Here is a 115,343-nt window from a genome sequence, read left to right on the forward strand (position 1 = left end):
ATTTGAAACAAACTATGATAAAGAAATAAAAGATGCAATGACTAGTGAAAACCTTATAACTGCACCAGTAGGAACTAGTGTTGAAGAAGCTAAAGGTATATTAAGTAAATCTAAATTAGAAAAATTACCATTAGTTGATGAAGAATTTAACTTAATGGGGCTAATTACTATTAAAGATATCGAAAAGACTACTAAATATCCCAATGCAGCAAAAGACAAAAAAGGTAGACTGTTAGTTGGGGCAGCAGTAGGCATAGCTAAGGATACTTTAGATAGAGTGAAAGCACTACTAGATGCTGGTGTTGATGTTATTGTTTTAGATACTGCACATGGTCACTCAGTTGGAGTTATTGAACTAACTTCAAAAATAAAAGAAAAACATCCTGATATAGATGTAATTGCAGGTAATGTAGCTACTGGTGAAGCAACAGAAGAATTAATTAAAGCAGGTGCAGATGCTGTAAAAGTTGGCATTGGACCTGGGTCTATATGCACAACTAGAGTTGTTGCTGGTATAGGAGTTCCCCAGATAACTGCAGTTGTTGATTGCGTTGAAGTTGCTAATAAATACAATATACCAATTATAGCTGATGGAGGAATCAAATTTTCTGGAGATATAGTTAAAGCTATAGCGGCTGGTGCTGATGTGGTTATGCTAGGTAACCTACTTGCAGGAACAGAAGAAAGTCCAGGGGAAATTGTAATTCTACAGGGAAGAAGCTATAAAATATACAGAGGAATGGGATCCATGGAAGCCATGGTAGAAGGTAGTAGTGATCGTTATTTCCAAGAAGATGCTAAAAAATTGGTGCCTGAAGGAATTGAAGGACGCATTCCATATAAAGGTAATGTATCAGAAACAATTTTTCAACTAATGGGTGGATTACGTGCCGGAATGGGGTATTGTGGAGTAGAGAATATTGAAAAAATGAAAACTGTAACAAAATTTATACGCATAACAAATGCAGGACTTACAGAGTCTCATCCTCATGATATTTCAATATCCAAGGAAGCTCCAAACTATAACACATTATTATAATTATGGCTGTTGAAACTCTATTATTTCGTATTTTACTAGCTTCAATTATAGGTTTTATTGTGGGAATTATGAATAAAAAACATTATGATACTCCAACGGGAATTATTTTCTCACTTATCTGTATTGGAGCTTGTTTAATAACTATAACATCTACAGAATTTTATGCTATTGCTGGAGTAATACCTTGGGCTAGTGACCCAGCTCGACTTTCGGCACAGATAATATCAGCTTTAGGTTTTCTAGGAACTGGTTTTATTTGGATTAATGAAAAAAAAGAAGAAGTTAAGGGTATATCAGCTGCTGCGAGTCTTTGGTTAACCGCTGTTTTAGGTATGTTAATAGGAGCGGGTTTAAGCAATATTACAGTAGTAGCAGTGTTTTTTATAATTTTAATTTACTGGATTTCTTCTCAAATAGAATTATGGAAAAACGGTTAAAAATTGTGTTTGGAAACCATGTATTATATAATGAAAATTGACAATCAATTACTTATTTGCAAAAGAATTAATCTTTAGGGAGGGTAATATGGACAATAGGAAACTTGCATTAGAACGAGCTCAAGAGCTTAAAGAAAACATAAATGATTATTTAGAGGCTCAAAAAAACATTGAGACTGGTTTTAAAATGGCAGACCGTAGTGCTGCTAATAAAAACAAACTACTTAATTTTTATAATGCTAGTGAAGATGATTGGAATAGTTGGACATGGCAAATGAAAAATAGAATTTCTGATGTAGATACATTGAAAGCATTTTTAAATTTGTCAGAAGACGAAGCGAAAGAACTACGGGATTTATCAAATCAATATCGTTGGGCTATTTCACCTTATTATTTTAGCTTAATAGATTTTGATAATTATAGGGACTCTACTATATTTAAACAAGCTGTACCAGATATTAGAGAAGCAAGTGATGATGGTGAAGATGATCCAATGTCAGAAAGCACTACAAGCCCTGCACCTAGAATAACTAGAAGATATCCTGATAGGTTAATTATTAATGTTTCTAATCAATGTCCAATGTATTGCAGGCATTGTCAAAGAAGGCGAAATTTTGGTGAAACTGATGAACATGCAACTATGGATCAATTAAAAGAAGCTATAAATTATGTTAAAGCTAATCCTGAAATAAGGGATGTTTTAATTACTGGTGGAGACTCTCTTATGTTGAGTAATAAAGTGTTGGATTGGTTATTAGGTGAGGTAAATGATATTGAACATGTAGAAATTAAAAGGTTAGGTACACGTGCATTAGTTACTTTGCCACAAAGAATAAATGAGGAGCTATGTGAAATAATTGCTAAATATCCACCAATATATATAAGCTCTCAGTTTAATTCACCTATGGAAATAACACCTGAAACACAAAAAGCTACTGATATGCTCATAAAAGCAGGAGCTGTACTAGGAAATCAAGCGGTTCTTCTAAAAGATATAAATGACGATCCTCATGTAATGAAAAAATTAAATCACGAACTTTTAAAGGTAAGAATAAGGCCTTATTATATATTCCATGCTAAAACAGTAAAAGGAACATCACATTTTATTACAAAAATAGAAACTGGAATAAATATAATGGAACATTTAAGAGGTTATACATCTGGTTTAGCTATACCAACTTATATAGTAAATGCACCTGGTGGTTATGGAAAGACTCCATTATTACCTGAATATATGGTTTCAACATCAGAAGATGATATTACTATAAGAACATGGGAAAAACGAGTTTTACAATATCCAAATAAAACTTACTAAATAAGGGGTTTTCACCCCTTATTTTTAAAGGTTATTTAATTTGTTTAAAAGTTCATCAACATCAATACCATGAGCGCGAGCACCCTGCTCTACGGTTTCAAAACGTAAACCGGCTCATCCAAAGCATCTTATACCATATGATTGAAAAACTTGCTCAGCTCCTGGTTTTGATAAAGCTTCTTCTAAAGGAGTATTTCTTTTAATAATAATAATATAACCTCCCATCATATATCTAAATTTGGGGGGGAATCCCCCCTGTGGTGCGAATTATTATTGTGTTTGGTTGTTCTGGTTTGCGAGGTTGATCTCTGCTTTTTCAATTGCTTTTTTAACGATATTGCCGCAGTCACGGGAAGAAACACTGCCCCATCCACCTTCTTGGGAAACAATTTGATCTACACCTAGTTCCTTAGCAATTTCATATTTAAGCTGTTCAGACATTATGCCTCTTTTTGCCATAGAACATCCTCCTTTAAATCAATCGCACCTATATTTATTTTGTTTAAGATCATAATAAAATACACTTGATTATAATTAAATATATGTTACCTATTACCAAAAATAATTTTTTTTGGGTTAAATATAGTAAGGAGGAATCTAAATGAGATATGAAGGAAATATGTATAGGCCACCAAGTGAAGCTAGAAGTTATATATTACAGGCTACAGTAGGTTGCACACATAATAGATGTACATTTTGCGGAATGTATAAAGATAAAAAATTTAAAATTAAAAGCATGGAAGAAATAAAAGATGATATTCGTATGGCTGGTGAATATTACGGAGATATAGAAAAAGTTTTTATAGCTGATGGTGATGCAATAATTATTGATACACCTGATTTAATAGAAATAATAGAATTGCTTTATAAAAACTTCCCTAGCTTGCGTCATGTAGGAATATATGCAAGTCCGGACGCTGTATTAAAAAAAGAAACTTCAGAATTATCTGCGCTTAAAAAAGCAGGTCTTACAATAGCTTATTTAGGCATAGAAACAGGTGATGAAGAGTTATTGAAAGAAATCAAAAAAGGTGTAACATATGATGAGATGGCAGAGGCAGGGAAAAGATTAAGAAAAGCCGGAATTGAGTTATCAGTAACAATTTTATTAGGTTTAGCTGGCAGAACACCGAAAGCTATAGACCATGCAAAAGCGACAGCAAAAATTTGTAATGAAATAAACCCTGATTATATAGGTGCTTTAACCATAATGCTAGTTCCAGGTACCAAAATGTATCAGCAGATGGAAAAAGGGGAATTTGAATTACCGGGAGCATTTGAAATTCTTGATGAAATGCGTATTATAATTGAAAATTTAGATTTAAAAGGTACAGAATTTAGAAGTAATCATGCTTCTAATTATCTGCCAATTAAAGGAAGATTTCCCGAAGATAAAAATGAAATACTTAGATTAATTGATGATATTATTGACAAAAATGATAAAAACTATTTAAGACCAGATTATTTACGTGCGCTATAAATTAGATTTTAATTAACTTTTTTGGGGGAGGGGTGATATAGTGAGGTTTAAGATTTTCAAGAAAAAAGACCCACAAGTATTTAAATTATTTATTGAAAGTGCTCGTGTAGTTATTAGAGGTGGTGACATCCTAAAAAATGTAGTTGATGATTATAGAGATCTTGATTTAAAAATGGCTAAATTAACTGCCATGGAACATGAAGGTGATAGGATAATTCAAGATTTAGTTAGAAAATTAGATTCTAGTTATGTTCTACCTCTTGATAGGGAAGATGCATTTCAAGTTGTTCAAAAACTTGCTACTACTTTAGATTATATCACTGGTATTATTGATAGAATGATTTTATACAAGGCTGAAGCCCCTAATAAAAAGGTTAAAGAAATGGTAGATATCCTTATTGAGTCATTACACCTACAAGAAAAAGCATTTAATTTGTTAGATAATTTAAATAAAAATAAAAAAGAAATTTTAGATATATGTGATACAATTAGGCAATTAGAAAGAAAACAAGACCATAACTATAGAAATGGACTTGCTGATCTATTTGAAAATGAAGAAGACCCGGTTAAGATAATAAAATGGAAAGAAGTTTATGAACACATAGAAATAGCACAGGATTATGTAGAAGACGTAGCTGAATTAATTAGAAACATATGTTTAAAATATAGCTAGTATCCCATTAGGGCAAAACATATATAAAATCCCGTAGATGATAAGCTACGGGATTTTTTTTGGATAAACTTATATAACATCGGGAAAAATCTAATTATGGAGGTATAAAATGGAAAGAAAATTATCAATTTCAATTATTTTGTTAATTTTATTAACTTTAATTAGTGGATTTACTTTTAGGCTTCCTGAAATTGATGTTCCCGAATCTTCTATTGTTTTTGATATAAACAATAGACCAATTCATGGCTTAGCCGAGCAAAATAGAATTGGAGTTACTTTAGATGAAATATCACCAGAGTTTATCAATGCCGTAATAGCTGTAGAAGATAAGAATTTTTATAATCACCGGGGTTTAGATATTGGGGGTATGGTCAGGGCTTTAATAAGTAATATCAGAGAACAAAGAGTTGTTGCTGGAGGAAGTACAATTACTCAACAAACTGCTAAAAATTTATTTTTAACAGGAGAGAGAACATTAACTAGAAAGCTACAAGAATTAATTTATGCTTTTCAATTAGAACAGACATATTCCAAAGATGAAATTATGACTTTTTATTGTAATACAATTTACTTTGGACATGGAGCTTATGGAGTTGAAGTTGCAGCTCGTACATTTTTTGGGAAAAATGCACATGATATAAACTTAGCAGAAGCAGCCCTTTTAGCTGGATTACCTAATTGGCCTGCACGATATAATCCTTATAACAACCCAGATGAAGCTAAAACAAGACAAACAGTGGTGCTTAACAGAATGTTAGAAGAAGAAATGATTAGTGAAGAAGAAATGGAAGAGGCACTTAATTATGAACTTGAATATAAGCAAGCGGAATATATTACTGGAGATGCACCTTATTTTATAGCTACGGTAAGAGATTATTTAATAAATAAATTTGGTGAACGTAAGGTTTTTCAAGGTGGCTTAAGAGTATATACAACTTTAGATTTAGATATGCAAAAAGCAGCTGAGCTAGCATATTATCAAGGTATGAAAGATAGAGACAAAAACCTCCAAGCTGCTTTAGTAGCATTAGATAATTCAAATGGTCATATAAGAGCACTTATAGGTGGAAGGGATTATGCAACCTCAACTTATAATAGAGTATTTAGTAGACGCCAACCGGGCTCTACATTTAAACCCTTTGTATATGCATTAGCTATTGATAGTGGTTTTACATTAGCAGATAAAATCATGTGTGAAAAAGTTGAATATACGTTACCAAATTCTGATGTATATATACCTGAAGATTTTGGTGAAAAGCCATATCATGATAGAAAATTTACTTTAAAAGAAGCACTGATGATATCGGATAATGTGATTGCAGTAAAGGTAAACCATGAGCTAGATGAAAATAACACAGCAAAATACACAGAAAAATTTGGTTTTAAAAATATAAAACCAGTTTTGTCATTACCATTAGGCTCTAATGAAGTAACACCAATAGATATGGTCTCTGCTTATTCTGTATTTGCTAATGAAGGTATTTATAGTGAGCCAAAATATATTTTAGAGGTTTTAGACAAAGATGGGAGAATTTTATATGAAAATTCAACCAATCAAAATAAAGTAATATCTAGTGAAACAGCCTACATAATAACAGACATGATGAAAGGTGTGCTTGATCCAGGAGGTACTGGCTCACATCTGAAAGATATTGTTCAAAGAGAAGCAGCTGGAAAAACAGGAACAACTGATGTATATAATGATGCTTGGTTTGTCGGCTATACTCCTCAGCTTTCTTGTGCTGTTTGGGTTGGGTATGACAAAGAACAAAGAACATATCTTACAGGTGGAGCAGCAGCTGGACCAATATGGGCTGATTTTTTAAGAGAAGCATCCCAAAAGCTTGCAGTTAAACAATTTAATAAACCCGATAATATAAAATTAATAAATATTTGTTTAGATAGTGGCTTAGTAGCTTCAGAATTTTGTCCTCGAAAAAGCCAAATGGCCTTTAAAATAGGTACCGAACCACAAGAGACTTGTGATAACCATATCCCCGATACCGAATATTGGGAAGAAAATGGACTAGAACCTGATGATTCAGAGGAAGAAGATGGTATAAGGTGGTGGCAAAGAATTTTTCAATAAATCAAACTATTTGATCTTAATGTGGTTTAAAATTTTTAACTTAATTTAATAAAATTAAAAAGTTTAACTACTTTTTGCATATCTTCTAGCTAATTTAGCAATTTCTTTGTTACACCTGCAGATTAATTGCTACTTAAATTGGCAAATACCTGACAAATAAATAGCCTTAATTCTCATCATTTTTAAGCAAACAAGATTAAAATTCATCAAAATTTATAAAAAAATCCAAATATTTTTAAACAAAGGACAAAAGTCCCAAGGGGATGGGGTTGATTTTGTTGAATTTTAACTAAGGCTTTGTGCCTAGTTGTGCTTTTGGTAGATAAAACAGTCAATATAGGCGAGGTGATAAATGGTAAATTTATTTGGATAAACTGTATCTTTCCAAATTCTCATTGTCTTGAAACAAAAAAGGGGTATTTAGTGAAGATAATACACATGATTCCATTAATAACAGTGATGTTTAATTATTTATCAACACCACACCTTAGGTTAATGGATAATATAAAAATAATGGACGGGAGAAATAAACATGAAAAAAAATGTTACTAAAAATAGTAGTAGAACAATTAGAGATGTTAACGAATTATTAAACTTTAATTTTATTAATAGTATTACACTGAAAATTATAATAATAATTACTTTAACTTTTCTATTAAGTGCTCCAATTGCCCAATTAATTAACAACTTTATAAATGATATTGGACTTATTAATGAAGATATAGGTGCTTTTGTTAATACGTTTGTAAATTTAATTGTTATTAATCTAATCGTAATATTTTTTATGAGTCGAATGATTATTAAACCTCTAAAAGAACATATTAAAAAGCTCCATGAAATCAGTACTGGTAACATATCTGAAAATGTAGAAGTAAAAAGTAAAGATGAATTTTCACAGCTTGCTCTAGCAACAAATGCAACTATTAACAGATTAAATGACCTAGTTGGAAAAATTCAAACAAGTGCAGTTGAAACAAATAATACTACCTCTAATCTAGAAAGTAGCTTAAATCATATTAAAAACAGTTCCAATGAAGTTGCAAAAGCAATTGAAGAAATTGCGACTAGTGCTACTGAGCAAGCTCAAAGCATAGACGAAGGATCATTGAAATCATCACAATTAGGACAAGCTATAGAAAACAATCAAACAGATATAAAAAGTATAAGCAATATAACAGAAAATATAAGTGTCCTTGTAAAGGAAGGCTTAGAGGACATGGAAGACTTATCTAAAACAACCGATGTGAGTAGTATAGCAACAAAAGATGTGTATGATGTAATATTAAAGACTAATGAAAGTTCTAAGCAGATAGGAGAAACTAGTGATGTTATTGCTTCAATAGCTGAACAAACTAATCTATTGGCTTTAAATGCCGCAATAGAATCAGCACGAGCAGGGGAAGCTGGTAGAGGGTTTTCCGTAGTTGCGGAGGAAATAAGAAAGTTAGCTGAACAATCTGCTGATTCTACTAAAGCAATAGATGAAGTTGTAAATGAATTGCAAAATAATTCAAATGCAGTTGTTGAAACTATGGAAAAAGTTTTTTCAGTTTCCAAAGAACAAGAAAATAAAGTAATGAATAGTAAAGAAAAATATATGCTCATTGCTGAAGCAATAAATAAAGCAGAAAAAGCAGTAAGAAAATTAAATGTTTCTGGAGAAGAAATGGAAGTTATGAAAAATGAAATTTTGAGCACATTGCAAAATTTATCAGAACTAGCCGAAAAGAATTCTACTTTTACTGAAGAAGTTTCATCCTCTATACAAGAGCAAACTGCAGCTATAGAAAATATTACAAATATTAGTGAAGATGCATCAAAATCAGCAGATGACTTAACTGCTACAGTTGAAGAATTTGATATATAATATCTATTTAAGTAAAAAGGCCTTAAGGAAGATTAGAAAAAATAAATTTATGGGCTACAAACTGATGATGAAGCAACACATGGATAACATGTTTGTTTAGATTTTTTGTGGTTTACCGTTTAAAAAAACAAGTGTTTTTTAACACTTGTTTTTTTATTAAAATAGCTAATAGTATTATTGTAATAAGTGTTTTAAAATAAATAATTGTAGTACAATACCAGAATGAAAGAGAAAAAGAGTAGGAGAAGAAATGAACAATAGAGAACTAATCGAAGGTATAAGGGATTCATTCCCAGTAGTCTTGGGTTATATGCCACTAGGCTTTGCTTTTGGTGTTTTAGCCAATGAGGTTGGATTGACTGTTTTTCAGGCAACACTAATGTCTATATTATGTTTTACAGGAGCTGGCCAATATATAGCTATTGGGTTGTTAAGTGCTGGTGGTGCTATAATAACTATTATTGCTGCTAACTTTCTAGTAAACCTAAGATATTTATTATTTGCTACATCACTTGTACCATTTATAAAGAATATCCCAACAACTAAAGCAAGTCTTTTAACATATGGACTAACAGATGAAACTTATGCAGTTGCAATTAACAGATACCAAGAAAAAGAAGCAACTGCATCATATATGGCAGGTTTAAATATTACTTCTCATATAAGCTGGATAAGCAGTACTTTTTTTGGAGCGATGCTTGGTACACTTATTACAAATACTGATAAAATAGGTTTGAATTTTGCTTTACCTGCTATGTATATATGTTTATTAGTTTTATTAATTAAAAGACGCAGTGATGTATATGTAGCATTATTTACAGCGGGATTGTGTTTGGTTATAGCTTATTTTATACCAGGTACTATGACAAATTTATCTAATATAATAGTTGCAACATTAGTAGGTGCAACATTGGGGATGTTGATTCGTGAACGAGATTAATATATTTTTAATGATTATTGGTGTAGCTATAGTAAGCATGCTACCAAGAATTTTACCTGTAGCTTTACTATCTAGATTTGAATTTCCGCCTATATTAAAAGAATGGTTATCATATATAGCCCCTGCAGTATTAGGAGCATTAACTGCCATAAGTATTTTAGCACCTCATGGTAGTATAGATATAAGTGTTTCTAATATTTATATATGGGCATTTATACCAACATTTATAGTAGCAGTTAAAACAAAAAGCTTATTTTATACATTGTTAGTGGGAATAATAGTTATGGCTATAATATACAATTTAACTATTACTTAATTATGTATTGAAGGAATTGCTAATAGTAATGCTTAATTATATTTAAGAAGCTACGTAATAAGTTAGTAATGTTTTTAATATAACAATCTTTAACTTTTATAAGGCAAAATTAATATTATAATATATATTTTTATTTGGGGGTGTGACTTTGAATATAAGTCGATATAAGGTAAAGTCAAATAGGCTAAGGCAAACCTGTAACCCTTCTATTTTTAAATTTCAAAGTACAAAGGAATTAAAACCACTTAGAGGAATTATAGGTCAATCAAGAGCTATTAGAGCTTTAGATTTTGGTCTTGATATTGAAAACTTTGGATATAACATATATTTATCAGGTTTAAATGGTACCGGTAAAACAACATTGGCTCGGGAAATGTTAGAAACGAAAGCTAAAAAAAAGCCTAGCCCATCAGATTGGTGCTATGTTTTTAACTTTCAAAATCAAGATAATCCAACAGCATTAGAGCTTCCTGCTGGTAAAGGAAAAGAATTTAAAAAAGATATTGCCAACCAAATAGAAGAAGCCATAAACGAAATAATAAAAACTTTTGAATCTGATGAATTTGAATATCAAAAAAATGAAATACTCAAGGAATTAATCGAAGAAACAAACGAAATGTATCTTGAACTTGATAAAACTGCTCGTTCTTATGGTTTTTCCATATCGAGAACTCAAGAGGGCATTGCAAGTGTACCATTAAAAGATGGTGAAGCTATGCCTCAGGATGCTTATATAACTATGACAGAAGAAGAAAAAAATGATTTAATGAAAAAAAGTACTATTGTTCAAGAAAAAATAAATGAAGCATTTAGGAAATATAAAGATTTAGAAAAAGGTATTAAAGAAAGAATAAAAGATTTGGAAACAAAAACCGCAATTAATGTAACAGAAAGCTATTTTCAATTTTTAAGTAATAAATATGGAAAATATATAGGTGTTAAAGAATACTTAGATGATATGAATAAAGATTTAATTGAAAATGTTGATTCTTTTGTTGAAAAAGAAGAAGATTATAGTCCTATAAAGCTATTTAGACAAAAAGACAAAAAATCCTTAATGAAAAGATATCAGGTGAATTTATTTATTGATAATTCTCACTTAGATCATGCTCCAGTAATCTTCGAAAGTAATCCCACTTATGCAAATCTTTTTGGACAAATAGAATATGAAGGTGAATTTGGTATATTAGCAACTGATTTTTTAAAAATAAAGCCGGGTTCAATTCACAAGGCAAATGGAGGATACTTAGTTTTACATTTGCAAGATCTAGCCAACAATTTTTATGTTTGGGATACATTAAAACGTGTAATAAAAAATAGAGAAATTATAGTTGAAAGCCTTAGTAAAAACTTGGGGCTAAACAGTACCGAAACCCTTCAACCTCAAGCTATTCCAACAGAAATAAAAATAATATTAATTGGTGAACCTATTTACTATTATTTACTTTATTCTAGAGACGAAGAGTTTCAAAAATTATTTAAAATCAAAGCAGAATTTGATATAGAAATGCCTCGTACAACTAAATATATGCGTGAATATGCACGTTTTATTAGTTCCGTATGTGAGAGAGAAGGTCTAAAACATTTTAACCCTGAAGCTGTAGCTAGTGTAGTTGAACATGGTATTCGACTAGCAGAAGATAAAACTAAACTTACGACTTTATTTAGTAAAATAACAGAATTAATTTATGAATCAAATGGCTGGGCACGCAATGATAAAGCTGAATTAGTAGAAAGAAAACATGTTATCAAAGCAATTACTGAAAAGAATTTACGGTCATCACTAAGAGAAGAAAAAATACAAGAATATATTAAAAAAGATACTTTAATGATAAATGTAAATTCTAAAAAAATTGGTGAAATTAATGGGTTAGCAGTATATGAATTGGGAGACCACATTTTTGGGAAACCAGTAAGAATTACAGCAAAAACTTTTAGGGGTGAAAAAGGTCTTGTAAATATTGAAAGAGAAATAAAAATGAGTGGAAACATTCATAGTAAGGGTGTTTTCACATTAAATGGATATATGGGTGATCAATACGCTCAAGACAAACCATTATCTTTATCGGCAAGTCTAACTTTTGAACAGAGTTACCAAGGGATAGAAGGAGATAGTGCTTCTAGTGCAGAACTATTTGCACTACTTTCAAGCTTAGCAGGTATACCCATTAATCAAGGTATAGCAGTAACAGGTTCTGTAAATCAAAATGGTGAAATTCAACCTGTTGGAGGAGTAAATCAAAAAATAGAAGGTTTTTATAAAATATGCAAAGAAAAAGGATTTAATGGTAGGCAAGGCATAATAATACCACAAAAAAATGTAGCACAATTAATGCTTGATGAAGAAGTTGTAGAAGCAGTGAAAGCACGGAAATTTAGCATATGGGCCATTGAACATATAGATGAAGGAATAGAAATATTAACAGGATATAAAGCTGGAACGAAGGATGAAAATGGTGTGTTTTCTCCACAAACTTTTCATTGCTTTGTAAACAATAAATTAAAGGAGTGGAGTTTAAAACGTATTACATCAGATGAAAAACATGAAATATCTGATGTTACACACCAAGTTAGAGCTAGAAGAAGGAGGCTTCGTTAGTGCAAAAAGTTATACTTGTTGTAGTTCTTTCATTTTTTCTTATACTATCAGGCTGTAACTTAGATGCTCAAAAACTTATTCAAGCTGATGAAGAAGAACAACAACTCATAAAAGTAATGATACACTTTACTGATGGCATTACAAAAGAAGGGTATGTTAGGGGTCTAGAAGTAGAAGATGATGGTAAAGTGTATATTGGAGGTTCTTCAGTAAACTATATATATGATATTGATGGTAATATTACTGGAGCATTCAATTATCATAGGGTTTTGTACATAGAAATTATTGAATAAAATAAAAAACATTTTGTATAGTCTAAATTTAGCTTATTACAGTACAATTAAATTTTTGATTGCAATTATCTTAAGACAATAAATTATGTTTTAAAATTAGACCCATTCTATTTACAGGAGAGTGGGTTCTATGTTTATAGATAGCAAGGAGGGGATTTAATGAAAATAGAAATTAAAGATGCAAATAAACATTTAGCGTCTTATATAATAATGCCTGAAGAAGAAGCTAAATATATTTTAGTTGCGTGTCATGGGTTTCGTGGTGGAAAAGAAAATTCTGGACAATTATTTGAGTTTGCTAAGAAATTAAATAATATAGGCATTGGGGTTTGTGCATTTGATTTTAGTGGGTGTGGAGAAAGCTTAGGAAAATTTGAAGATATAACTTTGAGTCGTCAGGTTTCCGATTTGAAACTTGTTGTTGATTACCTAGATAACAAATACAAGTTGCCAATAATTTTATTGGGTAGAAGCTTTGGAGGTAGTACTATATTAGCTGCCTATGATACAGATAATATTGTAGGTTATATACTATGGTCAACTCCAGTACTTTTAAAAGAAACATTCTCCACTATATTTAAAGACGATTATTTAAAGCTTAAAAATGGCAGTTCCGTTAAAATAAATGATGATGGAGATGAATTTAATTTAAACCCCCAGTTAGTCCAAGATTTTTATAATCATGATTTTATACTCTATTTATCTAATATTGAACAAAAACCTGTTCTTGTCGTACATGGTCTAAATGATGATGTGGTTGATCCTAAAAATGCAATGATTATAAAAAACTATATTAAAGATTGTCGTTTATGTTTAATAAAAGATGCGGATCACAGGTTTGCCAATAAAGAAGAAGAAAGAGAAGAAATAACCTTAAAATGGTTAAAAGAAAAGTTAAATGCAATAAGGTGATAAAATGTTTAAAACTATAGCTAAAGAAATAGTTGCAGAACATGAGGTGAAGAAATCACGTTTTATAGCATATATATGTCCAGTTAATACTGAAGAAGAAGTCCAAAAAATAATTGAACAATTAAAAATAAAATGGCCTTCAGCAAGACATTATTGTTATGCATATATATTAAGAGAGAAACCACATATAGAACGCTATAGTGACGATGGAGAGCCTTCTGGTACTGCTGGTATGCCAATTCTTGATATATTAAAATACTCTGAATTAGAAAATGTTGTGGCAGTTGTCATACGTTATTTTGGAGGAACATTATTAGGAACGGGTGGTTTAGTAAAAGCATATACAGAATCAGTCAAACTAGCTATAGAAAAAGCACAAATAATAAAAATGAGTAGATCTGCTAAAATTAAAATTGTAACTGATTATAGTAATTACGGTGTAATAGAAAATGAATGTAAAAAATGGGGTGTACATATAAAAGATGTCCAATTTACAGATAAGGTATCCATTTATTTATATGTATTAATACAAGAAGTTGATGATTTAGCAAATTTATTAATAAATAGAACTAGTAATAATATTGATTTTAAAATTGAAGGCTATGAATATATTGATATAGCTAAAATCAAATCTATTTAATGATTTTAAACCATAATAAATGATAATTGGTACGCCCGGTAGGAATTGAACCTACGCTCCTGGCTCCGGAGGCCAGTGCTCTATCCACTGAGCTACGGGCGCATTGCATAGTAATTATATCAGGTCAAAATGAGCTTTGCAATTAATACATCATATAGATCTTAACTTAAACATATATTTATAAAAATATGTTTAAGGGGTTATTTCTATGGATTTTATGCAAATTATAATTTTAGCTCTGTTTGCAGAAAGTATCTGGGAAAGTTTAAAAATGGTTTGGCAAAAAAATAAATTATGTATAGATAAAATTGGCTCTATAACGGTAGGAATAATTTTAGCATTAGGTGCTGGTATAGATTTTTTTGTATTAATAGATATACCATTAAAAATTAATTATTTAGGCTCAATTTTTACAGGTATTATTATATCTCGTGGAGCAAACTTTGTTCATGATTTGTTAGGTATAGCAGAAAACTATAAATTAAAAAACAAAGCATGATTATACTAAAAAGCAAGTATTTACCAGATAAGCTATCTTGTTTCCATAGCTAAATAATAATTATTCAAAGTCATATTTAACTCTAATAATAATATCAGCTAAACATTGTGCACCTTTTTGAGCCATTTCTAGTGTTTGGTACTGAGTACCTATTTCAAATAGAATAGCCGTTGGGTACATATCTTGATTATAATCTCCTCGACCCATAAATATTCCTCTCATTAAACCTGGATGTATCCTATCTGCCGCTTCTTTTAAGCGTCTAGCATAATCTAAGTTAGTCTCCATATTAGGATTTCCTCTACCTATAACAATCATTACACGAGAAGTAAGTGTACCATTAATTACTGTATTATAAGCTCTAGCTGGAGCAGAGTCACGATGAATATCATATGCAGCATCGGGTTGCTCTGCTAATAGTGTAGTTAGAGTCCTACGAGAACGATGATATGCATTTACGTCATGTGGATTATGATTTTCTTGATTATTGGTTACACTTATTCCTGCAGTTGTTAAAGCTTCGGCAAGAGTCTCACCTACCTGATATATATCTCCATAGCCATCAATACTTGCTGTACCAGAAGTAGGTATAAATGACTCATCAGAGTGGGTATAATACATTACTATATGTACAGGCCTAAGATTTTGAGCAGGTAATACTCCTCTTAAAAAAGGGCTAATAGCAGGAGCAGTTTCATTATTACTTAAATCTAAACTAGTAAGTTTAGCAATTTTTTCAGCTGTAGCTGTATTGCCATCAATACTTTTAATTCTATAATGAATATCATCTTCGTCAATGTATTCATCATCTACATGTAATTCATGACCGGTTTCAAATATAACATTTCCATCCTTATCTTTTATTATATAATAGTCAATCTCTTCTTCTACTATATGTCCAGGGCTTCTATCCGGGGTTAACGTAGTATTCATGATACTTATAACATAAGCCACAAACATAACTGAAATTAAAATACCGAAAAATATCCATAAATATTTTCTTGTTATTGAATCCATAATTATAAAACCACCTTTCTATTTGATATTATTCTGAATAGAAAGGTGGTTTTTTATTCTTAGATTAACTTTGGAAAATATTTTTAATTCCACTGCAAAAAGCTAAACTTAGAGTATGAAATCGGCTGAGCAAACATGTTTATCACGCCGCTCATCGGTCTTTACCTCCATTTTAGCTTAGCACTTATTATCTAAAATGATTTTTCATTTATACTTAGCCGTGATCTATGCACCACGCCTTGCTACTTAAGGACTTAGATAAACATGTTTGCTCAGCCTTAAGTTTGTTGTAGTTACTTTTTGCAGCAGAATCATTTTTAAATTATATGTTTTATACATATTAGATTGTGTTTTATAGGTCATAAGAATTTTTGCTATTTTATTATACATCCCAGCTATCTATATAAGCTTGCTGTTCATCAGTTAATTTATCAATATTAATGCCTTCAGCTTTTAGTTTCATATAAGCTACTTTTTCATCTATGGATTCAGGAACATTATATACGTGATTAGCTAACTTATCTCTGTTTTCTATTACATACATTAATGATAAAGCTTGAAGAGAAAAACTTAAATCCATTACTTCTGCAGGATGTCCATCACCTGCGGCTAAATTAACTAGTCTACCTTCAGCTAGCAAATAAAGCTTTCGATTATCTTCTAGTACAAATTCTTCTATATTATCTCTAACAATTCTTTTGCTAACAGATAAAGCTTCTAAATCACCTTTTGAAACTTCAACATCAAAATGTCCAGCATTACACATAATCGCGTTATCCTTCATAACTTCCATGTGTTCTTTTCTTATTACATTTATATTTCCTGTTACAGTTATAAATATATCACCAATTTTAGCCGCTTCTGACATGGGCATAACTTCAAACCCATCCATTAGTGCTTCATTTGCTTTTATAGGATCTATTTCTGTGACAATAATTTTTGCTCCCATGCCTAATGCACGCATAGCAACACCTTTACCACACCACCCATAGCCTATAACAACAACACTCTTACCTGCAACAACAAGGTTAGTAGTTCTATTAATTCCATCCCAAACTGATTGCCCGGTTCCATAACGATTATCAAACAAATACTTCATATAAGCATCATTAACAGCCATCATAGGGAACAATAAAGCCTTATCTTTATCCATAGATTTTAGTCTAACAATACCAGTAGTAGTTTCTTCACATCCACCTATGATGTTCTTAGCTTGTTCCTTACGGGTTTTATGTAGTATTGAGACTACATCTGCACCATCATCTATAATTGCATCAGGCATACAATCTAAAGCATATTCTAAAAAACGATGATAATCTTCTGTACTTTCACCATAATAAGCATAAACAGTGATTCCTGAGTCTACTAAGGCTGCTACAACATCGTCTTGAGTTGATAATGGATTACTAGCACACGCTACAACATCAGCTCCTGCAGTTTGCAATGTTTGTAATAGATAACCTGTTTTAGCTTCTAAATGTAGACAACAAACAATTATTTTTCCTTTTAAAGGTTGGTTATTTTTATATTCTTCTTTTAATATATTGAGAACAGGCATATTTTTACTCGCCCAAGCTAATTTTTTGTAGCCCGAACTGGCAAGTGAAATGTCCTTTATAATAGATTTTCTACGAGATTTTTCGTTAATTATGGTATTCATTAGTTACCTCCTACAATATTACATATTGCTTATTTATAAATAGGTTTATAAATAAGCTTTTCATTATTATAAGCAAAAAATTCTATAATAGAAATGTTTATTTAATAATATAGTTTTAAAAATAGAAGAAAACAAGGGAGATTTAGGTGTGTGAAGGTATTAATGTTTAGTTGGGAGTATCCACCTCACATGGTTGGAGGATTAGGTCAACATGTTTTTGATTTAAGTAGATTTTTAGTTAATCAAGGAATAGAGGTACATGTTATTACTCCTAGTGTCGAAGGATATAATGAATATGAATTTAATAATTTAGTTCATATTCATAGAGTTGACAGTCCTATTAGAGAAGCAAAAAATTTTAAAGCAGGTATTTTTAAGTTCAATAGTGAGGCTATAAGGGCTGCAGTAAAGCTAAATACACAAGTTAATGGATTTAATTTAGTACACGCTCATGATTGGCTTGTGGCTTATGCAGGAAGATCAATAGCTAAGATATTTAACTTACCATTGGTTTCAACAATTCATGCAACTGAATATGGAAGAAACTTAGGCTTACATAATAGAATGCAAATAGAAATTAATGAAATAGAAAAAAATCTTGCGACAGAAGCAGATAGGGTTATTTGCTGTAGTAACTATATGCAAAATGCAATATGTAATTTATTCGGCTTAATGCCAGATGATATAACAATAATACCTAATGGGGTTGATTCAAAAAACTTATTATGTCTACCTGAGGATCCTGAATTTAAAGTAAATGAAGAAGACCAAATTGTGTTTTTTATAGGGAGGCTTGTTCCTGAAAAAGGTGTTTGGCAATTGATTAATGCTTTTTCACAAGTGCTTAAAAGTGTCCCAAATGCTAAACTTGTTATTGCTGGAAAGGGCCAAAAAAAAGTGCTTGAAGAATTAGTAAAAAAGTTAGGCATTAAAAATAGAGTGTTTTTTACTGGATTCATAAGGGATAAGGAACGAAATTATGTTTACAATAAAGCCTCTGTAGCGGTATTTCCAAGTCTGTATGAACCTTTTGGAATAGTAGCACTTGAAGCTATGATAACAAATACTCCGGTTATTGTAGGTGATGTAGGTGGATTGTCTGAAATAATTGAAAATATGGATACTGGTATAAAGGTGAAACCAGGTGATGAAGATGAGCTTGCCACTGCAATTGTATCAATTCTTTTAGATGATAAATTAGCAAATACTCTCAAGACTAATGCGTTGAAATTAGTAGAGTCAATTTACAACTGGGAGGTGGTTGCTAAATCTACAATTGAAGTATATAAACAAGCAATCTTTATCAAACAAAAAAAATATAATATTGAATAGAGGCTCTAGCTAACATGTTTATCTAAGCCCTTAAGTAAAAAAAACAATTAAAATTCTAGTAATTTTTTAACTAAAGCCTAGATATGTATAGTAATCAAATTATAATGCTTGTTGAATGAGAAAGAAGCTCGATGTTATATAATACATCGAGCTATATAAATGTTTAGGATATGTAATCTTTTAAACAAAAAATAGAGGAAGTGGAACTAAGTGAGTTCAAATCTGATGCTGGTGTTACACAGTCATATTCCATATGTAAAAAGGCAAGGTAGATGGCCTTTTGGTGAAGTGTGGTTATATGAAGCTATGGCTGAAACATATATACCTTTAGTGAAAACTTGGCTTCAATTAAGAGAAGAAGGCATAAGAGCACCAGTTACTATAAGCTTAAGCCCTCCATTAATAGAACAATTTAATTCAAAATATATTAGAGAAGAGTTTATTGTATATTTAAAGGAAAGGGAAAAAGCCGCATTTTTAGATGAAAAATATTATTTATCTAGTAGTAACAAGGAGTTAGCAAGAATCGCTAATTTTTATTCTAGATTTTATCGTGATACACGTAGAGATTTTATTGTTGGGTTTAATAAAGATTTAATTAAGAGTCTAAAAGAGTTGGAGAAAAGTGGAGATATTGAGGTTATAACAACAGCAGTAACACATGCATATTTACCTCTTTTAGATAAAGTTAGCCTAGAAAGGCAAATTGTTTTGGGGAAAAAAGTATTCTATAAAAATTTTGGGCAAGAACCAAAGGGGTTTTGGTTACCTGAATGTGCCTATTTCAAAGGGATAGAAGATATATTGATTGATAATGGTTTTAGGTACTTTTATGTTGATAGCCACGCTATAGAGGGCGGCAATCCATTAGGTGTTTATAGCTATGGTTGTAGTGAAACGGGAATAGAAATTGAAACTTTTAAAAATACAGGGTTAACAACCTATATACCTTATAAAATTAAAGATAAAGACATTGTTGTTTATGGAAGAAATTCAATAGTAAGTGAACAAGTTTGGTCTGCTGAATACGGTTATCCAGGAGATAAATCTTATAGGGAATTTCATATGCATTCATCAAGATCAGGATTAAAATACTGGCGTGTAACAGATAGACTAAAGGGGTTTGACCAAAAAGAATACTATAATCTTGATATGGCTAAAGCAACAGCTAAAAAACATGCACAGCAGTTTATAGATAGTTTATTAACTACTACAAAAAAGGCGCAAAAATTAGGGGTTATATCACCTTTGATGGTTGCGTGCTATGATACTGAGCTATTTGGACATTGGTGGTGGGAAGGTGTTGATTGGCTTGAATATGTTGTTAGGATAATTTCAAAAAGTAAGGAAATAAATCTAGTGCTACCCTCGGAACTTAATATGCCTAATATAGAAGCACAAGTGTTTGAATCCTCTTGGGGGATGGGAGGAAAGCATTATATTTGGAATAACCAAGAAACTATATGGATGTGGGAGATAATTAAACAAGCAAGTAAAGAGTTTCATAGTATTGATAGAGCAATACTTACAACTAAAGATAAACAGAGGGCATACAAACAAGCATTAAGGGAGTTAATACTTTTAGAAAGTAGTGATTGGTTGTTTATGGTAACAAATAATACAACCAGTGACTATGCAATGAAACGCTTTTTTGAGCATTATACTAAATTTTTAAGGATAATGAATTCAATTAAAAATAATGAGATAGATATAAATTTTATAGCTTGGATTAATAAGATTGAATATGAAGATGATTATTTAATATGGCTTTAAATTAAGTTATTTAATGGAGGTGCATATGAAAGGCTATATAGCATTATGTCCACATTTTCATCAACCTCACTTTCAACTTTATAAAACAAGAGAAGAAGCTTTTAAGAATTCTTATATACCATGGATAGAACTTTTAAATGAAGCAGTTAAACTTAAAGAATTTTATATTAATCTACATTTTTCTGGTCCTTTCTTATATTGGATAAAAGATCAAAAACCAGAATATGTTAAACAGCTTCAAGAAATAATATCATCTGGTAAAATAGGCATTTTAGGAGGTTTAGCTGATGAACCATTTATACAACTATCTTCACGTATTGATGATTATTTATATCAAATAAAAAAATATGATGAACTATGTAGTGAAATAACTGGCAAAAAATCTTATGAATGGGAAGGAATACATTTAGTAGAAAGAGAATGCGGTGAGCTAATTCTTAAAGAAGTGACTAGAGTAGCTAGATATTTAAAAACACTACCTTTATATTATTTAGATGCTGAAACCTTTTATGAGTCTTACTTTTCTTACTCTGGTGGTAGTAGAGATTACTGTTTTAAACATTTTGGTTTTACTGATCCTTTTTCTAATACCACTATATCTCATTTTCCCCAACAATTACTCTACTATTGTTTTAGAGATGAAATAGGTGGTGAAGAATTTTTTTCAATACCTGTGCACAGTCAATTTCGTTACAAATTATTAAAGAGACAAACTTTTAGTGATAATGATAATGTTAGGGTAAAACCTGAGCATTACTATTTTTACATTAAAGATGCATTGGAGAAAGCATATGAACATTCAATTAAACTAGGTGTAGATAAAGCTCCAATTCTTTTAATATTTGAGGATGCTGAAAAACTTGGTCAATGGAGTAAGGATCCTAAAGGTGATAAAAAATGGTTACTGCAATTTTTCAAACTTATAGAAGCAGATGAAGAATTAGAATTTTGTGGATTAAGAAAATATTATGAAAAGTTTGGGTATCTTGATACTTATCCTGTACGCAGTAGCTTTAGTTATCCTGAGTGGGAAAACTGGACAGCAAAAAGAGGAATAAGAGGTGTCTGTTTCGGGGATGAACGTCTTAGGAGAGTTATTTGTCGTTTAAGAAATATAGAGGAAAAACAAAAAGAATATGAAGATAAAATAATTAATTATTACCTAAAAAACTTTTGTAATATTGATTCCATAGATTTACAAAGTATTGTGGAGCATAGTTTAATAGATTCTTTAGAAAAACATAAACTAGTATCTTCAATTTTAGAAAAACATTATAGCATTGAACTTAAAAAAATATATGAAACCATAAACCGGGTTAGAAACTTAATATATCAAGAAGATCCTAAATGGGCTAGTCGTCATCCTTCGTATGGTTCATCACCTTACTATGATGTGTTTGGATTGGCATATTTAGAAATAGCAGATAGGTTATTAATAAAAGCTTTTGAAAAATTAAATAAAAATAATGAAAAAGAAACTTATATACAAGTTATTGATTGGAATAAGGATGGAAATGACAATATTATTATAGAAAATCCTAATCAAACAGCAGTTGTAAGCACAAGGGGAGGATGTATAAGTTACCTACATGCATTATCTCCAAAAATAAGTAATAATAAGAACAAAATGCTAAGTTTATTAAAAAATGATTTTGCTCAAATAAAAGCATATAATTCTATATTACAATACTCTACTCCTTTAATTTTAACAGAAAATGATAGTGAATTAACTATTAAATATTATCATGAAGGGGGGAGGCTTGAGCAAAGCAGAAATGCTTTTAGATGTAAAGTTTTATTAAAAATTAATGATGAGTATAAAACAATCGAGAATTTTAATAATTATATATTTAATATAGAAAAAATAGAAACTAATGAGAACTGTACATTGATAAAATTAAAGTGTGTTAAAGAAGTTCAATTAACTGAATTTGAAACTATAAACATTGAGCTTATAAAAGAATTTAAGTTTTTTCTAAACTCGTTGTCAGTAAATATATCTGTAGTAACTGATAAAAAAAATATTAATCAGGGAAAATTATATCTAGTACCAGAGTTAGTTACATCAGCAACTCCATCAGACGAAGTGGAGTTTCAGCCAGAAGCCCTTATAGGTCTTGTTATTAACGATGATAATAGTTTGATAAATTATAAAATAGAAAATATCACTACAATGACGGAAAAAGGTTCAGAATATATAAACATAAATGAAACAAATTCTTTTCCTATACAAGTAGATTATTTATATAAAATTAACAGTGCAGATAGAAGTGAGTTTTATAATCGAGTATCATTTGCTATTAGTTCGGAACAAAATATAAATAAATTAGACATAAAACCAGCTGTAAAACAATATTACAAAGATTACATATTTAAGGAACAAAGCGAGTTAGAATATCACACATCAGGCATTATGTTAAAACCATATGTTCCATTTAAGGGTGAAAGTTGTAATTTTAAGGTAGATATGTCATGGGATTTTAATTTAAACAATAATATAAATTATTATCAAAAAAAATATAATCTTATTAATTTTAAGTAGGGGGTCAAAAATTGATATTGAAACAATTCTTTGACTATTATTTTAATAATATTGATAGTGATGTATTAAATATATATTCAAAATTATTGCCTAATGCCACAGATTTAAGCTCTGCATATGCAGAAATGTTTTCTCGAAACGACGAGAAATCAATATCTTTTTTATTAGATTTTCATAAAGTAACTACTGAACTAAAGCAAGTATGGACAGAACAGGCAATTCTATTTAATGTGAGTAATAACATTTGCTTCCCGTTTTATGTAAAATACATTTGGGAGGTTATGAGTCAAGATGATAAAAAAAAAGTTCAATATAAATTAAATTGTGCAAATATAGATAAGATTATAGATATATTTCAGCATGATGTATCTTTAAGAAACTGGTTTAGAGAAGAAATAGGGTCTTTTTTAAGCCAGGAGGAACTTTTTGCTTTAAATGAAATAATTGCACTACAAAATTTTTCATCTGGTGGAGAATATTCATTTTTAAAGTTTGTTTATCCTAAAATTAAGAATTTAAAGGGTAGAGTTTTAGATGCTGGTTGTGGTGCAGGATTTGCTTCAATTGTAATGAGTCAGTATTTATCTGTTTACTCTATAGATGCATGTAGTACAAGATTAGAACGAGCAAGAGCTTTATTTAAAATAATGAAAAAAGGTGAAAGAAAAACTTTTTCAAAAGCTATTGATTTAATAGCGGAAGAATTAGGGAGACTATCTGTATATTGCGAAATTCCTACTGTTAATGAACTGCTTTCAAAAGAATCATATAAGGTTAATTTTATTCAAGGAAGTATAGAAAATCTACCTTATGAAAATGAATTCTTTGATATAGTTAATTGTTTAGATGTTTTAGAACATACTTATAACCCTGAAAAAGTTTTAAAAGAATTTTCTAGAGTGCTAAAACCTGGTGGAAAGATTTTTATAACTGTACCTACAAGGTATGGCGAAGTAGAACAAAGAATATGGGAAAATATAGAGGGAACAATGTTTCCTGCAATGTTACATATGCATCATTTTAATCCCAAAGCACTTAATGAAATATTTGAAGCAAAAGGTTTTAAGGAAGAACAAATAATTCCTTTTGATTTTATGAACTGGAATAAGTTTAGTGAAATAGCAGATAAATCACCAGCAAAAGAATTAGCAGACGAACTTAGGGTAGTCCCATTTGATAAAGTGGCATTACAAATATTTGCAGTTTATGAGAAAGAATAAAGCTATAAATTAGAATTTTCAAAACAAATATTACTAAAAATCATAATAAAAATTAATTTTATTATGATATAATAGGTTAAAAATTACAGTAAAGAAGGTGTTTTATAACATTGTCTAAACAATATGAATCTATTAGTGAACAACTATATAAGCATATAAAAGAATCTATAGATGCTACACCATACTACAGAACTTTAGGTATGTATTTAAAAACAATTTATAGTGGTTATGCAGAAATTGCTGTACAAACAAAACAAGATCATACTAACCCTATTGGTATGATTCATGGTGGTTTAATCATGTCTATAGCAGATGCAGCTATGGGAAACTCGATACGAAGTTTAGGAATAAAAGCAGTAACTGTTGATATGTCAACTAGCTTTTTGGATGGGGCTAAGATAAATGATGAAATAATTGCAGTTGGAAAGGTTATAAAAACAGGAAATAAACTTTATTTTTCAGAAGCATTTGTATATGCAAATGATAAGGTGATTTCGCATAATAAGGGTACATTTTATAAATTAGGTGAAATTGACTTATAAAAAATTTACCACAGCAAAACAACATAACTATAATAAATATAAAAATAAACAAAGAGGGTCTAGCGTAGTGAGTAAACATATTATTAATTTAGAAAAATACTATTTAATCACTTTTACATCGACTTCACATGCATTAAAAGCTGAAAAAGTTTTAAAAAAAAATGATGCAGAATTTGTTGTAATGCCAACATTAAGAGAAATATCAACTAGTTGTGGGTTATCAATAAAGATACCTCCAAACAACTATGATGAATATCAGGATATACTAGTAGAAAACAAAGTTTCTATTGAAGATATATATCTTATTGAAAAAATATCTAAAAAAAAGAATAATATAATTAAACTTTGATTTAGCTTTAAATAAAATATATAAATTAATATATCCGTTCCTTTATAATATTAGGGACGGTATTTTTGTAAAAAGAAATAATAATTGAGGTATTTTTATGGTTGATTCACATTATCAAAGCATAATAGATTATTTAGGTCCTAATGGTTTTTTAGAAAACAAATTAAAAAACTTTACATATCGTGAAGAACAATTGCAGTTAAGTGAGGAAGTCTATAAAGCCTTTTTTAATAATGAATTTTTAGCTGCAGAAGTAGGTACAGGAGTCGGGAAGACTTATGCTTACTTAATATCTGCTATATTTTGGTCAATAGAAACAGGTCAAAAAGTAATAATTTCAACCAAAACAAAAGCGTTACAGCAGCAAATAAACGATAGGGATTTACCCTTGTTAAAGAAAGTTATGGCAGAAAGTTTTGTTTACGCTGAAGCAAAAGGAAGAGAAAACTATATTTGTTGGAACAAATATATGAGAATACTATCAGGAAAAAAAAGCTTGAACATCGAAGAAGAAAAATTTATTACATCTATTCTTAAGTGGGCCGAAAAAACTAAAACAGGGGATAGAAAAGAGCTCTCATTAACTAGTAACGAAATGAGTAGATGGTATTTAGTTTCTGCTGATAGAAAAAGCTGTTTAAAAGAAAAATGTTTTTACCATGAAAAGTGCTTTAGATTAAAAATGATAAAACATCTTGAAAAAGCAGATTTAATAATAGTAAATCATGCATTATTACTTTCAGATGCAATTGTTGACAATAGTATATTACCAGAATATAAACATTTAATCATAGATGAAGCTCATACTTTTGATAGAGAATCATTTGATAAATTATCTGTTACCCTATCCATAACAGAAACACTAGATATACTGAATAGCTTAATTAGTTCAAAGAATAGTGGCTATTTATTTTATTTAAAAAATCAGTTTCCTGCTTTTAGTAGTCAAATTACCCATCTTATCATTTCAATAGAAAGACAACTAGAATATACAGAAGCTTTATTTAACTGTTTTAATCAAGCCTTTAATTATGAAAAGACATACAGCTATAATCATGTATTAAACAATAATGATTATGATTCGGAATGGTTTACTGAACTGATAGATGTATATTTAGAATGGCAGCATAATTTAAATTCAATAATTAATGAATTAATAAATATTAATGAACAGACAAATTTAAGTGATGGTGATAATGATCTTACTTATATGTTAAATGCTTTAATTGAGATAGGAGATAATGCCTTTATAATTCTTGAAGAAAACTTAAATAAAGAAGATACAATACATTGGTTAAATTTTAATAATGGCAATGTTTGTGAGTTATGTTCTTCCATAATTAACGTAGGGAATAAAATAAAAGAATATGTTTTTAAAGATTTAGATAGTTTAATAATGTTATCAGCTACATTAACTGTAAATGGAGATTTTAATTATTTTTTAAAAAAGAATGGACTATTAGAATATACTGACTGTCAACGAATAAACTTATTTCTCAAAGAATCACCATTCAATTACGATAAACAAGCTAAGATGCTATTAGTTGAGGATATACCTGATCCTAGTAGTCCTATATTTGAATCAGAAGTAGTTTTAGCATTAGAGGAAACTATTAAGTCACTAAAAGGTAATATACTTGTTTTATTTACCTCTAGAAAACAGTTGTATGAAGTAACTTTACAATTAAGAAAAAAATTAAAAAATGATAATGTTACTTTATTAGTTCAACATGAGGATGGTGAATTTAAGACCTTAATTGATAAATTTACTAATACTCGTTCTGTTCTTATGGGGCTTGATACATATTGGGAGGGTCTTGATTTAAAAGGTGATATTCTAAAATGCTTAATTATTGTTAAATTGCCATTTCGTTCTCCTAGCGAACCTTATAGTAGCTCATGGGAAAAATATTATATTAAAGAACAAAAAAATAGCTTTTTAAATTACATGCTTCCAGATGCAGCAATAAAATTCAAACAAGGTATTGGTAGGCTTATTCGAAGTGAAAATGATGATGGTATTGTAGTAGTACTAGATACTAGACTTATTACAAAAAATTATGGAAAGGTTATCAAAGATAATTCTCCAATTAAATCTATTGAAAAAATAAGTAAACAGCAAATACAAGATGTAATAAACCATTGGTTTAAATAAATGGTGCGAATGTCAATGAAATTCTTTACCACGTGATACTGAATTTGTTTACCAGTCCGGGATCTAAATGTTAGCCTGTCAATTAGAGCAGCAACCATAGTTTCATTTTCAAATAAGGTTGTCCAGTCAGAGAACTTTAAATCTTGTGGATATGATAACACTTCTTTCTGCCCTGTCAGTTATTACCTTAAACAGAAGCTCTGACTGGTGCCGATTAAAGGTTATATAAGAAGCTTCATCAATTATGAGTAAATCAACTTTTGCTAGCTGTCGTTCAAGCTTTAATATTCGTTTGTATTCTATAGCTTCTATGAGTTCATTAGAAAGGTTAGCAGCGGTATAAAACTTTACTATTCATACCCTGCATGCACGCTTTAATTCCCAAGGTTATTGATATGAAACCGAAGAAAGTATGAATAAAGTTTGTTTTTTATGTTAATGAAAAATTTCAAAAAAAAGTAGTTAAGTTAACCGATGAAGATCTTGATTTAAAGAATTTAATACTTATTAAAAATAATAATTTATACGTTTATTACAAACTTTTTATTATGTATTTATTTATAAATGCTTTAAAAGTTTTTATATCCTCGTTAGAGTAAAAAAATCTTTTAGGAATTATAACTGCGTTTCTACGGGATACAAATAAAAAAAATACATCTTTATATTCCTGAGCAGAAACAAAATCATCCCATGTGGAAAAAGATTTTGATTTTGAATTTCTTGTATTGATTTGTTCTATGCCTTCGTTGTTTATAATACACTTAAATTCTTGTTGTATAAGTTTATCACTATAGTATTCTTTATTAATAAAACAATTTAGCATTATAAATCCCATAATATAAAAAATTACAGCACCAATTAAAGAAATAGTTAACGCTGATGATACAGAGAAACTAAAAGGTGGAATTATTGTAACGAATAAGGTGTAAAACAAGAAAACAAATAAAAATGCCCATAAAGAAGTAGTAAAAAAAGTTTTTTTCCATTATGAAAACTAAGGCTTTTAAGATTATCAATTGTTAACGTACCCTTGCATTCAATATGTATTTCCGAATGCCTGTGGTCAGTCATTAGATGTAATCCCCCTTTATTTTTTTTTAATTTATGTTTTACAGTTTTTTTAATCTAAATTTGAACGTATATTTTTTATTTCTTTTAAAATTTCTCTTTTTGCCTCTAAATCTTTTTCCCAGCTTCCTTTATAATCTTTTGGTATAGACTCTGCTTTGGTTATTAATTCTTTGTTAAGTTTTTTTAATTTTAAATATGATAGAAAAATTGCACTAGCCATAACTAACACAAAGAATGCATATATCTCCATTGAATATTAATCTATTATAATAATCATTTATCTCTCTCCCCTTTTAAATAATTTGTTTCAGTCTTTAATTTTTTGTAAATGATATTATAAAAGTGTACCACTTCAGCCCATTTCGATACTGAATTAGTTTACCACCTAGCATTAATCTCCTGTAGAATTATTCTAAAATGTTCTACGGGGGGATGAAAGGTGTGAAAATTGAAGTGGACATGTATAAAGACATAAGACAAAGTTTTCTTGCAGGCGAATCTCAGCGTCAAATAGCTAAAAGATTAGGTATAGCAAGGCAAACAGTTAAAAAGTACTGTGAAGGTGCTGAACACCCTGATGCACGTAAGCCTTATGAAAGGAATCCAGGCGTAATCACTGAAGATATTAAACAGTTTATCCTAGATTGTTTTAACGCAGATAAAGAAGAACATCTTAAAAAGCAGAAGCATACTGCAAAGAGAATTTATGATCGATTAGTTGAAGAAAGAAACTTCACTGGTGCAGAATCTACAATTCGCAAAGCTGTAAAGAAGTTAAAGGGAGAACAAAGCGTTCCACCGCAAGCTATTATGCCCCTATCATATGAACCAGGTGAAGCAATTCAGATAGACTGGGGTGAAGCTACAGTCTATATTGATAATCAAAAAACTAAAGTTCATCTTTTTTGTGGCAGACTCAGTTATAGTTGCGATATATTTGTACAAGCTTTTAAATCTCCCAACCAAGAAGCCTTTCTTGAAGGCCAACAGCTTATGTTTGATTTCTTTAATGGCATTTCAAAACGACTCATTTTTGATAATGCCAAAGTAGCTGTAAAAGAAGGTTTTGGTCAATATGCAAAACCCCAAGATAAATATCTTTCATTTAGTGCACACTATGCATTTGAACTGGATTTTTGTAATCCCGGGAAGGGTAATGAAAAATCCTTAGTTGAGAATCTTGTAGGATACGCACGAAGAAATTTTCTTGTTCCAGTTCCAAGAGTATCTAGTATTGATGAATTAAATCAAAAGCTTTGGGATGCTTGCTTAAAATACCGTAATAACCATAAAGTACAAAATAGAAATCATTCAGTAAAAGACATGTACCAAGAAGAATTACGCTTTTTAAGTGCAGTCCCAGTATTTAGATTTGATACAAGTAAAACAGTAGTTACTAATGTTGAAACTAGAACATTACATTGATTTACTAGACCGAAAACCACGTTCCGTATTTAATGCAAAACCAGTTAAAGAAAATGTTACAACAGCCCTGCTAAACTGGGGCAAACAGTTACCAGGTGGTAATAAAGAAATTCAGAGGCAACCTTTCATGAATTAGCTAGCTGTGATTTCGTAAGTAAAAGACAAAACGTAGTTATGATAGGTAATACCGGTCGAGCAAGACTCACTGTTCAATAGCCTTGGGAATTAAAGCGTGCATGCAGGGTATGAATGTAAAGTTTTATACCGCTGCTAACCTTTCTAATGAACTCATAGAAGCTATAGAATACAAACGAATATTAAAGCTTGAACGACAGCTAGCAAAAGTTGATTTACTCATAATTGATGAAGCTTCTTATATAACCTTTAATCGGCATCAGTCAGAGCTTCTGTTTAAGGTAATAGCTGACAGAGCAGAGAAAAGGAGTGTTATCATATCCACAAATTTAAAGTTCTCAGACTGGACAACCTTATTTGAAAATGAAACTATGGTTGCTGCTCTAATTGACAGGCTAACATTTAGATCCCATGTACTAAATATGAATGGCAAATCATTTAGAAGCGAAAACCCTAAGGGGGTTGAAATTTCAAGATAAACAAGGAAAAACACATTAAAATTCCCCAACTCGATTAGTCATTCTAAATTAAGTTATACAGGGAGATGCCATTCCAGGTATTTCCCTATATTGATAGCCAAGGTGGTAAACTTTTTCAGTATCAAAACATGGTAAAGTGGTAAACTTTTTCGTTAGCGGACTGGTAAACAAATTCAATATCACGTGGTAAAGAAATTCATTGACATTCGCATTTTTGCAGTTCTTTATTAATGCTTTCAATTAAGTTAATATTTTCCTCAACATATTTTTTGTGATATTCATTTTGTTGCTCAAAAACTTTATTAAAAAAATTAGCCATATATATTGATTTATAATTTAAAAATAATAAAAAGACACAAAAAAATAAACCTAAAACAATTAAAAGATTGAGTTCAGTATTTGTAAAAATTAATATTTCCCTCACCCCTATTTAAAAATTATATAACTACATATGGGAATATTGGTGTTCAGACGTTTGACTTTGAGAGAACCGACGATTTTAATGTTGTTTAATTCATCTGTGATATCATTTAATAAAGATATATTTTTTTTTCATAAGTTTTGTTTTTTAATATTGTTTGTTCTAATTCTTCAATTTGTAGTTTAATGTTTTTTTTGTGGCTATATAGAACATATAATGTCCCAATGCTTAAAAAAAAAGTCATTATAAACACTAATAGCATTAAATATTCTCCTTTGCTACTATATAAAACACTCAGTAATCGTCATTAATATTTTTATTTAAAATATTATATTTAAACTCCTCTGGATTTCATAAGTAGTCAGTAAATAGTAGTAACTAAATAATAAGTTTATGGATATTAATATATAAACTGCCTCTAACTTAAATTCGCTTATAGATAGCTTCACTGAACTCCAAATAGTAATTGTTATAATTAAAATTATCCATATTATCCATGCAATTAATATTACCTGTAATGGATCAAAGTTCATTTCTATATTGCATACCTTTCTGTGTAATCCTGTTAATTTTGCTATTCTTTATTTTTCATTTATACACCACGTTTTTTCTTTTTTAATAGAGTTTCTTCTTCATTGGCATTTTTATCATCTACTGTATATTATAGTATATAATGATGAAAAATGGGAACTTAGTTTTAATTTTTGACAGTGTCAATATATTGTAGAAAAAAATTATAATGAATTTGTTAAAAAAAAGCTGAAATATGGTATATAATACTAAATAGGTCAGAGGGAGTCCTTCTTCCTGTGTTTGAACAGGATGGGAGGTGATGTAGTTGCTGGTAAATATATGTACTGTCATACTAACTTTAACAGCAGTTGCTGGTCTCATTTACACTATTTATAAAGATAACAGAAAAGAAAATAACTAATACATATAAATGCATTAGTTAATACAAAAAACTTTCACACTATTAATCGAACCAGGAGTTAGTTCCTGACGACCGAGAAAGTCATTGAGTTAGCCGCTCAATGGCTTTCGTTATTTATATTATAGATTTTATTCTTTTAGTTGTAAAGGGTTAATAACGGACTGATGGGTGTTATCTATTAACTGGTGTATTTGGACACCTTTCAGCTAGTTGTAATATAGCAAACCTGTAAGTACCTATTGTGTTTTCGCTGTATTTATCTTTGTTTGCATGTAAAAACAATTATTGTCACCTGGCAACTGTTTTCCCCAGTTTAGCAGAGCTGTTGTAACATTTTCTTTAACTGGTTTTGCATTAAATACAGAACGTGGTTTTCGGTCTAGTAAATCAATGTAATGTTCTAGTTTATACTCGGTCTGTCCATATGAGTAACAGCGTATATAAGCTGCTATCTCATCATTCTGGTACAGAATTCTAATATGATTACCATAACCTTTTACGGTAATATCCTTTTTTAAATATTTGGTGGGTACTGAATAATTATTCTTTTCAAACCTAACGGTAGAATAGTCATCAACATTAGTAACTACTGTTTTACTTGTATCAAATCTAAATACTGGGACTGCACTTAAAAAGCGTAATTCTTCTTGGTACATGGTTTTTACTGAATGATCTCTGTTTTGTACTTTATGGTTATTACGGTATTTTAAGCAAGCATCCCAAAGCTTTTGATTTAATTCATCAATACTAGATACTCTTGGAACTAGAACAAGAAAATTTCTTCGTGCGTATCCTACAAGATTCTCAACTAAGGATTTTTCATTACCTTTCCCGGGATTACAAAAATCTAGTTCAAATGCATAGTGTGCACTAAATGAAAGATATTTATCTTGGGGTTTTGCATATTGACCAAAACCTTCTTTTACAGCTACTTTGGCATTGTCAAAAATGATTCGTTTTGGAATGCCATTAAAGAAATCAAACATAAGCTGTTGGCCTTCAAGAAAGGCTTCTCGGTTGGGAGATTTGAAAGCTTGTACAAACATATCGCAGCTATAACTGAGTCTGCCACAAAAAAGTTATACTTTAGTTTTTTGATTATCAAAATAGACTGTAGCTTCTTTATAATATCATTTACAAAATGGTTAACTTAACATATTTCTTATCAAAAAAGTGCAAAGAACTTAGTTTATATTAAAAAAGGTAACGTTTTTCATTCTAGCAACATACTATACATTAAACGTAAGTTTTTTATTTGATTGAAGGGGTGATTTTTGTGCGAGTATATTACATCAAACTTCCCGTTTTCTTAAGAAACCTCTTGTTAAGATTTTGGAACTAAGACTAAAGGAGTAGAAGCTACTCCTTGTTTTTTTTAGGGGGCAGAGAATAGTGGTGCCTCAGTTACGCTTATATATAGGGATGATTTTACTAACATTAGGTTTGTTACTTTTATTTATATTTAAAATATAATTGAACAGCAAAAACTATTTTTTTAATTATTGGCATTTATAAATATTTAATTAGTTTGCTTGTTAACATTTATTTATAGTCGCTAAATATAGTAAGACAATGAGCAGTTATAATATATACATGTAATATGGGCTACGGCACACAAATTAGGTGCCGTTAGCCACCTATTCACTTAATCCTATGCCTAATATACCTCCTAAGCCGCCCGAAATTAAGCATACAGCAAGTGTAGAAATTAAAGTAGACAAGCTAAGTAGACTAATATTAAAAATAAGTGTAGCTATTAAAATTACAATAAAAAACATTAATCCAAGGATAATACCACGTACAAGTCCTTTGGTTCCATAATTTTTACTTACATAGCATGCTCCATAAAATATACTAATAATTAAGATAATATTTGATAAGGGGCCGATTAAAGTTTCGTGTAAACCAGTAAAATATACGATTATTGCAGAAAAGACAGATAAAACAAATGCCGTTATTATAGCCCGACCAAGTCCATTTAATTCAATTGATAACTTGTTTGTCATCTATAAACACCTCCTCTTCTTGAAAATTATGTAGAAAAAATCTGATTTATGATTACTAACAGAAAAACCAAGCAATAAATAACTGGTTGCTTGGAAAAACGCTTGAGCTGTTATTAGAAAAAATTATATTAATAAGTAATACTAAAAAAAGCGCGAAAATATTCGCGCAATATAAGTTTTTCCATTAAATTAAGAATGCAAACATGGTATCACTGCAAAAAACTAAAATTAGACTATGGATCGGCTGAAGCAAACGTGCTTATCATGCAGCCAAATTATAAATTATAAAAGAGATACATATACCTTTCTAGTTCTTGGTCCATCAAACTCAGCAAAATAAATTCCCTGCCAAGTTCCTAAACATAGGCTTCCATTTTTAATAGGTATAAACTCCGAAGACCCAATCAAGCTAGCTTTAATATGTCCATCAGAATTTCCTTCTAAATGTTTAAAATTAACTGAATCTGGAACTATTTTTCTTAAACCATATAAAATATCAATTTTAACATCTTGATCAGCATTTTCATTAATTGTAACTGCAGCTGTAGTATGAGGTATGAAAACCACACATAAATGAGAAGGAGTTGGGTGGTTTTGCACTAATTCTTTAATCTTTGTTGTTATATCAATTAATTCATCTTTCTTATTTGTTATTACTTGTAATGTATACATAAAAAGCCTCCTTTTTTATTTTATTAATAACTTGGTATTAAATAGTATATCTAAAAATCTTTAATCATTCATAATATTATATATAATTCTTTGCTTTAGTTATTCATGGGGGCTATATGTTATCAAATAGTTTATTTATAAGTTTTTTAGCTGGTTTTTGTACTACGCTTGGTGCTGTTTTATTATTCTTACAAAGGAAATGGAGCAACAAAAATTTAGCTTTTTTTCTTGGATTAGCTGCTGGAGTTATGATAGCAGTTGTAATTTTTGATTTATTACCATCAGCACTTTTTAGTCCAAACTATAAAAGTGCAATTTTAGGCATTTTAGTAGGTGTTATTTTATTAGGTATTATAGATAAAATTTTTTTTAAGCGTTTTACTAAAGACGATTCGCTTTTAGGACTAGGATATTTAATAATGCTTGGCATTGCTTTACATGATCTCCCTGAAGGTATGGCGATAGCCTTAGGGGATGAAATGCACTCTAGAGCAGGTATGGTTATCGCTTTAGGGATAGGGATTCACAATATTCCTGAAGGTATGGCAATAGCTGCCCCCTTATTAATGGTAGGAATGAGTAAATTCAGTATACTTGTAAAAACCTTTTTAGTTGGATTAATAACCCCTCTTGGCTATATTATCGGAAAGTTAGCTATTACAGTTGTACCAAACTTACTACCTTTACTATTAGGGTTTGCTTCTGGAGTTATGTTGTATTTAGTAATTTTTCAACTGTGGCCTGAAGCTAAACAAAAAAATCAAACTACTAGATGGTGGGGGTTATGGCTAGGGATTTTAATTATACTAATAGCAACTTATATATAAATGAATAATTTATCTTGTCTTTTCTAACAATAAATAGAGCAAAAAAGGAGAAGGGAAAGATAAATTATGAATTGGTTATATCTTGGAATAGCAGCTATATCAGGCGCGGCTATGGCCTTACAAGGATCACTAAATGCTGCTTTAGCTAAAGCTTTGGGGATATGGACATCTACCTTAATTGTACATATTATTGGACTTGCAACTGTTTTAGCTATCATTATTATAGCTAGTATAGGTTTTTCTAGTTTTACTAAGCTTGGTACTGTCCCATGGTATGTATATTTAGGTGGTTTTTTAAATGTTTTAATAATTTACGCTGTTATGCGCTCAATTCCTGAAATTGGAGTCGGAAATGCCACAACAGCCATAATAGTTGCTCAGATATCAACTGCAGTGCTTATTGACCATCTCGGAGCTTTTGGATTAAAAAAGTATGAATTTCAGTATTGGGATATATTGGGAATAGCATTATTAGCAATAGGAGCTAGAATCCTTCTTATGGAGTAAAAATTTCAAATACAACTAAACTTAGACTATTGGAATCGGCTGTGCAAACATGTTTGCTCAGCCTTAAGTTTTTTGTAGTTACTTTTTGTAGTGTAAACAATAATTGTATATTAAATCGAAAAGCAGGATTATTAAATAATCCTGCTTTTTTAATAAATTAAGAAATTATAAAATTAATTATAAGGAAAATCGAGCTACCTAGTACTAGAAGCAAACCTATTACACCACTCCAAAAAGGTACTGGATAAAGTTTTATAGCAAAATCAATATAGTATGTAACCAAATCATCATTTTTTGTAGGAAGCAACTTTTTATTGGTACTTTTGTACACAAACAAAAAATATAACAATAAAATTAATCCTATACTTAAAGCTATTAATCCGTAAATCATTTGTTTCCTCCGCTTTTAATTATTTATCAATGTTAAAATTACATCTTCAATAAAGCCAATTATATTATATTTAAAATTTAAAATAAATTTAAGTATATTTGAGCAAATTTAGTTCTTTTTTTATTGGGTATTAACATAAATGTCAATAATCTTTATAATAGAATATATGTTTGGCAGAAAGAGGTAGATTATGGTTAACGAAAATATTGTAAGCTCATTATATAATCTTAATACTCTTATCAACTCATGGAAAGAGAATTTACCAGAAATTAATATACTGCGAGAAAGATTTTTAGAAAAAGGACAATTTATAAACCTTATAAACTTATCTAAAAAAGAAATAAATACTATCGTAGAAGCTGGTAAAATTGTGGCAGTAGATGGTTCAAGGGTTGAATTTGGCTCGTTTTTTCCATATTATATTTGCTTACTAAAAACTTTAGCCAAAAGCACGGGTTATTTTGATGGTGAAAAACATGTTGATGATTTTTTAGCTCTAACTCCTTTAGACCATAAAGTTTTTAAAGAAATTGAAAAATCAAGCATTGATAATAAAATAAGTATAGATGAATCGTATAGAAATTATTTAAAAGAAAATCTAGCCCGAATGGAGTTGAAAACAGCCTTAACTACTATAAAAAAGTTTAATCCATCATTAATAATTTTGGATGGGGGATTCTTGCTTTTTGATAAATACCCTGAGTGGGAAGAGTTATATCAAGAGTGTATAGACAAAGATATAATACTTGTTGGTTTAATTGAAGAAATAGCAACATCAGAGTTGGCAAAGTGGTTTAATATTACTGTTGCTAACAGACCTAGAATATACGATAGAGAGTTATTATTTGGGCTTTTTAATCAAGGTGAATATATTAATTTTCATACAGGTAATCGTATTAAAAAAGATTACTGTACTGTATTTGGTAGGCTATCATCATCACCTCAAGCAATAGCATGTGATTTTTTGCCTGAGCAGGAACACTATGTGAGTAATACTATGCATTTACTTTATTCATTAACTCCTAAACAAGGACAAGGGATTCCAATATGGTTACAAATAGTTGATGCAGAGGTTAGACTAAGGAAAAAAGAAGTAGACAAATTGATAAGCACCTGTATAGATAGTGATACCTATCAAAGATATTTCAAACCAAACCGAGAAAATCGAATTTATTAATGGGGGATTATTATGCAAGTTGTTGGTATGACGAATGAACATGAGGTATGGGCAACTTCTGGTGACAGAAAATTTAGACTTAATGAACTATTAATAATAGAGGATGAATACGTAGGTAATCCTGTGGGGGAAGTAATAGAAACATATGCTCTTAATCCTTTTATTCCAACAGTTGATGAGCGTTCACCAGTTTTAATAGATAGTGATGTTGTAAAAACATTAGGTAATTTGGGATACCATATTCAAGATGAAATGATTTATATTGCAAAAATAAGGATTTTAAGTGAATTATTCTATCCTGTAAAAACAGGTGCAGTTGTAAGAGAACCTTTATTTGAAGAGGTTGAAGACCTTTTGATAAAAGCATTTCCTAATGTAGGATTAACACTAGGGATAATTCAAGGAACAGAAGGGCTTTTATCATCACTACCATCAGAATTAAGTAATATAGCTCCCCTTTTTAATGATAAAAAGGGAGTTATATCTCAAAACGGAGTTCCATTTATTTTGGACTATAAATCGATGCAAAGTTATCCTCATTTAGGGGTTTTTGGGGGCTCTGGTTCTGGGAAATCTTTTGGTCTTAGGGTTATAATAGAAGAATTAATAAGCAAGAAAATACCATTATTAATATTTGATCCACATTATGAAATGAATTTTAAAGATTCATTTTCAGATGAATTACCCGATAAATTTAAAGCCACATTTGAGCGTAATTGTACAATAGTAACAGTAGGTAGTGATGTTGGGGTAAAATTTGATTCACTAGGTCCTGGAGATTTATGTAACTTACTGGGTGCTGTAAGTCCAATAACTGAAGCTATGGAAAATGCAGTTGCTAGTTTACTTGAAAATAAAGATAGTAGGGTATTATTTATAGAGCGTTTAAGTAATTTGATTTCACTACTAGAAAGTCCTAGTGAAGAAACTTTTAGACAAGAGTTTATGCAGAGAAAAGACATTGAGGAAAAAAAGAAAAGCTATTACTTAAATAGATTACTAGCTCTAAAGAAACAGGTGGGGCAATTAAGCACATTAAAATCCATTAGTTGGAGGTTAAATCGCTTAGTCCGCCAAGGTATTTTTATGGATGAAGGTATTAAAAAAATAGAAGATGGCTTAAAAGCTCAAAAAGCAGTTATTGTTAGAGGTAATATCTGGATGTTAAGAGTTTATGCTGCTTATGTTTTAAGAAGTATTTATACCAAAAGAAGAGAATACCGAGATGCAATTCAAAAAGGCTTAAATACAGCAACAAAATTCCCACCCTTTATAGTAGTTACAGATGAAGCGCATAATTTTGCACCAAGGGGAGAGCACAATATTCCATCTAGGAGAGAAATAAAAGAAATTTCTCAAGAAGGGCGTAAGTATGGGGTGTTTTTAATACTTGCTACACAAAGACCAGCTTTATTAGATGATACAGTTAATGCCCAACTTAATACTAAAATAATATTTAGAACAGTTAGATCTACTGATTTAGCTGTAATTAGGGAAGAAACTGATATTGGTTCTGAAGAAATAAAAAGACTACCTTATTTATTATCAGGAACCAGCTTTATATCCTCACCCATATTTGGTAGAACAATATCAGTTAAAGTAAGGGTTTCAAAAACCAAAAGTCCACATCAAATTAATCCTTTTGATGAACTAACTGAAAAAAACGAAGATGAAGAAAAAATATATAATATAATTAATGAATTTATTCCCATAAGTGAAACTAATCTTTTGGATCCCCTCTTAAAACTAGAGGAAGAAGATATAGTAATTAGTGAAGATCAAATGATAAATTACCTTGATAAACTTGTTGATCAGGGACAGTTAGTAAAGGAAAACAATCAATTATTAGGGTTTACATATAAAAGTACAGGTGATAATTAATGAAAATACTCTATATTACAGATACGCATATACGTGGTAACAATCCAGCGAATCGAATAGATAATCTACCAGAAACACTTAAAAATAAACTAAGAGAGATAAATAAAATAGCTATTGAAAATAAAGTGGATTATATATTACATGGAGGCGACTTTTTTGATACTCCAAGTCCGTCTCTAGCTATAACTGGGGAGTTTTTAGAAATTTTTAGGGAATTCGAAGCACCTATATACGTTATTAGTGGTAACCATGATTTATTTGGTGCTAATTTAAGCTCTCTCCCTCGAACTTTACTAGGGTTTTTAAGTCGTTTAGGCTTTATAAACATTTTAAATCCGGGTGTACCAATATATATTCATAAAAACAATGTTAAATTGCAATTAACTGGCCAGCCTTATCATTTTGATATGGATAGAAGATCTGTAGAGCTTGATTATGTAGTGAAAAAGGGTGCATGTGATGTTGCTATACATATGGTGCACGGAATGTTGTCATATGAAAAGGAGTTTCCTGGTGATGTAACTCTTATCGAACAAATAACTAATACAGAAGCTGATATAACTTTAAGTGGACATAACCATTTAGGTTTTGGTGTAATTGAAAAAGATGACAAACATTTCATAAATCCAGGGGCAGTTGTTAGATTATCTAATCACAAGTCAGAATTAACTCGGAATATAAATGTTTGTTTAATTAGCTTAGAATCCAAAATTGATTGCAAATTAATACCTCTTACTAGTGCATTAAATGGAACTGATGTATTAGATAGAACAAAATTAGAAGAAAAAGCGGCTATGGAGTTAAAGCTTGAAATGTTTGCAAGTGAGATAAAAAACGTAGCAGATATGGAAAGGATGAATGTAAAAAACATTATTGACGAGGTTGTTGAAAAATTAGGTGAATCTACTGAAGTAAGAAAAGAAGCCTTGAAAAGAATTTCTATAGTGGAAGAGAAATTTTCTTTTAGGGATGGATGGGATTAATGAAATATCTAAAACAATTAGAAATTATCAATTTTCAATCACATACTCATACCAAATTAAACCTTAGTTCTGGTTTAAATATTTTTGTTGGTGAATCAGACCAAGGAAAAACAGCAATTATTAGAGCAATTCGTTGGTTGTTTTTTAATGAACCAAGAGGATCGGGTTTTATTAGAGCAGGTGAAACATCTTGTGAGGTTACTGTAATTTTAAATAATGATGTTAAGATTTCACGTATTAGAGATGATTCTAAGAGAATTAATAGATACATTATAAAGAAACCAAATCAAGAAGAAGAAATATTTGAAAAATTTAACAAAGATGTTCCTCAAGAGGTACAGAAAGAGCTTGGTATTTATAGACTTTGGATAGATAAAGATAAAGAATTTGAGTTAAATATTGCTCGTCAATTAGATAGTCCATTTCTTTTATCCGAAACTGCTTCAACACGTGCAAAAGTAATAGGTAGAATAGCTAATTTACATATTATTGATGGTGCTCAAAGAGATATTTTGCGAGATATCCGTGGTTTAGGCAGAAGAAAAAATGATTTAGAAAATGATATAAATAATATGACAGAAACTCTTAAAGAATATGCTGATTTACCTGAGCAAGAAAATAAGATTAATAAATTAAATATTGTTATTAAAAAAATTGATTTATTAAAAGAAAAAATTAATAAACTTGAGGACATTAAAACCAAATTGAACAATAATGAAATTAAAATACAAAATATAAATACTTTTTTGAACAAATTGCAGTTTTTAGAAATATCTAGTGAAAAAATTATTCAATGCCAAGAAGTTGAAAAACATTTAAGCAAATTAGAAACAATAAATAAAGATATTAAATTAAGAAAGGAACAAGCCCAACATTTTAATAACTTGGCTGAAAAACTTCAATACGTTGAGGATTCAGCTGAATTCTTAAGTCAATTAAAGGAAACATATACAGTTTTCAATGATTTGGGTAATATAGATAGCCAGATTTCCTTATGTCAAAAAAAAATACAGACTATAAACTATGTTATTACAAAAACCCAAAATATAGATAATGGGGATAACCTTATTCACCAGCTATATGAACTAAGGATAAAAGGGCATGAAATACAAGAATTAAAAAGGTTATATGATGAAAGAAAAAAGAATTACAACACCATAAAAAGATATCTGGAAAAATATAAAAACTTAGATAGTTTGGAAAAAGTTATTAATAATTTAAATTATCTTAATCAAAGCTATATAAATGTACTAAATATATCGGAAAATTATTATTCGACGAAAGATGACTATGAAAAGAGTAGTCAAATCTTAAGTAATATTGAAGATAAATATAACAAATTGATTGATAATTATATAGCAACTTTAAAGGAAGCAGGTAGATGTCCCACTTGTTATTCTAATATAGACTTAAATCTTATAGACGAACTTACTAAGAATTTATCAGATAAAAACAATTAAAAGGATAGAAAGGGGGTTAAGGACTGTTTTTAGTCCGCTAAATTATGACTAAACAAAATACATATGAAGAAAAAATAAAAAAATTAGATAAAGCTATTAAGGCTGCTCGTGATGATAGAAGTAGAGCTGTCGCTTCTAAAGAACATTTAGAAAAAGAATTAATTGAATTAAGGAAAAAATCTGAAGAATTAGGAGTTAATCCAGATGAATTAACTGAAAAAATTAAAGAATTAAAAACAGAAATGGATTCACTAATTGAAGAAGCTAAAAACCTACTTCCAGATGAATATCTAGAAAAGGTAGGATTAAAATAATGGAACCATTAAAAAATGCTTTGGCAGAATTTCAAAATGATTATTTAGTGCGTAAGGGAGAATTTGATAAACTTAATCAAATAATTGATCAAAAACAAATTGAACTAAGAGAACTTGATAATAAAATTCAAATATTTAAGCAGGTTAGTACGATATATCAATTAGCATCAGAGTATGCAAGAAAAAAATCTAAGAATACAATGGAAAGCCTAGTTAGCAATGCATTAACCATTGTATTTCCAAATGATCTAAAATTTAATATAGAACTAGAAGAAAAAGGGGAGAGAACAGAGGCTTATTTTTTAGTATCATCAACATATGGAGGAGAGCAGATTGTATCAAATGAACCTCAAGAATCACGCGGTGGAGGAATTGTAGATATTGTAGCTCTTGCTCTTAGAGTGTCACTACTTGAAACCTCTCGCCCAAAGCTCGAAGGTCCTCTATTACTTGATGAACCTGCTAAACATGTTTCAGGAGAATATTCTAAAAATGTTGCTGAGTTTTTAAATATGGTTGTACAAAACTTTAATAGACAAATAATTATGGTTACTCATAATCAGCATCTTTCTGATGCTGGAGATATTGCATATGAAGTATTTATTGAAAATGGACAAAGTAATGTAATATCTAAATTTAATCAAGATAACTATTAAATCACATTACTACTGAAAATTCATTTACACGGAATTATGGACACCCTAATCATTTAACATTTTAATAAAATTTCTCTTAAGTTCAATTTCGGAAGAAAATTCATCTATGCTTCTTTCTCCAATAGTTTCTATTGTAGCGTCCAATAGCGCTTTTAGTACTTGGTCTTTATTTACTTGTGGATTTTTATTTGCAACTTCTTTTAAAAAATCAAACTGGTGTTGATAAATACCAACTGTTAGTTGAACAGTAGTATTACTATTAGATTCTTTTGTATTAGATGGATAATCTGATACTTTTTTTTCTTGATTAATCACATCTTCTTTATCTTCTTTTTTGCTTCCTGCTTGTTTAACTTGCTCTCTAGCTAAGGCCCACTGGTCTCTAGCTAATTTTTCTATAGAAGGATTTGAATTAATTTGGGGATGTCCTATTGCTCTATTAAACCAATTCACGGCTTCGGAATATTCACCAGTTCTTCGATAAAGCTCTCCTATTAAATAAGTTGCTTGTATATCACTTAGGTTACCTATTGTATTTGTCCCTTTTTCATAAGCTTCTCGATAATGTTTTAATGCTTGATTCATATAAGTGTTTTCTAATTCTGTATTTTTAATCTCTCTAGCTAACCAAGCAGATGCTAGTAGTAGTCCTGCAATTTCGCCTGCACTAGCTTTTTTTAATTGTGAACACCGTATAGCTAGTTGAAAACTTCGTAAAGCAGTTGTTAAATCTCTTTCTCCTGAAAAATATGGTTCTTCTTCTTGTAAAATTGCAAGTGCTTTACTTAATTGTTCAACTATAACAGGTGAAAGTGGTTTAGAAAAAGTATTATTAGATGCTGCATAATTGCAATATGGACAAACAATAATCGAATAATGAAGTGGACTAACACCTTTATATATTGTATGAAAATCAGGCTCTTTATTTTCTACATATGTAGCTGAGCTTCTAACAGATAATGAACTGAATTGGCCTGAGCATACTGGACAAGTATATTTTCTATCAAAAAAAACATTAGATTGTGGCACAGATATCACCTCGTACTCATTATTCTAAAAAAACAATATTTTTCCTTTAATTTTGTTCTAAAATAAGTTGTCCTGCAATGAGAAATTATAGTAACATCATATATGAGGAAAAATATGTAAGTGATATAAAAAAATGGGGGCAGTTAAAATAAGGGGGAGTAAATTTGGAAATTAGGCACTTTATGAGTACTGAAATTATTCAGTTATATCCTAAAACTAGTATTTGGATGGCCTCTGTAGTATTCCTAGAAAATAAAATTGATGGAGTACCCGTGGTTGATGATGATAAATTAATTGGATTGTTTACTAAAACACATTTAATAAAAGCAATAAAAAACAAAGAAAGTATGGATATACCTATTGATAGATATATGACAAGAGATATAGAAGTTCTATCACCTTATGATAATATATTAAGTATAAATATAACTAGTTATGGTTGTTATCCTGTTATAGAAAATGGTGAACTGGTGGGAATCATAACAAGATATGATATGTTGGTTGCTTTAAATTATATTATTGATGAAATATCTGACCAAATATACAAGGTTTCAACTTCAGTATATATAACCGTATAGAAGCAATTGATGAAGATAAAATAACCGAACTGAAAAATTTAAAACAAAAAGCAAAACAACTCAAGATATTAAAAAAAGACTTTGAAACCAAAATTAATGAAAGGAAATATCCAATTAATTTAATTTATAAAAATAAAGAAATGGAACGGTTAATTCATCAGGCAATCAGGGTTGGACAAGTAGATACAACTGTTCTTATTACAGGAGAATCTGGTGTCGGCAAAGAGTTAATTGCAGAAATAATTCATAATAATAGTAATAGACGAGCTGGTACATATGTTAAACTTAATTGCGCAGCTATTCCAGAAAACTTATTAGAATCAGAATTGTTTGGATATGAAGCTGGAGCATTTACGGGAGCAAAAAAAGAAGGTAAAATAGGTTTATTTCAAGTTGCTGATGGAGGAACCTTACTACTTGACGAAATTGGTGAAATTCCTCTTCATATACAAGTTAAACTCTTAAGAGCGATTCAAGAACGTGAAATAATAAGAGTTGGTGGTACAAAGTCAATTAAGATAGATGTAAGATTGATTACTATTACAAACAAAAATTTAGAGCAAATGGTTAAAGCGGGCGAGTTTAGAGAAGATTTATTTTATAGACTAAACGTAATACCTATTAATGTACCGCCTTTGCGTAAAAGAAAGGATGAAATACCTTTATTAGCTAATTATTTTTGTGATAAATTTAATCGCAAGTATAAATTAAATATGACTATAAAAGATGATGCACTTAAACTTTTAATGGAATATAAGTGGCCAGGAAACATTCGACAGCTTGAAAATTTCATTGAAAGATTAATTGTTACTTCTGCTACAAATAGTATTAATTCTAATAACTTACCAGATTTTATACACCATAAAGAAGAAATTAAAGAAATTAACAAAAATGAACCTGTTATAATTAATAAAATTATTCCTTTGAAATCAGCCGTTGAAACTGTTGAAAAAAAGTTGTTAATAAAAGCTCTAGAACTTACTGACTCATACAATAAAGTTGCAGAATTGCTTAATGTGAATCCATCAACTATATCTAGAAAAGCACAAAAATATGGAATACTTAAAATTGAATAAAATTACGAGGGTGGTAACACGATTTTGAGTGCTAGGAGTTTTGGTGTTATCGGATTGCTATTTGTATATGGATATGCCTAAAAATTACTTAGTGGTATAACTAGCAAGGATTTATAAATCTTTACTCCATCCTTTGCTTATCTATTATCTTTTCTTACTTATAAAATTAGAATATTTTTTTTCGTTGTTTAAATGACTTTATTTGCTAGCTTTACAAAGCAGAATGAGTTTTATTTAATTATTGATTAATGGTAGAATTTATACAAAATGTACTAAAATAATCGCTGAAAACAAATGTGGAACTATTTGAGGAGGTTAAAATTTTGTTTGAGATAACCGTGTTGCAGGAATTTGCAGCTGCACACAAGCTTTATCAATATGAAGGAGACTGTAAGAATATTCATGGACACACATGGAAAGTTGCGGTGACAGTTTATGGAGAAGAACTTGATAATAAGGGGATGTTGTATGACTTTAGGGATCTTAAAAAAACACTAAATATTATTCTTGAAAAGTACGAACATACATATTTAAACGAAATTGAACCCTTTGACTTAATAAGTCCTACGGCTGAGAATTTAGCAAAGGAAATTTACAACAATATGGGCAAGCTATGTAAAGATTGCAAAATTAAAAATGTAAAAGTATGGGAATCAGCTAATAGTTGTGCAACATATTATAGGAGTGAATAATGAATGCAATTGTTTTACTTTCAGGTGGTTTAGATTCTGTTGTTTCGATGCTTATAGCAAGAAAATATTGCAAAATTCTAAAAGCTATAACTTTTGACTATGGACAGATAGCAAAAGAAAAGGAAATAAGTGCATCAGAAGATATATGTAAAATGTATAATATAGATCATAAGATAGTTGAGCTCCCTTTTATGAAAGAAGATATCAAGTCAGGTTTAATTCAAAATAAAAAATTAGATACTAATAATATATGGGTTCCTAATAGAAATGGATTGTTTATAAACATTGCAGCATGTTATGCAGAAACAATTCAGGCTAATTGGGTAATATGTGGCTTTAATGCAGAAGAAGCTGTTGATTTTCCAGATAATAGTACAGAGTTTATAGATAATATTAACAAAACTCTTTCATTATCTACTAATAATAAAGTGAAGGTTAAATCTTTTGTAAAAGATATGAATAAAGAGGAAATTATTAAGAAAGCACATAAACTTGGTTTAAAAATGTTTGATATTTGGAGTTGTTATTTAGGTAATGAAATACCATGTGGGCAATGTCCGTCATGCATTAAAAATAAAGCAGCTGCTAAAAAGGCAGGGATACAGTATTGAAGAAAATATTTATAGATAAAATAATTAATTATGATGGAAAGCAACTTCAACCACAATGGATTTATAGAAATTATGACCTAATAGGTGATGCAGTTGTAGCTTTTATAGGTGAAGCTAATGTGCCATTAGGAAATATGGTTGATATTGCAGATTATAAACGAGAAGCTTTTATATATTCACCACAAATGCTACATTTTATAATAGAACATTTCAATACTGATTTAGAGTTAGCAGTTTATAGACAGAGATTATTTATTAATTGTATTAAGGAAGAATTAGAACAAAAAGGGGTGACAGTAGTACGATTTGGAGATGATTTATATATAAATAAACGCAAATTAAATGTTTCGATAGCTACTAGTTCAATACTATCAACACTAATACATGTTGGTATTAATGTAGAGACTAAGGGAACACCAGTGAAAACTAGTGGTTTAAAAGAACTAGGCATATCAAACCTATCTTCTTTTGCAGAAAAAATAATGTTTCGATACACAAAAGAATTGCAAGAGATATATGAAGCCCGTTGTAAAGTCAGGGGGCTAAATAATTGAAGGCTTACTTATCTGAAGTAATGGAGAGTATTCAAGGTGAAGGTCTTTATATTGGCACAAGACATATATTTATTAGGTTTGCTGGTTGTAATCTCAGGTGTAAATATTGTGATACTCCTGCTAGTGTTAGTATTCCTGAACAATGTAATATTAGCATAAATACAGGAAAAAATAATCAAGTTAAACAAATTCAAAATCCATTAAGTGTAGATCAAATATTAGAAATAGTAAATAAATATTCTTCTAAGTGGGTGAGTTTAACTGGAGGAGAACCTCTTTTATCTGCAGACTTTATATATAACTTAGGGCCAATATTAAGGGAAAATAATTATAAAATTCTTTTAGAAACTAATGGAACTTTATCTAAGGAACTAGAATTATGCTTGCCTTCTATTGATGTAATAAGCATGGATATAAAGTTGCCATCATTTACAAACAAAAATTATTTTGAAGAACATGAAGCATTTTTAAAAAAAGTAAAGCAAAAAGATATATATATAAAGATAGTCATATCAGAGGAAAATTCCATGGAGGAAGTTGATCATGCTGTTCGTTTAATAAGCAATCAAAGTATTAACATACCCCTAATACTTCAACCAGTAACAACTAATAACATAATTAAAAATAAAGATATTGATTTTTTATTAATGCTTCAAAAAAAATACCTACAACAGCTTAAAGATGTAAGGATAATACCACAATTGCATTCACTAATTAACCTTACATAAGTTTAATTGCTTACTTGCTAATATAAGTAGCTTAAACTACAATAAATAGGGGTGAAAGGAGTGCAAAACATTATGCAGGAGCAAGAAAAAGGCAAATTAGATTTAATAGCTACAAAAAATTTCAAAACTAATACCGAGCTTGCTTATGTAGTTGATTTTCTAAATAAAAATTTAAAAGACAAAAATATAATGTTTGGCTTAACAAAAGATAAACAAAAAAATGAAATGACTATTAATATATATGAATTTTAATGAGATTTGAGGTATGGGGTTGTGAGTCGTGAAACAAAAGATTTTATAAAGGAATTATTAAGTATAATAATTATAGCTTTTATTTTAGCAATGGTTTTAAGAACCTTTGTTGTTGAAGGTAGAATTATACCTTCGGGATCTATGCTTCCTACATTACAAATTAATGATAGGGTAATGGTTAATAAATTTATTTATAATTTTAAAGATATAGAAAGAGGCGAACTTATTGTTTTTACTCCTCCCGATGGTATTAGTAATGAACAAGATTACATAAAAAGAGTGATTGGGCTAGAAGGAGAAACAGTAGAAATAAAGAACGGCAAGACATATATAGATAATCAGAAATTAATAGAACCATACCTTTTAGAACCAATTGATTATGAATATGGTCCAGTAGTAGTCCCGGAAAATAGCTTATTTGTTTTAGGGGATAATAGAAACCATAGCTATGATAGTCATATGTGGAATGTATGGTTGACTGAGGATAGAGTTAAAGGTAAAGCCTTTTTAATATATTGGCCATTAACCAATATAACAATTTTTGAACAGGAGGTTTCTATTGAAAAATGAAAATCCTAGTTACTAATGACGATGGAATTCATGCTAGAGGTATACATGCACTTACTAAGGAATTGTCTAATATAGCAGAATTATATTTAGTATCACCAGATCGAGAAAGAAGTGGAACAGGACATTCGATAACTGTTTATGATCCCATTAAAGCTGTAAACATTGATTTGCCAGAAGTTAAAAAAGGATGGGTAATAGGTGGAACTCCTGTAGATTGTGTTAAATTAGCTTTATGTCGTTTAATTGAAGACGATATTGATTTGGTGGTTTCTGGAATAAATCATGGTGCTAATCTTGGCACAGATGTATTATATTCTGGTACAGTATCTGCAGCAGCTGAAGGGGTTGTTATGGGAGTACCATCTATAGCGGTATCATTAGATTCGTTTGAACCTGAAAAGGATTTTTCCATTGCGGCTAAGATAGTAAAAAATCTTATCCAGAAAGTATTTTATAATAAATTAGAGAAAACTAACTTATTAAATATAAATGTACCTGCAATAAGTAGTGAAGAAATTAAAGGAGTGCATATTACAAAGCTTGGAGTTAGAAATTACGACAATCTTTTTGAAGAGAGAGAAGATCCAAGAGGTAATAAATATTACTGGTTAGGAGGGGGAGTTAAAAAAGAAGACCAAGAAAAGGATAGCGATGTTCATGCGGTTCAAAAAGGGTATGTTAGTATAACACCCATTAATTTAGATCTAACTGATTATAACTTAATAAATCAGTTTAAAGATAATTATACTGATTTAATAAATAAGCTGGGCTTTGAGGAAAATTAATGATTATCGCAAGTTTCTTGGTTTATTCTATAATATTTTTAACAATATTTAATTATTCATATCTAAAAGAAAAAAAAGAAAATCCCAATATACCTAAAAAACCTATTAGTAAAGCATTTTGGTTTCCAGTATCATTAGCTTTAGCCTTTACAATAATCGTAGATGCAATGAAATTTTTCTTTATTTTTAACATAATTATTTTCCTTGTGGTAGGAGTAGTTCTTTATTGGTTATTTAATTTTTATAGTAAAAGATAGTATTATCTTTTATAAAAATTTTTGCTAGTTTAAACAAATTATAGTACCATTTTATCAGTTATAGTAATTTTTAAGGAGGTTATTCAATGAAGGTTTATCCCACTAGCCAAATACGCAATATTGCTCTTGTCGGCCATGGAGGTACAGGAAAGACATCACTGGCAGAAGCCATGATATATAATACAGGAGCTATAAAAAGATTAGGAAAAGTAGATGATGGTAATACAGTTGCAGACTTTTATCCTGAAGAAATAAAAAAACAAATAACAATGAGCACATCCCTTATACCTTGTGAATTTAACAACCATAAAATAAATGTGTTAGATACACCAGGCTATGCAGATTTTTATTTTGAAGTTATTGGAACTATGCGTGTAGCAGATAGTATGATGATTGTTGTAGGTGCTAACGCTGGTGTTGAAGTTCAAACTGAAGTTTTATGGGAAGACTATCCTTCAACACCCAAAATGGTTTTTATAAATAAATTAGATAGAGAGAATGCTGATTTTTATAAAGCTTTAGATGAATTAAAAAATAGATTTTCAGATAATATTGTTCCTGTACAATTACCCATAGGTATGGAAGAAAACTTTAAAGGTGTAGTTGATTTAATAAAAATGAAAGCATTAATATTTGAAACAGGAACTGGCAAAATTACTGAAGAAGATATTCCAGCAGATATGATGGATGATGTAGAAACATATAAAGAAGAACTAATAGAAGCTGCTGCTGAGGCAAATGATGATTTATTAACAAAGTATTTAGAAGGTGAAGAATTAAGTGATGCAGAGATTATAACAGGAATAAAAGAGGCAGCTTGTGCTGGTTCTGCTGTTTTTGTATTCTGTGGTTCGGCTACTAAAAATATAGGAATTCAACCACTAATGGAGTTCATTACTGATTGTGCGGCTACTCCTGACAATAATCCTATGGTTGAAGGAAAAAATACAGCCGAAGAACCTTTTGCTGCTCAAGTATTTAAAACAATAGCTGACCCTTATATTGGTAGACTTAATATGTTCCGTGTATTTACCGGAACATTAAAAGCAGATAGCGTAGTATTTAATCCAACCAAAGAAAAAGATGAAAAGATTGCCCAAATTATAATTATGACAGGAAAAGAACAAGCCAATGTTTCAGAACTACATGCTGGGGATATAGCAGCTGTTGCAAAGCTTTCAGCAACTTCTACAGGTGATACTTTAACCCAGAAAGCTAATCCTGTTACATTAGATCCAATTGAATTTCCAGAACCAACCTTAAGTGTAGCTATAGAGCCTAAAAGTAAGGGTGATGAAGATAAACTTAGTGGTGCCTTTTCTAGAATTTTAGAGGAAGATCCTACTATTAGAGTTGAAAAGAACAGAGAAACGCGTCAAACAATTTTAAGAAGTATGGGAGATACCCATATGGAAATAATTATGGAGAAACTATCTAGAAAATACGGTGTTGATGTTGTAAGTAAAGATATGAGAATACCATATAGAGAAACAATTCGAGGTTCAGTTAAGGTTGAAGGTAAACACAAGAAACAATCTGGTGGTGCAGGACAATATGGTCATGTATGGATAGAATTTGAACCTTATGCAGAAGGTGAATTTGAATTTAATGAAAAAATATTTGGTGGTTCTGTTCCAAGACAATATTTTCCTGCTGTAGAAAAAGGTTTATTAGAAGCATTAGAAGAAGGAGTTCTAGCTGGTTATCCTGTAACTAATGTAAAAGCTACTTTATATGATGGTTCATATCATGCCGTTGATTCAAATGAAATGGCTTTTAAAATGGCCGCTAAACTAGCTTTCAAGAAAGGTGTAGAGACAGCAAATCCAACATTATTAGAACCAATAGTAAATGTTGAGATTGAAATACCTGATCAATATATGGGTGATATAATTGGAGATCTAAACAGTAAAAGAGGTCGGGTTCAAGGAATGGAGCCTTCTGGAAACAAACAAACTATTAAAGCACAAGTTCCTTTAGCAGAAATGGCAAGATATACTATAGACCTTAAATCAATAACCCAAGGTAGAGGCAAATTTAAAATGGAATTTTCACATTATGAAGAAGTACCAGCACAAAACGTGGAAAAAGTAATTGAAAAAGTTAAACAAGAAAAAGAATAATAGTAAAAAAATGATCAAAAAAAGACCCGGATTTTTTATCCGGGTCTTTTAATAACGTTTTCTTAAATTTTTAAACAAAACATCCTCATCGTTATTATTATCATCAGTAATATAAAAACTATATTCTTTTTTAGGTTTAATTTGATAAGTCAGTTTACTATATAAAATATATATTATGTATGTGATTGCAAAAGAAGAAAAAATAATACCCATCCAATACCAAGAATTGTTCGTGCTTAAAAGTGCATAAATAGAAAATTGTATTAGTAAAAAAGTTGCAAATAGCAAAGAAAAATATACTTTAATATTAGCCAAACTATACCTCCTTAGCATTTCTACATAAATTATTGCCATTATTACCAAATAAAATACTATAACTATTTATATGATGATTCTTAACTTTAGCATTCCATTAGGAAGCTAAAGTTAAGTTATAACTAAGGTTGGACTTCTTCTGAAGATTCTAAGTACATATGAAAAAAATATTCTGCTACGGCAATAATAACAGCATAAACTATTGCTGCTATAATTGTTATTTCTACAACCGGCCAGACTAGAGCAACTACCCATGCGATTAAAGCAGCCAATATTCCGTCTCCTATAGATGCCAATACATTACCATAAGTAGGCAAAATTATTAAATCACCCAGAAAATAATTAGCTGCAGTTCCTATTATAGCTATGACCAGAACTGCCCACCACCAATTAGGGATTATTAATGATAGTGCTATTAAAGCCGCAATAAATGTTATAGCAAACTTTACTAAAAGTGCTGCCGCTGTTTTATTCACATAATCACCTCCGTTAGAAGTAATTTACCCTTCAATTTGAAACAATATACGAGTGTACCTAAATCAAATAATACATAACCAATTTTAATAAATAAATAAAGGGTTATTAAGAAAATATGAAGAAAATTATTAATGTATAGGAGAATTTACCATTTCTATAATTTGAAAATTCAGAAGGAGGAATATATATGCAAGTTACAGTCAGTATTTTAGTAGAGAATACAGCCCCAATGCCCTCTGTTATAGGAGAATATGGCTTTGCAGCTCTAGTTACTGTAAACAATGAAAACTATTTAATAGACACCGGCAATGGTGATGCAATATTTAAAAATGCTTCTGCTATGGGAGAAAATTTAAATGAAGTTTCAAACCTTATTATTAGTCATGGACATTTTGATCATACAGGTGCTGTATCATCTTTATTAAAAATGGGAGGAATCAAAAAAATCTACGCCCATTCCGCAGTTTTCTCAAAAAGATATATTGTTACTGAAGATGATAAAAAAGATATAGGAAGTTGTTTTAGTCTAGAGGAAGTCCAAACTAATAATGCAGAAATGATATTTACTGATAATTTTACTCAAATTGCTCCAAATATTTATTTAACTGGAGCAGTTCCACGTAATAATGATTATGAAGATGTAGGAAGTTTTGCTGGAGGTAGTTTTAAAACTGAGCATAATGGAAATTTAGTGGATGATACACTTCCAGATGATATAGCCTTAATAATAGATCATCCCGATGGTTTAATTATAATAAGTGGATGTGCACATTCAGGTATAGTTAATATTATTAATTACGCAATTGAAAAAACAGGTAGAAAAAAGATACTTAGCTTTATAGGTGGCACTCACTTGATGACTGCAAGTGACGAACGAATTAATAAAACTATTGAATTTTTAAAGACTTGTAATTTTAGTCAAATAATACCTTGTCATTGCACTGGCTTTTATTCTGCTGCTAAACTATATTCAGCATTAGGTAATAAAATTATCAAAGGAGAAGCTGGAATGACTTTTAGGTATTAACCTTTGTAATTTAGTTATTCTGGAGATATATTAGATAATAATTTTATTGTATACCAAATTTGATAAATTTTGTTAGTGACACGTCCAGTATCCATCAAAAATATTAAACTTTAATTTGGCTATTTAATTATTATATAGCCTTTTTTACTGTGTTTTGGAGGAAGATATAAGAGAAATACCTCGAGTGTTTTAACAACACTAAAAATAAAATTCATAAGGTGATATTGATGTTTTATTTAATTATTACAATAGTTCTTGGAATAAACTTAGCTTGGTACCTTATAAGTGACTATTGGCTTAGACATGATTTGAAAAATTATCCCATAGCAAGAAAGTATACTAGAATAGCATTAGTATTATGGATGCTTATTATTTTTATTCCTATTATTAGTGCTACTTTAGGATTAGGTAATCCATTAGAAAGTGGTCCTTGGCTTTGGACTTCCGCTTTATATCTGTGGATAGGAGCTATTTTACTTTGGATGCTTGGGATGGGTATTGTTGCTATAACAATCTGGGGATTTAAGTACTATAATAAATACTTTAACAATAAAGAACAACAAAATGAGGAAAATTTAAATAACCATTTAAGTAGGCGTCAGTTTGTTAAATTAGGTTTAGTAGCAACACCACCATTAATAGTAAGTGGAGCATCTGTAGCAACTTTTTTTGACAAAAAGAACTTAAATGTACGAATTATTGATCTACCTGTTGTAAACTTACCACCAGACTTAGAAGGATATACAATCACTCACCTTTCTGACACCCATGTTGGAATTTTAACAGGGCGTGAACGTATTGAAAATATAGTCCAAACAGCAAATCAGCTAAAGAGCAATATTACTGTTATAACTGGAGATATATTAGATAATAATTTTGACTATATGCCTGATTTAATAGATTTTATTGGTGAATTAAAAGCAGAGCAGGGTGTTTATTTATGCATAGGTAACCATGATAAAATATATGATGCAAATAAATGGGTAAATACTGTTAGGAATGCTGGATTTAATTTACTTCTAGATGAATCTACTATTATTGATACAGGTTCTACCCCTATTAAACTTTTAGGAATAGATTTTTCCTATAGTGAGCTACAAGACTTAAAGAATATTAGAAGAGCTGTTGAATATACCAATACCCCTGGCAACAGCTTAAAACTATTACTAACTCACCATCCTCATGCGTTTGATGCTGCAGTACAGGCTAATATTCCTGTTACTTTGGCCGGGCATACCCATGGGGGACAACTAGCATTACGTATGGGAGAAGACTATGAATTATTTAATGCTGGTAATTATCTATTTCGTTATGTAGGAGGTATATATAAGAAAGAAGGAAATAGTTTATTTGTCCATAGAGGGTCTGGTGACTGGTTCCCACTACGGGCTGGTGTACCTACTGAAGTCGTACAACTACGTCTTGTAGCACAAAGCTAATTTAATAGAGCTTAAAAATAAAAAGCCAACTTTATTATAATTATAAAAAGTTTGGCTTTTTGTAATTATAATACTAGGAGGTTACTGCTTAATGAATAGTTTAAATATAGATAATATAAAAAATAGAACATCAGTAAGAACATTTATAAACAAGGAAATAGAAACTAACAAACTTGAACTAATACAAGAATACATAGATATAAACGAAAATAAAACAGGTTTATTTGGTAATGAAACAAAATTTAAAATAGTTAAGGGCAATATAAACCCTAATAAAAAAGAAAAAATAGGAACCTATGGTTTTATAAAAGGGACCCAAACTTTTATTGTTGGGATAATGAAAAAAGATAAAGAAAACAATCATTTAGATTATGGTTATTCATTTGAGAAATTAATTCTCTTTTTAACTGGATTAGATATAGGAACTTGTTGGCTAGGTGCAAGTTTTAATAGAAATAAAATTACAAAATTAGTAGAGCTACAGGAAGATGAAATTATTCCGTGCATAACACCTATAGGGTATGCTGAAAACAAAATGAGGTTTATGGAAAAAGCTATTAGATTAACAGCGAAATCTGACCACAGAAAAGACTGGTCAGAACTATTTTTTAATACTAATTTATTGCCTCTGACTAAAAACCAAGCAGAAAAATTAGAAATACCTCTAGAAATGATTAGGTTAGGTCCATCAGCAAGTAACAAACAACCTTGGAGAATAATAATTGATAATGAAAAAGTGCATTTTTATCTAAAAAGAACTCCTAATTACGGTAAATACCTTGCTTATGACATTCAGATGATTGATATAGGTATAGCTTGTTGTCATTTTCAAATTAGTTCAGAAGAACTAGGCTTAAAAGGGGAATGGACAATAAAAAATCCTCGACTCAATACTGAAGATAAAGATACAATATATGTTTGTACTTGGATTAGAGAGTAATAGCGATAAATCTAATTTTCTTTATCGATATTTAATTGCTTAATTTTTTTATTAATATTACTAACTTCTTCATTAATATCTTGTAATTTGATTGCAAAAGGAATGAAAAAACCCATTGCACCGAAAAAACAAGCAATAATAAAATTGCTACTCAATGCAATTAAAATAAAAAAAATGTTATAGCTGTTGCCATACTAATTGCAAATAATTTAATAATACTTACCTCCGAAAACGTATTAGATATACATAAGATATGAAAGTTAAAAAATGTGTTATTCCTTATATTCCATCAATGGGCTTATGTCTATTATTTTCCATTCATTATCATAGTCAGTCATAAAGATATTTTGTACATATTCAACTTTTGAATTATCATCTTCACGCTCACCAAAGGTAATTCTGGTGGAGAATACATGATCAAATCCTAGATAATTACCTTCATATCTTGTTAGTCGACCTAGCCTTCTTGACCATTGATCGTGCTCAAGATTCTCCCAAGGAAAGTCGGTTATCTTTGGGTGTATACCAGTTTCTGCCGCTTTTAAATCTTCTTTATCAACAGCTGTTCTTATAAAGCTATGAGCTGTATTACTTGGACGAAAGCTATATTGTGATGGAGGTCTTTTAAAATAATTATAATTATTTGTTTTCCAGTTAGATTCTATATTAAATTCATGGACTTCATCGTTCAATGTATCCCTTACTGTTATGATTAGGTTATCACTACTTTCTGGAGAGTACTCATTTTCATATATCTTATTTCTAGAATTAAACTTTATAACATTACTGCCCCTAGTGCTTGTAAAACCTATTTCTTTACTACTACTTATAATTGTTATTTTATTTTCTGTACCAACTATTGATTATAGTATTAAAATCATGATGGAATCTATCTATATCTTTGTCAGATATATATAACCCATTTATGTAAACTATGCTTCCTTCCACATCTTCTAAACCTAAATCAAAATTATAAGGTTTATTATAAAATGCAACTATATTCATAGCAGTAATTTGGTATTCCCTAGGTAATTTAGAAATAATCGAGTCATAAAACCACTCAAGTCTATCATAAAAATCCCTACCTTGCTGTCCTTCAAAATTATGCATCTCTATATTATGTATAAATACTATTCCTTCAGAAACTTCTATTATTTCTCCAATTTCAAGTTCTTTAACAGTTACAATATGCTGGCTGTAATAATAAAGAGATATTAGGTAACAAGGGATAAATATAACTAAAAATACTAAAGCAAAAATCTTTTTTTTAGACACTGGTGTCAACCTCCTATTGTTGCAATATCCATACTTTTGTAGTGATTAAACTGCAAAAATATAATCATTACTATAAAAATAGAATACAAGATTATGTTATGATTTTCCTGTTAAATATTATGAAAAGGCCATATAGAGTAGTGAATAGGCTAAAATTGAGCACTAACTGCCACTTGATATAGATTATAGTTTAATTATTATTTACTACATGAATCTTTTGCGACCATGATATTTTTATTGTCTATTAAGTACCATATATGGCTATTTCATTACCAAATATGGCCTTTTTACAAAATATAAAAGGGAATATATAAAGATAATACGAAGATAAAATAAAGGCAATTATTATAAAAAGTAAAATAAGAATTTATGACAAAGGAGATATATAATGAATTTATTAAAAGAAGAAATTAAACATATTAGTGATGAAGAATTACTGAAAATGTTTAGTAAAAAGAAGGACTATACAGAAGAAGCTTTTGCTCTAATTTTAAGTGAAATGAAAGAGCGTAATCTTACCGAAAAAGATTTACTAGATAAAGCTAATATCAACAATAAAAAAGTAAACATAAAAATACCTACGAACAAAACAGGGTTAATTCTAAAGGTAGTGGGTGTATTATACATAGTTTTTGGTATCATTATTAACTCTATACATATTTCACAACCATATTTTGAAGGATTAAGAACTATTGATTTTTTTTACTCTGTCTCATTATCATTTGTAACTGGATTTATTTTAATTGGTTTAGGCGAAATAATTCAATTATTATCTGAAAAATCATAGTCTTAAATTGACAGTTTGTTTTACTAAAAGCGTAATACTAACAAATATATTTATGGGAGATAGTGAAGTGACTGTAAAAAACAAAATTATATTAACTGTATTACTTCTAATTGATATTTCAACTATGTTTTTAAGTTGGTTTGGTGGGGCACGGGGAATAAAGGAAATATCGGGAACTATAGTGTTATTGAATCCTATTACTATATTATGTATAGTTCTATTTGTAGTAGGACTTTGGTATCCTTTCAAGAAAGATAGAAATTGGATATCTTTAGTAGCTATACTTGGTATAATAGGTGTGAAAATTTATGAATTTATTTTTTGGCATTATATGACCATGACAGGAAAGGTTAGTTTATCATTAAGTTTACAATTAACCTATCCAGAATTCTATTTTAGCTTAGCTGTTTCTTTTATAATTTTATTTTTATATAGTTTTATGAAAATTAAAAAAACAGGTAAACTTATTTAAAAAATTATTGATTTGGTCACTAATCGGACACCAAACATAAAAAAAATAAACCCAGAAAAAACAAAAACCACGCTATCAAGCGTGGTTGCTTATTTCTTAGTGGCAGGGGAGACAGGAATCGAACCCGCAGCCCTCGGTTTTGGAGACGCAGAACCTATATATTTTTATTTACTTTTATATTGTTTTATACGTTTTAAAACCCCTATAGAAAGGCGATTGAATGCCTTGTTTTTAATTTTAAATATTATTTAGTTATTTTATATATTTTTTCTTTTTTTGTTCTAGTTGCATTAATTAATGCATTAAATTGCATTACATGACATGGCTTGTAACTGACTTAAACTAGGCTTTTAAGGCTTGTTTATACTTTTTTCTTTTCTTCTTTTCCATTCTCTTTTTGTGTATTTGTTTTGACAATTAGAACGCTCTCCTGCACTCTTCCCAAATTTTTCTGGCGGACAAAACTTACCTTGTCCTTCATGTAGATCTCCACATTCAGGACATGTTTTTAGCTTATTATTTGAAACAATATTATTTAAATACATTTGATACCAGCATGCTGAGATTAAGCCATCATAAGCTACCTGGCTTTCAAAATCCTTGTTAATGGGGTTATAGTATGCTTGGTGTCCTACATTTGATATATAGTCGTTTATAGTAATGGCGATTCTATTATTTACTTTATCTTCTGTTGTAAATTCATCAAACTTATCTCTAAATTCTCTAGGCAAGCTGTCTAAATGATGTGAAATATCAATAGAACTAGAATAATTCTCTTCGTATTCTGCCGCATTGCAATAATACCTTTCTTTTAAAAGCTCGCTTGTAGTCAATTTTTTATTAACATTTCTTTTTTTCCTTTTTATTATATTTAGAGTATTTCTAATATTCAAAGCTTCATCAAGGATTGCTTTTACTTCATCATGCATACAATAAAAAGCACTAGCATCATAATATATTTTTGCATTTTCTGAAGCTCCTGGTAGTCCATATTTGTTAGCAAACCGCACTAATGACTCTTCATCTTTAATATAAGAAAACATTAAATAGCATCTAGATGGACATTGGTGCGTATATACTGGAACATCGCCAACTGCTTTAATTATACCGTCTTTTATTTTATATTCCGGAAAAACTTCAAAATAAGTAACTTTATAAGTAACTTTTGCCATTCTTAACACCTCGCTTGGTAATCATTTTGGCAATCAAAATATGATTATTCCAATTTACTACATCTTACCATAGAATAATAAGCAATAAAAGATAATTTTACCAATGCTCTTTAAAAACTAAATAAGCCTTTTAAAAACCTTGAGTGGGCGTTGACCTTGAGAGACAGCGAGCCGGCGATGATAGGCAGGCACTAATTAAATGATAAATTTAACAAGGAGGATTTATATATATGAATAACAATCAATTGCAAGTCAAAAGAACTGGGTATTCTGTGCGAGAGGTTGCAGAAAGTATAAACTGTTCAGAAAGCACCGTTAGAAAGCTTATACGAACAGGAGAACTGCCATCTAAAAGAGTAGGCCCTAAAAGGATTGTCGTGCCAGTTTGGGCCTTAGAAAAATATTTGAATGAGTTATAGAGGGGTAAGCAACGGGAGGTCATGCAAAATCGAATGAGGAGAAAGGGAAAAAGCTGCCCTTAGGCAGCGTTAACGGTGAAGGGATTGATGATTAGCATGATTACTGCTAAACGCCTTAAAGAACAGGCAAACATTGTTAATTTTATTATACAGCATGTAGAACTACAAAGGAAAGGGAGAAACTATCAAGGTTTATGTCCTTTTCATCAAGAAAGCACACCTTCTTTTGTAGTAAGCCCAGAGAAAGGTCGATTTAAGTGTTTTGGTTGTGGTGCTACTGGTGATGTATATGACTTTCTTATGAAGTACCACAATATCGATTTTAAGAAGGCATTAGGGATAGTTGCAGCAGGAGAAGGGATAAGGCTTGAAGGCGTTAATAAAAAAGATTTTCAGAAAATAAAAGAGGAAGCCGAAAGGCGAAAGCTTGAAAAGTTAAAAGAGCAGGAACTGCAAAACAGGGTGGATGATTGGCTTAATAAGTTAGAAATAATTGAAGATGTAGCTTATAGAGTATTAAGAGACATTCCCTTAAGAAAAGAGCTAGACAAAAACACAATAGAAAATATTTTTAATGCCATACCCAGAATAAATGAACATTTTTTCAATCTTCAATATGGCACTAATCAGCAGAAAATCATCACTTTAGTAGAGTTGCGTTGGGGGGGTGGCATACTTCGTGGCCGAACAGAAGAAAACTGATAAAAAAGCAGCAGAAGAAGAACAAAAAATAATATATATGTCTAAATGTATAAACAATGAAGTCCTATATGAACAAATATATAAAGATGGCAAGCATCTATTTGTTTATATGGATAAAGAAAAAGGCCTAAAATACATAAATCAATTACAGCCTAAATCTGAAGTTATCAAACCTATTATTGGGGAAGAAGTAGAGCTAGGTGCTTTAAAAATGCCTTCTGGTGCAACTGATTATGGAAATACGCAGCAATTAATAAACGATATAGAAGTCCATATTTATAAATATCTTGATTTATCTGATAACTTTAGGAAGTTTGCAGCTTATTATGTATTGTTATCATGGCTTTATGATAGATTCAGAACCATACCGTACTTAAGGGCAATAGGAGACACAGGGGTGGGTAAGAGTAGATTTTTAGATGTGATAGGGGGATTATGCTACAAACCCATAAGCGCATCAGGGTGTGTTACTCCAGCGCCAATGTATCGACTTATAAGAAGGTGGGCCGGAACATTAATAATTGATGAAGCGGATTTAAAAAATTCTGATGAGTATTCAGAGATAGTAACTATATTAAATTGTGGATTTGAAACTAACAGGCCAGTAATTCGCTCTACAAAAGATAATCCAGATAAAGTTCAATTTTTACCTACATATGGACCTAAAATATTAGCTACCAGAAGAAGATTCCAGGACGCAGCACTAGAAGCAAGATGCCTAACTGAAATAATGACCGAAACAGCAAGAGATGATATACCGGTTGTCTTAGGTAAAGAGTTTTACCAAGAAGAAGAAAATTTAAGAAACAAGTTATTACTATTTAGATTAAACAATTATTTTTCAGTAGATCCAGACCAAAAAGTAAACCTGGACCTTAAGGGAATAGAACCAAGATTAAGGCAGATTAGTAGTGCTTTTAGTAGCTTATTCGCTAATGAGCCAAGTGTATTAAAGGATTATAAGGAGTTTATTGGCAAACATCAGCAGGAAGTAATAGAGCAGAGACTAGGCAGTCCAGCAGGACAAGTTGTAGAAAAAATGTTTATGGTTATGAATTCGCTTTATAAAAAAGAGGGTTTAAAAAATGGCGATATCCTAAACATTACTTCAACTGATATTGCTGACCGTACTGGATTAAGCCCTAATGTAGTAGGCCAGATTCTAAAGACATTAGGGGTGGAAGTTAAATTAAAAAAGTATGATGGAGTTGCTAAAAGACGAATTGTGTATTACGAGAACACTTTTAACCTTTTAAAAAGAAGATATATTTCAGAAGAAGGTAACGAGGTAACAGCAGTAACGGCAGTAACGGGAAACCGTCAAGAAGAAAATAGCCTATTAGATTTTAGTGATATGGCAAGAAAATAAAACCCATGGAGTACCGTTACCTTTGTTACCCTTGTTACCGATGTTACCCAAACAAAAATAAATGTAACACTTGAAGCAATCAGAGATATAAGCATTTTTAAAAATTAGACATAATCATGAAACAATGCTATAATAAAAGGTTTTGCAAAATTATATTAAATGGTATAATTAACTTAAAGATTTACGGAGGGATAAATAATGAAAAAATTAGCAAATGATTTTATAAAACTAAGAGAAATGAAAGAGCGAGCGCATCGAGAAATTGAAAGAGAAAAACAGTTAGGCCACTTGAACGCACAGGGCATGCTTGAGCTTAGAAACAGGCATGAACAAGCTATGAAAGATTTTCTAAGAACATCAAAAGAAAAGCACGTATCAGAGACACAAGTAAGGATAGACGCTTTTATTAAGAACGAAAAAAGCCGTAAGCCATGGCAAGAAAAAAATCCAGCTGAGAAGCTACTAGAATACCAAAGGCAAAGTAATCGAATAGCCATGCTGGATAGTGACGAATTAAAGGCTAGAATTAATCAAGTAGGTACTAAAGATATAACGGTTGATGAAATTGAAATGCTAGGTGCAAAGATGGCTGAAAGAGGAATGACACGGGAATTGCAGCAACTTAAAGATGCTATAAAGGATAACAATATATATGAGCCCTGGAAAAACACCGAGGAATATAAAAAGCTTGAACAGGAACTGCATCAAACAGCTATGAGCTTTAGTCCTAATGCTATGCATATAACTACATATTCAGAGACTGAAACCGATAATCTAGGGCAGCCAAAAAAGACCGACCACTATATTTTAACTGATTTAGAAGAATAACAAGGAGGGCTTTAACGCCCTCTATTTTAATTAAGTTTCGTACACGTAAAATCGTTACAAGCACCAATTTATAGGCTTTTAGGAGGTGAAGGCTATATGGCCACAAAAAAACAAGAAATTAGATTAAATAATCCTAGTCATGTACGCAGATTGTTAAATAGAACTATTAACCAGCTATTAAATGACGAAATAGAGGAGTCCAAGTCAAGGGCAATAGGCTATTTGAGCCAGATTCTTCTAAAGTCTATGGAGGTTGAAGATTTAGCTAAAAGAATTGAGGAATTAGAGGCCCTTGTGGAGGTTGAGAGGGGGTACACGAATTAAAATGCGAGGTAGATCGTTTGTTAATATGGCCAATCGAATTGAAAAGCTTGAACAAAGAACGAAAGCAATGAAAGACCGTTCAAATGACAGTTGGCTAAATAAATATGACAGTGCTTTTCAAGAGATGGAAGCAGAAGATTTAAGAAATCTTATAAAAATACTGGAAACAGATAGTGAAGTTGTAAAACTAGAGTCATTCGAGGATTTAGACAGCTTACTAGAAGCTACTCCTGATTATAGGGCCAAGTTAGCAAATCAAATACAAGGGCAGGTGCCATTATAAATGCACAGTAATTTATACCGCAGATTAAAGAAATTAGAAAATCAATTAAAAGATTTAGGAGTAGCCAGTATTATAATTCTTGCAAAGGTTGAGAATGACGACTGGATTTTTGAAGAGCAGGAATTCATAGACGAAACTAATAAGGCCTTTGAAATATACTTATGTAGTGAAAACATCAAGCCATTAGTGAATACCTGTAAATCGTTAAAAGAGTTGCGACAAATGGCATATAAAAAGCATTGGAACTTAAATGTTTTACCTGCAGATACACCTTTAAGCATAGAAGAACTTTGGCAAGATGAATTGGAGGTTATGCAATGAGTTGATGACATTCTTTAATGAATGTATCAGAATCTATCTTTTGATTTATTAGGTTGAGGGGAGTGGATTTTAAATGTTGCATCGCTTAGGAATACCTAGTGGTTATGAAAATACTTTAACGCAAATAGTCTTAATTGATTATTTTAGAGAAGGTCGAAGAATTGAGAGACGAATACAAGAGCATATAGAAGAAATCCAGCAGTCTATTACCACTAATTATAGCGACATGCCTAAGACAAAGGGAAGTAGTAGAGATAACCAAATAGAAAAAGTGATAATTCAAACTGAGGATTTAAAGTATAACCTAAGAGAAGTAACCCTACAAAATGACATAGTTGAAAGAATATTCAAAAAACATTCACCGGAATTAATGCAAAAGTTAAAATCTGCAATATTAAAAGAAAAAATTTGTGAGGAAAGTGCAAGCGAAATAGTAAACCTGTTCCTGGAAATAAAAGAAACCATTTATAACGAAGTCCCAAAGGCTTTAGGAGAAGCATAACGAATGTATCAAATCTATTAATTAAGTATTATTAAAAATTAGAGGGGGTGTAAGTAATGACTGAATCTTTAAGAAGCATAGGAATTCATGTATTTTCTACAATTGATACTGGGTCGTTAATACATGCAAATTCTTTAATGGATGATTTTAGCGACTTATCCAGAACCGCAATAGACGACATTGCGGACTTAGATTCTGGTATGGATAGTTTTAGTGGCACTGTATCAAATGCAGGTAGATTCGTACAAGACCATTGGAAAGAAATAGGCTTAGCAGGAGCAGCAGCAGGAGCAGGGCTAGAAGCTATGATAAGAAGTCAATCTGATTTATCTGCAGCTACAAACCGTTTAGGTGTAACCACAGAAATGACTGCTGATGAGGTTAGAGGTTTAACTTCTGCCATGTCTGATTACACATTTTCAGAAGCGGATGTTCTTGCAGGAATGGAGAGATTAACTCAATCTAACATTAGAACAAAAGAAGAAATGGAGGCCTTATTACCAGTTTTTGATTTATTTGCAGATGCTACAGGAAAAGACATAGTTCAAGGAATAGATTTATTTGATAATGCGCTTTCCGCCTTAGGTATTCCATTAAATGAAGCAGAACAGCACATGGATGCTCTAGCATGGCTGACTACTCAAACGACAGTTAGTACGCAACAAATAGGACAGACCATGAGAAGGGAAGCAAGTGCAATTCAAGATTTAGGCCTGTCTGTTGATGATGTGGCTATAGCTTTATCCTCGCTAGAAGCGGAAGGTATAAAAGGGCCGCAAGCAGTACAAGCTTTCCAAGGAGCAATATCTGATGCAAATGGAGACATACAAGATTTTTATCATGAATTAGGAGTGTCGGCTGAAACACTTGACGCCCAAGCTAATAGCCTTATGAAAGCTGAGGGCTTAACGGGTGCACTTGCAGATGCCAACAATGATGTAATTACACCTATGCAAAAATTACAGTCACAAGCAGAAATATTAATGTATAACTATGGTGACTTGATTGGAGCAGCAGGAGCATTAACACCTATCTTAATGGGTTTAGGGCCTGCCATTCAGTTAGTAACAATTGCAAAAAGCGGATTAGCATTAGCAGCTGGAGCAGTAAGCGCACCAATTTTATTAACAGTAGGAGCAGTAGCATTATTAGCCGGAGGAATAACATATCTTTGGAAAACCAACGAAGGCTTCCGTGATGGTGTAATTGATGCCTGGGACACAGTAACAGGTGGCATAGGTACAGCTATTGACTGGACAGGAGATAAAATTAACTGGCTTCAAGATAGATTCTATGGAGTATTAGACTTCTTTGAAAACTTTAGCTTGCGCGAAGTTGGTAGCAACATAATGCAAGGCTTAATTGGTGGCATAACAGATAAAATAGCTGATTTAAAGAGTGCTGTTACTAACGTAGGTAGCACTATAAGAGACGGAGTAACAGGATTTTTCGGAATTAATTCACCTTCCAAGTTAATGATGGAATACGGTGGTAACATAGGGCAAGGTCTAGAGGTAGGCATGATTGATACAATGCCCGAACTTAACCATACTTTTAATGAATTAACTATGCCAGATATTGAACCTGCATTTTTAGAAAGGCCAGTTAGTCATCCTGCTAGTAGGGAAAGTAGAGGCGGTAATCATAATGTTACCTTTAATAATGAGTTCAATTTTACTGTTAATGGAGCTGACGAAAGAGCAGCAGATGAATTAATGGACAGAGTAAGAAGGGACATAGTATCTATCATGGAAGATTATTGGGAGCTTATGAACGTTAAACAGTTAGGAGGTGCTATTTAATATAACTTAAAATGAATTATGTTACTTTAAAACGGTCTATATTAAACATAGGCCGTTATGCTTATTTTAAGAAAGTGCCCTAAGAATTTTTGAGAGTGCTTTTGGTAGGTAGTGAAACACTATACACCTTTTGATTCAAGGGCCTTACTTAAAGTAACCCACTAACATCCCTTAAAGGACTCTGCAATTTTGCAGACTGTTCAAGGTTTCCCCTTTTCTCCTGTCCTCAGACTCCTTATCCTCTTTTCCCCTTCCCCTTTTCCTCTTAAAATAAATCCAGTAATATAGGACATTAAAGGGCTATATTCATGCGTTTGGTTATATATGAACGAACAGGTAAACGCACTAGAAATGGCCATGAACGAACGGGTAAGCGAATGGTTAATAAAAGTATCTTAAGGAAAGAAGAAGCTGGGAGATTAACCCCAGCCAGTTTAATTATTCTTTATTGTCGGGTACGTATTCTAATAGATCACCTGGTTGACACTCTAAAACTTCACACAATTTATCTAAGTAGTTAAGATCAATTCTTTTACTTTTTTCATACCACATATCAGATATAGTATTAGGCCTAATTCCGGTTTGCTCTGAAAGTGCTTTTTGCTTTATCCTTTTTTTGCCCATTACTTCTGCAAGTTTAATTCTAATCATTGCCAAGACTCCTTTCAAATAACTTCTATAAATATTCTATAACAAATTTTTAAAAAAATCTATAACTATAGTTGACATATAACTATAATGGTTATATAATAACTATAGAAGTTACAAAACATAAATAATGTTACATTGAAAACACGAAAGGAGAGCGACAGGTATGAATAACAACGTAATTTGCTTAGAGGAAAGAAGAAGAAAAAAGAGAGGTAAGCAAAATCCAGGGCCTACTAGTCCGGTAGGAAGTGCAAAAGTAGTTAAGCCAATTATAGTAAATGCTGTTAGCCAAAAGGCAGCTTAAGGGGGTATTTAATGGCCGGAATTATGTTAGAAAGTGAAGGGCTTTGTTTATTGGAAGATGTAAAAGAAGATAAGATTATTGAGAATTATCTTGTTCAGGAGTTTGTTGACAAAAAAGGTGTTCATGTAAGGTGGGAACATGATGCTTATGATTCTCCTTTGCTATGTAGATTTGTACGTAGCTGGAGCCATGCAGTTTTTAGTGAGGCAAGAAGATATGAAAATGGGAAGTTAGTATATCAAATGACAAAAGAACAATTTGAAAAAGGTTTGAGAGAAGGAACTATTAAATAATTCAAGGGGGAATAAACATGAATTTATTATTAGAAAAAGAAGGTATTTTTCAAGATATTAATAGTCGGGTAGTAGGTGAGAGACAACAGCAAGGTTATAAGAAAATGACAGAATTAAAAGCTGAGGAATGGAGCGATATATTAAATAAAATAAACACCATAGAAGAAAAATTAGTAGCTACATTTACAGCAGAACAACAAAAATTATTCATGCAATATTCAGATGCATACTGTGAAAAAATGGCCTTTATGGACGATGCTATGTATTGGCAAGGTTTTAAAGATGGCATGGGGTTAAAAGAAATTTTAGAACTATTAAATGATGAATAAATCACTTGTAGTCCTAAGTTACATTCGGGCAAAAAAAAGCTATACCTTATAGTCGAAAGTATAGCTGGTCAAAGATTAATAAAATTGAATTCCTGTTAAAGTAATTATACCACAAAGGAGGTATATAGATAAATGCAATATGTTCAACCGATTAGAGATTTAAAAAAAATAGAGCAGATAAAGCAAATATTAAAGGACCAAAACGAAAGGGATTATATGTTGTTCCTTTTAGGCATAAATACTGGTTTAAGAGTGTCAGACCTTCTGAGGCTTAGAGTAGATGATGTAAGAGGGCAGGATATAGTAATTATAAAAGAGCAAAAGACAGGAAAAACACGCAGGGTAAGAATTTCTAAGCCTATAAAACAAGAGGTATCAAAATATACCAGGTCTATGAGTGATGATGACGTGCTGTTTAAGAGCAGGAAGGGCAATAACAGCTCGATAGGCAGAACACAAGCCTATAGGATTTTAAGTGAAGCAGCTAGACAAGTGGGACTTGATGAAATAGGCACACACACATTAAGGAAAACTTTTGGCTATTGGCACTATCAAAAAAATAAAGATATGGCAGTATTGCAAAATATATTAAATCACAGTAGCCCTGCAATGACTATGAGGTATATCGGCATCAATGACGATCTAATAGACCAATCCTTAGAGGGATTCTGTTTATAAGCAAGTAGACGAATTGAAATCGACCACCACGTTGCTTAGTAGTAATCTAAGTGGCGTGGTGTAATAGTCTAGGAGGTATTTTTGTGGCTAAAAAAAGAGGTAATGGCGAAGGTACTATTTATAAGCTTCCTGATGGACGCTGGATAGGCCAAATTACAATAGGAACTAATAAAGATGGTAAGCCTAAAAGAAGATCACTTTATGGCAAGACAAAAAAAGAAGTACAAAATAAAATGCATGAGCTTAAGAATCAATTAGCAACTGGAACATTACCAGAAACCAATAAAATTACATTAGCTGATTGGTTGACCACATGGATAAACGATTACAAAAAGCAGGAGTTAAAGCCCTCTACATGGGAATCTTATAAAAGTATTATCAATACGCATATAATCCCAGATTTAGGTGGGGTTAAATTGGACAAGCTTAGAACCAATGACATACAAAGGTTTTACAACGCCAAACTGGAAAAAGGTAGAATACAAAGGGCTTGCAGCAGGAACAAAGAAAAGAGCCTATCTGCTAGAACTATAAAAAATATTCATACAGTGATGCATTCAGCCTTAGAACAAGCAGCTAGAGAGAATCTAATAAATAGCAATCCTGCTAGTTATACTACACGACCAAGACAAGAGAAAAAAGAAATTACTCCTTTAAAGTCAGAGCAAGTAAAGCAATTTTTAGAAAATATCAAAAATGATTGGCTATACCCTTTATATATAACTGCACTAGGGACAGGCTTAAGGAGAGGGGAATTACTAGGCCTTAAGTGGCAAGATATAGACTTTGATAACCAAACAGCTTATATAAAGCGTGAATTGCTTTTAATTAACAATAGGGTACAGTTAGAAGAATACACTAAAACTAAAAGCAGTAATAGAAGTATAGCATTGCCAGATACAGTAATTAAGCAACTCAAAAAACTTAAAACAAAGCAAAAAGAGGATAAACTGTTTTTAGGCCAAGAATACCAAGACAATAATTTTGTGTTTTGCTGGGACGATGGTAGAGTAGTAAGGCCAGATTATCCTTACAAGAGACTAAAAGAGCTATTAGAACAAAATAATTTGCCGGTTATACGCTTCCACGATCTAAGGCATACATTTGCTACTTTACTACTAGAAGCCGGAGAACATCCTAAAGTAGTAAGTGAAATGTTAGGTCACAGCACTATAACAATTACATTAGACACCTATAGCCATGTTTTACCCTCAATGCAGCAAAAAGCAGCTGCAAAATTAAACAGCTTTATAAGTGAAGAAGAAAAAAAACAAGCAAAATAAACTAGTTGCATTAAAATTGCATTACTTTGCCTTTATAATTAAATACACAGAAAACCAAAAAGCCACGCTATCATGCGTGGCTACTTAATTCTTAGTGGCAGGGGAGACAGGAATCGAACCCGCAGCCCTCGGTTTTGGAGACCGATGCTCTGCCAATTGAGCTACTCCCCTGTGTTTTTTTCCTCAGGCAAAATTTATTCTATCATAAAAAAAATAACGGTTCAAGACTAATATTATATTGAACATAGTATTTGAAAAGTGTATTCTTTTGGTAATAGAGTTTTTAAATAGTAATTATATAAAGAATAGCACATAATAATAGTAGCTAATTTTATTAGTATCATGTATATACTTTTAAGCATATTCTATAATGTATTAATATTTATATAATAAAAGGCGGTGTGAAATGTGAAATCTTTAAAAGTTGTTGTTTTAATGGGAGGAAGATCAGAAGAGAGGGAAGTTTCATTAAGAAGTGGTAAGGCAGTTTATGAGGCGTTACTATCTAAAGGATATGATGCTGTAGCATTAGATATAAAGGATACTAATATTTTCAAATTACAAGAGATAAAACCAGATGTAGCTTTTATAGTATTACATGGTAAATTTGGAGAAGATGGTACAGTTCAGGGAATGTTAGAATTATTGGATATACCGTATACTGGTTCGGGTGTAGCATCTAGTGCAATATGTATAGATAAGGTTATTAGCAAAAAGCTTTATGTTTACGAAAAAATACCTACTGCTGATTTTATGATACTTAATATAAAAGATTTTGATAATAAAGATACTATCGTATCTAAAATAACTAATACCCTTGGCTTGCCAGTTGTAGTAAAAGCAGCAACACAAGGCTCAAGTATTGGCACTTCAATAGTAAAAAGTGAAGATGAAATTATTAAAGCTTTGGAATCTTCATTTATGTTAGATAAACAAGTTTTAGTAGAGAAATTTATAGAAGGTGTTGAAGTTACTGCCGCAGTAATAGGAAATGAAAATCCAACAGTTTTACCAATAATAGAAATAACTAGTGAGAATGAGTTTTTTGACTTTGAATCTAAATATACTCCAGGTATGTGTGACCATATTATACCAGCAAGGATAGATGAAGCTACAGAGGAGAAGATTAAAGATATTACTGAGAAGGTATATACATCTCTTAATTGCAGAGGGTGTTCTCGAGTAGATTTTATGATTGATAAACAAGGGAATCCTTATGTTCTTGAAATAAATACTATCCCTGGAATGACTGAAATGAGTTTATTACCCGATGCAGGTCGTGCAGCAGGGTTAGAGTTTGAAGATTTAGTAGAAAAACTTCTTAAACTAGCACTTGAAGACTAGTATTGTTAAAAAATAATTGAATGGCTTCACTGCAAAATAAACTTAGACTATGGAATCGGCTAAGCAAACATGTTTATCATGCCACTTATCGGTCTTTATATCCATTTTTGCGTAGCACTTATTATCTAAAGTGAAATTTTATTTATATCTTGTCGTGATTTAGGCACCACGCCTTACCATTCGGGACTTAAATAAACAAGATTACTTTTTGCAGCAGAACCATTGAATTAGAATAAAGAATTATAGCCTTAAGATAAACTAGTCTTAAGGCTATTTTACCTGCTAAAGAATATGGAGGGATATTTATGTTAAATAAAAATGACTTAGAAAATATGATATTAAAAATTAACAACAAAGGTTATAAAGCATATAAAGATATCCAACAATCTTATATTTTTGAAGATTTTGAATTATACATAGACTATGTACAAGCTGACCCTTTTGCACCTCCTTCAAGAATTAGGGTTAGAATAAATATGAATGAAGCAAATTTTCCTGAGTATTTATACCGAGGTAGTAGACAAGTTGCTCTTGAAGATTATATAGCTCGTAGTATAAGAAATTATATAATAAAAAACTTTAAAAATACTAAAGGTACTGGGAATAGTAATGTGCTTTTTATTGATGCTGGTCATCAAGAGGTTTTAAAACGTACAGCTGTAAAAATAACTAATCAATATATAGAGGCAAGATTATCAGTGGGATTACCAGCAGCAGGTAGAAAAGTGCTAGCACATGATGCAATAAAAATATTTTTAAAACAACTACCAAGTTTAGTACAAAACTGCTTATTTTTTGATAAATATAAAGAAGAAGTTTTACAAGACTGTGTTTATTTATATGAAGACCAAGAACTTATTAGACAAAAGCTGAAGGAATTAGGCTTAATAGCTTTTCTAGCTAATAATTCAGTATTACCTAGAAAAAGTGGTATTAGTAACAAACCACTTGAGATGAGTAAAGCTATTAAATTTGAAAGTCCAGAGACTTTAAGAGTAGAGATTGAGACTAAGCATCATGGGGTTTTAACAGGAATGGGATTACCACAAGGAATTACTCTAATAGTTGGTGGGGGATACCATGGAAAATCCACACTTCTTAAAGCATTAGAAAGAGGTATTTATAATCATATAAAAGGTGATGGAAGAGAGTGGGTAATAACAAATGATAGTGCTATAAAAATAAGAGCTGAAGATAATAGATTTATTCAAAAGGTTAACATAACACCTTTTATTGACAACCTTCCTTTTAACCAAGATACAACTGCTTTTACTACTTTAAATGCAAGTGGAAGCACATCACAAGCTGCAAATATAATGGAAGCACTTGAAATAGGTTCAAATCTTTTACTATTAGATGAAGATACCAGTGCTACTAATTTTATGATAAGAGATGCAAGGATGCAGATGTTAGTGGAAAAAGAAAAAGAACCTATTACTCCATTTATTGATAGAGTTAAAGAATTATATCAGAGTAGTGGAGTATCTTGTGTACTAGTCATTGGAGGAGCAGGTGACTATCTTGATGTTTGTGATAGAGTTATTATGATGGATCATTATAAGCCTATTGATGTTACAGAACAATCTCATTATATTGCTAATCAAATAAAAAGTAGAAGAAAACAAGAGTTAATTTCATCTATAATGTATTCACCACCACGAATTATTGCTAAAGAGAGCTTTGAAAATGCTAAAGGAAAAAGAACTAAGATTTCTGCTAAAGGGTTAGATAATATAGTTATTAATCGAATGAATATTGATTTAAGTTCAGTAGAACAGCTTGTAGATTACAGTCAAACTAGGGCAATAGCTCAATGTATAATAAAGATAATGGAACTGGCAGATAACAATGTAACACTTAAGCATATTGTAGATGATATTTATGAAAATATTTCAGATAACTTAGACTACTTATCATCATTTAATAAAGAAGAACATCCAGGGGATTTAGCACTTCCTAGAAAATATGAAATAGCAGCAGCAATTAATAGAATGGAAATGCTTAAAATCATACATAATCCTGTGACTTAATTTTGTGATTTGTTATAATTAATTTATTAATAAATAGGGAGTTGTACTATGCAGATGGATAAACATATGCAACTATTATCTAAAAAGGTAGCAAATAATGAACGACTTACTAAAGAAGATGGTCTTTATCTATATGAATGTAATGATTTAATAAGTATAGGTAAACTTGCAAGAGACGTAAAACAAAAGAAAACCGGAAGAAATGTTTTTTTTAATGTTAATCGTCACATTAATTTAACTAATATATGTGTTTCTAAATGTGAATTTTGTGCTTTTGGTAAGGATAAGGATGAAGAAGGTGCTTATCTAATGTCTGTGGAGGAAGCCTTTAATTTTGGGGCAGAGGTTGTTGAGAATGGAATTACTGAATTTCATGTAGTCAGTGCTATGCATCCCGATATGCCATTTAATTATTATGTAGATGTTATTAAAAGACTACATCAAGCCTATCCAAATATTCATATGCAAGCTTTTACAGCAGTAGAGATACATCACTTTTCTAAAATTACTGGATTAAGTATTCGCGATGTTTTATTACAATTAAAAGATGCTGGCTTAGGCTCTATTCCAGGTGGCGGTGCGGAAATATTTAATGATGATATTAGAAAGCAAATTTGTCCTAAAAAAGCAATGAGCAATGATTGGTTAGAAGTACATAAGACTGCACATGAATTAGGAATTAAGTCCAATTGTACAATGCTTTTTGGACATATAGAATCATTTGAAGATAGAATTAATCATTTAATAAAGTTAAGGGAACTTCAAGATGAGGCTCCCGGTTTTCAATCTTTTATTCCACTTCCTTTTTTACCGGATAATACTGGATTAACCCATATTAAACGAACAACAGCCATAGATGATGTAAAAACTATTGCTATATCGAGGCTAATGCTAGATAATATTGAACATGTAAAAGCGTTTTGGGTTATGTTAAGTGTTCCAATAGCGCAATTATGCTTAGAATTCGGTGCTGATGATATTGATGGTACCGTTCACGAAGAAAGAATTATGCACGCAGCAGGTGCTACTACGGATAAAGGAATTAGTAAAGATAATATAATTAGGTTAATAAAAGAGGCTGGGTATCTACCAACGGAAAGAGATACACTCTATAACGTTTTAAGAACTTATTAAGATAGGAGTTACTTATGAGACCAAAAGTCGGACATATTCAATTTATTAATTGTTTTCCATTATTTTATGGACTTATAGAAAAAAAATTTTTGCTAGAAGTCGATTTAATAAAAGGTAATCCAACTGACTTAAACACTATGCTATTAGAAAGAAAATTAGATTTAGCCCCTGTTTCTTCAATAGCTTATGCGGAAAATTACAAAGACTACTTATTGATGCCGGATATATCCATAAGTTCAGATGGTGATGTAAAAAGTATTTATCTATTTTCAAAAGTGCCTATAGATAAGCTTCATGGCAAAAAAATAGCTTTAACTAACATTTCAGCTACTTCTCAAGTCCTTTTAAAAATTATTATGAAAAAGGGTTATAATGTTTCCCCAGAGTATTTTACTTCAGCTCCTGAATTAAGAGCAATGTTAATGGAGGCAGATGCAGCTTTATTAATAGGAGATGATGCATTAAGAGCTAAGTATACTTTTGATAATAGTTTATATATTTATGATCTAGGCAGTGAATGGAAAAAACTAACTAATTTGCCGATGGTTTTTGCTGTTTGGGCAATTAGAAAAGATTTTGCAGAAAATAATTTTAATATAGTAAAGCTTATAAAAGATACGTTTATTGAATCTATAGAACTAAGTTTAAATAATTTAGAAGATGTTGCCACAAAAGCTTGTGAATATGAAAGTTTTTCTCCAGATTATTTGGTTGATTATTTTAAATGTTTAAAATTTGATTTTAATGAAACACAACAGAATGGCCTTATAGTATACTTTAAAGAAGCTAAAGCTATGGGGTTAATTAATGAAGTACCAACACTTAATATATTAAATATTTAATTTATAGGTGAATAATTTGAAAACATCAAACATTTTAAATGAAGTAATTAAAGGCAAAAAAATAAATAAAGATGAATTTCTTTATTTATATAAATATGGAGACTTACTAGAGATAGCTCAGGCCGCTAATAAAGTAAGGGATAGTTTAGTTTTTAAAGATAAAATTACCTTTGTTGTAGATAGAAACATTAATTACACTAATATATGTTCATGTCGCTGTAAATTTTGTGCTTTTTATTGTGATAAAAGCGATTCTAGTGCATATGTAATAGAAAAAAATGAACTTTTTGCAAAAATTGAAGAAGCAATAGAACTGGGTGCTAGCCAACTAATGATCCAAGGTGGACTAAATGATAATCTCAAAATTGACTATTTTGAAGATATGTTTAAATCAATAAAATCTAAATTCGATATAACCATACATTCATTAAGTGCTCCTGAAATATTTTATATAGCCAATATATCCAACTTAACAATTAATGAGACTTTACAAAGATTAAAAAAGGCAGGATTAGATTCGTTGCCTGGTGGTGGAGCTGAAATTTTGCATGATGAAATTAGAAACAAAATCAGTCCCAACAAAATAAATACTAACGAATGGTTAGATGTAATGAAAAAAGCTCATCATTTAGGTATGAAAAGCACTGCAACAATGATGATTGGTAGTGTGGAAAATATACATCATCGTTTATATCATCTTGAAAAAATTCGACAACTACAAGAGGAAACTGGAGGTTTTCGTGCATTTATAGTTTGGACATATCAACCCGGTAATAATGATTTAAGGGGAAGTAAAGTAACTTCTATAGAATATTTACGCTTTTTAGCTTTATCTAGACTTTACTTGAATAACATAACTCATATCCAAGGTTCATGGGTAACACAAGGTAAGAAAATTGGACAATTATCAATCCATTTTGGTGCAGATGATTTAGGAAGTATAATGATAGAAGAAAATGTGGTAAGATCAGCTGGAGTTGCTTATAAAATGGATAAGCAAGAAATGATTGAGCTTATTAAAGCAACTGGAAAGGTTCCAGCGATAAGAGATACGGAATACAAGATAAAGCAGTTATTTTAATTATAGGGGGAAAAAAAGATGAGCATTCCTCAATGTGATATTGCTTTCATAGGTGGTTCAAGCACACTTAATGTAAATATTCCAGATGAATTAGACTTAGATTTTGTTGAAGTAATTGATACGAATCTTGTTTTTGAAACTCCTTTTGGAAAAAGTCCTGAGTTTAAAAGACTTGTAATATTTAATGAAGATGAAAAACGTTATGTTTTATGTTGTCGTATGCACGGGTGGAGAAGAGGGGTGAACAGAGCAGATGCATCAAGACAAATTTTTTGGGTTTTTAAACAAGCCGGAGTTAAAAAAATTTTAGCTGAAGGTGGAGTAGGAGCAATTAATTACCTTTTAAAACCTAGAGATATAATAATACCACATGACTATATGGATTTTTCAATAAGAAAAGACGTAGGTTTAGAGGATAAGTATCTTTTAGTTATGAGAGATGCCCTATGTCCTGAAACTAGGGATTTAATTTATAAAAACGCTAATGAAGTTTGGGAAGAAAAGGTTTTTGATAGAAGTATTTATGTTAATACTGATGGACGGCATTTTGAAAGTCCAGCTGAAATAAATATGTTTAAAATAGGTGGGGGAGATGTAGTTGGTCAAAGTATTTGTCCAGAAGTATATTTAGCACGTGAGATAGGTGCGTGTTATGCAGGAATATATTTGGTTGTTAACTATGCAGAAGGTATTGTATCACCTTGGCAGCATGAAGAACTTGCTGAAATTTTCTATACAGAAGGTTATGCTCTCGGAAAGATTATCTTCAATACTCTTAAGGATGTAAAAATTAAAGGAGGTTGTGGTTGTAAGGATTTAAGGAAGGAAACTCTTTTGAAAGGAATATATTAAAGGGAGGTTATCATGAGAAATTATTCAACAAGTAGCATTGTGAAAATAATAACACTAATACTTGCAATTTCTATTATATCAATTTTTGCAAGTCTTTATGTGGACTGGCTTTGGTTTCAATCAATTGATTTTGAATCTGTTTTTACTATAACAGTATTAACTAAAGTTGGGCTCTATACAATAGTATTTTTACTATCTTTTTTGTTTTTATATTTAAACCTAAGTATAGTTAGAAAAAACCTTAAACCACCAGAAAGGCCCTCACATACAGACGATGGAAGAGAAATTTTTTATCTAAATCGTGAAGAGCCTCAGCAATCGCCGTTTACAGAAATTCTTACAAATAAAAATGTAAAATGGTTACTTATTGGTATAAGTATATTTGGTGCACTACTTATTAGTTCAGCTTCTTTAGATAAGTGGTTAGTAGTGCAACAGTTTTTTAACAAAGTAACATTTGGAGCGTTAGATCCAATTTTTAATAAAGATATATCCTTTTATTTATTTGATTTAACATTTTACCAATTTATATATGGTACTCTGATGTTTACTTTAATATTAACTGTTTTAACAGTTGGAGTTTTATATTTTTTAAATTCTAGTTCGGAAATATTTTTTGCTGATTTTAAAGAATTCACTTTTGCTAAAAAGCATATTGCAGTTTTAGTATCTATAATCTTTTTGATTCAAGCTTGGGGTTATTATTTAGCGGCTTATTCTATTCTTTATTCACCATCAGGACTAGTATTTGGTGCTACTTATACTGATGTAAACGCTAAATTATTAGCATATAGAGTGTTACTAGTTATAGTAATAATATTAGCACTAATAATTCTCTTTAATGTATTTAAAGAACGTTTAACATGGGTGGTAGCAGGAATAGGTGTTTGGGTTGCAGTAGCTATAATTTTAGGTAGTATATATCCTTCGGTTATACAAAATATGGTAGTTAATCCTAATGAATTTAACCGAGAACGGCCTTATTTGGATAATGCTATAGAATTTACTCGAATGGCATATGGATTAGATGAAGTAGAAAGAAAACGATTTGATATTGACTATGATTTAACTATGGAAGATATAGAAAACAATCCAGCTACAATCAATAATATTCGTTTGTGGGATTGGGAGCCATTAACAGAAACTTATAGAAGTCTTCAAGAACTTAGGACCTATTATGTATTTGATAATATAGATATTGACCGATATACAATAGATGGAGAATATCGTCAGGTAATGCTTTCAGCTCGTGAATTAGAACAAGAAGATTTACCTGATAATGCTAAAACTTGGATAAATCAACGTTTAATGTATACTCATGGATATGGAGTTACAGCAAGTCCAGTTAATGAGGTTGCACCTGATTCAGGATTTCCTAATTTTATCTTAAGTGATATACCTCCTGTATCTACAACAGACCTTACTGTTAATAGACCAGAAATTTACTTTGGAGAAAGAACTAATAATGATGTAATTGTTAACACCGAACAACCTGAATTCCATTATCCTATGGGTGAACAAAATGCTTATACGTTTTATGAAGGAGACAAAGGAGTTAAACTAGAATCATTCTTTAAACAGTTAGCTGTGGCTTGGACACAAAGAGATTATAGAATATTATTATCTTCTGATATTACAAACGACAGTCAAATATTAATGAACAGAAATATTCAAGATAGAGTAAATAAAATAGCACCTTATTTAAGATATGATCGAGACCCATATATAGTAATAAGTGATGAAGGACACCTATATTGGATGTGGGATGCTTATACAGTAACTAATAAGTTTCCTTATTCAGAACCTTTTGATGGCAATAACAACAATTATATAAGAAATTCGGTTAAAGTTGTTGTAAATGCTTATACTGGAGAAACCAATTTCTATATTGCTGACGATTCTGATCCAATTATACAGACTTATAGTAATATATTCCCAGATTTGTATAAACCATTATCGGAAATGCCTGAATATCTTCAAAACCACTTAAGATATCCGGTTGATATGTTTAATATTCAAGCAGAAAAATATAGACATTTCCATATGACTGATACTCAGGTTTTTTATAACAAAGAGGATGCTTGGATAATACCAAATGAAATTAGTGGTGGTCAAGAAAGAAAAATGGAGCCATATTATACAATAATGCGCTTACCAGAAGAGGATCAAGAAGAATATATTTTAATGCTCCCCTATACACCTCAAGCAAGACCAAATATGACAGCTTGGATGTGTGCTAGAATGGATGGAGATAATTATGGTAATTTACTTGTATATGACTTCCCAAGAGGGGAAACAGTATATGGACCTATGCAAATAGAGTCAAGAATAAACCAAAACACTGCAATTTCACAGCAACTAGCTTTATGGGATCAAAGAGGCTCTAGAACATTTAGAGGGAACTTATTAGTAATTCCAATAGAAAACTCTATACTATATGTTGAGCCACTATATCTACAAGCAGCAACAAGTGAAATACCAGAATTGAAACGCGTATTTGTTGCTTATGGAAATAGTATTGTAATGGAACCAACTTTAGATAAAGCACTTGAAAGAATATTTGGAGATCGTGAAAGACCAGCACCTGAAATGCCAGAAGATATGCCTGAGGATATGCCAGAAGAAGCAATTGTAGGTGATGAAACATTTGAAAGTGTTCAAGATTTAGCTCAAAGAGCTAGTCGTATTTATGAAGAAGCAAATCAAGCTTTAAGACAAGGAGACTGGTCTAGGTACGGAGATAGAATGGATGAACTAAACGATGTTTTAAGACGCTTAGAGGAAACTGTGGCTTATTAAGCCACAGTTTTTCTCCATATATTTATTAGGAAATTTAGTTAGTGAATAGGAGAGAAAATTTATGAGTAACAAAGAAAATAAAGTAATAGTTTGTTTAGGTGATAGTATTACTCATGGATACCCCTATGGTCCTCAAGAATCTTGGGTAAAAATGTTAGCAGAAACTACTGGATATGAGTTTATAAATCAAGGCATTAATGGTAACACAACAGAAAATATGTTGAACCGATTTAATAGATCTGTTTTAAGATACAAACCAACGCATTTGCTTATAAGTGGTGGTATAAATGATGTTTTAATGCGAGATACATTTGCTCAAACCACTAATAATATAATAAAAATGCATAAGAAAGCTAAAGAGCATAATATAAAGGTAATATTCGGCTTACCTACGCCTGTGGCCTATCCTGAATTTGAAGCGATGCTTAAAAAGTTGCGTACTTGGATGATTGAATATGCTATTAAAAACAATATTAAAGTTATAGATTTTTCTAGAGCATTTTATGATGAAAGCAATAACCTTCGTAGGGAACTTCTTCTCCCCGATGGAGGTCATCCAACAAGGGAGGGATACAAAGCTATTTTTTCAGTAATAGATTTAGAAATATTTTAAACTAATGCTGGGGTTTCTTCTGGTTTTAGTGGTTGAACATTTATAATATTTCCTTCAGCATTTTCTGTGTTAAATATTCTTATATTAGCAGTTGTTTCATTTTTAGCATCACTATAACGAGCTACAATTTGACCGGCATAATATATATCTTCATCAGTCATTGTATTCATTTTTCTTAATATAGCTAGTGGTCCTGGTCTATCTGCAACCTTTAATAGGTAGTCTGTAGAAAATGCTATATTTTTTAAACTTTCATTTTCACTATGATTTCTACCAATAACTAATAAATTATAATCTCCTATGTAAAAATGTCTGCCTATTTTTAATATTTCTAATCCTTTAGCACCATGATCTGGTGTTATTTCTAAAGTCTTTTTCAATCTGCGTGAAAAGTTTTCATCTGTTAATAAACACCCACCTGCTGGTGAGGGATAATCCACTATTCCGTATTCTTCTGCTAATGCCATTTGCCTAGTTCGGCTTCTACCGCTGATATCAAGTAGTTGTTCTCTATCTACCCATCCATTTTCTTCAGGAATTGTAATAGGTAAAAGTTTTGCTGATAATGGTCTAAGGATATAACCCTTATATCCGGATAGCTTTTCAACAGTTTGAAGAGCTGATTTATTTTGGCTCATAGGTCTTTGCCCTAATACTTCACCAGTTATTAAAAATGATGCTTCTAAATCTAACATAAGATCACCAGCTTTTTTGAACATAAAAGCGTGGCAATCTATACATGGATTAAAATTTTTTCCATAACCATAAATAGGTTTTTTCACAACATCCATATACTCTTCACTTATATCAGGTGTTAAAAGTTTAATCCCTAAGTCTTTAGCTGCTTGAATTGTTTCCTCAGTAGCACCAAAAAATGGAGATTTAAAATTAATAGCAATTATTTCAATTTCTAAATCCTTAATTATTTTTGCTGCAAGTTGTGAGTCTAAACCACCCGAAAATAAACTAATTGCTTTCACTATTTAGACCACTCCTTATTATTATATTCTTCATTATTTATTACATTGATTTTGTTTTCTTTTAAAAGAGCAGTTGTTACTCCATCGCCTTTAATTAACTTACCACTAAATGATCCATCATAAACGTTTCCCATCCCACATGAAGGGCTTCTACTTTTAAAAATAGCGGTATCTATGTCTAATAACTTTGCTATATTTAGTGTTTCGTATGCACCCTTAATAAATTTAGCAGTAACATCTTTTGTATCCTTGGTAATAACCTTAGTTTTATTATTATATAAAACATCAATACCGGTACCGTTTTTAATTTCACTAGGTGTTCTAGGTGTAGTCAGCCCACCAAGCTGCTCAGGGCATACAGGTATAACTTCTCCCTTTTTAAAAAGTTCAACAAACAAGGGATGGTAATTACTTTTACCATCATATTTGCAATTTATTCCACATAAGCAAGCGCTAATAAGTTTTATAGTACTCACTCCCTTCATTACAACTCTTTTTGCGCAAATATATCTATTAGATTTATTTAAATTTTATCTTAATCATAATAGCAAAGAAGTAAAGGTTTTCATATTATAGGATACCATAATATTTAGGGTGGAGATATTGTGTATGGATTTACTATGGTTAATGTAGCTGCAAATCCTAAAGGAAAAGAAAAAATTATACAATTTGATAAAAAAACTGCAGAAAAATTAAAATTAAAAAGTGGTGATGAAGTGCTTTTTTGTTTTGGTCAACAAAAAAGTAGCTTAATTGTTGAAATACGAAACACAAAAAGTAATATTAACATTTTTTTAACCAACAAAGATATTAAATATTTTAAATTAATTGTTCCTAAAAAATATGGCATAAATGTTAAAGGTAATCAAATAAAACTAGGTCCGGTTGTAGGCGTAATGGCTGATTTATTTAAACAAAAGGCTAAGCCATTTGGTCCACAAAGTTTTTTTATCAAACAAATGATTACTAATGGTGATAACATAGGTGTATTTTGTTTTGCTTTTTGTCCTTATAATATAAATTTAGATAAAAAAATTATTAGAGGCTACACATATAAAAACAATAAGTGGTTTAAAAGTACTTTCCCACTGCCTGATGTTATATTTCCAAGAGAAAGAGGTTATTCTCATACTAATTTAAAAGTAAGAAGCAAGCTTGAACAACTCGGATGTTACTTTTTGAACCCTCCCCTAATAGGAAAATGGGAAACTTATCAAATTTTATCAAAAAATCCAATGTTGTTAAAATATTTACCTGAAACAGAACTAATTAATAACTTTAACCAAATAAATAAAATGGTTAAAAAGCATGGTGCAGTTTATATTAAGCCAGTTAAAGGTTCACAAGGTAGGAATATTATTAGATTAAGAAAAAAAAGAAATTCATCTTATGAATATAAATATGAGATTAACAATCATACAACTACTGGTAGTGCTATTGACATCCATCATTTAAGGCGGCAACTTAGTTCTATTATGGGTAACAAAAGATTTATTGTCCAAAAAGAAATAGATTTATTAAGAAATCGTGACCATATTATAGATCTTAGAATATTTGTCCAAAAAGATCATACAGGAAAATGGAGCATTACAGGGAAGGCTTGTAGAGTTGGAAGACTAGGTTCAATAACTAGTAATATTTCATCGGGTGGAAAAGGTTATAAAGTGGAAAGTATGCTAATGAGACATTTTCCAGATAAAGAATTAAGGGAAAAAATATTGCATGATATTAACTATGTATCTATAGAATCTGTTAAATCTTTAGAGCGAGCAATAGGTAAAATAGGTGAAATGGGTGTTGATATAGGTGTAGATAAAAAAGGCAAAGTATGGTTTATTGAAGCAAATATGAGGCCAGCTAGACACGTATTTAATCTAATTGGAGAAACAGATACAAGACTACAATCTGTTATCAAACCCCTTTTATACAGCAGATACTTAGCAGGATTTAGGTAGAGGGGGTAGAAGAATGAACTTAATAGGAAAATTATTTATATCACCACATCTTAGAGATTCACTTGAAATACCGATACAGTCAGAAATAAATGTAAGAGTAGGTAGCTTGATAGTCAGAACCAGGTTAATTATACGTGAAGGAAACAAAAAATCATATATGTTATCACCAGAACTCAATAAAGCTTTATTATTAAAAACACGTAAAAAATATAAGATAAGATATGATCACCAAAATAATATAGTTCATATAGGTCCTACCATAGGTATATTAGCTATTAGCCTTCCTAACAAAAATGAGTTTGATCCTAAAGGCGTTCAAGCTGAATTAATTTACTTAAGCAATATAGCAAAAAATTATCTGGGTCAAGTATATATTTTTACCCCAAATTCAATTGACTGGTCATCTAAAACTACTAAAGGTTATGTATATAAATATATTAGACCACATTATGGAGTATGGACTTCCGCAAGATACCCTTTGCCAGATGTTGTATATGATAGAATTACTACTAGAAGAAGTGAGTCTAAAACTTCAATTCAAAAAACAAAGGATAATTTAATGAGTTTACCTTATCTTAAATATTTTAATCCATCATTTTTAGATAAGTGGAAAGTACATCAAGTATTAGATTCTAATCCTCAGTTAAATGATTATTTACCAGAAACGTATTCATTTAGTAAGGAAAACATTGAGTCCATGATACAAAAATACTCTACTTTATACTTGAAGCCTATTCATGGTAGTTTAGGTAAAGGAATAATAAAGCTTACTAAAGATAAAAGTGGTAAATTACATTATATAATTCATAGAACTGGACGAATTAGAGGTAAAGCAGACAATATTGAAGAATTCATTAAAAAGACTAAAAAATCCCATGGGAATAGACCATATATTGTTCAGCAAGGAATAAATCTTGCTAAATATAAAGGGGCTCCTTTTGACATAAGGATTATATTTCAAAAGAATAGTAAGGGAAATTGGCAAATTAGCAAAAAATTTGCGAGAGTTGCGCCTAGGGGTAGTAGTATATCAAACTTAAGTAGTGGAGGAAAAGTACAAACAACTAAAAAAACTTTTAGATATCTTTTTAATAAAAAAGATACAATTGAAGCAAGAAACAAAGAAATAAAAAATATGTGTTTAAAAATAGCCAAAACTATTGAAAACTCATATGATGGTACTTTTGGCGAGCTTGGTTTAGATATAGGTATAGATATTAAGGGGCATCCTTGGTTAATAGAAGTTAATTCTAAACCTAGAAAAACTACGGAAACTGTATTTTCAAAAATCATAGTAAAAAATACATTTAAGAGACCGATAGAGTTTAGCATATATCTAGCTGGATTTTGTAAATAATTTATCAAAGGCAGACTAAAAAACGTCTGTCTTTTCTATTTTCTACTGATTAATAGAATGATAATATTTATATTATAAGGCAAGTATTATCTATAAAGGGGGAAAGATTTTATGGGAAACAGAAATATGCGTATGATTGTATACATTTTCATAGCTTTAATAATTATTAGTACTATGTTTACTATTTTAAGGGAATCAACTGAAACTTCACCAACACTTAAAGATAGCGGAGCAGCTGAAATAACTACTCCAGTCATGATTGGACCTACTGATATAGCTGATATGGTTGAACAAGTATCACCTGCTGTTGTAAATATAGAAACTAGTGTTAAAACACAGTCACGTGGAGGAATTTTTCATGATCCATTTTTTAAAGAATTTTTTGGTGGTGATATAGGTCCACAAGATAGAACAAGAAGTGGTATTGGTACTGGTTTTATTATTAGTGAAGATGGATTAGTAATTACAAATCAGCATGTTATAGAAGGAGCAGATGAAATTTTTGTAACTATTAGTGGGCATAGCAAAAATTTACCTGCTAAAATTGTTGGTCAGGATTATGAGCTAGATTTAGCAGTTTTAAAGATACAATCAGATGATAAATTTACTCCTATTAATTTAGGAGATTCAGATAATTTAAGGGTTGGTGAATGGGTGGTAGCTATAGGTAACCCTTATGGACTTGATCACACAGTAACTGCTGGAGTTGTTAGTGCTACTGGCAGACCAATTGAGATAGGGGATAGAGTATACAGAAACTTAATACAAACTGATGCAGCAATTAATCCTGGTAATAGTGGAGGACCATTAATTAATACCAAAGGAGAAGTAATAGGTATTAATACTGCAGTTAATGCCCAAGCACAAGGAATAGGGTTTGCTATTTCAATTAATACAGCTAAAGAAGTCTTGGATGAGCTGATTAAAGAAGGTAAAGTAATACGTCCATACATTGGAGTATTATTACAGGAAGTTGATAATAATATAGCTAACTATTTTGGTATTGAAAAACATGGTGTTTTGATTACAAACATTGCTACTAATAGCCCTGCTGCAGAATCGGGATTGCAAAGATACGATGTTATAATTGGAATAGAAGGTCAAACAGTAGAAAATTATGAAAAACTACAACAAATAATTCAGAATAAAGAAGTAGGAGATAAAATTATGATTGAAATAATTAGAGATGGAAAGGTAGTTAAAGTTCCATTAACACTTGCCGAAAAACCATAAACATTCATAAGGTTTATTATAACAAATTGATGATTTTTAGTTTTAAGGAGGACATATTATTAGTGAACAAAATTTCTAAAATTGGAGTTTTAACTGGAGGAGGAGATTGTCCAGGTCTAAATGCTGTAATTAGAGCAATAACTAAAAAAGCTATAAGTATTTATGACATTGAAGTTTATGGTTTTTTAGATGGCTTTAAAGGCTTAGTAAATAATAATTATATAAAACTAGATTTATTAAGAGTGTCTGGTATAGGTCATTTAGGAGGTACAATTTTAGGTACTACTAACAGGGACAACCCTTTTGAATTTTATTCAATAAAAAATGGTATAGAATTTAAATCTGATCAGTCGGATCAAGCGATTGAAAACATGAAAAAACTAGGTTTAGATGCTTTAATAGTTATTGGTGGTGATGGTAGTTTAAATATTGCTTTAAAATTTTATGAAAAAGGTGTAAATATTATAGGAGTACCTAAAACAATAGACAATGACTTAATGTGTACTGATGTAACTTTTGGTTTTAATACTGCGGTAAACACAGCTTCAGATGCTATTGATAAACTACACACAACAGCCGAATCACATCATCGGGTTATGATTTTAGAGGTGATGGGTAGATATGCTGGCTGGATTGCATTACATGCTGGAATTTCAGGTGGTGCAGATGTTATTTTAATACCTGAAATTCAATATGAAGCAGAATATATAATAAATAAAATTCGTTCTCGTTACGAAAAAAATAAAAAATTCAGTATCATAGTTATTGCGGAAGGTGCTACTGGTAAAAACCAAGACATGGCTATTCAGAAAGTAGTTGATAACAGCCATGATCCTATAAGACTTGGTGGTATTGGTAATAGGTTAGCTAAAGAAATAGAAGAATTAACAGATATAGAAACAAGAGTTACAGTATTAGGCCATCTTCAACGAGGAGGTTCTCCAGTACCCTATGATAGGATATTATCTACTCGTTATGGTGTAGCTGCAGTTAAATCAGTAGTAGATCAAAAATATGGAAACATGGTGAGTTTACAAGGTACTGAAATTGTTAATATACCAATAACAGAAGCTGTTAAGGACATAAAACGAGTTGAACCTAACTCCCATTTAGTTGAATCAGCACGTTCGTTAGGAATTAGTTTTGGTGATAGATAAATTTATTTTTTGGTAATAATATTGAATTTTTACTAAATAAGCATATAATAGAGTCAATTCTTTTATTAAAAACCATATCCTAATGTTGGGAGGAAAATAAGTGCACAAAATAGCAGTTTTAGGTGCAGGTTTCATGGGAGCAGGAATTGCTCAAGTAGCCGCTCAAGGAGGCTACAATGTAATAATTAGAGATATTCAAAAATCTTTAGTTGAAGATGGAATAAATACTATTAAACAGGAGCTAGATTACCTTATTGAAAAAGAACAATTAACACAATCAGAAAAGGAAAAGGTTTTAGCTAGAATAAAAGGTACTACAGATTTAGCAGAATTATCAGATGCAGATATTGTCATTGAAGCAGTTGTCGAAAATATTGCTATAAAAAAACAACTCTTTGCTGAACTAGATAACATTTGTCCAGAACATACTATTTTAGCTACAAATACATCTACTCTATCTATTACTGAAATAGCATCTGTTACAAAAAGAATAGATAAAGTTATTGGAATGCATTTTTTTTATCCAGTACCGAGAATAAAATTAGTAGAACTAATTAAGGGATTAGAAACATCAGATGAAACAATAAAAATTGCTCAATCTTTTGTTAGGGATATAAATAAAGAACATGTATTATTAAAAAGAGAAAGTCCTGGATTTATTGTAAATAGAATATTAATTCCTTATTTAAATGAAGCTATATTTGTTTATGGAGATGGGATAGCTGAAAAAGAAGATATAGATTCAGCATTGAAAGCAGGTGCAGGTATGCCTAAAGGACCACTTGAAATATCTGATATGATGGGACTAGATACCCTATATTCTATAACAATGGTTTTATACAATGAATTTAAGGATACAAAGTATAGACCACATCCACTTTTCTCATCAATGGTTAGAGCTGGTTATTATGGGGAAAAGACAGGAAAAGGCTTTTATGAATATGACTGATTTTAAATAAATGGAGGGAATAAACTTGACTTATAATGCAAAAAAATCTAATGGACCTCTGTTAGGGTTAATTACTGGCTTTATTGTTTTTAGTTTTATTATATGGGGTATAAACTTTTCTTTAGATGATACTGCAACAATGCTTAAAATACTTTTATATATACCTGCATTTTTATTTATGGGTATGTTTATATTCATTATAATTAGTGCATTTAGTCTAAAATATCAGTTAACTAATGAATCACTTATTATAAATATAGGTATAAAAAAAATTGAGCTTAAGTTTGAGGATATAAATGAAATAGTACATATAAAAGGTAAAAGCAATTTATTTTCAATTATGGGAGTAAGTTGGACTGGAGTAATAATAGGAATATACATAATAAAAGGTATTGGCTCTGCAAAAATGTTTGGTACAAATTATGAAGAAGAAATAATTTATCTTAAAACAAATGCAGGTCTTTATGGCATTACCCCTGAAGATTTTGATTTAGTTAATAAACTTGCTGAAAAAACCTCAAGAACAATTCAGATAATAAATATGGATGATATTCCTATAGAAGAAAAGGGCAAGTCAATTAATGAGGATAGTTTTTATAAAATTCTATATAATGTAAATTTAGCTTTTCTAATAACTTTTGCATCATACTTAGCAGTATTTTTTCCATTAACCCCGGATGCACCTAACATTATAATTTTATTATTAGTATTAGCTATAGCATTATTCTTTTTTAACATAGGGAATGCTGGGAGACTCTATCAATTTAGTCAACAAGGTAGTTATTTTATGTTAATTATAAGTATAGTTGTAACAGGAATATTTTTAATTCTTTCTTTTGCAGAATTAACTTTATAGACTTTAGGGAATAATTAATATAAAGTAAAAAGGGTAAAACATGTTATTGCTAACATGTTTTACCCTTTTTACTTTATATTAGTTGCATGTATCATACATTATGTAAACTATAATTATACTGGAGTTTTTTGTATAGTAACTATATAATAATTCTTGTAGTATTTTGGGAAAGGAACGATTAACAATGCAGTTAGGTATAATTGGGTTGCCGATGGTAGGAAAAACAACAATTTTTCAACTATTAACTAAAACAAATGAAAAAACTTCTAATCAAGCTAAAGCAAATACTGCGATTGCAAAAATACCTGATAATAGAATAGATTTTTTGTCTAAACTTTATAAACCTAAGAAGACAACTTATGCACAGTTAGAAATAGTAGATATACCAGGCTTAATTTCAGGGACTAATAAAGGTGCTGCTGTGTTTTTAGATTCTGTTAGAAAGGCTGATGCTTTGTTACAAGTTGTTAGAGCTTTTGATGATGAGGATGTTCCGGCTGTAACTGACGAGATTAATCCTATTAAAGATATTGATAGTATAAACTATGAACTATTGCTAGCAGATTTAGACTTAGTAGAAAAAAGAATTGAAAGAATTAACGAAAATAAAAAAAAGAATCAAATGCAAAAAGAGCTTTCTTTACTTGAAAAATTAAAAGAAACTTTAAGTAATGAAACACCTCTTTTATCAGTGGAACTTGATGAAGAAGAAAAATTAATAGTAGATAATTACCAGTTTTTAACCACTAAACCTATGTTTTGGTGTCTTAATATTGGAGAAGATGATTTATTATCTAAAGATTACCCATACAGTAGAGATGTACTAGAATATGCAAAGGAAAAAGGGATACCTATAGTAGAATTATCAGCTAGTATAGAAAAAGAGATAGCGGAACTTGACGAGGATGAAAAAAATTCTTTTTTAGAAGAGTTAGGTATAGATGAATCAGGAGTTGTTAAAATTGCTCGCGGAATGTATGAAAGACTTGGTTTAATATCATTTTTTACTGTTGGCGATGATGAAGTAAAAGCTTGGACAGTTGAAAAAGGAACTGTGGCTAAAAAAGCAGCGGGAAAAATTCATTCAGATATTGAAAGAGGTTTTATTAGAGCCGAAGTCGTTGAATATGATGATTTATATGAATGGGGTAGTATGAATGCATTAAAAGAAAAGGGTTTATTTAGACTAGAAGGTAAAGAATATATAGTAAAAGATGGGGATGTAATACACTTTAGATTTAATGTTTAAGGATGGGGTTAAGAAATGAAATCTATTATAATAGGTGCTGGTAAAGTAGGGTTTAGTATAGCACAACTTTTATCAAGTGAAGATCATGACGTTGTTATAATAGAACATGATGAAGATAGAATTGAAATATTAGATGAACTATTAGATGTTAAGGTTATTAAGGGAAGTGGGTCTTCTTGGTCAACACTTGAAGCTGCTGGAGTAAAAAAGGCAAGTATGGTAGTTGCAGTAACCGAAATTGATGAAGTTAATATGATATCATGCCTGCTTGCAAAGCAATATGGAGTTGAAACAACTATTGCCCGTGTAAGAAATCCCGAATATACTGAAACTCCGCATTTTTCACCAGAAGCTTTATTAGGTATAGATTTAATTATTAATCCTGAACGGGTCACGGCTATGGAAATAGCAAAAATAATTCGTGTGCCTGAAGCCCTTAATGTTGATTATTACGCAGACAACAAGGTTCAATTAGTTGAGTTAGTCGTTGATGAAAATTCACCTATAGCTGGAACAAAGCTCAAGTTTTTAGAAACAACTCATTATGTTATTGTATCTATTATTAGAAAGCACAGAATGTTAGTACCTACTGGAGAAGATATTATATATGCTGGAGATCATATTTATGTCATGGCTAAGACAAAGGAGATGCCGCAGGTTATTAAAGCATTGGGTATTAAAAGAAAAAAAATAGAAAATATAACAATATTAGGTGGAGGAAGAACTGGTTGGTATTTAGCTCATATTTTAGAGAAACAGAAAGTACCAGTAAATACAAAGATTATAGAAAAAAATTATAAAAAGGCCCAAAATATTGCGGGTCGTCTTGAGAAAACACTAGTTATATATGGTGATGGAAGTGACTTGCAGTTACTAGAATCTGAAAACATTGGCAAATCCGATTTATTGATCGCAGTTACAAGTGATGATAAAATTAATCTTTTATCATCACTAATTGGTAAAAACTTAGGAGTAAAAAAGACTATATCACAAATTAAAAGAACTGATGTAATGCCCCTTGTTGAACAAGTTGGAATAGATATTATATTAAGTCCTAGAATCTTAACAGCTGGTGCAATTTTAAAATATACAAGACAAGGTGATATTATATCAGTTACTGTTTTAGGAGAAGATAGGGCTGAAATGATTGAGTTAATTGCTCAGCCAAAATCTATAGCAGTAAATAAACCATTAAAAAAATTACGTTTTCCTAATGGGTCAGTTGTAGGTGCAATTGTTAGAGGAGATAGTGTTATAGTACCTACTGGTGACAGTATAATAGAACCTTATGATCAACTTATGATGTTTACTTTACCCAAAAGTGTTCATAAGGTGGAAAAGCTGTTTATCAATGGAGGAAAAAAATTTTGATCAGGTCTACAATATTAATAAATTATGTAGGGAAAATTGTTTTGATTGTAGGACTAGCAATGCTATCTTCAGTTATTGTTTCTTTAATATATAAAGAAGATGATGCTTTAAACTTATTTATTGCATCTGTAATAACTATAGGTGTTGGCTTAGCTACAAGTTTACTAGTTAAAGCTAACAGCAATATAACCTATAGAGAAGGCTTTGCAATAGTTGCATTTGGATGGATAGCTGCTTCTTTATTTGGAACTCTTCCTTTTGTACTTACTGGATATATGCCTACTTATGCAGATGCTCTTTTTGAGACAGTATCAGGCTTTACAACTACTGGAGCATCGGTATTAAGTGATATAGAGGCATTGCCTTATGGACTATTATTTTGGCGAAGTTTAACCCAGTGGCTTGGTGGCATGGGAATAATGATTTTATTTATAGCCATTATAACTGGTTTAGGAGTTCGCGCTAAACAAATTTACAATGCTGAAATTCCTGGTGGAACAATGGCTGATACTATAAGCCCAAGGATAAGAGAAACAGCTAAAATTTTATGGAAAACATATATGGTTTTAAGTGTAATACTATGTGTATTATTGTATAGCTTTGGCATGAATTTATTTGATGCTTTAGCACATACATTTACTACAATGCCAACAGGGGGATTTTCTACTAAAAATGAGAGTATTGCTGCGTTTTCACCAGCTATTCAATGGATAATTATAATTTTTATGTTTATAGGTGGGGTTAACTTTGCCCTTCATTATTTTGCTTTTACGAGCAAAAGCATACAAGCCTATATTATGAATGCTGAATTTAGATTATTTTGCTATATTATTATTATTAGTGGTGTATTAGTAGTTACTAGTATTTCATCTTTAGGAGGAGACCTAGAAGAGACAATACGTAACACATTATTTCAAGTAATTTCTATTGGTACTACTACTGGATTTGCTACAGCAGATTATGATATTTGGCCTCCGCTTGCCAAAACTGTACTACTAATGCTAATGTTTATTGGTGCAAGTTCTGGCTCAACCACCTGCAACATAAAGGTAGGAAGATATTTAATACTTTTTAAACAAGTTTTAGTTGAATTAAAGCAAATGGTTCATCCTAAAGCAATAATATCACTAAAAATGGGACAAAAGACAATAAATCAAGGGTTAGTTCGTAACGTACTTGTTTATTTTTTTATGCATATGGTATTTGTAATAAGTGGAGCTATATTACTATCCATTTTACAAATTAATATGAGCGATTCTATATCTGCAGCAATTTCCTGTATGGGGAATATTGGACCAGGATTTGGTGCAGTTGGACCTACTGAAAATTATTCATTTATACCGGATTTGGGAAAATACTATTTAAGCTTTTTAATGATTTTAGGTAGATTAGAGATATTTCCAGTACTAGTTCTCTTGCTTCCTCACTACTGGAGAGAGTAACAAAAGGGAAAAATTGATAATTTTACAATTAATACCGACTAAGTTATTAGTCGGTATTTTTTGTTTTTTCAGATATATGGCACCGACATTTCTCATTTTTCATATTATACATTAAGAAATGAATAGAGGAGTTGCAATAAATGATAAATGAAAATGATAGAGATAATCTTCGTGATAAAAAAAGAAAAGAGACTCCTTTAGTAGGTGTTATAACAGCAAGAAAAAAAAGTGAGAAACGTTCTAATCAATTTCCATCAAAAAGAGAAGGTAGAGTCTTTAGAGAAATGGCTTTAGAGGGTTATAAAAAAGGTATAACCATCTATTTTTTTTATCCTGATGGTGTTAAATGGAAAGAGAAAAAAATTAATGGATATATATATAAGCCTAAAAGCAAGCCATCTTGGGTGAAAAAAGTAATGCCATTACCTGATATTGTTTATAACCGTATTGTTTACCGTAGTCTTGAAAACAAAAAAGAAGTAAAAGAAATATTAAAAAAATTTGAAGCAAATCCAAATATTTTTCTTTTTAATACAAGGTTTTTAAATAAGTTAGAGTTACACGATGCCTTGATAAAACATGAGACTAGTAAACAGTTTATACCTGAAACTAATCGCTTTAGTTATGAAAATTTAAAAAAATACTTGCATTCATACAACGAGGTTTTTATTAAACCTAAAAACAATAGTACTGGTAAAGGCATTATAAAAGTTATTAAAGCTAACAGGGGTTACTATTATTCATTTGCAGAAAGCAAAAAAAACAAATGGTATAGTAGCCCAACAATTGAAAGGCTTTATAGAAGTTTAAGGTTTAAAGTACCCAATAAATCAAATTATCTAATTCAAATGGGGATACCACTTCTAAAAATGAATGGTCGTATTTTTGATCTTAGAGCTCAAGTTCAAAAAAATGGTAATGGACAATGGGTTTTAACTGGAATTGCGGTTAGATTAGCTGCGTTAGGTAAATTTGTTACTCACATACCCAATGGTGGTAGAGCAGCTGAATTTAATAAGGTAATAAAGGAAATTTACAAAAATGAACTAGCCAAAGAAGAAAGAGTAATTAATGAATTAAAAATTATTACCAAACAAATACCTAGAATTCTGGAAAATGAACTGCAAATTAATTTAGGAGTACTGTCATTAGATCTTGGTATTGATACTCAAGGTAAGATGTGGATTATTGAAATAAATTCAAAACCAGCAAGTTTTGATGAAAAAGATATAAGATTTCGTCACTTAAATTATTTAACAGACTACTTTTTATACATTAACAGTAATAAAGAGGACTGATATATGATGAATTTAGGTATATATTATAAAAAAAATAAGATAGGTAATAAAATATATGATAAATTAAGTGAGAGCATAAGTGCGATTGAATACCAAGAATTTAAAATTAAAAATCAAATATATTTAAATATTCAATTAAAAAAAGAGGGATCTAATTTAAAAAGAGTACTAAATACACCTAAAGCAATAGTAAATACTATTTCAAGGGATACACTTTCTGAAATTCTTCAACATAATAATGTGGCTCAAATTAAGGGAAGAGAGTCTATTAATCGTACTTACGAAATATTAATCTTTGATTTATCAGTAATCTCTATTAGGCAAATTACTCATACTAGAAATAAAAAAACAGTTAAATATGCAAGTAAAAAAGATGCTAAAAAGGCAGTAGAAATAGCATTAAGAGCTCTATACTTGACTGGTCTTGATTTTGGTATGGTAAAGGTGGTATTTACCTCTAGGCATGCATATAAAATAAGGACCATTAATCCGTCACCTATTATTAGAGAACGAGATTTTAGTTTGTTTATTAAAAAAATTAAAAGGCTTTATGATAATGAAGGCACAGCAAAAAATGCAAATATAAAGATGGGCGCTGATCCTGAATTTATGTTAATAAATGCTAATAGTGGCAGATTAATAGCAGCATCAAAATATTTTCCGAGGGAAGGTACTGTTGGTTGTGATAGCATTAGGATACCAAATCGTCAACAACGTCCAATTGCTGAAATAAGGCCAGCCCCTGAAGAATCTCCATTAGAATTACTTGACAACATAAAGAAAGCATTAAATAATGCTAATAAAATGGCTCCCTATAAAAATGTAAAATGGATTGCAGGAAGCCTACCTGTGAGTGGATATCCAATTGGTGGGCATATTCATTTTAGCAAAATTAAATCTAATTATAGCATATTAAGAGCTTTAGATAATTATATTTGCATTCCTATTTTTTTAATTGAAAACCCAAGAACAGCAACAATACGTAGAAAAAAATATGGTTTTTTATTTGACTATAGAGAAAAAGATTATGGGGGGTTTGAGTATAGAACCCCTGGAAGTTGGTTAGTATCACAAGAAGTTGCTACAGCTATATTATGTTTAGCAAAAGTTGTAGCTAGTCATTATTACGAATTAAGAAGGAATTTCTTTTTAAATGTAGAAGCGCATAAAGCTTTTTATTCTGGCAATCAGAACTATTTTAAACCTATATTTAGAAAATTATGGAGTGATATTGAACAAACCAGTTCATATATTTTCTATGAAAAAGAACTAAAAACCCTATATACTATGATTTTTAACAATGATTTATGGAATGAAAAAGATGATTTAAGAAAAGCTTGGGAAGTTTCTTGGAATAATAAAAAATCTTCTAGTAACAAAAATAAATCCAGAAAAACATCAACTACATCTACTAGATCCAATTCATCTAGAAACACAAGAAGAAGACCAAGGAGTGTTACTACTCGTACCAATAGTAGAAGCACAAATAGATCATCAAATACTGGTAATACAAACAGTAGTCAAAATCAAGAACAGAATAATAGAAACCGGAGTACTGTTACCCAAGGAAGGATAACAGTATCCGGTCCAACAATTCATACACAACCATTAAGATTTTATTAGCGCATACCAGCTTCTTCTAAGAGAATATCAGTAGCTATTAGTTGATTATCTATTCTAGTAGATAAATCCTGTTTCATACATGACTCAAAGATGAAAGAATTTACTCCTAGATGTTGTCCAGCACTTCTAGCTAAACTTCCTTGTACTGGATAGGTTAATAAAGTAAATCTTTCTAGAGAACGAGTTGCGTTTGTATTTAATTCACTAACCATTCTTTCTGCAACAGGTGTCATTTCAGAGTTAGGATAATGAATAACAGTTTGGCCAACTGAATTAGTTGATGGATTCCTATGAAAATCAAAACCTTCATGCATATCCATTAACCAATCAACATCATAATCTTTTACTACATCGTATATTGCACTAGCTAATACATGGCTTGGGTTTCCTGTTCTAGTAGTTGGGAATTCTCTATTTAGGTCACCTTCACCTGGAGCAGAGCGTCTATTAGCTTCAATAGCTAATTTATTTGCTTCAGGTATTACTAATAAAGTACCTTTATTAGGAGAATATTCTTTAACTTTGTTTGCAGCATGATATCCTGCAATTTCACTACCATGTATACCACCAACAATCAGAACAGTTGGACCGGGAACTCCACTATCTATAATATAAAGTTCAGTAGCATATTTAGTACCCGGTGCAAGAATTTCAACCTCTCTAGTTTCGCTAATTTCTGGATCGGAAACTTCAATCATATTTAATTGATGAAGAAGCATAGTAACAGTTCTTATTTGATAGTCAATTCTAGTATCTAAATCATCTTTAAGAGTACTTTCAAATATAAAAGAATTAACTCCTAAAATTTCAGCTGTACTTCTTGTAAGACTACCATGAGCAGGAAATCTTAATACTGAAAAATGCTCAGATGAATTAGTAATTGATCTGTTCAATGCAGCATTAGCTCTTTCTACAAATCCTTGGGTTTCTCCTACTGGTTGATAAATAAAAGTTTGTCCAAAAGCTCTATCACTTGAAGAAATATGATAATCATGTCCTTCATGCATGTCCATAAGCCAATCAACATCATATTCTTCGATAACATCAAAAATTTCTTGAGCTAAGAAATGATCAGCATTTCCATTATCACTTCTAGGAAATACACGGTTCATATCAGGCTCTCCGGAAACAGTTCTTTGATTAATGTCAATTGCAGGCTTATTAGCCTCTGGTAAAACTAATAAAGTGCCTCTTTCAATTTCAAAATCTTTAACTTTTTCGGCAGTCTTATAACCAGCAACACCATGACCATGAATACCACCAACAACCATAACAGTTGGGCCTGGTACTTCACCTTCGATAACATACATCTCAGTTTCATAGTCTGTGTCTCTAGCTAAAGTAAAAGTATTATAGTTTTCTTCAACTGGCTTTTCTTCAATTTCTTTCATATTAATTTCTTGAAGAAGCATAGTAACAGTTCTTATTTGGTAGTCAATTCTAGTATCTAAATCATCTTTAAGAGTACTTTCAAATATAAAAGAATTAACTCCTAAAATTTCAGCTGTACTTCTAGCAAGACTACCATGAGCAGGAAATCTTAATACTGAAAAATGCTCTGATGAACGTAATATAGTTCTGTTAAGCTCATCATTAGCTTTTTCAACAAACTCTTGGGTTTCACCTACAGGTTGATAAATAAAAGTTTGTCCAAAAGCTCTATCACTTGAAGAAATGTGATAATCATGTCCTTCATGCATGTCCATAAGCCAATCAACATCATATTCTTCAATCACATCAAAAATCTCTTGAGCTAAGAAATGATCAGCATTTTCATTATCACTTTTAGGAAACACACGATTCATATCAGGCTCTCCTGAAACAGTTCGTTGATTAATGTCAATTGCAGGCTTATTAGCTTCTGGTAAAACTAATAAAGTACCTCTTTCAATTTCAAAATCTTTAACTTTTTCGGCAGCTTTATAACCAGCAACACCATGACCATGAATACCTCCAACTACCATAACAGTTGGACCTGGTACTTCACTTTCGATGACATACATCTCTGTTTCATAGTCTGTGTCTCTAGCTAAAACTATCTTATTGGGATCTTCTAGTTCTGGGTTTACTATGGGATCTATCAAACTACTGGGAATAGTAAGATTATAATCTGAACCACTTAAGGTTAGAAATGATTCAAATGTTGATCCATTAAAATTAAATTCGATAGGAACTTCTTTAGAATTGTCATTGTCACCTATGGTAATGTCAAATGTACCAGAATAGGTGTCAGTTGCTGCTTTTACTTCCTCCAATCCAACAAAAGCAACAAAAACAAGAATAATTGCTAGTATTACGGATGAGAGCATACATTTACCTTGATGTCTTACTTTTTGCATTTTAATTCAATCCTTCCCTTCTTTAATTTATTTTTGAAAAAAAGTAAGTAACACCAAGATTCAACAAATATTAACAAATACCTTTTTAAATACCAAGGTAAATGCTGGTAATTACATCATAAATATACTTATTCAGATAATATTTGATAGGAAAAACTAGTCAACTCGACACTTTCAGTAAAACGATATATAGTATCCTCTACTACATTAGTAAATAATTCCATATCACTATGTGAATTACTTACTGCTGTAAAACCTAAAATAGATCTTTGCCACAAGTCTTGATATTCTACTTCAGCAACTGAAATATTAAAACGTTTTCTAATCCTATCGATTATGCTATTAATTGTTTTTCTTTTTTCTTTTAGTGAAGTCGTGTAGGGGAAAAATAATTCTGCTTGACCGTAAACGATATACATAAACAAACTCCTTACTAAATTTAATAAATAACAATTATAAACATAATAACAAAATATAACCTCATTTACATCTTTAATGGAACTATAAAAATAAATAGAAATAAAAAAGGACCTAATACACTTGAACTTTGTCGAAATTTTGGTAGGATATATATAAGATTTTTAGCAATAAAACATTGTTACTATATATATAAAAATGATTGATAATAGATAATATTAAAGATATAATATAAATGGTGAAGTAGATTTGATTGTAGTATGGGGGGAGTTGAATAATTTGAATATAGAACAATTTGAAGTATTCAGAACAATAGCGCAAACAAAAAGCTTTACAAAAGCTGCAAACATTTTGAATTTTACACAGCCTGCCATTAGTTCTCAAATTAAACTATTAGAAAAAAAGTTTAATGTAAGTCTTTTTGAACGAACAAACAATGGAGTACGTCTAACCGAAGCAGGTAAGAAATTTTACGACTATGGTGATAGAATTTTGACTTTATATACCCAAATGGAAAACGACATAAGTAAATTAAGTGGTCAACAAAACAGGGAGTGTATTAAGGTTGGTGCTAGTTATACAGCAGGAAACTATTATCTTCCAAGTTCAATAATAAATTATAAAGAACGAAATCCAAATATAAATATTCGTCTAGAAATAAGTAATATAGATGATATCATTGAAAAAGTTCGCAATAGAATTATTGACTTAGGTGTCATAGAAGGAGAAATTGAAGGAGCTGATCTAAATAAAAGTAAAATCAAAAGTATTAAATTAGTTTTAATAGCTCCACCAACTGGAAAATGGTTAGACATTAATTCAATAACAGTAGACGAATTAAGGAAAGAACCTTTTATAGCTAGAGAAGAGGAGTCAAGCTTTAGACAATTCATTAGTAATTATTTAACTTCTAAAGGGATAAATATTGACAAGTTTAATATTTTAACTGAAATTACAAGCTTTGAAGCTATAAAGTATGCGGTAATGGATCATAAAGGTGTTGCTATAGTACCAAGCCCAGTTGTTGAAAAAGAGTTAAGAGAGGGTTATTTAAAACAAATAAAAGTTGAAGATTTATACCTTTATTGGGATATGAATATAATTTATAGAGCTAATGAGTCATTAATTGGCTATAAAGAAGATTTTATAAATTATATATCTGAACCCCAACAACCATCAACATTGAAAGAAACTGAAAACGAAGAAATTAGAAATCAACGATTAAGATTTATATAGTTTATTTTAAAATAGCCGGATAACAATCCGGCTATTTTTATATTATTTAACAATATTAATCATTTTTTCAACTTCCTATAATGAACATTATGTAAACTAGCTTTTTTCTGAATTAAATTTTTTCCGAATTCTTTAATATTTATACCTGCAAAAATATTTCTCTGATATTTTAATTGACGTTTAACATTTACATCTGCACCAAAGTCTATTATTGAAAATACCAAGATACATTTAATGTGGTTTTTGAAAAGAGATAAAATAAATTCTGTTAATAGTTATATTAAAACCGAATGCTTTAGGGTCTATATCAAGTTCCTTAATATCATGAAGTATATAAATAAAAGTATTTTTTAATTCTACTATATTAATTAATGGTAAAAAACTAGCACAGTCTCCTTTATCTATATTACCTTTAACAGCTACAACTGGAGCTATTGTTTCAAATTTATCTAATATAACTGTACCAATATCCCTTGCATGAATTAATAAATTACAATTCTTAAACAAAGAATATATTTCAGGCCTATTTAATCCATTATTACCCCTACCTATTAGTCATCGCATTTATTTCCTGAAAATCCTTAATAGTGCCCTCTTTAACTATTTTCTTATAGTGCCCTAAAAAAAATGAGTCAAAAAGAACTGTCCCCTTTGACTCCTATGAATTTTGTGAATTTTGCAATTTATAGAAGGATTATAAGAACAAAACTGGAATAAGTTTCATTAATACACAAAATATTGGAATGATATCTGGGAAGTTTCGTCTTACATTATCTAAAAAGTACACATGTTTATAATATTATATTATTAGAAAGGAAAGTGAAATTATTGATTTTAAACAAGTAGAGTCATTATTACAGAAAAATAGTTTTTATGATTTTAAGTGGATTGAAGCTAAAGAAATTATTGTTGAGCAGTGGGTTAGATTTAAATGTACTTTTTCGTGTGATAGTTATGCTACGAAACCTGTATGTCCCCCTAATGTGCCACCAATAGCTGAGTGTGAAAAGTTTTTTTCTGAATTCTCAAACGCTATAATTTTGAGAGTAGAATCGCCGGCACATCATAGAAATTTTGATTTTAAGGTATTTGAAGAAACTGATGATAAAGTTTTGGAACTAGAAAAAGATTTATTTTATGCTGGTTATTATAAAGCTATGGCTTTTTCTGCAACTATTTGCTATAGATGTGGGGATGAATGTGCAAAAAATACTGAATGTAAAAATAATTATAAGTCTAGACCGACTCCTGAAGCTTTAGGTGTAGATATATTTGCAACGGTTAAAAAGATTGGATATCCCATTGAAGTATTATCTAGTTATGATCAAAATATGAATAGGTATTATTTAATAATGATTGAATAAGTGATTCAACTGCATAGTTGAGATAGTCCCCTTTGACTCTAAATAATCTTAAACTCAAAGTACTCATTATTCCATGGCTCAGATTCACCAGGTCTGAAACTTCGCTCCCAAAACCTAACCTGGTCATTGCGGTCAACCAACAGCACGGTCGTAGATTTGGTGCCATACTCTGGGCTAACTATAAAAGCTGGAGAAAGCATGCGCTCCATTTCTAGGCTTAAACCGGTTTGGGGTAAAAACTCATCAGCGAACTGCTCCTTGTCTTTCATTATAGCAAACAAATGCCCTACATCTACATCCTCTTGTTGCAGGCAGTCAGCTATGGAATTTAACCCCTTGGTTACTTTGGGCCAAGGAACATTAAGAAGGCTGTTACTCAGTCCATGAATGCCCTTTTCAATTTTGTGAATAACCTTTTCTCGGTTGGAATAGTAGTAAAGGCATTTATGGTTTCCTACTAAGAGATTAAAGCCGTTATATTCAACCCCTTTATCCTGGATATTGTTTAAATATTGTACGGGGTCAATACTGTCGTTTAGATAGTTTTCGACTAAATGTCCACGCGAAGGAGCGGATGGGTTATGACTAGCAGAATCACGGTAGTTAGTCAAGGTCGCAAAGCGCCCTGAAGTGGTTATCCCCAGCCAAGTGCCGCCCTGTTGTAAATCCTTTCCCGCCAGTAAATCCTTATTATCAGGCCAAAAGCCTGCCGGCAAATCAGGACGCTTATAAAACTCGTCCCGGTTAGTAGCCACTACCAACGGGTATTTAGGGTGTACATCATAGGCAATAAAGATTAAACACATAATAAATCCTCAAAAAATTAATTTTCCTCAATTATAACATTAAATTAAAAATCATTAACAACAACTTGAAGAAATTGTAATGTCTTCACAAAAAAGTGAGTCAAAAGGAACCGTCCCTTTTGACTCACTATGACTCCTTATGCTTCATAATAGTTTCCTAAAAATGCGAAAAAATCAGGGCTATTTTCCATTTCGCAGATAAGATTTAATATTTCTTCTGAGTGTACGTATCCCTCAAAATCAATATAAAACATAAATTCAAAATCACTACCTGGTATAGGCCGGCTTTCTAGTTTAGTCATATTTATTCCTAATGCAGAAAATTTTGAAATAATCCTATATAATGACCCTGGGCGATGAGGAATAGTAAAAATTAAGCTGATTTTATTTGCACCTGGATATATTTCCATGTCTTTAGATATGCAAATAAAACGTGTATAGTTATTATCACTATTTTGAATATCAGTCGCAAGCACTCCGAGGTTGTATAATTCGGCACAATTCATTGAAGAAATAGCTGCAATGTTATTCTTTCCTGAATCAAATACTTTTTTTGCAGCAACAGCAGTATTTTCACAAGGTATTACTTTTACACCTTTTAAGCTTTCTAAATATTTACTACACTGTGCAAATGCTTGTTCATGGGAATAAATTTCATTTATTTCTTCAAGCTTTGTTCCCTTATTAGCTAGCAATACATGATTGATTTTCAATTTGATACTTCTGGCAATATAAAACTTATATTTTTTCATAAGATCGTAAACCTCTGTTACTGAACCATGCAAATTATTTTCAATCGGCAATATTCCATAATTGCACAAACCTTTATCAACTGCTGTAAATACTGCATCAAAACTATTCATATACATAATCGTAGGACGTGAAAATAGTTTCTCACAAGCAAATTGAGAATTAGCACCCTCAATTCCTTGACAAGCAACAGCAGCACTATTAGGAAATATTTTGGAAGTATTTAAAAGTGCACTTTTTATTTCTTCTGCCATGTTTGAATTAATATACATTCTTCTACTTTGATATGAACGAGAAATATCAAAAAGCGTTGTGAAAAAAATCTTTGTATACTGAGCCATTTCATCTGTTTGCTGTTCTGTAACACGATTAATAATATCACGCTCACGAGCTGTACCAAGTATAGGTGAATTTTTCTTCATTTTATAGTCTGTAATTTCTGAAATTAATGCCATTCGATCTTCAAACAATCTTGTCATTTCATTATCGATATTGTCAATTTTTTTTCTGATTTCATCAAAATTCATATTTATTAACCTCCTTTTATAATAAATTAAAATATTATTACTTATTTCTTCCCTTGTCTATTTGTATGTTGAAGTTATTCCAATTCCAACTATAACTTGATATTGTTCTTGTTCTTCAGATCTCATGCTTCTTTATTATTAATAAAATTTATTTATTATAGGTAATAGCTCATTCACATGAGCTGACAACTCACTGAACGCTTCCGGTGTTATTGATTGTTGCCCATCACACATTGCGTTTGCTGGATCGTTGTGAACTTCAATTATTAGACCATCTGCCCCAGCAGCTACAGCGGCAAGTGACATTGATTTAACATATTTAGCATATCCGGTAGAATGACTTGGATCTATAACCACCGGTAAATGTGTGAGCTCCTTTAAAACAGGAATTGAAGCTAAATCAAGTGTGTTCCTTGTTGTTGTTTCAAATGTTCTAATTCCTCGTTCACAGAGGATAACCTCTTCATTGCCACCGGCCATAATGTATTCTGCACTCATAAGAAGCTCTTGAATTGTAGCAGAAAATCCTCTTTTCAATAATACTGGTTTATTTATTTTTCCTAATGCTTTAAGCAACTCAAAATTATGCATATTTCTTGCACCAACTTGAATAATATCGATATTATCAAACAACGGTAATTGGGAAATATCCATAATTTCTGATATTATTGGCAGTCCAATTTCTTTTTTTGCCTCAAGCATAAGCTCTATGCCATCAGCACGAAGTCCTTGGAACGCATAAGGAGATGTGCGTGGTTTAAAAGCACCACCACGTAAAATTGCAGCACCTGAGGATTTAACGGAAGAAGCAATCATGCATATTTGCTCATGTGATTCAACAGCACAAGGTCCTGCTATCATTGCAAAGTTTCCACCACCAATTTTAACATCACCAATAGATATTATAGTATCAAGTGGATGAAACCTTCTGTTTGCCTGTTTATAAGGCTCTTGAATTCTTTTAACATCTGCTACAATATCGAGTGCACCTATAAATTCGATATCAATTGTACTTGTATCCCCTACTAATCCTAAAACTGTAGAGTGAATACCTTCTATTGTCTGAACATTAATATCCATACTATTAAGCCATTGCTTTAAACTATCAAGCTGTTTTTCTTCTGGATTTTGCTCTAACACAATAATCATAAATATCTCTCCTTTAATTTTTTTTACATAAAACTATCTATAAAAAAATCCCACCCAGTCGAGCTGACTGAGTGGGATTTTTATAGTCCTCACTTATTTCAGTACAACTCAACAAAGCCTTGTAAAAAATACAAAGCCAAAAAAGAATACAAAGCTAATTGTTGAGTTGTGTAAGTTATTCATTTTCCTTCCTCCAAATAATTAAATAATATAAAACAAAAAACCTCGGTAATTACAACGTATTACCGAGGTTTTAACTCTAATTAAAAATCGTCTTCGGCAATACTAAATAACCTTACTAAAGAAATTAGTAAAGCTAAAAAAGCTATTGCTAAAAACGAAATTATTATACATAATTTTTCCCCTTAATTATTTTTATTAATTTTATTAAACATGTTATTTTATAAATTGTCAAGTTATAAATTTTAACTTATTATACCAATTTTGTTTTAATATTTGTCTAAACGGTATGTTTTTTATTTACATATATCGCTTTTAAATTTTAATAAATTATAAAAAATGCTTTTAACAAGAGACTTGATTATCTGAAAAATGGTAGAATCGAATATATAGAGACTGGTAAGGACCTCACATCAATAATTATATTGTCATCCCATTCCGGTCTTATTTCTTATCTAGCTTAAATAGAATTGATATAATCCAAAATTCAGCTAAGTGAGAGGAATGATATTAATTATGAAAAAGCTTACGGAAAATGTAATACAATTAGGCAATCGCCATTTTAATTATTTTTTAGTAGGACAAAAAGAAGCTGCTATTTTAGAATGTGGAGTTACTAGTGGGGTTGCTACTCTAAAATCCCAGTGGACTAAGTTACAGGAGAAGCCTCATGTTAAATATATAATTGCTATGCACGCACATTTTGATCATGTTTGTGGCATTCCGGCCCTGCAGGAATTTTTTTCAGAAGCAAAGATTATATCTAGCAAAGAAGCGCAAAAGGTTATGGCCAAATCCAAAATAATAGATGATTTTTTTTACCAAGATGAGAAAATGTCGGAGACGTTAGTTTCTCAAGGAATAATCCCAGATAAACCTAATGCGACTTATGTTAGTAATATTTTAGTAGATCAAGTAGTAGGAGAAAATGACATTATTAATTTATCAGGAGGAATTGAATTAAAATTTTTAATAACACCTGGGCATAGTCCTTGCAGTGTAGCTTGTTATCTACCAAAGGATCAAGTGATGTTTTTATCTGATGCAGCTGGTTTTCAAATATCAGATCTAGAGATTTTTCCAGTATTTTTTCAAGGATATGAACAATATATTGAGACTATTAAAAGGTTAATGGGTTATCCAACCCAAGTATTAGGGATTCCCCATGAGAGGATATGGGTAAAAGATGAAGTGAACTTTTTTTACCAACGTGCTTTGAATGCAGCTCAGCATGCTTTTATTTGTATTGAGAAAATGATTGATAAGGGAACAGATGAGCAAATAATAGAAAAAGAATTATTTTCTTACTATTATCGAGGCAATTTAAAAATTTATACTCCGGAAAACATTCAAACTTGTATAAAACTCCTAATACGACGAGTAAAAGAGTGTCTTTAAAAATTGAGTATCACTTCCCTTTTAGCAAAAAACAGCCTATTGAATATATTCAATAGGCTGTTTTTTAATGTATATTACTCTATGGTAAAGCTAATAAAATGCTTTTAATTAGCTCGTAGGAAAGCAAAAGTAAAATGTAGTTCCTTTGGGTCCTGTATCAAAATCAATCCTTGCATTATGGCGTGCAGCAATACTATAGCAGACAGCTAAACCTAAGCCTGTTCCTTCATTCTTGGTAGTAACAAAGGGTGTTCCTAATTTATCAATCACCTCAGTGTCCAAACCGTGCCCTTGATCACTTATAAATAATATTATTTCTTTATTAACCAATCTTGTTCCAATCGTTAATGTTCCACCTTCTGACATGGCTTCTAGACCGTTGCGGGTTATGTTAAGAATTAGTTGTCTGATTTCATTTTTATCGATAAGAGCCATTGGCGGATTGCCTAAATCCAACTCAATATTCATTCCTTTTAAATTTGCATCAGCTTTTAGCATTGGATATATGGCTTTAACAACGTTGTCAATATAATGTGGCTGCAGATTAACGATTTTATCCTTAGCCATTCTTAAATATTCGGATATTATTCCATTAGCCCGATCTAATTCTTCAATCATAAGATCGAAGTATGCCTTATCTTTTTCATAACGCTCTTGCCCGTTTATTAACTGTATAAAACCTCGTATCGCTGTCATAGGATTCCTAATTTCATGACCAATACTAGCCGCCATTTCACCAATGAGGTTTAAACGGTCAAGTCGGGCTAAATCATTTTCCATTTGTTTACGCTCAGTAATATCACTAAACATAGTTACAAGACAATCGGCTTCGTTTAGTCGAATTGGTTCTGCTGATAATAGTGCTAACCTCTTCTCACCAAGTTTAGTATTATATTTTATTTCTATTTCCCTAACTTTTTCGTAATTTTGTAAACGTTTTAATATTGAGTCATGATCACTTACATCATCCCAGAAATTAACCTCTAACCATGATCGGCCAATTAGCTCTTCCCGGCTGTATCCAACTGTTTGCAAAAAGCTTTCGTTTACATCTAAAAATATTGCTTCATCCCGTGTTGAAATGCACATTGGCATTGGACTTAACATAAATGCTTTACTGAAACGCTCCTCAGCATTGCGTAGGTCTTTTTCTGCCTGTTTGCGGTCAGAAATATCACGAATGGATGAAATGGCACCACATATATTCCCTTTTGTATCAACTAATTTAGATGCAGATGCCCATAAATATGCACCTTTACCATTATAGGTTTTAGGTACATAAACTTCACCAAACAGGTTATTATCTCCCGGTTTTACAAAATCATATTTATTTTTTATCTCACTGTATTTATTGTCAGACATAAGGACTAAGTCTATAATAATGGGACGTCGTTCCCCATAAAAAGGTATTGCATATTCATAATTGCCTTTTCCTATCATTTGCTCTTTAGGTACTCCTGTCATATCTTGCATAGCTTTATTCCAAAAGACAACCTGACCTTGCAAATTAATTACTAATGTAGCATCAGGCAAAAGTTCAATGACTTGTTCCATTTGCTGTTGTAATTCTATATTAATACCCTTGCTTGCTTTTAGCTTTTCATTTTCTTGTCGTAAACTAATTAGTTCACTAATAAGATCTTCTTTTTCACGACTTGCTTCTCTCAAAATGATTCCCCCTCTAGATACCAGAAACCTCTTCCCCCGGAAATAAACTTTTAAACATTAAGAATTATTTACAAACAAATGGTTATTAACACATTAAGTCCCAAGAAGTTCTAACAACTATTATTCGATAATATATAGCCTTATCCTGCATCTGTATACATTTAAATAAAAAATATTTCGACTATTTATGGCAATATTCATTACGATATTTGAATATCGACATAATAAACATATTATGTAAACAAGCCATTATATCTTATTAATTTTATTCTATATTTTTTGTTAATTTCATTCATGAAAAATATGTTAATATAATTACATTTAACTCCATTTTACACCATTAGCAACAATATTTTCTTTTATATGATTGTTCAATTAAGAGCTCATCTCTAATTATATAACATAGACGTGATTAATGAGCTTTAGTCTTAATTTGTAAATATTTATTGAAAAAAATGAAATAGACTAAAAATCTTGTAGAAAATGACACATATGTGTTGATGGTTCAAGATTTAGAAATACAACAAATAAAGTCTCAAGTACAAAGTTAAATATAAAGTTTCTACAAAAATACCCATTATTATGGGTATTTTTTTTATGTTTAAATAATATTTATATAAAGCTTATAGCTTTTAATTTTTAGGTGTATTGACAACTAAACTAAATTAAGGTATTATTACATTGAAATTGAAAATCATTCTCAATTAGGTATTATTCCTTTTAATTATTTAATAAAGGAGTGATTTAAATGGCAATGAAAGCCAATGATTTATATACTGCACAAGTTAATCAACATAATTTTAAAAAAGAAAAAAATATATTAAAATTACGTTCTGGTGAACAAGGAATTATTGTTGATACTCCAGCAGATCCTCTACTCGCCTCTATGGGATTTAGAACGGGTAAAGTGGTTTCTATAGTCGCAAAAGAGATTTTTAATGGACCTCTAGTTTGTTCTATTGATGGAAGGAAGGTAGCTATTTGTAAAAATGTTGCTGAAAAAATTACCGTAATTATATAAATTAATTTATAATATCTCAAAAAGCAGTTTTAATTAATTTGCTTTTATTTTTTATAAAGAATTGATAATTAATATCACTTGATTGGCAGAGGGGAATCCGGAATCAATGTTGAAAAACTTATTTGCTTCTTGGGAAAAAATCAGTTGTAATTTTTACCCTGCATTTTATTTTTACCATAGATTATATCGTGACGTTGTTCAAAATGAGATTAAACTTGGACAGATCACATCTAATGATAAAGTTTTAAATATAGGTTGTGGAGCAATACCTTTTACTGCAATACATATAGTTCAAATGACCGGAGCTAAAGTTATTGCTCTTGACAAAGATACTGAAGCTGTGGAAAGAGCAAAACATTGTTTGAAGAAATATCGATTAGATAGAAATATAGAAATAAAAATTGGCGATGGAGTTAATGAAATACCTGTTCCTTTTACTGTAGCAATAGTTGCATTACAGGTAAAAGAAAAAGTAAAGGTGTTAGAAAATTTGCAATCCAAGGGAGAACCAGGAGGAAACTTGATTTTTCGTCAACCAACTGACGCATACAAAACCGTTTACGGTTTTCTTCCCAATGATTACTTACCAGTTTCAAAAACACTTCAAAATATGAAAACTTTTAAAGAATCATACTTGTATAAAGTAAATTAACATTTTACAGTGGTAATTGGGGAGGTTTGAGAAGTGAAAAAATCCTACTTATTAATAGTTGGAGTTTTAATAATTACAGCGATAGTCATGGTAGTGGGCTGGGATAATGTATATAAGATAATGAGTCGTATGACACTTCCCCAGTTTATCTTTTTGGTTATCTTACAATTAGGAACGTTATTTTTAACAGCTTATATCTGGTATTTTTTACTAAAACAAAAATCTAGTCAAATATCTCTTTTTAATGTCTTTGGCATTAATTTAGCGGGAACCTTTGTAGAAAGTGTTACACCTTCAGTGAAAATAGGCGGGGAGGCACTGAAGGTGTATTTGATGCGTCAAAAAACTGCTCTTGCATATTCAGAACTTACTGCTGTAGCTGTAGTAAGTAAATATTTTTCCTTACTCCCCTTTTTATTAATTAGTGTAATTACACTTGCTATAGCATTATTAGCATTTAATTTACCCTTTTTTGTTTTTATTGCTTTTATAGGGTTATTACTGTTCTTTTTGTTATTTTTTATTTTTTTCAATATTCAGGGTTTCAATTTAGATACTTTCTTTAATAACTTATTAGGTGAAAAAATTAATAATAGCAATAATCAAGTTTTAAAAAAAATAATTCCCATAATTAATCGTATTTATACCTTCTTACTTGATTCGTCTAATGCATCAAAAAGCATTGTTACTTCAATGAAACAACGAAAAATACTTTTTTTAATAGCTTTTGTAGTATGGGCGCTTTATCCGGTAAAAGTGTATTTGGTTGCTTTTATGCTAGGTTATCAGCTTAATATTGTAGTCGTAGTGCTTGCTACTTATACTGCCTATTTAGTAAGTATGATTCCATTACTTCCTGGTGGGCTTGCTACTTTCGAAGGTAGTATGGCATTAGTACTTGCTTATGAGGGATTAACATCGGCAGAGGCTATATCTATTGCTTTGATGACAAGAGTAATTACTTTTTGGATTCCACTGTTACTTTCAGCAATTATAACTATTTATTATATCAAAAATACAGATAATCAAGAAGGTGAAATAATATGAATGATAAAGAAAATGTCCTTTTAATTGGCCCACCTAATGTAGGCAAAAGTGTGACTTTTAATAATTTAACAGGATCAAATATAAGTATTGCAAATTATGTAGGAACTACTGTAGAGTTTACTGTCGGTGAAATAATATTTGATGATTATAATGTTAATTTAATAGATGTTCCTGGTACATATACCCTTGAAGCTACAAATGAAGCTGAAAAAATTGCTGTAGAAATGCTTCAAGGACATGATTTTAAACATAAAAAATTTGAACACTGTCATGATCAGAAGGATGTTGATGCAAACCTTAGAAAAAAACCTGCTGCTGTTATAAGTGTTATTGATGCTTATAACTTAGAAAGTAGCTTATATTTATTATTCCAAGTATTACAATATAATATCCCTACTGTTGCTGTACTAAATAGAATGGATCTAATTGAAGAAAAAGGCGAGAAAATTGATGTAGAATATTTATCCTATAAGCTTGGGATACCTGTTATCCCTACTGTTGCTGTTGAAAAAAAGGGGTTAAATGAATTAAAAGAAATATTACAAACAATTTTAGCAAAAGCCCCTTCTACTGAAACAGAAAATATTAGAGATATTGATAATAGTAAAATAGAAGAAAGTTTTTGGCAAAAAGCTGAAGAAATAGTTTCAAAGGCTAAATTCAGACCTTCTGTTTTAAAAAAATCAAAGCGAGAAATATGGGGAGAACGTCTTGTGAAACCTTGGCCAGGACTACCTTTAAGCATCCTTATTCTAGGTTTAGTTTTTGCACTCATAGTTGGATTAGGAATGGGGTTACGTCAGTTTCTTTTACTTCCTTTATTTCGTGAATATATTATTCCAGTAATTTCATTAGGCGTAGAAGCAATTGTTGCTCCAGGGACATTTCAAAATATTTTAATTGGAGAATATGGTTTATTCGTTAAAGGTTTAGAGTGGCCGTTTACTCTTGTAATGCCATATGTCATTTCTTTTTATATTGCATTCAGTATATTAGAAGACAGTGGCTATCTTCCTAGACTAGGTAGTTTGCTTGATGGTTTGCTAAACAAATTAGGTTTACCAGGTTCTAGTATTATTCCACTGCTCCTAGGCTATGGTTGTGGAATTCCAGCTATAATGGCAACTAGATCACTAAATTCATATAAAGAACGTATGATAGTTACCACTTTGGTTTGCTTGGGAATACCTTGTGTAGCTCAGTCAGGTGCTTTTATAGCTTTACTTGGTGAAGAATCTATATTAGCTCTTTTGTTAGTTTTCTTCTTTTCTCTATTTGTAATATTCGTTACTGGATTTATTATAGATAAGCTTTTGCCTGGAAGTCGTCCATATACAATTATGGAGATTCCTGAGTTGCTTGTCCCTAGAAGTGAAGTGATTTTTAACAAAATATGGTTTAGAACTAAAAATTACATTTATGAAGGTGCTCTACCTATGATAGCCATTATAGGAGTTGCTGCTTTCTTTTATGAAACTGGTGTTATGGGAATTATTGGGCAATTACTAAGTCCATTAGTAGTTACCTGGCTTCATTTACCTGCAGAAGCTTCAACACCATTAATACTAGGAATTTTTAGGCGTGAACTAGCAATAGTTCCTCTAGTGGAAATGGACTTAACTACGTTACAGCTCTTTACAGGAGCTATTGTAGGTTTATTTTATGTACCTTGTGTAGCAATAATAGCTACACTTGCTAGAGAGTTTAACTTAAAATTTTCAGTGTTTATTTTAATAATTACAACAACTATAGCATTTCTTATTGGTGGAGCAATAGCTAGAATAGGAGGATTATTTTTTTAAACCATAAATCTCTAAACCAGATTAAAGTTCAGAAGGCTAAATATTATTATACTAAGTCTTCTAAACCTTCTAGAAAAGCGAGGATACTTTCTCCTAAAGGAGTAGGTGTATATCCTCCTTCTAAAACAGCAAATAACCGACCTTCGCATTGTTGCTTAGCAAAATTACCCAATATTTGTCCTAGTAATTTATAAGTGCTTGTAGGTAGCATACTGCCCCAATCATATTCGTGACGGTCAAAACCGGCTGATACTGCAAGTAAATCGCAGGTTTTATCTTTAAGATAATCTTCTAAGTTTTTAATAAATTCTTCAGGCTCTCTACCTAAAATAAAGTAATAATCTACTTCATTACTATCTATGAATTGTCTATAAGTACCATCTCCAAAATGAAGATCAAAATCAATAATTATTGCTTTTTTAATATGATTACTTTTTAATAGTTTTTGAACTGCTATTGCAATATTATTAAAATAACAAAAGCCCCAGTGAACATTAGGACTTGCGTGATGTCCAGGGGGTCTACATAATGCAAAAGCCATTTCACTCTTAATGGCATACTCAGAAGCACATATAGCGGCTCCAACTGCTAGTGATCCTACTTCATATATCTGCATATCATCCTTGACTTTATTTATATGTTGTGGTTTATGAACCAGTAGCAAATCGTTATCAGTACACGGCTTAGGGTTGATTATTTCATATTTATTTTTTAATAAATTATATGCAACATCTAGTCTACCCTTATCAGCTGCTGGATCATAGGCGTATTCTTCAAAAAATCTTTCATGAAATACAACTTTCAATGTTTAATCTCCTTTTTTAATAAATTACAATGGCTTTTATTATTACATGCAGATATTGAATGCAGATTTTTTATAAGTGATTTTCACTTAATTTTGTTTTTACTTCTTTTTTTAATTGCAATGTTTTTAAAAGTTTTTCTCCAGCTTGTTTTGCATTTTGTAATGCTTTTTCACTTTTTAAGGCTTCTCCTGCTTTATAAAGATGTAAAGTCTTAACTGTACTAACTACTCTATAACCTAAAGCTTCTAAAGGTTTTACCATTGCTTCAGCCGTAAATCCCATATCTTCTTCTTTTTCTTGTTCACTAACTGCAATTACAGCAGCATATTTTACTCCTAGAGCTTCATTTAAACCCATCCAAACCGAACGATCATCTTTGTCAAATACTTCAAAGCAATAACATCTATCTATAAAAGCTTTCATATCTGCAGTAATATTATAAAAATAGGCAGGTGAACCTAAAATGATGGCATCAGACTCTAAAATAGCTGGATATAATTTTTGCATATCATCATCTACTATACATTTATATGTATCTTTACAGGCTTCGCATCCATTACAATCTCTGATATCATAATCACCTAAGAATATTAATTCAGTTTCAATACCTTCCATAGAAAAAGGTTTTAAAGCTTCTTGCACTAAAATAGAAGTATTTCCTTTTTTCCTACGACTTCCTACAATAGCTAGTAATTTCATATTGTTTTCTCCTTTCATTCCTTACCTTTACTTAAATTCATTCCATTAGTATGTTTTATAAGTTAGTGTGAATATAACAATTATTTTCAAATTATATATCTGATTTTACTACAAAAACAATAAAGATTTATTACAAAAGCTAATTTTATTTCTTCATAATGATTAATTTGTGTTGATACCACTTTAAAACATATAGACATATTAAAGAATAAAAATAACACCTTTTACCAAAGTTAAAGGTGTTATTTTAGAAATATAATTTTAATATTAATTCCATGGTTTCACTGCGAAAAGCTAAACATTAGGTTATGGAATAGGCCGAGTAACATGTTTATCACGCCCGCTCATCGGTTTTTATCCTCATTATAATTAGATGTTTTTATATTACTTGATTTTTACGCAATTTTTCAATTTCTTCATGAGTATACCCTGCTTCTTTAAGTATTTCTTCATTATGCTCCCCTAGTTTAGGAAAAGTAAGTTGGGTTTGCCCGGGAGATTCAGATAGTTTAATTGGAATTCCGGTTAATACTAAATCTTTTCCTGAGTTTTTAAAATTAGTTATTTTCTCTATCATATTTCTAGCTACAACTTGAGGATGTGTAGACATCTCTTCAAGGTTAAGAACTGGTGTAAAACAAATATCACTATTAGAAAAATACTCTACCCATTCATCTCTAGTTTTTTCTAAGAAGATATTTTTAATATCTTCTTTAATTTCATTTTGTTTTTCTTTATTCCATTGATCTGAAATATAATCTTTTCTATCAATCATTTCGCAAAATTTCGCCCAAAATTTGTCTTCCACGGCTGCTAGACTAATAAATTTTTCATCTTTGGTTTCGTAAATATTAAAAAATGCATAGCCTCCAGTTAAAACCTCATTGCCTCTTTCTGGAAGCTTAGCCATACCTGACCATTCTCCAAGAGTATAAGTTAGGAGGCTTATAGAACAATCAAGCATAGCTATATCACAAAGTTGCCCCTTACCAGTTTTGTCTCGGTTTAATAGTGCCAAAAGAATTGCAATTACAGCATATAA

The 115,343-nt window shown here is 30.8% G+C and carries 119 protein-coding genes and 2 tRNA genes (2 of these 121 running past the window's edge); 88 read left to right on the forward strand and 33 right to left on the reverse strand.

The window, feature by feature from the left end:
- From guaB to eam, 3 genes are all read left to right on the forward strand, one after another.
- On the forward strand, positions 1–1,039 hold the 3' portion of the coding sequence (gene guaB, locus SYNTR_RS03080; protein ID WP_156203147.1) for an IMP dehydrogenase. Its footprint begins 419 nt before the window's first position; 1,039 of the gene's 1,458 nt are visible here — the last part of the coding sequence; the start codon falls outside the window, past its left edge; it ends in the stop codon at positions 1,037–1,039.
- Between the two features lie 2 nt (positions 1,040–1,041).
- Positions 1,042–1,476: an MgtC/SapB family protein gene (locus SYNTR_RS03085; protein WP_156203148.1), complete on the forward strand. Its 435-nt coding sequence runs from the start codon at positions 1,042–1,044 to the stop codon at positions 1,474–1,476.
- Positions 1,477–1,564: 88 nt separating this feature from the next.
- The gene (gene eam / locus SYNTR_RS03090; protein WP_156203149.1) at positions 1,565–2,791 is read left to right on the forward strand and encodes a glutamate 2,3-aminomutase; all 1,227 of its coding nucleotides are present in this window, start codon (positions 1,565–1,567) and stop codon (positions 2,789–2,791) included.
- Positions 2,792–3,061: 270 nt separating this feature from the next.
- On the opposite strand, the gene SYNTR_RS03100 is transcribed toward eam, so the two are convergent.
- The gene (locus SYNTR_RS03100) at positions 3,062–3,250 is read right to left on the reverse strand and encodes a small, acid-soluble spore protein, alpha/beta type (protein ID WP_156203150.1); all 189 of its coding nucleotides are present in this window, start codon (positions 3,248–3,250) and stop codon (positions 3,062–3,064) included.
- Between the two features lie 142 nt (positions 3,251–3,392).
- Between SYNTR_RS03100 and SYNTR_RS03105 the strand changes: the two genes are divergently transcribed.
- The 10 genes from SYNTR_RS03105 to SYNTR_RS03150 all read left to right on the forward strand — a co-directional run bounded on the left by SYNTR_RS03105 (position 3,393) and on the right by SYNTR_RS03150 (position 14,600).
- Complete coding sequence (locus SYNTR_RS03105) at positions 3,393–4,271, forward strand: B12-binding domain-containing radical SAM protein (RefSeq protein ID WP_156203151.1); 879 nt, start codon at positions 3,393–3,395, stop codon at positions 4,269–4,271.
- Between the two features lie 40 nt (positions 4,272–4,311).
- Entirely contained in the window at positions 4,312–4,944 is a 633-nt protein-coding gene (locus tag SYNTR_RS03110) for a DUF47 domain-containing protein (protein WP_156203152.1), read from the forward strand.
- Between the two features lie 109 nt (positions 4,945–5,053).
- On the forward strand, positions 5,054–7,033 hold the full coding sequence (locus SYNTR_RS03115) for a transglycosylase domain-containing protein (protein ID WP_156203153.1): 1,980 nt from the start codon (positions 5,054–5,056) through the stop codon (positions 7,031–7,033).
- A gap of 532 nt (positions 7,034–7,565) precedes the next feature.
- Complete coding sequence (locus tag SYNTR_RS03120) at positions 7,566–8,900, forward strand: methyl-accepting chemotaxis protein (protein ID WP_156203154.1); 1,335 nt, start codon at positions 7,566–7,568, stop codon at positions 8,898–8,900.
- Positions 8,901–9,150: 250 nt separating this feature from the next.
- Positions 9,151–9,840 (forward strand): AzlC family ABC transporter permease, encoded by a 690-nt coding sequence (locus tag SYNTR_RS03125; RefSeq protein ID WP_156203155.1) that lies wholly within the window; start codon positions 9,151–9,153, stop codon positions 9,838–9,840.
- Positions 9,827–10,156: an AzlD domain-containing protein gene (locus SYNTR_RS03130; RefSeq protein WP_156203156.1), complete on the forward strand. Its 330-nt coding sequence runs from the start codon at positions 9,827–9,829 to the stop codon at positions 10,154–10,156. The genes SYNTR_RS03125 and SYNTR_RS03130 overlap by 14 nt, the downstream gene beginning before the upstream one ends.
- A 148-nt stretch (positions 10,157–10,304) precedes the next feature.
- A complete protein-coding gene (locus SYNTR_RS03135; RefSeq protein ID WP_243140228.1) occupies positions 10,305–12,755 on the forward strand; it encodes a Lon protease family protein in 2,451 nt (816 codons plus the stop codon).
- Positions 12,755–13,048, forward strand: a complete 294-nt coding sequence (locus SYNTR_RS03140; RefSeq protein WP_156203157.1) for a hypothetical protein — start codon at positions 12,755–12,757, stop codon at positions 13,046–13,048. The genes SYNTR_RS03135 and SYNTR_RS03140 overlap by 1 nt, the downstream gene beginning before the upstream one ends.
- Before the next feature lie 159 nt (positions 13,049–13,207).
- A complete protein-coding gene (locus SYNTR_RS03145; protein ID WP_156203158.1) occupies positions 13,208–13,960 on the forward strand; it encodes an alpha/beta hydrolase in 753 nt (250 codons plus the stop codon).
- Between the two features lie 4 nt (positions 13,961–13,964).
- The gene (locus SYNTR_RS03150) at positions 13,965–14,600 is read left to right on the forward strand and encodes a YigZ family protein (protein ID WP_156203159.1); all 636 of its coding nucleotides are present in this window, start codon (positions 13,965–13,967) and stop codon (positions 14,598–14,600) included.
- A gap of 27 nt (positions 14,601–14,627) precedes the next feature.
- On the opposite strand, the gene SYNTR_RS03155 is transcribed toward SYNTR_RS03150, so the two are convergent.
- Positions 14,628–14,702, reverse strand: a tRNA-Arg gene (locus SYNTR_RS03155).
- Positions 14,703–14,808: 106 nt separating this feature from the next.
- Here SYNTR_RS03155 and SYNTR_RS03160 point away from each other — a divergent pair.
- A complete protein-coding gene (locus SYNTR_RS03160) occupies positions 14,809–15,099 on the forward strand; it encodes a hypothetical protein (protein WP_156203160.1) in 291 nt (96 codons plus the stop codon).
- Positions 15,100–15,159: 60 nt separating this feature from the next.
- On the opposite strand, the gene spoIIP is transcribed toward SYNTR_RS03160, so the two are convergent.
- Both spoIIP and SYNTR_RS03170 read right to left on the reverse strand, forming a co-directional pair.
- Positions 15,160–16,116, reverse strand: coding sequence for a stage II sporulation protein P (gene spoIIP, locus SYNTR_RS03165; RefSeq protein WP_156203161.1), 957 nt, complete (start codon positions 16,114–16,116; stop codon positions 15,160–15,162).
- 382 nt (positions 16,117–16,498) lie between these two features.
- On the reverse strand, positions 16,499–17,776 hold the full coding sequence (locus SYNTR_RS03170) for an adenosylhomocysteinase (protein ID WP_156203162.1): 1,278 nt from the start codon (positions 17,774–17,776) through the stop codon (positions 16,499–16,501).
- 150 nt (positions 17,777–17,926) lie between these two features.
- Between SYNTR_RS03170 and SYNTR_RS03175 the strand changes: the two genes are divergently transcribed.
- From SYNTR_RS03175 to SYNTR_RS03205, 7 genes are all read left to right on the forward strand, one after another.
- Positions 17,927–19,108, forward strand: coding sequence for a glycosyltransferase family 4 protein (locus tag SYNTR_RS03175; RefSeq protein WP_156203163.1), 1,182 nt, complete (start codon positions 17,927–17,929; stop codon positions 19,106–19,108).
- A 210-nt stretch (positions 19,109–19,318) separates the two neighbouring features.
- Positions 19,319–20,881: a 1,4-alpha-glucan branching protein domain-containing protein gene (locus tag SYNTR_RS03180; RefSeq protein WP_156203164.1), complete on the forward strand. Its 1,563-nt coding sequence runs from the start codon at positions 19,319–19,321 to the stop codon at positions 20,879–20,881.
- 25 nt (positions 20,882–20,906) lie between these two features.
- Entirely contained in the window at positions 20,907–23,423 is a 2,517-nt protein-coding gene (locus tag SYNTR_RS03185; RefSeq protein WP_197079170.1) for a polysaccharide deacetylase family protein, read from the forward strand.
- Between the two features lie 11 nt (positions 23,424–23,434).
- On the forward strand, positions 23,435–24,643 hold the full coding sequence (locus SYNTR_RS03190; RefSeq protein WP_156203166.1) for a class I SAM-dependent methyltransferase: 1,209 nt from the start codon (positions 23,435–23,437) through the stop codon (positions 24,641–24,643).
- 110 nt (positions 24,644–24,753) lie between these two features.
- On the forward strand, positions 24,754–25,185 hold the full coding sequence (locus tag SYNTR_RS03195; RefSeq protein ID WP_243140229.1) for a PaaI family thioesterase: 432 nt from the start codon (positions 24,754–24,756) through the stop codon (positions 25,183–25,185).
- Positions 25,186–25,252: 67 nt separating this feature from the next.
- Positions 25,253–25,534: a putative Se/S carrier protein gene (locus tag SYNTR_RS03200; protein WP_197079171.1), complete on the forward strand. Its 282-nt coding sequence runs from the start codon at positions 25,253–25,255 to the stop codon at positions 25,532–25,534.
- Between the two features lie 97 nt (positions 25,535–25,631).
- Positions 25,632–27,689 carry an ATP-dependent DNA helicase gene (locus SYNTR_RS03205; RefSeq protein WP_156203168.1) on the forward strand — a complete coding sequence of 686 codons (2,058 nt, stop codon included), beginning with the start codon at positions 25,632–25,634 and terminating at the stop codon, positions 27,687–27,689.
- 126 nt (positions 27,690–27,815) lie between these two features.
- Here the strand turns inward: SYNTR_RS03205 and SYNTR_RS11785 are convergent, their stop codons facing one another.
- The 3 genes from SYNTR_RS11785 to SYNTR_RS03220 all read right to left on the reverse strand — a co-directional run bounded on the left by SYNTR_RS11785 (position 27,816) and on the right by SYNTR_RS03220 (position 29,010).
- Complete coding sequence (locus tag SYNTR_RS11785; protein WP_197079227.1) at positions 27,816–28,043, reverse strand: ATP-binding protein; 228 nt, start codon at positions 28,041–28,043, stop codon at positions 27,816–27,818.
- Between the two features lie 178 nt (positions 28,044–28,221).
- Entirely contained in the window at positions 28,222–28,524 is a 303-nt protein-coding gene (locus SYNTR_RS03215; RefSeq protein WP_156203169.1) for a YcxB family protein, read from the reverse strand.
- A 285-nt stretch (positions 28,525–28,809) separates the two neighbouring features.
- Positions 28,810–29,010 (reverse strand): hypothetical protein, encoded by a 201-nt coding sequence (locus SYNTR_RS03220; protein WP_156203170.1) that lies wholly within the window; start codon positions 29,008–29,010, stop codon positions 28,810–28,812.
- Between the two features lie 191 nt (positions 29,011–29,201).
- On the opposite strand from SYNTR_RS03220, the gene istA reads away from it, so the two are divergent.
- From istA to SYNTR_RS03235, 3 genes are all read left to right on the forward strand, one after another.
- A complete protein-coding gene (istA, locus tag SYNTR_RS03225) occupies positions 29,202–30,185 on the forward strand; it encodes an IS21 family transposase (protein ID WP_197079172.1) in 984 nt (327 codons plus the stop codon).
- Positions 30,160–30,321: a hypothetical protein gene (locus tag SYNTR_RS03230; RefSeq protein WP_156203172.1), complete on the forward strand. Its 162-nt coding sequence runs from the start codon at positions 30,160–30,162 to the stop codon at positions 30,319–30,321. The genes istA and SYNTR_RS03230 overlap by 26 nt, the downstream gene beginning before the upstream one ends.
- Positions 30,322–30,421: 100 nt before the next feature.
- Positions 30,422–30,799, forward strand: coding sequence for an ATP-binding protein (locus tag SYNTR_RS03235; RefSeq protein WP_197079173.1), 378 nt, complete (start codon positions 30,422–30,424; stop codon positions 30,797–30,799).
- A 530-nt stretch (positions 30,800–31,329) separates the two neighbouring features.
- Here the strand turns inward: SYNTR_RS03235 and SYNTR_RS03240 are convergent.
- The 4 genes from SYNTR_RS03240 to SYNTR_RS03255 all read right to left on the reverse strand — a co-directional run bounded on the left by SYNTR_RS03240 (position 31,330) and on the right by SYNTR_RS03255 (position 34,832).
- A complete protein-coding gene (locus tag SYNTR_RS03240) occupies positions 31,330–31,482 on the reverse strand; it encodes a hypothetical protein (protein WP_156203173.1) in 153 nt (50 codons plus the stop codon).
- Positions 31,483–32,390: 908 nt separating this feature from the next.
- Positions 32,391–33,200, reverse strand: a complete 810-nt coding sequence (locus SYNTR_RS03245) for a Mu transposase domain-containing protein (protein ID WP_156203174.1) — start codon at positions 33,198–33,200, stop codon at positions 32,391–32,393.
- A gap of 591 nt (positions 33,201–33,791) precedes the next feature.
- A complete protein-coding gene (locus SYNTR_RS03250) occupies positions 33,792–34,160 on the reverse strand; it encodes a TIGR04086 family membrane protein (RefSeq protein ID WP_156203175.1) in 369 nt (122 codons plus the stop codon).
- 282 nt (positions 34,161–34,442) lie between these two features.
- The gene (locus SYNTR_RS03255; RefSeq protein WP_156203176.1) at positions 34,443–34,832 is read right to left on the reverse strand and encodes a secondary thiamine-phosphate synthase enzyme YjbQ; all 390 of its coding nucleotides are present in this window, start codon (positions 34,830–34,832) and stop codon (positions 34,443–34,445) included.
- Between the two features lie 116 nt (positions 34,833–34,948).
- Here SYNTR_RS03255 and SYNTR_RS03260 point away from each other — a divergent pair, with 116 nt between their 5' ends.
- Together SYNTR_RS03260 and SYNTR_RS03265 are read left to right on the forward strand one after the other, a co-directional pair.
- Positions 34,949–35,659 (forward strand): ZIP family metal transporter, encoded by a 711-nt coding sequence (locus tag SYNTR_RS03260; protein WP_156203177.1) that lies wholly within the window; start codon positions 34,949–34,951, stop codon positions 35,657–35,659.
- A gap of 66 nt (positions 35,660–35,725) precedes the next feature.
- Entirely contained in the window at positions 35,726–36,166 is a 441-nt protein-coding gene (locus SYNTR_RS03265) for a DMT family transporter (RefSeq protein WP_197079174.1), read from the forward strand.
- A gap of 157 nt (positions 36,167–36,323) precedes the next feature.
- Here SYNTR_RS03265 and SYNTR_RS03270 read toward each other — a convergent pair whose 3' ends face one another.
- Positions 36,324–36,557: a hypothetical protein gene (locus SYNTR_RS03270; protein ID WP_156203179.1), complete on the reverse strand. Its 234-nt coding sequence runs from the start codon at positions 36,555–36,557 to the stop codon at positions 36,324–36,326.
- Between the two features lie 190 nt (positions 36,558–36,747).
- Here SYNTR_RS03270 and SYNTR_RS03275 point away from each other — a divergent pair, with 190 nt between their 5' ends.
- Genes SYNTR_RS03275 through SYNTR_RS03300 form a run of 6 tightly spaced genes read left to right on the forward strand, consistent with a single transcriptional unit; the run spans position 36,748 to position 43,028 of the window.
- Positions 36,748–37,734 (forward strand): DNA double-strand break repair nuclease NurA, encoded by a 987-nt coding sequence (locus SYNTR_RS03275; protein WP_156203180.1) that lies wholly within the window; start codon positions 36,748–36,750, stop codon positions 37,732–37,734.
- A gap of 12 nt (positions 37,735–37,746) precedes the next feature.
- Entirely contained in the window at positions 37,747–39,615 is a 1,869-nt protein-coding gene (locus SYNTR_RS03280) for an ATP-binding protein (protein WP_156203181.1), read from the forward strand.
- Positions 39,615–40,598, forward strand: a complete 984-nt coding sequence (locus tag SYNTR_RS03285; protein WP_156203182.1) for a metallophosphoesterase family protein — start codon at positions 39,615–39,617, stop codon at positions 40,596–40,598. The genes SYNTR_RS03280 and SYNTR_RS03285 overlap by 1 nt, the downstream gene beginning before the upstream one ends.
- Complete coding sequence (locus SYNTR_RS03290; protein WP_197079175.1) at positions 40,598–42,058, forward strand: AAA family ATPase; 1,461 nt, start codon at positions 40,598–40,600, stop codon at positions 42,056–42,058. Before SYNTR_RS03285 ends, SYNTR_RS03290 begins: the two co-directional genes overlap by 1 nt.
- Before the next feature lie 44 nt (positions 42,059–42,102).
- Positions 42,103–42,372 carry a hypothetical protein gene (locus tag SYNTR_RS03295; RefSeq protein ID WP_156203184.1) on the forward strand — a complete coding sequence of 90 codons (270 nt, stop codon included), beginning with the start codon at positions 42,103–42,105 and terminating at the stop codon, positions 42,370–42,372.
- Positions 42,372–43,028, forward strand: coding sequence for a hypothetical protein (locus SYNTR_RS03300; protein WP_156203185.1), 657 nt, complete (start codon positions 42,372–42,374; stop codon positions 43,026–43,028). The genes SYNTR_RS03295 and SYNTR_RS03300 overlap by 1 nt, the downstream gene beginning before the upstream one ends.
- Positions 43,029–43,073: 45 nt before the next feature.
- Here SYNTR_RS03300 and SYNTR_RS03305 read toward each other — a convergent pair whose 3' ends face one another.
- Positions 43,074–44,066 (reverse strand): DUF2225 domain-containing protein, encoded by a 993-nt coding sequence (locus SYNTR_RS03305; RefSeq protein ID WP_156203186.1) that lies wholly within the window; start codon positions 44,064–44,066, stop codon positions 43,074–43,076.
- Positions 44,067–44,239: 173 nt separating this feature from the next.
- On the opposite strand from SYNTR_RS03305, the gene SYNTR_RS03310 reads away from it, so the two are divergent.
- The 11 genes from SYNTR_RS03310 (at position 44,240) to fusA (ending at position 52,283) form a co-directional block, all read left to right on the forward strand.
- Positions 44,240–44,635, forward strand: a complete 396-nt coding sequence (locus SYNTR_RS03310) for a CBS domain-containing protein (protein WP_156203187.1) — start codon at positions 44,240–44,242, stop codon at positions 44,633–44,635.
- Between the two features lie 140 nt (positions 44,636–44,775).
- Positions 44,776–45,711 (forward strand): sigma-54 interaction domain-containing protein, encoded by a 936-nt coding sequence (locus tag SYNTR_RS03315; RefSeq protein ID WP_156203188.1) that lies wholly within the window; start codon positions 44,776–44,778, stop codon positions 45,709–45,711.
- A gap of 323 nt (positions 45,712–46,034) precedes the next feature.
- On the forward strand, positions 46,035–46,403 hold the full coding sequence (queD, locus tag SYNTR_RS03320) for a 6-carboxytetrahydropterin synthase QueD (protein ID WP_156203189.1): 369 nt from the start codon (positions 46,035–46,037) through the stop codon (positions 46,401–46,403).
- Entirely contained in the window at positions 46,403–47,014 is a 612-nt protein-coding gene (gene queC / locus SYNTR_RS03325; protein WP_156203190.1) for a 7-cyano-7-deazaguanine synthase QueC, read from the forward strand. The genes queD and queC overlap by 1 nt, the downstream gene beginning before the upstream one ends.
- On the forward strand, positions 47,011–47,568 hold the full coding sequence (locus SYNTR_RS03330) for a DUF366 family protein (protein WP_156203191.1): 558 nt from the start codon (positions 47,011–47,013) through the stop codon (positions 47,566–47,568). The genes queC and SYNTR_RS03330 overlap by 4 nt, the downstream gene beginning before the upstream one ends.
- Positions 47,565–48,296: a 7-carboxy-7-deazaguanine synthase QueE gene (locus tag SYNTR_RS03335; protein ID WP_156203192.1), complete on the forward strand. Its 732-nt coding sequence runs from the start codon at positions 47,565–47,567 to the stop codon at positions 48,294–48,296. Before SYNTR_RS03330 ends, SYNTR_RS03335 begins: the two co-directional genes overlap by 4 nt.
- 72 nt (positions 48,297–48,368) lie before the next feature.
- Complete coding sequence (locus SYNTR_RS03340; protein ID WP_156204679.1) at positions 48,369–48,548, forward strand: YpmA family protein; 180 nt, start codon at positions 48,369–48,371, stop codon at positions 48,546–48,548.
- Positions 48,549–48,569: 21 nt separating this feature from the next.
- A complete protein-coding gene (gene lepB / locus SYNTR_RS03345; RefSeq protein WP_156203193.1) occupies positions 48,570–49,118 on the forward strand; it encodes a signal peptidase I in 549 nt (182 codons plus the stop codon).
- Complete coding sequence (surE, locus tag SYNTR_RS03350; protein WP_156203194.1) at positions 49,115–49,903, forward strand: 5'/3'-nucleotidase SurE; 789 nt, start codon at positions 49,115–49,117, stop codon at positions 49,901–49,903. Before lepB ends, surE begins: the two co-directional genes overlap by 4 nt.
- The gene (locus tag SYNTR_RS03355) at positions 49,903–50,160 is read left to right on the forward strand and encodes a hypothetical protein (RefSeq protein WP_156203195.1); all 258 of its coding nucleotides are present in this window, start codon (positions 49,903–49,905) and stop codon (positions 50,158–50,160) included. Before surE ends, SYNTR_RS03355 begins: the two co-directional genes overlap by 1 nt.
- Before the next feature lie 86 nt (positions 50,161–50,246).
- Complete coding sequence (gene fusA / locus SYNTR_RS03360) at positions 50,247–52,283, forward strand: elongation factor G (protein ID WP_156203196.1); 2,037 nt, start codon at positions 50,247–50,249, stop codon at positions 52,281–52,283.
- Positions 52,284–52,331: 48 nt separating this feature from the next.
- Here the strand turns inward: fusA and SYNTR_RS03365 are convergent, their stop codons facing one another.
- Both SYNTR_RS03365 and SYNTR_RS03370 read right to left on the reverse strand, forming a co-directional pair.
- On the reverse strand, positions 52,332–52,598 hold the full coding sequence (locus SYNTR_RS03365; RefSeq protein WP_156203197.1) for a hypothetical protein: 267 nt from the start codon (positions 52,596–52,598) through the stop codon (positions 52,332–52,334).
- A 122-nt stretch (positions 52,599–52,720) separates the two neighbouring features.
- On the reverse strand, positions 52,721–53,074 hold the full coding sequence (locus SYNTR_RS03370; protein ID WP_156203198.1) for a DUF2512 family protein: 354 nt from the start codon (positions 53,072–53,074) through the stop codon (positions 52,721–52,723).
- A 188-nt stretch (positions 53,075–53,262) separates the two neighbouring features.
- Between SYNTR_RS03370 and SYNTR_RS03375 the strand changes: the two genes are divergently transcribed.
- The 3 genes from SYNTR_RS03375 to SYNTR_RS03385 all read left to right on the forward strand — a co-directional run bounded on the left by SYNTR_RS03375 (position 53,263) and on the right by SYNTR_RS03385 (position 56,481).
- Positions 53,263–54,102 carry an MBL fold metallo-hydrolase gene (locus tag SYNTR_RS03375; RefSeq protein ID WP_156203199.1) on the forward strand — a complete coding sequence of 280 codons (840 nt, stop codon included), beginning with the start codon at positions 53,263–53,265 and terminating at the stop codon, positions 54,100–54,102.
- 227 nt (positions 54,103–54,329) lie between these two features.
- Positions 54,330–55,541, forward strand: a complete 1,212-nt coding sequence (locus SYNTR_RS03380; protein WP_156203200.1) for a metallophosphoesterase — start codon at positions 54,330–54,332, stop codon at positions 55,539–55,541.
- A gap of 91 nt (positions 55,542–55,632) precedes the next feature.
- A complete protein-coding gene (locus SYNTR_RS03385; protein ID WP_156203201.1) occupies positions 55,633–56,481 on the forward strand; it encodes a nitroreductase family protein in 849 nt (282 codons plus the stop codon).
- An 11-nt stretch (positions 56,482–56,492) separates the two neighbouring features.
- Here SYNTR_RS03385 and SYNTR_RS03390 read toward each other — a convergent pair whose 3' ends face one another.
- From SYNTR_RS03390 to SYNTR_RS03400, 3 genes are all read right to left on the reverse strand, one after another.
- The gene (locus SYNTR_RS03390) at positions 56,493–56,636 is read right to left on the reverse strand and encodes a hypothetical protein (RefSeq protein WP_156203202.1); all 144 of its coding nucleotides are present in this window, start codon (positions 56,634–56,636) and stop codon (positions 56,493–56,495) included.
- A 117-nt stretch (positions 56,637–56,753) separates the two neighbouring features.
- Positions 56,754–57,173 carry a hypothetical protein gene (locus SYNTR_RS03395; protein ID WP_156203203.1) on the reverse strand — a complete coding sequence of 140 codons (420 nt, stop codon included), beginning with the start codon at positions 57,171–57,173 and terminating at the stop codon, positions 56,754–56,756.
- A gap of 148 nt (positions 57,174–57,321) precedes the next feature.
- Entirely contained in the window at positions 57,322–57,756 is a 435-nt protein-coding gene (locus SYNTR_RS03400) for a hypothetical protein (protein ID WP_156203204.1), read from the reverse strand.
- Between the two features lie 388 nt (positions 57,757–58,144).
- Here SYNTR_RS03400 and SYNTR_RS03405 point away from each other — a divergent pair, with 388 nt between their 5' ends.
- Both SYNTR_RS03405 and SYNTR_RS03410 read left to right on the forward strand, forming a co-directional pair.
- Entirely contained in the window at positions 58,145–58,543 is a 399-nt protein-coding gene (locus tag SYNTR_RS03405) for a hypothetical protein (protein ID WP_156203205.1), read from the forward strand.
- A 67-nt stretch (positions 58,544–58,610) separates the two neighbouring features.
- A complete protein-coding gene (locus SYNTR_RS03410; protein ID WP_243140230.1) occupies positions 58,611–59,015 on the forward strand; it encodes a hypothetical protein in 405 nt (134 codons plus the stop codon).
- Positions 59,016–59,365: 350 nt separating this feature from the next.
- On the opposite strand, the gene SYNTR_RS03415 is transcribed toward SYNTR_RS03410, so the two are convergent.
- A complete protein-coding gene (locus tag SYNTR_RS03415; protein ID WP_156203207.1) occupies positions 59,366–60,187 on the reverse strand; it encodes a hypothetical protein in 822 nt (273 codons plus the stop codon).
- A gap of 230 nt (positions 60,188–60,417) precedes the next feature.
- Here SYNTR_RS03415 and SYNTR_RS03420 point away from each other — a divergent pair, with 230 nt between their 5' ends.
- From SYNTR_RS03420 to SYNTR_RS03460, 9 genes are all read left to right on the forward strand, one after another.
- The gene (locus tag SYNTR_RS03420) at positions 60,418–60,606 is read left to right on the forward strand and encodes a helix-turn-helix domain-containing protein (RefSeq protein ID WP_156203208.1); all 189 of its coding nucleotides are present in this window, start codon (positions 60,418–60,420) and stop codon (positions 60,604–60,606) included.
- A 75-nt stretch (positions 60,607–60,681) separates the two neighbouring features.
- Positions 60,682–61,308: a CHC2 zinc finger domain-containing protein gene (locus tag SYNTR_RS03425; RefSeq protein ID WP_156203209.1), complete on the forward strand. Its 627-nt coding sequence runs from the start codon at positions 60,682–60,684 to the stop codon at positions 61,306–61,308.
- A complete protein-coding gene (locus tag SYNTR_RS03430) occupies positions 61,286–62,677 on the forward strand; it encodes a hypothetical protein (RefSeq protein ID WP_156203210.1) in 1,392 nt (463 codons plus the stop codon). The genes SYNTR_RS03425 and SYNTR_RS03430 overlap by 23 nt, the downstream gene beginning before the upstream one ends.
- A 198-nt stretch (positions 62,678–62,875) precedes the next feature.
- Entirely contained in the window at positions 62,876–63,505 is a 630-nt protein-coding gene (locus tag SYNTR_RS03435) for a hypothetical protein (RefSeq protein ID WP_156203211.1), read from the forward strand.
- 96 nt (positions 63,506–63,601) lie between these two features.
- The gene (locus tag SYNTR_RS03440; protein ID WP_156203212.1) at positions 63,602–63,829 is read left to right on the forward strand and encodes a hypothetical protein; all 228 of its coding nucleotides are present in this window, start codon (positions 63,602–63,604) and stop codon (positions 63,827–63,829) included.
- Position 63,830: 1 nt separating this feature from the next.
- Positions 63,831–64,112, forward strand: coding sequence for a hypothetical protein (locus SYNTR_RS03445; protein ID WP_156203213.1), 282 nt, complete (start codon positions 63,831–63,833; stop codon positions 64,110–64,112).
- The gene (locus tag SYNTR_RS03450; RefSeq protein WP_156203214.1) at positions 64,113–64,433 is read left to right on the forward strand and encodes a hypothetical protein; all 321 of its coding nucleotides are present in this window, start codon (positions 64,113–64,115) and stop codon (positions 64,431–64,433) included. It abuts the gene before it with no gap.
- A gap of 73 nt (positions 64,434–64,506) precedes the next feature.
- The gene (locus SYNTR_RS03455; RefSeq protein WP_156203215.1) at positions 64,507–64,935 is read left to right on the forward strand and encodes a hypothetical protein; all 429 of its coding nucleotides are present in this window, start codon (positions 64,507–64,509) and stop codon (positions 64,933–64,935) included.
- A 56-nt stretch (positions 64,936–64,991) separates the two neighbouring features.
- Positions 64,992–66,737, forward strand: a complete 1,746-nt coding sequence (locus tag SYNTR_RS03460) for a phage tail tape measure protein (RefSeq protein ID WP_156203216.1) — start codon at positions 64,992–64,994, stop codon at positions 66,735–66,737.
- A gap of 438 nt (positions 66,738–67,175) precedes the next feature.
- Here SYNTR_RS03460 and SYNTR_RS03465 read toward each other — a convergent pair whose 3' ends face one another.
- Positions 67,176–67,388: a helix-turn-helix domain-containing protein gene (locus SYNTR_RS03465; protein WP_156203217.1), complete on the reverse strand. Its 213-nt coding sequence runs from the start codon at positions 67,386–67,388 to the stop codon at positions 67,176–67,178.
- A gap of 163 nt (positions 67,389–67,551) precedes the next feature.
- On the opposite strand from SYNTR_RS03465, the gene SYNTR_RS03470 reads away from it, so the two are divergent.
- From SYNTR_RS03470 to SYNTR_RS03490, 5 genes are all read left to right on the forward strand, one after another.
- The gene (locus SYNTR_RS03470) at positions 67,552–67,692 is read left to right on the forward strand and encodes a hypothetical protein (protein WP_156203218.1); all 141 of its coding nucleotides are present in this window, start codon (positions 67,552–67,554) and stop codon (positions 67,690–67,692) included.
- 11 nt (positions 67,693–67,703) lie between these two features.
- Positions 67,704–67,985, forward strand: a complete 282-nt coding sequence (locus SYNTR_RS03475; RefSeq protein ID WP_156203219.1) for a hypothetical protein — start codon at positions 67,704–67,706, stop codon at positions 67,983–67,985.
- Between the two features lie 17 nt (positions 67,986–68,002).
- On the forward strand, positions 68,003–68,314 hold the full coding sequence (locus SYNTR_RS03480) for a DUF6809 family protein (protein WP_156203220.1): 312 nt from the start codon (positions 68,003–68,005) through the stop codon (positions 68,312–68,314).
- Positions 68,315–68,446: 132 nt separating this feature from the next.
- Positions 68,447–68,992: a site-specific integrase gene (locus tag SYNTR_RS03485; protein WP_156203221.1), complete on the forward strand. Its 546-nt coding sequence runs from the start codon at positions 68,447–68,449 to the stop codon at positions 68,990–68,992.
- An 83-nt stretch (positions 68,993–69,075) separates the two neighbouring features.
- Positions 69,076–70,275, forward strand: a complete 1,200-nt coding sequence (locus tag SYNTR_RS03490) for a tyrosine-type recombinase/integrase (RefSeq protein WP_156203222.1) — start codon at positions 69,076–69,078, stop codon at positions 70,273–70,275.
- A 95-nt stretch (positions 70,276–70,370) separates the two neighbouring features.
- Here SYNTR_RS03490 and SYNTR_RS03495 read toward each other — a convergent pair.
- Positions 70,371–70,446, reverse strand: a tRNA-Trp gene (locus tag SYNTR_RS03495).
- 237 nt (positions 70,447–70,683) lie between these two features.
- Here SYNTR_RS03495 and SYNTR_RS03500 point away from each other — a divergent pair.
- The 8 genes from SYNTR_RS03500 to SYNTR_RS03535 all read left to right on the forward strand — a co-directional run bounded on the left by SYNTR_RS03500 (position 70,684) and on the right by SYNTR_RS03535 (position 80,970).
- Positions 70,684–71,619: a D-alanine--D-alanine ligase gene (locus tag SYNTR_RS03500; protein ID WP_320411453.1), complete on the forward strand. Its 936-nt coding sequence runs from the start codon at positions 70,684–70,686 to the stop codon at positions 71,617–71,619.
- 305 nt (positions 71,620–71,924) lie between these two features.
- Entirely contained in the window at positions 71,925–73,649 is a 1,725-nt protein-coding gene (locus SYNTR_RS03505; RefSeq protein WP_156203223.1) for an ABC-ATPase domain-containing protein, read from the forward strand.
- A 48-nt stretch (positions 73,650–73,697) separates the two neighbouring features.
- Entirely contained in the window at positions 73,698–74,783 is a 1,086-nt protein-coding gene (mqnE, locus tag SYNTR_RS03510) for an aminofutalosine synthase MqnE (protein WP_320411454.1), read from the forward strand.
- A gap of 14 nt (positions 74,784–74,797) precedes the next feature.
- A complete protein-coding gene (locus SYNTR_RS03515; protein WP_156203224.1) occupies positions 74,798–75,625 on the forward strand; it encodes a menaquinone biosynthetic enzyme MqnA/MqnD family protein in 828 nt (275 codons plus the stop codon).
- 7 nt (positions 75,626–75,632) lie between these two features.
- Positions 75,633–76,706, forward strand: coding sequence for a cyclic dehypoxanthinyl futalosine synthase (gene mqnC, locus SYNTR_RS03520; protein WP_420885505.1), 1,074 nt, complete (start codon positions 75,633–75,635; stop codon positions 76,704–76,706).
- Positions 76,707–76,724: 18 nt separating this feature from the next.
- Positions 76,725–77,558, forward strand: a complete 834-nt coding sequence (locus SYNTR_RS03525; RefSeq protein WP_156203225.1) for an MTAP family purine nucleoside phosphorylase — start codon at positions 76,725–76,727, stop codon at positions 77,556–77,558.
- Between the two features lie 12 nt (positions 77,559–77,570).
- The gene (locus SYNTR_RS03530; protein ID WP_156203226.1) at positions 77,571–80,357 is read left to right on the forward strand and encodes a UPF0182 family membrane protein; all 2,787 of its coding nucleotides are present in this window, start codon (positions 77,571–77,573) and stop codon (positions 80,355–80,357) included.
- 61 nt (positions 80,358–80,418) lie between these two features.
- Positions 80,419–80,970: an SGNH/GDSL hydrolase family protein gene (locus SYNTR_RS03535; protein ID WP_156203227.1), complete on the forward strand. Its 552-nt coding sequence runs from the start codon at positions 80,419–80,421 to the stop codon at positions 80,968–80,970.
- Here SYNTR_RS03535 and SYNTR_RS03540 read toward each other — a convergent pair.
- Positions 80,967–81,950 (reverse strand): DUF814 domain-containing protein, encoded by a 984-nt coding sequence (locus SYNTR_RS03540; RefSeq protein ID WP_156203228.1) that lies wholly within the window; start codon positions 81,948–81,950, stop codon positions 80,967–80,969. The two genes, SYNTR_RS03535 and SYNTR_RS03540, sit on opposite strands and share 4 nt — an antisense overlap.
- Entirely contained in the window at positions 81,950–82,417 is a 468-nt protein-coding gene (locus SYNTR_RS03545) for a 2-thiouracil desulfurase family protein (RefSeq protein ID WP_156204683.1), read from the reverse strand. The genes SYNTR_RS03540 and SYNTR_RS03545 overlap by 1 nt, the downstream gene beginning before the upstream one ends.
- A 138-nt stretch (positions 82,418–82,555) precedes the next feature.
- Between SYNTR_RS03545 and SYNTR_RS03550 the strand changes: the two genes are divergently transcribed.
- The 11 genes from SYNTR_RS03550 (at position 82,556) to SYNTR_RS03600 (ending at position 96,440) form a co-directional block, all read left to right on the forward strand.
- On the forward strand, positions 82,556–83,905 hold the full coding sequence (locus SYNTR_RS03550) for a YheC/YheD family endospore coat-associated protein (RefSeq protein ID WP_156203229.1): 1,350 nt from the start codon (positions 82,556–82,558) through the stop codon (positions 83,903–83,905).
- Positions 83,906–83,918: 13 nt separating this feature from the next.
- Positions 83,919–85,262 (forward strand): YheC/YheD family endospore coat-associated protein, encoded by a 1,344-nt coding sequence (locus SYNTR_RS03555; protein ID WP_156203230.1) that lies wholly within the window; start codon positions 83,919–83,921, stop codon positions 85,260–85,262.
- 111 nt (positions 85,263–85,373) lie between these two features.
- A complete protein-coding gene (locus tag SYNTR_RS03560; RefSeq protein WP_156203231.1) occupies positions 85,374–86,495 on the forward strand; it encodes a S1C family serine protease in 1,122 nt (373 codons plus the stop codon).
- Between the two features lie 71 nt (positions 86,496–86,566).
- Complete coding sequence (locus tag SYNTR_RS03565; RefSeq protein WP_243140255.1) at positions 86,567–87,652, forward strand: 6-phosphofructokinase; 1,086 nt, start codon at positions 86,567–86,569, stop codon at positions 87,650–87,652.
- A gap of 100 nt (positions 87,653–87,752) precedes the next feature.
- Positions 87,753–88,601, forward strand: a complete 849-nt coding sequence (locus SYNTR_RS03570; RefSeq protein ID WP_156203232.1) for a 3-hydroxyacyl-CoA dehydrogenase family protein — start codon at positions 87,753–87,755, stop codon at positions 88,599–88,601.
- A 25-nt stretch (positions 88,602–88,626) separates the two neighbouring features.
- Positions 88,627–89,457 (forward strand): PH domain-containing protein, encoded by an 831-nt coding sequence (locus tag SYNTR_RS03575; RefSeq protein ID WP_197079176.1) that lies wholly within the window; start codon positions 88,627–88,629, stop codon positions 89,455–89,457.
- Positions 89,458–89,641: 184 nt separating this feature from the next.
- Entirely contained in the window at positions 89,642–90,706 is a 1,065-nt protein-coding gene (ychF, locus tag SYNTR_RS03580; protein WP_156203234.1) for a redox-regulated ATPase YchF, read from the forward strand.
- 15 nt (positions 90,707–90,721) lie between these two features.
- Positions 90,722–92,077, forward strand: a complete 1,356-nt coding sequence (gene trkA / locus SYNTR_RS03585) for a Trk system potassium transporter TrkA (RefSeq protein WP_156203235.1) — start codon at positions 90,722–90,724, stop codon at positions 92,075–92,077.
- A complete protein-coding gene (locus SYNTR_RS03590; RefSeq protein ID WP_156203236.1) occupies positions 92,074–93,519 on the forward strand; it encodes a TrkH family potassium uptake protein in 1,446 nt (481 codons plus the stop codon). The genes trkA and SYNTR_RS03590 overlap by 4 nt, the downstream gene beginning before the upstream one ends.
- Before the next feature lie 140 nt (positions 93,520–93,659).
- On the forward strand, positions 93,660–94,817 hold the full coding sequence (locus SYNTR_RS03595; protein WP_156203237.1) for a YheC/YheD family endospore coat-associated protein: 1,158 nt from the start codon (positions 93,660–93,662) through the stop codon (positions 94,815–94,817).
- Between the two features lie 3 nt (positions 94,818–94,820).
- The gene (locus tag SYNTR_RS03600; protein WP_156203238.1) at positions 94,821–96,440 is read left to right on the forward strand and encodes a putative amidoligase domain-containing protein; all 1,620 of its coding nucleotides are present in this window, start codon (positions 94,821–94,823) and stop codon (positions 96,438–96,440) included.
- On the opposite strand, the gene SYNTR_RS11810 is transcribed toward SYNTR_RS03600, so the two are convergent.
- Together SYNTR_RS11810 and SYNTR_RS03610 are read right to left on the reverse strand one after the other, a co-directional pair.
- On the reverse strand, positions 96,437–98,779 hold the full coding sequence (locus SYNTR_RS11810) for a M99 family carboxypeptidase catalytic domain-containing protein (protein WP_156203239.1): 2,343 nt from the start codon (positions 98,777–98,779) through the stop codon (positions 96,437–96,439). The two genes, SYNTR_RS03600 and SYNTR_RS11810, sit on opposite strands and share 4 nt — an antisense overlap.
- 128 nt (positions 98,780–98,907) lie before the next feature.
- A complete protein-coding gene (locus SYNTR_RS03610; protein WP_156203240.1) occupies positions 98,908–99,198 on the reverse strand; it encodes a DUF503 domain-containing protein in 291 nt (96 codons plus the stop codon).
- A 277-nt stretch (positions 99,199–99,475) separates the two neighbouring features.
- Here SYNTR_RS03610 and SYNTR_RS03615 point away from each other — a divergent pair, with 277 nt between their 5' ends.
- Complete coding sequence (locus SYNTR_RS03615) at positions 99,476–100,432, forward strand: LysR family transcriptional regulator (RefSeq protein ID WP_156203241.1); 957 nt, start codon at positions 99,476–99,478, stop codon at positions 100,430–100,432.
- Between the two features lie 231 nt (positions 100,433–100,663).
- Here SYNTR_RS03615 and SYNTR_RS03620 read toward each other — a convergent pair whose 3' ends face one another.
- Positions 100,664–100,939, reverse strand: a complete 276-nt coding sequence (locus tag SYNTR_RS03620) for a metallophosphoesterase family protein (RefSeq protein ID WP_156203242.1) — start codon at positions 100,937–100,939, stop codon at positions 100,664–100,666.
- A gap of 398 nt (positions 100,940–101,337) precedes the next feature.
- On the opposite strand from SYNTR_RS03620, the gene SYNTR_RS03625 reads away from it, so the two are divergent.
- Positions 101,338–101,796 carry a DUF2284 domain-containing protein gene (locus SYNTR_RS03625; protein WP_243140256.1) on the forward strand — a complete coding sequence of 153 codons (459 nt, stop codon included), beginning with the start codon at positions 101,338–101,340 and terminating at the stop codon, positions 101,794–101,796.
- Between the two features lie 38 nt (positions 101,797–101,834).
- Here the strand turns inward: SYNTR_RS03625 and SYNTR_RS03630 are convergent, their stop codons facing one another.
- From SYNTR_RS03630 to aroF, 3 genes are all read right to left on the reverse strand, one after another.
- Positions 101,835–102,602, reverse strand: a complete 768-nt coding sequence (locus tag SYNTR_RS03630) for an NRDE family protein (RefSeq protein WP_156203244.1) — start codon at positions 102,600–102,602, stop codon at positions 101,835–101,837.
- 137 nt (positions 102,603–102,739) lie between these two features.
- Positions 102,740–103,879 (reverse strand): bifunctional chorismate mutase/prephenate dehydratase, encoded by a 1,140-nt coding sequence (locus tag SYNTR_RS03635; protein WP_156203245.1) that lies wholly within the window; start codon positions 103,877–103,879, stop codon positions 102,740–102,742.
- Positions 103,880–104,017: 138 nt separating this feature from the next.
- Positions 104,018–105,028, reverse strand: coding sequence for a 3-deoxy-7-phosphoheptulonate synthase (aroF, locus tag SYNTR_RS03640; RefSeq protein WP_156203246.1), 1,011 nt, complete (start codon positions 105,026–105,028; stop codon positions 104,018–104,020).
- A 696-nt stretch (positions 105,029–105,724) separates the two neighbouring features.
- Between aroF and SYNTR_RS03645 the strand changes: the two genes are divergently transcribed.
- On the forward strand, positions 105,725–106,606 hold the full coding sequence (locus SYNTR_RS03645) for an MBL fold metallo-hydrolase (RefSeq protein WP_156203247.1): 882 nt from the start codon (positions 105,725–105,727) through the stop codon (positions 106,604–106,606).
- A 108-nt stretch (positions 106,607–106,714) separates the two neighbouring features.
- Here SYNTR_RS03645 and SYNTR_RS03650 read toward each other — a convergent pair whose 3' ends face one another.
- Positions 106,715–108,274, reverse strand: coding sequence for a PAS domain-containing sensor histidine kinase (locus tag SYNTR_RS03650; RefSeq protein ID WP_156203248.1), 1,560 nt, complete (start codon positions 108,272–108,274; stop codon positions 106,715–106,717).
- Between the two features lie 748 nt (positions 108,275–109,022).
- On the opposite strand from SYNTR_RS03650, the gene SYNTR_RS03655 reads away from it, so the two are divergent.
- From SYNTR_RS03655 to SYNTR_RS03670, 4 genes are all read left to right on the forward strand, one after another.
- Positions 109,023–109,295 (forward strand): FeoA family protein, encoded by a 273-nt coding sequence (locus SYNTR_RS03655; RefSeq protein WP_156203249.1) that lies wholly within the window; start codon positions 109,023–109,025, stop codon positions 109,293–109,295.
- A 106-nt stretch (positions 109,296–109,401) separates the two neighbouring features.
- Entirely contained in the window at positions 109,402–109,947 is a 546-nt protein-coding gene (locus SYNTR_RS03660; protein WP_156203250.1) for a nicotianamine synthase family protein, read from the forward strand.
- 33 nt (positions 109,948–109,980) lie between these two features.
- A complete protein-coding gene (locus SYNTR_RS03665) occupies positions 109,981–110,994 on the forward strand; it encodes a lysylphosphatidylglycerol synthase transmembrane domain-containing protein (RefSeq protein WP_156203251.1) in 1,014 nt (337 codons plus the stop codon).
- Positions 110,991–112,796, forward strand: coding sequence for a ferrous iron transporter B (locus SYNTR_RS03670; protein WP_156203252.1), 1,806 nt, complete (start codon positions 110,991–110,993; stop codon positions 112,794–112,796). The genes SYNTR_RS03665 and SYNTR_RS03670 overlap by 4 nt, the downstream gene beginning before the upstream one ends.
- Positions 112,797–112,842: 46 nt before the next feature.
- Here the strand turns inward: SYNTR_RS03670 and SYNTR_RS03675 are convergent, their stop codons facing one another.
- The 3 genes from SYNTR_RS03675 to SYNTR_RS03685 form a co-directional block, all read right to left on the reverse strand.
- Entirely contained in the window at positions 112,843–113,601 is a 759-nt protein-coding gene (locus SYNTR_RS03675; protein ID WP_156203253.1) for an arginase family protein, read from the reverse strand.
- 70 nt (positions 113,602–113,671) lie between these two features.
- On the reverse strand, positions 113,672–114,301 hold the full coding sequence (locus SYNTR_RS03680) for a flavodoxin family protein (protein WP_156203254.1): 630 nt from the start codon (positions 114,299–114,301) through the stop codon (positions 113,672–113,674).
- Between the two features lie 379 nt (positions 114,302–114,680).
- Positions 114,681–115,343: the 3' portion of a CaiB/BaiF CoA transferase family protein gene (locus tag SYNTR_RS03685; protein WP_156203255.1), read on the reverse strand. Its footprint extends 519 nt past the window's final position; only the last 663 of its 1,182 coding nucleotides appear in the window; its start codon lies beyond the right edge, outside the window — the gene reads right to left on this strand; the stop codon is at positions 114,681–114,683.

Origin of the sequence: Candidatus Syntrophocurvum alkaliphilum (assembly GCF_009734445.1) — a bacterium.
GTDB classification, from domain to species: Bacteria; Bacillota; Syntrophomonadia; order Syntrophomonadales; family Syntrophomonadaceae; genus Syntrophocurvum; species Syntrophocurvum alkaliphilum.

Coding starts and splice junctions, on each gene's coding strand:
- SYNTR_RS03085 (WP_156203148.1), top strand. CDS start 1,042: ATGGCTGTTGAAACTCTATTATTTCGTATTTTACTAGCTTCAATTATA.
- eam (WP_156203149.1), top strand. CDS start 1,565: ATGGACAATAGGAAACTTGCATTAGAACGAGCTCAAGAGCTTAAAGAA.
- SYNTR_RS03100 (WP_156203150.1), bottom strand. CDS start 3,250: ATGGCAAAAAGAGGCATAATGTCTGAACAGCTTAAATATGAAATTGCT.
- SYNTR_RS03105 (WP_156203151.1), top strand. CDS start 3,393: ATGAGATATGAAGGAAATATGTATAGGCCACCAAGTGAAGCTAGAAGT.
- SYNTR_RS03115 (WP_156203153.1), top strand. CDS start 5,054: ATGGAAAGAAAATTATCAATTTCAATTATTTTGTTAATTTTATTAACT.
- SYNTR_RS03120 (WP_156203154.1), top strand. CDS start 7,566: ATGAAAAAAAATGTTACTAAAAATAGTAGTAGAACAATTAGAGATGTT.
- SYNTR_RS03125 (WP_156203155.1), top strand. CDS start 9,151: ATGAACAATAGAGAACTAATCGAAGGTATAAGGGATTCATTCCCAGTA.
- SYNTR_RS03145 (WP_156203158.1), top strand. CDS start 13,208: ATGAAAATAGAAATTAAAGATGCAAATAAACATTTAGCGTCTTATATA.
- SYNTR_RS03150 (WP_156203159.1), top strand. CDS start 13,965: ATGTTTAAAACTATAGCTAAAGAAATAGTTGCAGAACATGAGGTGAAG.
- SYNTR_RS03160 (WP_156203160.1), top strand. CDS start 14,809: ATGGATTTTATGCAAATTATAATTTTAGCTCTGTTTGCAGAAAGTATC.
- spoIIP (WP_156203161.1), bottom strand. CDS start 16,116: ATGGATTCAATAACAAGAAAATATTTATGGATATTTTTCGGTATTTTA.
- SYNTR_RS03170 (WP_156203162.1), bottom strand. CDS start 17,776: ATGAATACCATAATTAACGAAAAATCTCGTAGAAAATCTATTATAAAG.
- SYNTR_RS03185 (WP_197079170.1), top strand. CDS start 20,907: ATGAAAGGCTATATAGCATTATGTCCACATTTTCATCAACCTCACTTT.
- SYNTR_RS03205 (WP_156203168.1), top strand. CDS start 25,632: ATGGTTGATTCACATTATCAAAGCATAATAGATTATTTAGGTCCTAAT.
- SYNTR_RS03215 (WP_156203169.1), bottom strand. CDS start 28,524: ATGGGATTTATAATGCTAAATTGTTTTATTAATAAAGAATACTATAGT.
- SYNTR_RS03220 (WP_156203170.1), bottom strand. CDS start 29,010: ATGGAGATATATGCATTCTTTGTGTTAGTTATGGCTAGTGCAATTTTT.
- SYNTR_RS03230 (WP_156203172.1), top strand. CDS start 30,160: ATGTTGAAACTAGAACATTACATTGATTTACTAGACCGAAAACCACGT.
- SYNTR_RS03235 (WP_197079173.1), top strand. CDS start 30,422: ATGCAGGGTATGAATGTAAAGTTTTATACCGCTGCTAACCTTTCTAAT.
- SYNTR_RS03240 (WP_156203173.1), bottom strand. CDS start 31,482: ATGCTATTAGTGTTTATAATGACTTTTTTTTTAAGCATTGGGACATTA.
- SYNTR_RS03245 (WP_156203174.1), bottom strand. CDS start 33,200: ATGTTTGTACAAGCTTTCAAATCTCCCAACCGAGAAGCCTTTCTTGAA.
- SYNTR_RS03250 (WP_156203175.1), bottom strand. CDS start 34,160: ATGACAAACAAGTTATCAATTGAATTAAATGGACTTGGTCGGGCTATA.
- SYNTR_RS03255 (WP_156203176.1), bottom strand. CDS start 34,832: ATGTATACATTACAAGTAATAACAAATAAGAAAGATGAATTAATTGAT.
- SYNTR_RS03260 (WP_156203177.1), top strand. CDS start 34,949: ATGTTATCAAATAGTTTATTTATAAGTTTTTTAGCTGGTTTTTGTACT.
- SYNTR_RS03265 (WP_197079174.1), top strand. CDS start 35,726: ATGAATTGGTTATATCTTGGAATAGCAGCTATATCAGGCGCGGCTATG.
- SYNTR_RS03270 (WP_156203179.1), bottom strand. CDS start 36,557: ATGATTTACGGATTAATAGCTTTAAGTATAGGATTAATTTTATTGTTA.
- SYNTR_RS03275 (WP_156203180.1), top strand. CDS start 36,748: ATGGTTAACGAAAATATTGTAAGCTCATTATATAATCTTAATACTCTT.
- SYNTR_RS03280 (WP_156203181.1), top strand. CDS start 37,747: ATGCAAGTTGTTGGTATGACGAATGAACATGAGGTATGGGCAACTTCT.
- SYNTR_RS03285 (WP_156203182.1), top strand. CDS start 39,615: ATGAAAATACTCTATATTACAGATACGCATATACGTGGTAACAATCCA.
- SYNTR_RS03290 (WP_197079175.1), top strand. CDS start 40,598: ATGAAATATCTAAAACAATTAGAAATTATCAATTTTCAATCACATACT.
- SYNTR_RS03295 (WP_156203184.1), top strand. CDS start 42,103: ATGACTAAACAAAATACATATGAAGAAAAAATAAAAAAATTAGATAAA.
- SYNTR_RS03300 (WP_156203185.1), top strand. CDS start 42,372: ATGGAACCATTAAAAAATGCTTTGGCAGAATTTCAAAATGATTATTTA.
- SYNTR_RS03310 (WP_156203187.1), top strand. CDS start 44,240: ATGAGTACTGAAATTATTCAGTTATATCCTAAAACTAGTATTTGGATG.
- SYNTR_RS03315 (WP_156203188.1), top strand. CDS start 44,776: ATGGAACGGTTAATTCATCAGGCAATCAGGGTTGGACAAGTAGATACA.
- queC (WP_156203190.1), top strand. CDS start 46,403: ATGAATGCAATTGTTTTACTTTCAGGTGGTTTAGATTCTGTTGTTTCG.
- SYNTR_RS03340 (WP_156204679.1), top strand. CDS start 48,369: ATGCAGGAGCAAGAAAAAGGCAAATTAGATTTAATAGCTACAAAAAAT.
- surE (WP_156203194.1), top strand. CDS start 49,115: ATGAAAATCCTAGTTACTAATGACGATGGAATTCATGCTAGAGGTATA.
- SYNTR_RS03355 (WP_156203195.1), top strand. CDS start 49,903: ATGATTATCGCAAGTTTCTTGGTTTATTCTATAATATTTTTAACAATA.
- fusA (WP_156203196.1), top strand. CDS start 50,247: ATGAAGGTTTATCCCACTAGCCAAATACGCAATATTGCTCTTGTCGGC.
- SYNTR_RS03375 (WP_156203199.1), top strand. CDS start 53,263: ATGCAAGTTACAGTCAGTATTTTAGTAGAGAATACAGCCCCAATGCCC.
- SYNTR_RS03380 (WP_156203200.1), top strand. CDS start 54,330: ATGTTTTATTTAATTATTACAATAGTTCTTGGAATAAACTTAGCTTGG.
- SYNTR_RS03385 (WP_156203201.1), top strand. CDS start 55,633: ATGAATAGTTTAAATATAGATAATATAAAAAATAGAACATCAGTAAGA.
- SYNTR_RS03405 (WP_156203205.1), top strand. CDS start 58,145: ATGAATTTATTAAAAGAAGAAATTAAACATATTAGTGATGAAGAATTA.
- SYNTR_RS03415 (WP_156203207.1), bottom strand. CDS start 60,187: ATGGCAAAAGTTACTTATAAAGTTACTTATTTTGAAGTTTTTCCGGAA.
- SYNTR_RS03420 (WP_156203208.1), top strand. CDS start 60,418: ATGAATAACAATCAATTGCAAGTCAAAAGAACTGGGTATTCTGTGCGA.
- SYNTR_RS03435 (WP_156203211.1), top strand. CDS start 62,876: ATGAAAAAATTAGCAAATGATTTTATAAAACTAAGAGAAATGAAAGAG.
- SYNTR_RS03440 (WP_156203212.1), top strand. CDS start 63,602: ATGGCCACAAAAAAACAAGAAATTAGATTAAATAATCCTAGTCATGTA.
- SYNTR_RS03445 (WP_156203213.1), top strand. CDS start 63,831: ATGCGAGGTAGATCGTTTGTTAATATGGCCAATCGAATTGAAAAGCTT.
- SYNTR_RS03450 (WP_156203214.1), top strand. CDS start 64,113: ATGCACAGTAATTTATACCGCAGATTAAAGAAATTAGAAAATCAATTA.
- SYNTR_RS03455 (WP_156203215.1), top strand. CDS start 64,507: ATGTTGCATCGCTTAGGAATACCTAGTGGTTATGAAAATACTTTAACG.
- SYNTR_RS03460 (WP_156203216.1), top strand. CDS start 64,992: ATGACTGAATCTTTAAGAAGCATAGGAATTCATGTATTTTCTACAATT.
- SYNTR_RS03465 (WP_156203217.1), bottom strand. CDS start 67,388: ATGATTAGAATTAAACTTGCAGAAGTAATGGGCAAAAAAAGGATAAAG.
- SYNTR_RS03470 (WP_156203218.1), top strand. CDS start 67,552: ATGAATAACAACGTAATTTGCTTAGAGGAAAGAAGAAGAAAAAAGAGA.
- SYNTR_RS03475 (WP_156203219.1), top strand. CDS start 67,704: ATGGCCGGAATTATGTTAGAAAGTGAAGGGCTTTGTTTATTGGAAGAT.
- SYNTR_RS03480 (WP_156203220.1), top strand. CDS start 68,003: ATGAATTTATTATTAGAAAAAGAAGGTATTTTTCAAGATATTAATAGT.
- SYNTR_RS03485 (WP_156203221.1), top strand. CDS start 68,447: ATGCAATATGTTCAACCGATTAGAGATTTAAAAAAAATAGAGCAGATA.
- SYNTR_RS03505 (WP_156203223.1), top strand. CDS start 71,925: ATGTTAAATAAAAATGACTTAGAAAATATGATATTAAAAATTAACAAC.
- mqnE (WP_320411454.1), top strand. CDS start 73,698: ATGCAGATGGATAAACATATGCAACTATTATCTAAAAAGGTAGCAAAT.
- SYNTR_RS03515 (WP_156203224.1), top strand. CDS start 74,798: ATGAGACCAAAAGTCGGACATATTCAATTTATTAATTGTTTTCCATTA.
- SYNTR_RS03525 (WP_156203225.1), top strand. CDS start 76,725: ATGAGCATTCCTCAATGTGATATTGCTTTCATAGGTGGTTCAAGCACA.
- SYNTR_RS03530 (WP_156203226.1), top strand. CDS start 77,571: ATGAGAAATTATTCAACAAGTAGCATTGTGAAAATAATAACACTAATA.
- SYNTR_RS03535 (WP_156203227.1), top strand. CDS start 80,419: ATGAGTAACAAAGAAAATAAAGTAATAGTTTGTTTAGGTGATAGTATT.
- SYNTR_RS03555 (WP_156203230.1), top strand. CDS start 83,919: ATGAACTTAATAGGAAAATTATTTATATCACCACATCTTAGAGATTCA.
- SYNTR_RS03560 (WP_156203231.1), top strand. CDS start 85,374: ATGGGAAACAGAAATATGCGTATGATTGTATACATTTTCATAGCTTTA.
- ychF (WP_156203234.1), top strand. CDS start 89,642: ATGCAGTTAGGTATAATTGGGTTGCCGATGGTAGGAAAAACAACAATT.
- trkA (WP_156203235.1), top strand. CDS start 90,722: ATGAAATCTATTATAATAGGTGCTGGTAAAGTAGGGTTTAGTATAGCA.
- SYNTR_RS03595 (WP_156203237.1), top strand. CDS start 93,660: ATGATAAATGAAAATGATAGAGATAATCTTCGTGATAAAAAAAGAAAA.
- SYNTR_RS03600 (WP_156203238.1), top strand. CDS start 94,821: ATGATGAATTTAGGTATATATTATAAAAAAAATAAGATAGGTAATAAA.
- SYNTR_RS11810 (WP_156203239.1), bottom strand. CDS start 98,779: ATGCAAAAAGTAAGACATCAAGGTAAATGTATGCTCTCATCCGTAATA.
- SYNTR_RS03610 (WP_156203240.1), bottom strand. CDS start 99,198: ATGTATATCGTTTACGGTCAAGCAGAATTATTTTTCCCCTACACGACT.
- SYNTR_RS03630 (WP_156203244.1), bottom strand. CDS start 102,602: ATGTGTTTAATCTTTATTGCCTATGATGTACACCCTAAATACCCGTTG.
- SYNTR_RS03635 (WP_156203245.1), bottom strand. CDS start 103,879: ATGAATTTTGATGAAATCAGAAAAAAAATTGACAATATCGATAATGAA.
- aroF (WP_156203246.1), bottom strand. CDS start 105,028: ATGATTATTGTGTTAGAGCAAAATCCAGAAGAAAAACAGCTTGATAGT.
- SYNTR_RS03645 (WP_156203247.1), top strand. CDS start 105,725: ATGAAAAAGCTTACGGAAAATGTAATACAATTAGGCAATCGCCATTTT.
- SYNTR_RS03655 (WP_156203249.1), top strand. CDS start 109,023: ATGGCAATGAAAGCCAATGATTTATATACTGCACAAGTTAATCAACAT.
- SYNTR_RS03660 (WP_156203250.1), top strand. CDS start 109,402: ATGTTGAAAAACTTATTTGCTTCTTGGGAAAAAATCAGTTGTAATTTT.
- SYNTR_RS03670 (WP_156203252.1), top strand. CDS start 110,991: ATGAATGATAAAGAAAATGTCCTTTTAATTGGCCCACCTAATGTAGGC.
- SYNTR_RS03680 (WP_156203254.1), bottom strand. CDS start 114,301: ATGAAATTACTAGCTATTGTAGGAAGTCGTAGGAAAAAAGGAAATACT.